The 110,106-nt window shown below is 65.7% G+C and carries 105 protein-coding genes and 5 pseudogenes (2 of these 110 running past the window's edge); 54 read left to right on the top strand and 56 right to left on the bottom strand.

The window, feature by feature from the left end; translation table 11 throughout:
- From AC5P9P_RS12690 to AC5P9P_RS12675, 4 genes and pseudogenes are all read right to left on the bottom strand, one after another.
- Positions 1–618: pseudogene (locus tag AC5P9P_RS12690) on the bottom strand (sensor domain-containing diguanylate cyclase) (it extends 1,101 nt beyond the left edge of the window).
- Positions 619–738: 120 nt separating this feature from the next.
- On the bottom strand, positions 739–933 hold the full coding sequence (locus AC5P9P_RS12685) for a hypothetical protein (protein WP_049433525.1): 195 nt from the start codon (positions 931–933) through the stop codon (positions 739–741).
- Complete coding sequence (locus tag AC5P9P_RS12680; protein ID WP_111108911.1) at positions 933–1,568, bottom strand: DNA-3-methyladenine glycosylase; 636 nt, start codon at positions 1,566–1,568, stop codon at positions 933–935. Before AC5P9P_RS12680 ends, AC5P9P_RS12685 begins: the two co-directional genes overlap by 1 nt.
- 72 nt (positions 1,569–1,640) lie before the next feature.
- A complete protein-coding gene (locus AC5P9P_RS12675) occupies positions 1,641–2,600 on the bottom strand; it encodes a cation diffusion facilitator family transporter (protein WP_049433524.1) in 960 nt (319 codons plus the stop codon).
- Between the two features lie 226 nt (positions 2,601–2,826).
- Here AC5P9P_RS12675 and AC5P9P_RS12670 point away from each other — a divergent pair, with 226 nt between their 5' ends.
- Positions 2,827–3,132, top strand: a complete 306-nt coding sequence (locus AC5P9P_RS12670) for a hypothetical protein (RefSeq protein ID WP_141097846.1) — start codon at positions 2,827–2,829, stop codon at positions 3,130–3,132.
- 47 nt (positions 3,133–3,179) lie between these two features.
- Here the strand turns inward: AC5P9P_RS12670 and AC5P9P_RS12665 are convergent, their stop codons facing one another.
- Positions 3,180–3,824, bottom strand: a complete 645-nt coding sequence (locus tag AC5P9P_RS12665) for a TetR/AcrR family transcriptional regulator (protein WP_033834270.1) — start codon at positions 3,822–3,824, stop codon at positions 3,180–3,182.
- Between the two features lie 123 nt (positions 3,825–3,947).
- Here AC5P9P_RS12665 and AC5P9P_RS12660 point away from each other — a divergent pair, with 123 nt between their 5' ends.
- On the top strand, positions 3,948–6,236 hold the full coding sequence (locus AC5P9P_RS12660; protein ID WP_495232829.1) for a TonB-dependent receptor: 2,289 nt from the start codon (positions 3,948–3,950) through the stop codon (positions 6,234–6,236).
- Positions 6,237–6,253: 17 nt separating this feature from the next.
- Positions 6,254–7,150 carry a tyrosine-protein phosphatase gene (locus AC5P9P_RS12655; RefSeq protein WP_033834268.1) on the top strand — a complete coding sequence of 299 codons (897 nt, stop codon included), beginning with the start codon at positions 6,254–6,256 and terminating at the stop codon, positions 7,148–7,150.
- Between the two features lie 99 nt (positions 7,151–7,249).
- Here AC5P9P_RS12655 and AC5P9P_RS12650 read toward each other — a convergent pair whose 3' ends face one another.
- The 4 genes from AC5P9P_RS12650 to AC5P9P_RS12635 all read right to left on the bottom strand — a co-directional run bounded on the left by AC5P9P_RS12650 (position 7,250) and on the right by AC5P9P_RS12635 (position 10,459).
- The gene (locus tag AC5P9P_RS12650; protein ID WP_033834267.1) at positions 7,250–7,624 is read right to left on the bottom strand and encodes a hypothetical protein; all 375 of its coding nucleotides are present in this window, start codon (positions 7,622–7,624) and stop codon (positions 7,250–7,252) included.
- Positions 7,625–7,689: 65 nt separating this feature from the next.
- Positions 7,690–7,950 carry a hypothetical protein gene (locus AC5P9P_RS12645; RefSeq protein WP_033834266.1) on the bottom strand — a complete coding sequence of 87 codons (261 nt, stop codon included), beginning with the start codon at positions 7,948–7,950 and terminating at the stop codon, positions 7,690–7,692.
- The gene (locus AC5P9P_RS12640) at positions 7,947–9,299 is read right to left on the bottom strand and encodes a TFIIB-type zinc ribbon-containing protein (protein ID WP_495232828.1); all 1,353 of its coding nucleotides are present in this window, start codon (positions 9,297–9,299) and stop codon (positions 7,947–7,949) included. The genes AC5P9P_RS12645 and AC5P9P_RS12640 overlap by 4 nt, the downstream gene beginning before the upstream one ends.
- 20 nt (positions 9,300–9,319) lie before the next feature.
- Positions 9,320–10,459 carry an SPFH domain-containing protein gene (locus AC5P9P_RS12635; protein ID WP_005409782.1) on the bottom strand — a complete coding sequence of 380 codons (1,140 nt, stop codon included), beginning with the start codon at positions 10,457–10,459 and terminating at the stop codon, positions 9,320–9,322.
- A gap of 222 nt (positions 10,460–10,681) precedes the next feature.
- Here AC5P9P_RS12635 and AC5P9P_RS12630 point away from each other — a divergent pair, with 222 nt between their 5' ends.
- Positions 10,682–12,094, top strand: a complete 1,413-nt coding sequence (locus tag AC5P9P_RS12630; protein WP_152907130.1) for a ComEC/Rec2 family competence protein — start codon at positions 10,682–10,684, stop codon at positions 12,092–12,094.
- A 16-nt stretch (positions 12,095–12,110) separates the two neighbouring features.
- Here AC5P9P_RS12630 and AC5P9P_RS12625 read toward each other — a convergent pair whose 3' ends face one another.
- The 6 genes from AC5P9P_RS12625 to AC5P9P_RS12600 all read right to left on the bottom strand — a co-directional run bounded on the left by AC5P9P_RS12625 (position 12,111) and on the right by AC5P9P_RS12600 (position 17,520).
- Positions 12,111–13,403: a transporter gene (locus tag AC5P9P_RS12625; protein WP_043033388.1), complete on the bottom strand. Its 1,293-nt coding sequence runs from the start codon at positions 13,401–13,403 to the stop codon at positions 12,111–12,113.
- 46 nt (positions 13,404–13,449) lie between these two features.
- Positions 13,450–14,199, bottom strand: coding sequence for a hypothetical protein (locus tag AC5P9P_RS12620; protein ID WP_049403785.1), 750 nt, complete (start codon positions 14,197–14,199; stop codon positions 13,450–13,452).
- Positions 14,200–14,211: 12 nt separating this feature from the next.
- Complete coding sequence (locus AC5P9P_RS12615; RefSeq protein ID WP_049403758.1) at positions 14,212–14,916, bottom strand: C39 family peptidase; 705 nt, start codon at positions 14,914–14,916, stop codon at positions 14,212–14,214.
- A gap of 99 nt (positions 14,917–15,015) precedes the next feature.
- The gene (locus tag AC5P9P_RS12610; RefSeq protein WP_495232827.1) at positions 15,016–16,332 is read right to left on the bottom strand and encodes a FapB/FapC family functional amyloid domain-containing protein; all 1,317 of its coding nucleotides are present in this window, start codon (positions 16,330–16,332) and stop codon (positions 15,016–15,018) included.
- Between the two features lie 43 nt (positions 16,333–16,375).
- Positions 16,376–16,993: a FapB/FapC family functional amyloid domain-containing protein gene (locus tag AC5P9P_RS12605; protein ID WP_111172331.1), complete on the bottom strand. Its 618-nt coding sequence runs from the start codon at positions 16,991–16,993 to the stop codon at positions 16,376–16,378.
- Positions 16,990–17,520 (bottom strand): FapA family amyloid fibril periplasmic chaperone, encoded by a 531-nt coding sequence (locus AC5P9P_RS12600; RefSeq protein WP_049403756.1) that lies wholly within the window; start codon positions 17,518–17,520, stop codon positions 16,990–16,992. Before AC5P9P_RS12600 ends, AC5P9P_RS12605 begins: the two co-directional genes overlap by 4 nt.
- Before the next feature lie 397 nt (positions 17,521–17,917).
- On the opposite strand from AC5P9P_RS12600, the gene AC5P9P_RS12595 reads away from it, so the two are divergent.
- Positions 17,918–19,273, top strand: coding sequence for a sigma-54 dependent transcriptional regulator (locus AC5P9P_RS12595; protein WP_033834260.1), 1,356 nt, complete (start codon positions 17,918–17,920; stop codon positions 19,271–19,273).
- Here the strand turns inward: AC5P9P_RS12595 and AC5P9P_RS12590 are convergent, their stop codons facing one another.
- The 4 genes from AC5P9P_RS12590 to AC5P9P_RS12575 all read right to left on the bottom strand — a co-directional run bounded on the left by AC5P9P_RS12590 (position 19,274) and on the right by AC5P9P_RS12575 (position 22,097).
- Positions 19,274–19,582, bottom strand: coding sequence for a DUF6958 family protein (locus tag AC5P9P_RS12590; protein WP_049403754.1), 309 nt, complete (start codon positions 19,580–19,582; stop codon positions 19,274–19,276).
- The gene (locus AC5P9P_RS12585; RefSeq protein ID WP_049433513.1) at positions 19,575–20,111 is read right to left on the bottom strand and encodes a GFA family protein; all 537 of its coding nucleotides are present in this window, start codon (positions 20,109–20,111) and stop codon (positions 19,575–19,577) included. Before AC5P9P_RS12585 ends, AC5P9P_RS12590 begins: the two co-directional genes overlap by 8 nt.
- Positions 20,112–20,178: 67 nt before the next feature.
- Positions 20,179–21,060: a TolB family protein gene (locus tag AC5P9P_RS12580; RefSeq protein ID WP_049433512.1), complete on the bottom strand. Its 882-nt coding sequence runs from the start codon at positions 21,058–21,060 to the stop codon at positions 20,179–20,181.
- Entirely contained in the window at positions 21,057–22,097 is a 1,041-nt protein-coding gene (locus AC5P9P_RS12575; RefSeq protein WP_049433511.1) for a twin-arginine translocation signal domain-containing protein, read from the bottom strand. The genes AC5P9P_RS12580 and AC5P9P_RS12575 overlap by 4 nt, the downstream gene beginning before the upstream one ends.
- Positions 22,098–22,188: 91 nt before the next feature.
- On the opposite strand from AC5P9P_RS12575, the gene AC5P9P_RS12570 reads away from it, so the two are divergent.
- Genes AC5P9P_RS12570 through AC5P9P_RS12555 form a run of 4 tightly spaced genes read left to right on the top strand, consistent with a single transcriptional unit; the run spans position 22,189 to position 24,236 of the window.
- On the top strand, positions 22,189–23,115 hold the full coding sequence (locus AC5P9P_RS12570) for a LysR substrate-binding domain-containing protein (protein WP_033834255.1): 927 nt from the start codon (positions 22,189–22,191) through the stop codon (positions 23,113–23,115).
- Positions 23,112–23,573: a helix-turn-helix domain-containing protein gene (locus tag AC5P9P_RS12565; protein ID WP_005409769.1), complete on the top strand. Its 462-nt coding sequence runs from the start codon at positions 23,112–23,114 to the stop codon at positions 23,571–23,573. Before AC5P9P_RS12570 ends, AC5P9P_RS12565 begins: the two co-directional genes overlap by 4 nt.
- A 10-nt stretch (positions 23,574–23,583) precedes the next feature.
- Positions 23,584–24,009: a VOC family protein gene (locus tag AC5P9P_RS12560; RefSeq protein ID WP_049450762.1), complete on the top strand. Its 426-nt coding sequence runs from the start codon at positions 23,584–23,586 to the stop codon at positions 24,007–24,009.
- Positions 24,006–24,236 (top strand): hypothetical protein, encoded by a 231-nt coding sequence (locus AC5P9P_RS12555; RefSeq protein WP_288469006.1) that lies wholly within the window; start codon positions 24,006–24,008, stop codon positions 24,234–24,236. The genes AC5P9P_RS12560 and AC5P9P_RS12555 overlap by 4 nt, the downstream gene beginning before the upstream one ends.
- A 6-nt stretch (positions 24,237–24,242) precedes the next feature.
- Here AC5P9P_RS12555 and AC5P9P_RS12550 read toward each other — a convergent pair whose 3' ends face one another.
- The 3 genes from AC5P9P_RS12550 to AC5P9P_RS12540 form a co-directional block, all read right to left on the bottom strand.
- The gene (locus AC5P9P_RS12550) at positions 24,243–24,938 is read right to left on the bottom strand and encodes an HAD family hydrolase (protein WP_184013655.1); all 696 of its coding nucleotides are present in this window, start codon (positions 24,936–24,938) and stop codon (positions 24,243–24,245) included.
- A 104-nt stretch (positions 24,939–25,042) separates the two neighbouring features.
- Entirely contained in the window at positions 25,043–25,783 is a 741-nt protein-coding gene (locus AC5P9P_RS12545) for a DNA/RNA non-specific endonuclease (RefSeq protein ID WP_495232826.1), read from the bottom strand.
- Between the two features lie 289 nt (positions 25,784–26,072).
- A complete protein-coding gene (locus AC5P9P_RS12540) occupies positions 26,073–27,203 on the bottom strand; it encodes a hypothetical protein (protein ID WP_260289847.1) in 1,131 nt (376 codons plus the stop codon).
- A 325-nt stretch (positions 27,204–27,528) separates the two neighbouring features.
- Here AC5P9P_RS12540 and AC5P9P_RS12535 point away from each other — a divergent pair, with 325 nt between their 5' ends.
- Both AC5P9P_RS12535 and AC5P9P_RS12530 read left to right on the top strand, forming a co-directional pair.
- Positions 27,529–29,103, top strand: coding sequence for a S15 peptidase family protein (locus AC5P9P_RS12535; protein WP_184013656.1), 1,575 nt, complete (start codon positions 27,529–27,531; stop codon positions 29,101–29,103).
- An 87-nt stretch (positions 29,104–29,190) separates the two neighbouring features.
- Positions 29,191–30,642 (top strand): S41 family peptidase, encoded by a 1,452-nt coding sequence (locus tag AC5P9P_RS12530; RefSeq protein ID WP_049403743.1) that lies wholly within the window; start codon positions 29,191–29,193, stop codon positions 30,640–30,642.
- Between the two features lie 58 nt (positions 30,643–30,700).
- On the opposite strand, the gene AC5P9P_RS12525 is transcribed toward AC5P9P_RS12530, so the two are convergent.
- Genes AC5P9P_RS12525 through AC5P9P_RS12495 form a run of 7 tightly spaced genes read right to left on the bottom strand, consistent with a single transcriptional unit; the run spans position 30,701 to position 39,694 of the window.
- The gene (locus tag AC5P9P_RS12525; protein WP_049403742.1) at positions 30,701–31,630 is read right to left on the bottom strand and encodes a DUF6708 domain-containing protein; all 930 of its coding nucleotides are present in this window, start codon (positions 31,628–31,630) and stop codon (positions 30,701–30,703) included.
- 60 nt (positions 31,631–31,690) lie between these two features.
- Entirely contained in the window at positions 31,691–32,710 is a 1,020-nt protein-coding gene (locus tag AC5P9P_RS12520) for a sugar kinase (protein WP_049403741.1), read from the bottom strand.
- Positions 32,711–32,720: 10 nt separating this feature from the next.
- Positions 32,721–33,908: a GDSL-type esterase/lipase family protein gene (locus tag AC5P9P_RS12515; protein ID WP_049403740.1), complete on the bottom strand. Its 1,188-nt coding sequence runs from the start codon at positions 33,906–33,908 to the stop codon at positions 32,721–32,723.
- Between the two features lie 21 nt (positions 33,909–33,929).
- On the bottom strand, positions 33,930–34,682 hold the full coding sequence (locus tag AC5P9P_RS12510; protein ID WP_033834243.1) for an SDR family NAD(P)-dependent oxidoreductase: 753 nt from the start codon (positions 34,680–34,682) through the stop codon (positions 33,930–33,932).
- Positions 34,683–34,728: 46 nt separating this feature from the next.
- Positions 34,729–36,033, bottom strand: coding sequence for an MFS transporter (locus tag AC5P9P_RS12505; RefSeq protein ID WP_049403739.1), 1,305 nt, complete (start codon positions 36,031–36,033; stop codon positions 34,729–34,731).
- Positions 36,030–38,258, bottom strand: a complete 2,229-nt coding sequence (locus AC5P9P_RS12500; protein WP_049403738.1) for an oligoalginate lyase — start codon at positions 38,256–38,258, stop codon at positions 36,030–36,032. Before AC5P9P_RS12500 ends, AC5P9P_RS12505 begins: the two co-directional genes overlap by 4 nt.
- Positions 38,255–39,694, bottom strand: a complete 1,440-nt coding sequence (locus tag AC5P9P_RS12495; protein WP_049452417.1) for a polysaccharide lyase 6 family protein — start codon at positions 39,692–39,694, stop codon at positions 38,255–38,257. Before AC5P9P_RS12495 ends, AC5P9P_RS12500 begins: the two co-directional genes overlap by 4 nt.
- A 241-nt stretch (positions 39,695–39,935) precedes the next feature.
- Here AC5P9P_RS12495 and AC5P9P_RS12490 point away from each other — a divergent pair, with 241 nt between their 5' ends.
- The 4 genes from AC5P9P_RS12490 (at position 39,936) to AC5P9P_RS12475 (ending at position 46,341) form a co-directional block, all read left to right on the top strand.
- Positions 39,936–42,827 (top strand): TonB-dependent receptor, encoded by a 2,892-nt coding sequence (locus tag AC5P9P_RS12490; protein ID WP_288469002.1) that lies wholly within the window; start codon positions 39,936–39,938, stop codon positions 42,825–42,827.
- Positions 42,828–42,929: 102 nt separating this feature from the next.
- A complete protein-coding gene (locus AC5P9P_RS12485) occupies positions 42,930–43,673 on the top strand; it encodes a FadR/GntR family transcriptional regulator (RefSeq protein WP_005409753.1) in 744 nt (247 codons plus the stop codon).
- 116 nt (positions 43,674–43,789) lie between these two features.
- On the top strand, positions 43,790–45,556 hold the full coding sequence (locus AC5P9P_RS12480) for a wall associated protein (RefSeq protein WP_495232825.1): 1,767 nt from the start codon (positions 43,790–43,792) through the stop codon (positions 45,554–45,556).
- Between the two features lie 185 nt (positions 45,557–45,741).
- Positions 45,742–46,341, top strand: a complete 600-nt coding sequence (locus tag AC5P9P_RS12475) for an NADPH-dependent FMN reductase (RefSeq protein WP_242898782.1) — start codon at positions 45,742–45,744, stop codon at positions 46,339–46,341.
- Between the two features lie 19 nt (positions 46,342–46,360).
- On the opposite strand, the pseudogene AC5P9P_RS12470 reads toward AC5P9P_RS12475, so the two are convergent.
- Positions 46,361–46,546, bottom strand: a pseudogene (locus AC5P9P_RS12470) (fatty acid--CoA ligase); the annotation flags it as partial.
- On the opposite strand from AC5P9P_RS12470, the pseudogene AC5P9P_RS12465 reads away from it, so the two are divergent.
- A pseudogene (locus AC5P9P_RS12465) lies at positions 46,547–47,023 on the top strand (trypsin-like serine protease); the annotation flags it as partial. It lies immediately after the preceding pseudogene.
- A gap of 71 nt (positions 47,024–47,094) precedes the next feature.
- Entirely contained in the window at positions 47,095–47,676 is a 582-nt protein-coding gene (locus AC5P9P_RS12460; protein WP_111151288.1) for a hypothetical protein, read from the top strand.
- Here AC5P9P_RS12460 and AC5P9P_RS12455 read toward each other — a convergent pair.
- The 3 genes from AC5P9P_RS12455 to msuE are packed head-to-tail and all read right to left on the bottom strand — an operon-like array spanning position 47,633 to position 50,328.
- Positions 47,633–48,667, bottom strand: coding sequence for a methionine synthase (locus AC5P9P_RS12455; protein WP_164227125.1), 1,035 nt, complete (start codon positions 48,665–48,667; stop codon positions 47,633–47,635). The two genes, AC5P9P_RS12460 and AC5P9P_RS12455, sit on opposite strands and share 44 nt — an antisense overlap.
- Positions 48,668–48,706: 39 nt before the next feature.
- Complete coding sequence (locus AC5P9P_RS12450) at positions 48,707–49,684, bottom strand: DUF1852 domain-containing protein (RefSeq protein ID WP_033834233.1); 978 nt, start codon at positions 49,682–49,684, stop codon at positions 48,707–48,709.
- Between the two features lie 56 nt (positions 49,685–49,740).
- Positions 49,741–50,328 carry an FMN reductase gene (msuE, locus tag AC5P9P_RS12445; protein WP_414497608.1) on the bottom strand — a complete coding sequence of 196 codons (588 nt, stop codon included), beginning with the start codon at positions 50,326–50,328 and terminating at the stop codon, positions 49,741–49,743.
- A 75-nt stretch (positions 50,329–50,403) separates the two neighbouring features.
- On the opposite strand from msuE, the gene AC5P9P_RS12440 reads away from it, so the two are divergent.
- Together AC5P9P_RS12440 and AC5P9P_RS12435 are read left to right on the top strand one after the other, a co-directional pair.
- The gene (locus AC5P9P_RS12440) at positions 50,404–51,318 is read left to right on the top strand and encodes a LysR family transcriptional regulator (RefSeq protein ID WP_033834231.1); all 915 of its coding nucleotides are present in this window, start codon (positions 50,404–50,406) and stop codon (positions 51,316–51,318) included.
- Positions 51,318–52,187, top strand: a complete 870-nt coding sequence (locus AC5P9P_RS12435; RefSeq protein ID WP_033834230.1) for a methylenetetrahydrofolate reductase — start codon at positions 51,318–51,320, stop codon at positions 52,185–52,187. The genes AC5P9P_RS12440 and AC5P9P_RS12435 overlap by 1 nt, the downstream gene beginning before the upstream one ends.
- A gap of 392 nt (positions 52,188–52,579) precedes the next feature.
- Here AC5P9P_RS12435 and AC5P9P_RS12430 read toward each other — a convergent pair whose 3' ends face one another.
- Entirely contained in the window at positions 52,580–52,825 is a 246-nt protein-coding gene (locus tag AC5P9P_RS12430) for a hypothetical protein (RefSeq protein ID WP_012480318.1), read from the bottom strand.
- A gap of 170 nt (positions 52,826–52,995) precedes the next feature.
- Here AC5P9P_RS12430 and AC5P9P_RS12425 point away from each other — a divergent pair, with 170 nt between their 5' ends.
- The 3 genes from AC5P9P_RS12425 (at position 52,996) to AC5P9P_RS12415 (ending at position 56,578) form a co-directional block, all read left to right on the top strand.
- Positions 52,996–53,427 (top strand): BLUF domain-containing protein, encoded by a 432-nt coding sequence (locus tag AC5P9P_RS12425; RefSeq protein WP_033834229.1) that lies wholly within the window; start codon positions 52,996–52,998, stop codon positions 53,425–53,427.
- A gap of 40 nt (positions 53,428–53,467) precedes the next feature.
- Entirely contained in the window at positions 53,468–53,836 is a 369-nt protein-coding gene (locus tag AC5P9P_RS12420) for a hypothetical protein (protein ID WP_033834228.1), read from the top strand.
- A gap of 93 nt (positions 53,837–53,929) precedes the next feature.
- Positions 53,930–56,578 (top strand): excinuclease ABC subunit UvrA, encoded by a 2,649-nt coding sequence (locus AC5P9P_RS12415; protein ID WP_033834227.1) that lies wholly within the window; start codon positions 53,930–53,932, stop codon positions 56,576–56,578.
- Between the two features lie 65 nt (positions 56,579–56,643).
- Here AC5P9P_RS12415 and AC5P9P_RS12410 read toward each other — a convergent pair whose 3' ends face one another.
- Positions 56,644–57,546, bottom strand: a complete 903-nt coding sequence (locus tag AC5P9P_RS12410; RefSeq protein ID WP_033834226.1) for a LysR family transcriptional regulator — start codon at positions 57,544–57,546, stop codon at positions 56,644–56,646.
- A 109-nt stretch (positions 57,547–57,655) separates the two neighbouring features.
- Between AC5P9P_RS12410 and AC5P9P_RS12405 the strand changes: the two genes are divergently transcribed.
- The 5 genes from AC5P9P_RS12405 to AC5P9P_RS12385 all read left to right on the top strand — a co-directional run bounded on the left by AC5P9P_RS12405 (position 57,656) and on the right by AC5P9P_RS12385 (position 63,087).
- Positions 57,656–58,777: a 4-oxalomesaconate tautomerase gene (locus AC5P9P_RS12405; protein WP_033834225.1), complete on the top strand. Its 1,122-nt coding sequence runs from the start codon at positions 57,656–57,658 to the stop codon at positions 58,775–58,777.
- Between the two features lie 75 nt (positions 58,778–58,852).
- A complete protein-coding gene (locus tag AC5P9P_RS12400) occupies positions 58,853–59,911 on the top strand; it encodes an ABC transporter substrate-binding protein (protein ID WP_495232824.1) in 1,059 nt (352 codons plus the stop codon).
- A 14-nt stretch (positions 59,912–59,925) separates the two neighbouring features.
- Positions 59,926–60,759, top strand: a complete 834-nt coding sequence (locus AC5P9P_RS12395; RefSeq protein ID WP_005413494.1) for an ABC transporter ATP-binding protein — start codon at positions 59,926–59,928, stop codon at positions 60,757–60,759.
- Entirely contained in the window at positions 60,743–61,519 is a 777-nt protein-coding gene (locus AC5P9P_RS12390; protein ID WP_005409726.1) for an ABC transporter permease, read from the top strand. The genes AC5P9P_RS12395 and AC5P9P_RS12390 overlap by 17 nt, the downstream gene beginning before the upstream one ends.
- Before the next feature lie 134 nt (positions 61,520–61,653).
- Positions 61,654–63,087: an OprO/OprP family phosphate-selective porin gene (locus tag AC5P9P_RS12385; RefSeq protein WP_033834223.1), complete on the top strand. Its 1,434-nt coding sequence runs from the start codon at positions 61,654–61,656 to the stop codon at positions 63,085–63,087.
- 25 nt (positions 63,088–63,112) lie between these two features.
- On the opposite strand, the gene AC5P9P_RS12380 is transcribed toward AC5P9P_RS12385, so the two are convergent.
- A complete protein-coding gene (locus AC5P9P_RS12380) occupies positions 63,113–64,390 on the bottom strand; it encodes an arsenic transporter (protein ID WP_080353410.1) in 1,278 nt (425 codons plus the stop codon).
- A gap of 162 nt (positions 64,391–64,552) precedes the next feature.
- Positions 64,553–67,129: a glycoside hydrolase family 3 protein gene (locus AC5P9P_RS12375; protein WP_111108930.1), complete on the bottom strand. Its 2,577-nt coding sequence runs from the start codon at positions 67,127–67,129 to the stop codon at positions 64,553–64,555.
- 216 nt (positions 67,130–67,345) lie between these two features.
- Here AC5P9P_RS12375 and AC5P9P_RS12370 point away from each other — a divergent pair, with 216 nt between their 5' ends.
- Complete coding sequence (locus tag AC5P9P_RS12370) at positions 67,346–68,392, top strand: LacI family DNA-binding transcriptional regulator (RefSeq protein WP_005409722.1); 1,047 nt, start codon at positions 67,346–67,348, stop codon at positions 68,390–68,392.
- A gap of 66 nt (positions 68,393–68,458) precedes the next feature.
- Here the strand turns inward: AC5P9P_RS12370 and AC5P9P_RS12365 are convergent, their stop codons facing one another.
- From AC5P9P_RS12365 to AC5P9P_RS12355, 3 genes are all read right to left on the bottom strand, one after another.
- Positions 68,459–69,967, bottom strand: coding sequence for an MFS transporter (locus tag AC5P9P_RS12365; protein ID WP_258392643.1), 1,509 nt, complete (start codon positions 69,965–69,967; stop codon positions 68,459–68,461).
- Between the two features lie 66 nt (positions 69,968–70,033).
- Positions 70,034–72,700, bottom strand: a complete 2,667-nt coding sequence (locus AC5P9P_RS12360; RefSeq protein WP_288468996.1) for a TonB-dependent receptor — start codon at positions 72,698–72,700, stop codon at positions 70,034–70,036.
- An 89-nt stretch (positions 72,701–72,789) separates the two neighbouring features.
- On the bottom strand, positions 72,790–72,972 hold the full coding sequence (locus tag AC5P9P_RS12355) for a hypothetical protein (RefSeq protein WP_140416078.1): 183 nt from the start codon (positions 72,970–72,972) through the stop codon (positions 72,790–72,792).
- A 145-nt stretch (positions 72,973–73,117) separates the two neighbouring features.
- Between AC5P9P_RS12355 and AC5P9P_RS12350 the strand changes: the two genes are divergently transcribed.
- Entirely contained in the window at positions 73,118–74,317 is a 1,200-nt protein-coding gene (locus AC5P9P_RS12350; RefSeq protein ID WP_181453273.1) for a serine hydrolase domain-containing protein, read from the top strand.
- An 84-nt stretch (positions 74,318–74,401) separates the two neighbouring features.
- Here the strand turns inward: AC5P9P_RS12350 and AC5P9P_RS12345 are convergent, their stop codons facing one another.
- Both AC5P9P_RS12345 and AC5P9P_RS12340 read right to left on the bottom strand, forming a co-directional pair.
- Positions 74,402–75,001, bottom strand: a complete 600-nt coding sequence (locus tag AC5P9P_RS12345; RefSeq protein WP_204301401.1) for a fasciclin domain-containing protein — start codon at positions 74,999–75,001, stop codon at positions 74,402–74,404.
- Between the two features lie 49 nt (positions 75,002–75,050).
- Entirely contained in the window at positions 75,051–75,464 is a 414-nt protein-coding gene (locus AC5P9P_RS12340) for a winged helix-turn-helix transcriptional regulator (RefSeq protein WP_181453271.1), read from the bottom strand.
- A gap of 95 nt (positions 75,465–75,559) precedes the next feature.
- Between AC5P9P_RS12340 and AC5P9P_RS12335 the strand changes: the two genes are divergently transcribed.
- Entirely contained in the window at positions 75,560–76,489 is a 930-nt protein-coding gene (locus AC5P9P_RS12335) for an aromatic alcohol reductase (RefSeq protein WP_111108936.1), read from the top strand.
- Between the two features lie 42 nt (positions 76,490–76,531).
- Here AC5P9P_RS12335 and AC5P9P_RS12330 read toward each other — a convergent pair whose 3' ends face one another.
- The 4 genes from AC5P9P_RS12330 to ptsP form a co-directional block, all read right to left on the bottom strand.
- On the bottom strand, positions 76,532–77,785 hold the full coding sequence (locus AC5P9P_RS12330; RefSeq protein ID WP_495232823.1) for a carbohydrate porin: 1,254 nt from the start codon (positions 77,783–77,785) through the stop codon (positions 76,532–76,534).
- An 82-nt stretch (positions 77,786–77,867) separates the two neighbouring features.
- Positions 77,868–79,571 (bottom strand): PTS fructose transporter subunit IIC, encoded by a 1,704-nt coding sequence (locus tag AC5P9P_RS12325; RefSeq protein WP_495232822.1) that lies wholly within the window; start codon positions 79,569–79,571, stop codon positions 77,868–77,870.
- Positions 79,572–79,656: 85 nt separating this feature from the next.
- On the bottom strand, positions 79,657–80,613 hold the full coding sequence (locus AC5P9P_RS12320) for a 1-phosphofructokinase family hexose kinase (RefSeq protein ID WP_495232821.1): 957 nt from the start codon (positions 80,611–80,613) through the stop codon (positions 79,657–79,659).
- On the bottom strand, positions 80,610–83,120 hold the full coding sequence (gene ptsP, locus AC5P9P_RS12315; protein ID WP_111187985.1) for a phosphoenolpyruvate--protein phosphotransferase: 2,511 nt from the start codon (positions 83,118–83,120) through the stop codon (positions 80,610–80,612). Before ptsP ends, AC5P9P_RS12320 begins: the two co-directional genes overlap by 4 nt.
- 156 nt (positions 83,121–83,276) lie before the next feature.
- Between ptsP and AC5P9P_RS12310 the strand changes: the two genes are divergently transcribed.
- The 4 genes from AC5P9P_RS12310 (at position 83,277) to AC5P9P_RS12295 (ending at position 85,989) form a co-directional block, all read left to right on the top strand.
- Entirely contained in the window at positions 83,277–84,260 is a 984-nt protein-coding gene (locus AC5P9P_RS12310; RefSeq protein ID WP_164133340.1) for a LacI family DNA-binding transcriptional regulator, read from the top strand.
- A gap of 97 nt (positions 84,261–84,357) precedes the next feature.
- Positions 84,358–84,987, top strand: a complete 630-nt coding sequence (locus AC5P9P_RS12305) for a hypothetical protein (protein WP_111187987.1) — start codon at positions 84,358–84,360, stop codon at positions 84,985–84,987.
- A gap of 46 nt (positions 84,988–85,033) precedes the next feature.
- Positions 85,034–85,435, top strand: a complete 402-nt coding sequence (locus AC5P9P_RS12300; RefSeq protein WP_345778062.1) for a Rap1a/Tai family immunity protein — start codon at positions 85,034–85,036, stop codon at positions 85,433–85,435.
- 104 nt (positions 85,436–85,539) lie between these two features.
- Complete coding sequence (locus AC5P9P_RS12295; protein WP_239507117.1) at positions 85,540–85,989, top strand: GNAT family N-acetyltransferase; 450 nt, start codon at positions 85,540–85,542, stop codon at positions 85,987–85,989.
- A gap of 107 nt (positions 85,990–86,096) precedes the next feature.
- Here AC5P9P_RS12295 and AC5P9P_RS12290 read toward each other — a convergent pair.
- Positions 86,097–86,483 (bottom strand): annotated as a pseudogene (locus AC5P9P_RS12290) (response regulator); the annotation flags it as partial.
- A 203-nt stretch (positions 86,484–86,686) separates the two neighbouring features.
- Between AC5P9P_RS12290 and AC5P9P_RS12285 the strand changes: the two are divergent.
- Positions 86,687–87,040: a hypothetical protein gene (locus AC5P9P_RS12285; protein WP_111187991.1), complete on the top strand. Its 354-nt coding sequence runs from the start codon at positions 86,687–86,689 to the stop codon at positions 87,038–87,040.
- A 130-nt stretch (positions 87,041–87,170) separates the two neighbouring features.
- Positions 87,171–87,491 carry a hypothetical protein gene (locus AC5P9P_RS12280; protein WP_019336574.1) on the top strand — a complete coding sequence of 107 codons (321 nt, stop codon included), beginning with the start codon at positions 87,171–87,173 and terminating at the stop codon, positions 87,489–87,491.
- Here AC5P9P_RS12280 and AC5P9P_RS12275 read toward each other — a convergent pair.
- Complete coding sequence (locus AC5P9P_RS12275) at positions 87,488–87,826, bottom strand: hypothetical protein (protein WP_258391660.1); 339 nt, start codon at positions 87,824–87,826, stop codon at positions 87,488–87,490. The two genes, AC5P9P_RS12280 and AC5P9P_RS12275, sit on opposite strands and share 4 nt — an antisense overlap.
- 96 nt (positions 87,827–87,922) lie before the next feature.
- Here AC5P9P_RS12275 and AC5P9P_RS12270 point away from each other — a divergent pair, with 96 nt between their 5' ends.
- Together AC5P9P_RS12270 and AC5P9P_RS12265 are read left to right on the top strand one after the other, a co-directional pair.
- A complete protein-coding gene (locus AC5P9P_RS12270; protein WP_495232820.1) occupies positions 87,923–88,138 on the top strand; it encodes a hypothetical protein in 216 nt (71 codons plus the stop codon).
- A gap of 604 nt (positions 88,139–88,742) precedes the next feature.
- Complete coding sequence (locus tag AC5P9P_RS12265; protein WP_495232849.1) at positions 88,743–89,024, top strand: hypothetical protein; 282 nt, start codon at positions 88,743–88,745, stop codon at positions 89,022–89,024.
- 43 nt (positions 89,025–89,067) lie between these two features.
- Here AC5P9P_RS12265 and AC5P9P_RS12260 read toward each other — a convergent pair whose 3' ends face one another.
- Positions 89,068–89,379 (bottom strand): hypothetical protein, encoded by a 312-nt coding sequence (locus AC5P9P_RS12260; RefSeq protein ID WP_184013667.1) that lies wholly within the window; start codon positions 89,377–89,379, stop codon positions 89,068–89,070.
- A gap of 237 nt (positions 89,380–89,616) precedes the next feature.
- The gene (locus AC5P9P_RS12255) at positions 89,617–90,570 is read right to left on the bottom strand and encodes an alpha/beta fold hydrolase (protein ID WP_495232819.1); all 954 of its coding nucleotides are present in this window, start codon (positions 90,568–90,570) and stop codon (positions 89,617–89,619) included.
- 481 nt (positions 90,571–91,051) lie between these two features.
- Here AC5P9P_RS12255 and AC5P9P_RS12250 point away from each other — a divergent pair, with 481 nt between their 5' ends.
- Entirely contained in the window at positions 91,052–91,972 is a 921-nt protein-coding gene (locus tag AC5P9P_RS12250) for an MBL fold metallo-hydrolase (RefSeq protein ID WP_065186739.1), read from the top strand.
- 114 nt (positions 91,973–92,086) lie between these two features.
- Here AC5P9P_RS12250 and AC5P9P_RS12245 read toward each other — a convergent pair whose 3' ends face one another.
- From AC5P9P_RS12245 to AC5P9P_RS12235, 3 genes are all read right to left on the bottom strand, one after another.
- The gene (locus AC5P9P_RS12245; protein ID WP_329915348.1) at positions 92,087–92,968 is read right to left on the bottom strand and encodes an RNA polymerase sigma-70 factor; all 882 of its coding nucleotides are present in this window, start codon (positions 92,966–92,968) and stop codon (positions 92,087–92,089) included.
- A 75-nt stretch (positions 92,969–93,043) separates the two neighbouring features.
- On the bottom strand, positions 93,044–93,448 hold the full coding sequence (locus AC5P9P_RS12240; RefSeq protein WP_495232818.1) for a cupin domain-containing protein: 405 nt from the start codon (positions 93,446–93,448) through the stop codon (positions 93,044–93,046).
- A 55-nt stretch (positions 93,449–93,503) separates the two neighbouring features.
- Entirely contained in the window at positions 93,504–93,983 is a 480-nt protein-coding gene (locus AC5P9P_RS12235) for a carboxymuconolactone decarboxylase family protein (RefSeq protein ID WP_139727109.1), read from the bottom strand.
- A gap of 89 nt (positions 93,984–94,072) precedes the next feature.
- Here AC5P9P_RS12235 and AC5P9P_RS12230 point away from each other — a divergent pair, with 89 nt between their 5' ends.
- From AC5P9P_RS12230 to AC5P9P_RS12190, 9 genes are all read left to right on the top strand, one after another.
- Positions 94,073–94,381 carry a sigma factor-like helix-turn-helix DNA-binding protein gene (locus tag AC5P9P_RS12230; RefSeq protein WP_065186736.1) on the top strand — a complete coding sequence of 103 codons (309 nt, stop codon included), beginning with the start codon at positions 94,073–94,075 and terminating at the stop codon, positions 94,379–94,381.
- Positions 94,378–95,409 (top strand): LysR family transcriptional regulator, encoded by a 1,032-nt coding sequence (locus tag AC5P9P_RS12225; protein WP_495232817.1) that lies wholly within the window; start codon positions 94,378–94,380, stop codon positions 95,407–95,409. The genes AC5P9P_RS12230 and AC5P9P_RS12225 overlap by 4 nt, the downstream gene beginning before the upstream one ends.
- Positions 95,410–95,536: 127 nt before the next feature.
- Entirely contained in the window at positions 95,537–96,304 is a 768-nt protein-coding gene (locus tag AC5P9P_RS12220; RefSeq protein ID WP_414497621.1) for an SDR family oxidoreductase, read from the top strand.
- A gap of 51 nt (positions 96,305–96,355) precedes the next feature.
- Entirely contained in the window at positions 96,356–96,841 is a 486-nt protein-coding gene (locus AC5P9P_RS12215) for an OsmC family protein (protein ID WP_495232816.1), read from the top strand.
- A 309-nt stretch (positions 96,842–97,150) separates the two neighbouring features.
- Complete coding sequence (gene paoA / locus AC5P9P_RS12210) at positions 97,151–97,798, top strand: aldehyde dehydrogenase iron-sulfur subunit PaoA (protein ID WP_014647154.1); 648 nt, start codon at positions 97,151–97,153, stop codon at positions 97,796–97,798.
- Positions 97,795–98,745, top strand: a complete 951-nt coding sequence (locus tag AC5P9P_RS12205; RefSeq protein ID WP_414497623.1) for an FAD binding domain-containing protein — start codon at positions 97,795–97,797, stop codon at positions 98,743–98,745. Before paoA ends, AC5P9P_RS12205 begins: the two co-directional genes overlap by 4 nt.
- Positions 98,745–100,949: an aldehyde oxidoreductase molybdenum-binding subunit PaoC gene (paoC, locus tag AC5P9P_RS12200; RefSeq protein ID WP_495232848.1), complete on the top strand. Its 2,205-nt coding sequence runs from the start codon at positions 98,745–98,747 to the stop codon at positions 100,947–100,949. The genes AC5P9P_RS12205 and paoC overlap by 1 nt, the downstream gene beginning before the upstream one ends.
- Before the next feature lie 9 nt (positions 100,950–100,958).
- On the top strand, positions 100,959–102,020 hold the full coding sequence (locus AC5P9P_RS12195) for an XdhC family protein (RefSeq protein WP_495232815.1): 1,062 nt from the start codon (positions 100,959–100,961) through the stop codon (positions 102,018–102,020).
- A complete protein-coding gene (locus AC5P9P_RS12190) occupies positions 101,996–102,622 on the top strand; it encodes a nucleotidyltransferase family protein (protein WP_495232814.1) in 627 nt (208 codons plus the stop codon). The genes AC5P9P_RS12195 and AC5P9P_RS12190 overlap by 25 nt, the downstream gene beginning before the upstream one ends.
- A 104-nt stretch (positions 102,623–102,726) precedes the next feature.
- Here AC5P9P_RS12190 and AC5P9P_RS12185 read toward each other — a convergent pair whose 3' ends face one another.
- Together AC5P9P_RS12185 and AC5P9P_RS12180 are read right to left on the bottom strand one after the other, a co-directional pair.
- Entirely contained in the window at positions 102,727–103,197 is a 471-nt protein-coding gene (locus AC5P9P_RS12185; RefSeq protein WP_495232813.1) for a hypothetical protein, read from the bottom strand.
- Positions 103,198–103,554 carry a hypothetical protein gene (locus tag AC5P9P_RS12180; RefSeq protein WP_072167034.1) on the bottom strand — a complete coding sequence of 119 codons (357 nt, stop codon included), beginning with the start codon at positions 103,552–103,554 and terminating at the stop codon, positions 103,198–103,200.
- Positions 103,555–104,144: 590 nt separating this feature from the next.
- On the opposite strand from AC5P9P_RS12180, the gene AC5P9P_RS12175 reads away from it, so the two are divergent.
- Complete coding sequence (locus AC5P9P_RS12175) at positions 104,145–104,669, top strand: transporter (protein ID WP_495232812.1); 525 nt, start codon at positions 104,145–104,147, stop codon at positions 104,667–104,669.
- A gap of 61 nt (positions 104,670–104,730) precedes the next feature.
- Here AC5P9P_RS12175 and AC5P9P_RS12170 read toward each other — a convergent pair.
- Positions 104,731–105,027, bottom strand: a pseudogene (locus AC5P9P_RS12170) (hypothetical protein); the annotation flags it as partial.
- A gap of 986 nt (positions 105,028–106,013) precedes the next feature.
- On the opposite strand from AC5P9P_RS12170, the gene AC5P9P_RS12165 reads away from it, so the two are divergent.
- The 5 genes from AC5P9P_RS12165 to AC5P9P_RS12145 form a co-directional block, all read left to right on the top strand.
- Positions 106,014–106,682, top strand: a complete 669-nt coding sequence (locus AC5P9P_RS12165; protein WP_111108962.1) for a hypothetical protein — start codon at positions 106,014–106,016, stop codon at positions 106,680–106,682.
- Positions 106,683–106,796: 114 nt separating this feature from the next.
- A complete protein-coding gene (locus tag AC5P9P_RS12160; RefSeq protein WP_495232811.1) occupies positions 106,797–107,456 on the top strand; it encodes a thermostable hemolysin in 660 nt (219 codons plus the stop codon).
- Positions 107,453–108,943, top strand: coding sequence for an AMP-binding protein (locus AC5P9P_RS12155; RefSeq protein WP_495232810.1), 1,491 nt, complete (start codon positions 107,453–107,455; stop codon positions 108,941–108,943). Before AC5P9P_RS12160 ends, AC5P9P_RS12155 begins: the two co-directional genes overlap by 4 nt.
- On the top strand, positions 108,940–109,614 hold the full coding sequence (locus AC5P9P_RS12150) for an iron-containing redox enzyme family protein (RefSeq protein ID WP_111188313.1): 675 nt from the start codon (positions 108,940–108,942) through the stop codon (positions 109,612–109,614). Before AC5P9P_RS12155 ends, AC5P9P_RS12150 begins: the two co-directional genes overlap by 4 nt.
- Positions 109,614–110,106, top strand: the 5' portion of a protein-coding gene (locus AC5P9P_RS12145) for an SDR family oxidoreductase (protein ID WP_495232809.1). The gene runs 368 nt beyond the window's last position; 493 of the gene's 861 nt are visible here — the first part of the coding sequence; the start codon lies at positions 109,614–109,616; its stop codon lies beyond the right edge, outside the window. Before AC5P9P_RS12150 ends, AC5P9P_RS12145 begins: the two co-directional genes overlap by 1 nt.

Raw genomic sequence — 110,106 nt, 5'->3', positions numbered from 1 at the left:
GGTTTCCCGTGTCCAGCGCACCTCGTTGGTCAGCAGGTCCATCTCCCAGCCGCCCACCCGTGCGGCACGGTTGGTACGCTCCAGGAAGTCCTCACTGCGTTTCAGCTCGCGATGCAGCGCCTTGGCCTGGCCAACCTGCGCCATCAGGGTGCTGCGCTGTTCCAGCACCTGGGTGGTGACCCGAGCCAGATGCACCATCAGTTCACGCTGGGAGGGTGACAGCACACCGGGCATCGGGTCGAGCAGGCACAGCGTGCCGATGCGTGCGCCGTGCGTCGATCCCAGGGGAATGCCGGCGTAGTGGCGGATGCGCGGCCCACCGGTGACCAGTGGATTGGTGGAAAAGCGTGGGTCCTGGCGCGCATCGGGTATCTCGAACAGCTCGTCCTGGCGTATGGCATGGGTGCAGAAGGAAATCTCGCGGGCGGTCTCGCTGACGCCCTCCAGGCCGATGTTGGCCTTGAACCATTGGCGGTCTTCGGCCACCACGGTGATCAGGCCCATGGTCAGTCCGGTCGCGGCGCGGGCCGCGGCGACGATGGCATCGAACACCGGCTCCGGTGGCGTATCCAACAGGTGCAGTCGTTCGATTTCGAGCAGTCGTTCGGCTTCGTCCATGGCGCTTTTCAGGGCTGGGTGGCGAGGGCGGTTGCGGCGGCTGGCTGGCGCTACGCTAGTGTGCGCGCCGTTATGTATCGCCACGGCGGGGTGATGCCGATGTGAGGTGGGCGCGCCGGCTCAGTGCTGTTGGAGCGATGCCTGCAAGGCGGTGGCCAGTGCAGCGTCTCCGGATACCAGGTCCTGCCAGCGCAGTGTGATGCCTTTGCGTCGCCCCTTCTCAACCAGCTTGAGGCCGTCAGGGGCCACGGTGAGAGTGTAGGGTTGGCCGTCGATGTGCAGTTCGCGGCGCAGTGGCTTGTCGAGCGGGGTCATCATCGTTTCCTCGCTGAGGCGGAAGCGCGACGTGGCTGGATCGATACGTGACGATGATCACGGATGTGCCAACGCCAGGGGAAATCAACAGCGCGGGTGATGCCGATGCGGGGCCCGACCACTGGATCCTCCGGCGGCGGCACGCCGTCGCTGGCGATGACAATGCCGTGGTTGCCGGTCACCAGATCAGCGCCGTCGAAGCTGCGGTCCAGCCCGAAGGCCTGCGAGAGCTTGCCGGGCCCGCTGGCCAGATCGTGGTCGCGGCGCGCGGCGGGACGCAGTTCGCGCATGCGCTCCAGGCCCACCAGCGGCTCGATGGCCCGCAGCAGCACCGCCACGCCTTCACCCACTTCGCCGCAGACAACGTTGCTGCCCCAGTGCATGCCGTAAGTGAAGTAGACATACAGGTGGCCGGCCTCGCCGAACATGCTGGCCGTGCGCGGGGTCTGCCCACGATAGGAGTGTGCGGCCGGATCGACACTGCCCGCGTACGCTTCGACTTCAACGATGCGACCCGTTCGGCCATCGTCACGGACCAGAAGTTTGTTGAGCAGCTCGGGCGCAACCTCAACGGGCGGGCGCCGGTAGAAGCTGCGCGGGAGGATCTGAAGAGCGGCGGGCAACCAATCCGGCACGGTAGAGGCAGTCTCGGGCAAACGGTGATGGCACTGTGCCACCAGACAGGTGAAACGGGCGCAGACGCAGTGTCATTCCTGTGCAGGCGGAGCGGCCAGTGCCGCGCGCCGGGAGGCATAGACCTCGGGCGTCTGCGGCTTGATGAACAATGCCACCAGCTCCGGATACTCGCGCTTCACGGCTGATTCGATGCGGGTGATGCACGCCTCGATCTGCGGTGTCTTCCGGTCATCCTCGAACTCGGCGCTGAGCATGGCCACGACCTGTTCAGGGCCCATCTGCATGGTAGTCACGCCATTTGCGCGGCGCAGGTCCGGATCGGTTTCCGCCACGGCCATGATCCGCTCGGCCACGGCCGGGTGGGCCGGCTCACCCACCAGCAGTCCCTTGGTTTCGCGTGCGAGAAGAAAGGCGGTGGCGGCAAGCACGCCGGCGATGCACAGCGACGCCACACCATCAAGCACCGGCATGTCCAGGACCTGGGCGGCCACGAGCCCGATCAGTGCGAAACCCAGGCCCAGCAGGGCCGCGCTATCCTCCAGCAGCACGGTGAAGGTGGACGGGTCCTTGCTGCGACGGAAGGCTTCGAAGTAGCCCAGTTTGCCCTTGGTACGCCGGAACTCCCGTAGCGCGACCCACCATGAAGCCCCCTCGAACAGGATGGAGATGCCCAGCACGCTGTAGCTCAACGCGTGGTTGGTGGCCGGCTCCGGCCGGCGGATGTGCTGGATGCCCTCGTAGGCCGAAACACCGGCGCCGGCGGCGAACACCAGCAGGGCGACGATGAAGCTCCAGAAGTACAGCTCGCGGCCGTAGCCGAACGGATGCACGGGGTCTGGCGCCTTGCCGGCGCGACGCAGACCGTACAGCAGTAGCACCTCATTGAGGGTGTCGACCAGCGAATGCACGCCCTCACTGAGCATGGCCGAGCTGCCGGAGATGCCGGCAGCAATGAACTTGGCGATGGCGATGGCCAGGTTGCCCGCGAGGGCGGCGTAGATGACCAGACGGGAACCGGTGGGAGCAGACATCAAGGCAAGGGGGAGGGCAGGTGGATGCCTGATCTTCCGGACGGGCATGTCCCCGGGATGTGCAGGTGTCCGATGTGCCGGGGCCGGGCAGGGCCCAACTGCCGCTGCGATCAAGCCGGTTAGACGACGGGACTGCGGACGCCAGGCCCTACGCTTGGGTCAGTCGTCGTTGCCGATCCTGTTCGAAGCGACGTCAACTATTTTTCCATGACCTGAAGAGACGTCGATGAATCGCAAACTTTCCTCGCCGATGCCTGACCCTACTCCCCGCTCGAACGGTGGAGAAGTGCCCGTCTGGTACGCCCTTATCAGTCTGGCGCTCTGCGCTACCGTCGCATCGATCTCCAGCACCCTGCTGTACATTGCGGGTCGCACGCTTGTTGCAGTGGCAGGTGCAGCCCCGATCGCAAGCTGGGGACGCCCGGGATACGGGCTGCTGATCGTCATGGGATTCCTTGCGTTGGCGTCCTGGTACTTCAAGGCGAGCGTGAAGGCCGCACAGAAGGTTCTGCCGGCCCGCTTCTTCATCTGATACAGTCATTTCGGCCCGTGGTGCCGGCCAGCGGCCGGCACCACCGTTCAATCCGCCATCACGCGCCCAATTGCATCGGCCAGCAGGGCGCGTACCCGTTCCGGTGGCAGGTCGGGATCGCGCACGGCGCGCATGGCCAGGCCTTCTACCAGCAACCGCAGCAGCAGGGTGCGGCCGGCAATCTGCTCTTCGTCCAGAACCCGGCCAAGGCTGGCATCGCGCTGGCGCAGCCAGGCATGGATGGCGGCGCTGGTCTGCTTGTCATGGGTACGCAGCACACCGGCCAGCTCCGGATCGCGATGGGCTTCGGCATTGATTTCCGCGTACAGCGCAACGCTTGCAATCGCATTGCCGTGAATCGGCAGCACTTCACCGCGTGCCCATTGCTGGTAGCACTCCAGTAGCCCATCGACCAGGTCGGAGCCAGCAGGCATAGCGCTGATCGAGGCCTGGTCGTGGCGCAACTGGCGCTCGATCAGGGCCAGGATCAAGGCGCGCTTGTTGGCGAAGTAGCGGTACATCAAGCCTTGGCTGATCTCGGCCTCTGCGGCGATATCGCCGATGGAACCGGCATGGAAACCGCGGGTGATGAAGCACTTCTGGGCGGCGTCGAGGATGCGCCGGCGCTGGGCCTCGGCATGGGCTGCAGCAGGATCTTCGGCGGTCGGGGCTACGGCGGGTTTCGGCGTCATTGCGTGAGGTCAGGGCGTCCAGAGGCGGGATAGTACGTCACAAAAGGTGTGAATGAACGGTCATTCATTTGTAATTCCCGCCTCCCAGACTGCGCCGGCCTCCTCCTTCCGCGAATGAGTCCGATGCGCCACGCCACGCTGCACCGCCCGTTGTTCACCCTCGCCATCGCCGCCGCTCTGCCGGTGCTGGCCCATGCCGAAGACAGACCGGGCGCCGACGCCAGCGCGTCCGCCGATGCCGCACGCACCGTGGTCGCCCTCGACCAGGTGATGGTGACCGCCCAGAAGCGCGCCACCAACCTGCAGGAGACGCCGATCTCGGTGTCGGTGGTCGATGCCGAAGCGCTGAAGGATCGCAACGCGATTTCGCTCGGCGCCCTGTCCGATGGCTCCATCCCATCGCTGCGGGTCACACCGTTCGCCACCCGCAGTTCCGCACTGAATATCGGCATTCGTGGCATCGGCGCCTCCGGCGACGCCAACCAGCCGGCGCGTGATGCCGGCGTCGGCATCTACGTCGATGGCGTGTTCATGGGCCGCGCGCAGGGCCTGGGCAGCATGCTCTACGACGTGGAGCGCATCGAAGTGCTGAAGGGCCCGCAGGGCACGCTGTTCGGCCGCAATACCGAAGGCGGCGCCGTGAGCATCGTGACCAAGGCGCCGACCGGCGAGTTTGGCGGCAGCGTCAGCGCCGGGGTGTCCAACTTCAGTGGGTACAACAGTGCGCTGCACCTGGACCTGCCCAAGGTGGGCGCTGTCAGCTTCAAGATCGACGCCGTACAGGCCAAACGCGGCGGCACCACCGACAATCCCATGCGCGGCGAGCGCGACTTCAACAGCTACGACAAGCGCGGCGCACGCCTGAGCGCGCTGTGGCAGCCGAGCGATGACTTCTCGCTGCTGTACGCCTTCGACCGCTCCTACGATGCCACCACGCCGTATCACACCCAGGTCCTGGTACCGGGCGCCTACCTCAGCCCGCTGCAGAAGGCAGGCGCCAGCCAGGACCGCCGCGACAGCGCCATCCTGGGCGGGCCGCAGGAAGACAATATCGGCCGCACCAGCGGCCATCTGTTGAACCTGTCGTGGGCATTGAATGACAACCTTGAGCTGAAGTCGATCAGTTCCTACCGCGAGCTGACCCAGGGCCAGTTCGACATGGGCCTGGTCGATGCGATCTCGGCCTATGGTGGCGCCGGCACGCCGTTCGGCCGCTACAGCCTGGCCCAGGTCTACCAGCACCAGTACAGCCAGGAATTCCAGCTGATCGGTAACACCCCGCAGGTGCAGTTCCTTGGCGGTGCGTTCTACTACCACGAGACCGCTGGCGACAATGCACAGACCCCGAACATGCTGGTGTGGGGGCCGGGTGGCAACAGCTACACGGTGAACCCCGCGACCAATCCGCTGGATCTTTCCCGGGTGCGTATCGACCGTGCCAGCAAGGCGTGGACCGACAGCCTGGGCGTGTTCGGCCAGGCCACGTGGACACCGGAAGCACTGCAGCGCCTGCACCTGACCGCCGGCGGTCGCTACACACGTGATGACAAGAAGGGCAAGCTGTACATCGTCAACGGTGCCGCCACCAACCTTGCGTTCAAGGACCGCTGGAGCCGCTTCGACCCGATGGTCAACATTGCCTACGACCTTGGCGAACACGCCATGGTCTATGCCAAGTACAGCACCGGCTTCAAGGCGGGTGGCGCCAACTCACGTTCGACCAATTACGCGGCCTTCGGTCCGGAGGAAGTGACGGCCTATGAGCTGGGCTTCAAATCGCAGTTCTGGGACAACCGTGCACGCCTGAACCTGGCCGTGTTCGATTCGACCATCGCGCACAAGCAGATGGACTTCTCGCTGCCGTTCGACCCGAACAGCGGTGAAACACGCACCACCATGGTCACCACCAACGCACTGAGCGATGGCAAGTCCCGGGGTGCGGAGCTGGAATTCAACGTGATGCCGTTGGACAACCTCACCCTCGGCCTCAACTACGCCTACACGAAGATCGATGCGCAGACAGCAACCGACCCGTTCGGCGCTGGCGTGCAGGTGACCGTGCAGCCGCTGCTGGCACCGAAGAATGCGGGCAGCCTGTCGGCCGACTATCTGGTGCCGTTCGCCAACTTCTCGGCACTGAAGTTCCATGTGGACGGCAACTGGTCCGACGGCTACTACACCAGCGAGTACGACCAGATGCTCACCGACAGCTCGTTCGTGGTGAATGCACGGGTGGCATTGGTGGATGTGCCGGTCAACGGCACCGGCACCACGATGTCGTTCTCGCTGTGGGCACGCAACCTGCTGGATGAGCAGCACCTGTTCTACAAGATCAACAGCGCGGCGCTGGGCCAGAGCGGCATCTTCAACGACCCGCGCACCTTCGGCCTGGATGTGGCCGTCAACTTCTGATTCGACCGGAGAACCCCATGAAGACCCGCCATACCGAACTCGCCCTGGCCCTGATGCTGAGCCTGCCGCTGGCCGCGACGGCTGTTGCCGCTGATGCGCCGCAGGCCGTCGCCGCGAAGGCGCCCGCCGCTGCCAACGTGAAGCCGGTCGCTGCCGATGCGCAGCGGGTGATTCCGCTGCAGGGCGCTTGGAACGTGCGTACGTTCGCCGGCCTGCAAGGTCGCCACGGCCCGATTCCAGCCGATGCGTTCGTGCGTACCGCTGATCTTGGGCGCCTGACCGAAGCCGACCGTGACGCTTTGGCTGCCGCTGGCGTGAAGCTGGACATCGATCTGCGCACCGCCGATGAGGAAGCACAGTCGCCGGACCTGCTGGCCAGGGACGTCCGCTTCGACTACCAGCGCATCTCGCTGATGGGTACCGAGAAGATGGACCTGCAGAAGATGATGACCAGCTTCCCGGATTCGCTGGGCGAAGCCTACGTGCAGTGGCTGGGCCACAGACAGCCGCAGTTCAAGCAGGTGTTCCAGCGCATTGCCGCGCAGCAGGACGGTGCGGTGCTGTTCCATTGCACGGCCGGCAAGGACCGCACCGGCATCATCGCCGGGCTGCTGCTGGACCTGGCCGGCGTGCCCAAGGCCGAGATCGTGCACAACTACGCGATCTCCGCGCATTATCTGGAAGGGCAGCCGAAGGACAGCGCGATGAACGCGCAGATCATGGCGCTGGTCAAGCAGAACCCGGAGATCGGTCGCAAGATGGCGGGCATGGCCGGTACCGCGCCGGACAACATGGAGCAGTTCCTGGCAGCGCTGCACAACCAGTACGGTGGTGCGGAGGGCTACCTGAAGTCGATCGGGGTCAGCGAACAGGAGATCCAGCAGCTGAAGGTGCGGCTGGGGCAGGCCGGCTGAGGCTGGCCGTGGCCAGGAGGGCTCCCACGCAGCGATCCGCAGGTGGGTCCACGGGTTCCACATCGGTCTCGACCGGTCGTGGACCGAGGCCCACACCAGCTACATCATTTCGACCGCCGCCAGTTTGCAGGTGGCCAAATAGCGGAACGCGATCGAGGCATTTCCCGGCGAGCTGGCTCCCTGGCCATCCTGGAAGGTCGCCAGCACCAGGCTGCCATTCAATTTTGCTGCAAGAACCGCCGCGTACATGGCTTTTCCACCTTCTGTAGCGGTATCAATCCAGATCATGGCGTGATCGCAGGAGCAGCCGGTCAGCGGCACTGTCATGCCGAAGCCGGCGACGCCCTGCGACGGAATCAGGCCCGCGACTTTTCCGATGACGTTGCACACCTTCTGGGCATGGGCGGGGCCCGTCGTGGAGGCTGCCGCCATGGCGACCAGAAGTACCGCAACTGCTCTCCGAATGCGCTGCATGAACCTGCTTCCTTGTTGGGTTGTGCAACAGCGTAGCGCAGGGCGGAACCGCTGTCCGAGGTTTTTCAATCCCCGTCCGGCTTCACCCTCACCACCCGTTTCCGGTACTCGTACACGTTGTCACCGCGGATGCGCTTTTCCTCGGTGCCGGTGACCCGGCCCACCTGCTGGTCCGAACCGGTCACGGGCTGTGCCTCGATTTCGGTCTCGTGCTCGAAGGAATGCGATTTATCGGTGTTGCGGTAATAGCGGTACAGCGCCCAGTACAGCGCGGTTGCGCCGGCTGGACCTGCCGCCAACAGCCAGAGGCCACTGTCGTCGCTCATGTCGATGCCACCAGGAAGGCAATTGCGAGGGCTTCAATGACGGTGCCGGTGGCCAGTGCCGCCAGCAGCATCTTCCATTGCTGCACGGGCACGCTGCCCATGGTTTCGCCGGTACGGCCGTTCACTGCGATGTAGTGCAGCATGCCGCCGTTCTTTCCGGGCTGGTGGTAGGAGTACAACCACACCGGCAGGTACATCGACACCCAGCGGGTGCCATGCACCTCCAGCTGTTCCTGCTCCCAGCGCACGCCACGGTTGTAGCGCTTCACCGAACCTTCCACCTGCGCGCGGGCAATCGACAGCAGCTGGTCTTCCAGCCGCGGCCGCAGCTTTTCCACATCCAGGTTGCGCTTCTCCGAAGTAAAGCCGGCCAGATAGGACGCGTTCCACTTCACCGCGTTCTTGGTATCGAACGGCAGGATGGTGTTGATGATGTTGTTGGTGTTGGCGCGGATATCAAGATTCCCGCGCTCGGCCGAGGATTCCAGCGGCAGGTCATCAACGGTGAAATCCACCTGGCGCTCCACCTGGTAGACATCGGCATCGTACAGGGTGCGCTTGTTCTTCTCGCTGCCCACCGTGTACTCGCGCGTCTTGATCTCGCCCTTGCCGGCCACGGCCGCGCTGACATTGCTGTCGACGATCATGTAGGGCAGGAACACGCCCACCACGTTTTCCGGGGTGAACTGGTCCTTGAAGGCCTTCAGCGCGAACATGCGGCGTTTGTCGACGAACTGGCGGATGCGCGCGACCGCGTCGTCCTTCTTGATATGGAAGGGCAGCACCGCATCAGGCACCGCGCCATTGCTGATCTGTTCGTTGACGCCGAACACGTGGCGGCACCAGTGGCAGCGCGCCGTCATCGTGCTTTCGGTATTGACCGTGACTTCGGCGCCGCAGCCGGTGCACTTGAACGTCATCAACGCCGAGGTGTCGGCATCGATGTCGCGTGCGCCGGACGCGATGACGGTGCCGCGCAGCTGGTCGATGGCCTCGCCCAGCCCGAATTCCTCCTCGACCCGCGCGCCATGCCATTCGTGACGGCAGTACAGGCAGACGAGGATGTCGGTGCCGGCCTTGGGCCGGATGTCGGTGGCGCCGCACTTCGGGCAGCGGTTGAGGCCGTCCTTCAGCTCGCTGGCCGAGGTATCGATGGCCACGGGATCGGGCGCTTCCACTTCATCGCGGATGGCCTGCGGCAGCTTCGAAGTGTCCAGCGGGAAGCTGCCGGGCAGGGGGGGGGCGTCCTGCGGCGAACCGGGCCCATCCAACGACGCCGCCGGCAGGGGCGGCGGCGTCGCGGGCGCGGATCCGGGCAGCGGCGGTGGGCCGTTTCGGGGATCGGACATGTCGGTTGTGCGTCCTGCTGTTACAGGCCCAGTGCCTTGGCCTTGAGCGCGTCGTAATCGCTCTGGGTGATCAAGCCCAGGTCCAGCATTTCCTTGGCCTTCTTCAGCTTGGCGACCGGATCGTCGGCAGCCGGGGTGGCCGGCTGCTGCATGCCGCCGACACCGAACATGCCCGAGGCCATGCCGACACCGACCAGGCCCGCCGCACCGCCGTTCTCGCCGGCCGACTGGATGCCCTGGGCGACGCTGGCCTGCAGGTTGGAATTGCCGCGCGAACCGGACAGCGCATCGGCGCGCTGCACGGTCTTCAGCAGTTCGCGGGTGTTGGCGTCGTACTCGATCGAGACGATGGCGGTCTTGACGATGGCCAGGCCGCGGTCGGACTTCCACTGGTAACCCTGCTCGACGGCGGCCGACAGGCTCTGCGCGAAGCCCAGCGAGTCCTGCTGCAGCTTGGTGATGCGGTTGCCCTTGCCCGGATCGTTGGTATACAGGCTGAAGGCCGGGGCCAGCGAACCGACCACTTCATTGAACAGCTGGCTGGCAGCGGCGTTGTCCAGATCGGTGAAGTCGAACACCTGGCCCGGCCGCAGGTAGCTGGCCGGTACGAAGTTCTTCACGAACAGGATCGGGTCGACGATCTTCAGCGTGTACGAGCCGCGGGTGATCGCACCGACCTGGGTATTGAGGAAACCGTCGTCCCAGTAGATTTCCGACTGGGTGCCGAAGCGGTTGTCCGGCAGTTCCTTCAGCGAGACGAAGTAGGCCGCCTGCTGCGCGCCCGGCTGGCCGCCGAACTTGAAGCGTTCCCAGCTCTGCTTGATGAAGGTGCTGACCAGGCCGTCGCCGGCGAAGATCGACTGCGAGTTCAGGTCGTCCGAACGCCATTCGTAGCCACCCGGTTCGGCGACGAATGCGGTGATCGCGCCGTCCTGGAACAGCAGCAGGCCGTAACCTTCGGGCACGATGATTTTCGAGCCGTTGGTGATGATGTTGGACGAGCCGCTGGTGTTGGAGCCGCGGCCGGCATTGGTGCCCTGCGGCACCGCCGCGAACAGGGCGGCCGTGGACGGCAGGCCCGCCGGCACGGTGTAGAAGTCCTTCCACTGGTCGGCCAGCACACCGCCAACCGCACCCTTCACCGCCTGTACCAGACCCATGTCCAACTCCCTGTGATTCGAGGGCAGGCACCATGCCTGCCGAGCTTGGCTGAATATAGCAGTGGCCGGGGGCGGCTGTGGTGCCGGCAGGTGAATGGGCGCCACGGGGCCCCGGTAATAGTCCGGACGTTGATTCCGCCGCCGACTCCGGGCCTAATCGGAGGAGGGGCAATGACGTCCCAGCCGACGCTGTGTCGGGCCTGGTCAAGGAGGGTGCAGAGCATGCCGCGCTACAAATCCGAGGAACGCAGTGCACAGTACTACGCACTCTTCGAGCCGACTGACATTCTGGAAAATGGGCGCTGGAACCTTGACGCTCCGGTTCTGATTGATGCGATGCCCGTCGCATCGGCCGAGTCATTTGCTGCGATGGACGAGGCGCCGGATAACGTCGACTTTCTTCTGCTGAGCGTCGACGCGCGTGAGGTTGAAGACTACGAGCTGAGCGATGAAGAGTATGCGCGTGGCGAAGACGCTTGGTACCTGATCACTCTTTCCAACCGCAACTTCGCCGGCGCCATCTCTGTGCGGACACTTCCAATTGGTGATGGCTCTGGTGAGGGAAGTAGGCGTGAAAGACTCTACATGTCCGTGCAGAAGGACGAGACAGGACGCGCGGCGACCTCGAGCAATAACCTGCGCTCCTTTCTGAGTGAGGCTGCCGAGACGTCGCAGGTCGAGGCAGCGCTTCGTAGCGTCGATGTGTCGCTGCATGGCGTTGCGGTCTACGACGTCGGGCAGGCCAACTTCAATGCCCTTGTGGATCAATACGAACATCCTCGTCTTTTCTTTGATTTTGGCCGGCCCATATACATAAAAGGCTTCAGCTCTCCAGCATTGGATAACTTCAATCCTCTGGTCTTCAGCAAGTCGTGGAAATCCAACGAGCCAGTGGTCCTGTCTCATTTGGATCAGGATCATTGGCACTTCGCATTCAAGTCTGGTGTGGCTCGCTGGGACAAGAGCAAGGGTGCCTGGATAGTGAATCCTGTATACCGTCGTACGGCTCGGGAAAGGCCATGGGTTGTCCGCTTGCCGCCATCGACGGTGGCCCTGGGTGCAAGTCACCTCCACCTTCTTTTGTCTCTCAAAAGCAGGAAACTGGCTGGAGGGGCGAGCGCGCTTCACATCTGGAACAGTAATTGGCCGGATATCAGTGTTGGCTCTGTGGTGATCCATCGATGCAATCCGGGCCCGAATACGCCCAACACGCCTGCATATCTGAAGAACAACACTTCCCTGGCGCTAAGAGTGGAATCCGATCATGCGCGCGTTCTGCTGACCGGTGACGCTGACTATCCATCCATTCCGTCATCTGCCAAGCAGGATCTCACCGGAATGGTAGCTCCTCACCACGGCGGTGAGGTTACTGCGAACAGCACGCCAGCAGGGGTCGGCCCAGGTCGAATGGTATTTTCAACATTCAATGGTGCGTATCCCGGCAATCCATCCTCCCAATCATCGTCAGAAGCTCAATTGGCTGGCTGGATCGTGACACAGACCAATTGGCGCTCCTATTGCAGCAGATGCCAGAAGCAGCACGGGCATAAGTACATACCTTTGCTCGCAGCTCCACCTCGATGCGGCTGTACCCACGTGGAACATGCGCAGATATGCCTGCCCACAGGTCCGTGACACTTCAAGTGCGCCCTTACAACATGTACGGAATCTTGAACGCCAACGTGAAGTCCGGCGCATCCGGGGTCAGCCCGATGCCCAGCAGCGTCACCAGCGTGGTGTGCTGGTTCAACGCATAAGTCACGCCCAGGTTCAGGGACGCCGCATTGGCATCACTGCCGATCACCTTCATCCACTTGCCGCCCTGGAAGCGGGTGGAGGCGCGGGCGCTGATGCGGTCACTGAAGGACAGGCTCAGGCTGGTCCGCTCGTTGAATGCGAAGGCCACGCCTGCGCCGAAGTACACCGAGCCACCCAGCTTCACGTCGCCCGGGTTCACCGTGTCCGGATTGCTGTCGATGTCGTTGAATCCGCGCGGGATGGAGTGCACATAGCCGATGTTGGCGAACAGGATGGCCGGATCGGCGGTCTTCACCATCGACAGGCCGAGGTTGGCCTGCCATACACCGTTGCCGGTGGGTTGCTCGCGCGGCACGGCGAAGCGGATGTAGTCATCGTCATCGCGCTCGATCACCTTCCAGTCCAGGCCGTAGGGTGCGCGCCCGGTGGGGGCGGTGACGCCGGCCGTGAGCACGGTCTCCGGGCGCCAGCCGCGTTCGCCGAACAGCCGGTAGTTCGCGCTCAGGCCAATGTCGCCCAGGCCGTTGCCGTTGGTCTGCTCCTGCGCGATGGCAGCTGCTGCACCGCCGGCGCCGCCTTTCTGGTACACGGTGCGCCGCGCCAGGTAGGGCACATCCAGGTTGAGCGTCAGGTTCGGGCTGACGCCCCAGCGGGCCGCCACGTTGTAGGTCAGCGAGTCGGACTCCACGTTCTCGATGGCGATATTGCCGAGGAAGATCGCGTCCAACGCGAGGAAGCCGTTGAGGGTGAGCTGCTTGCGGTCGTAGCGTGCGTAGGTGAGGCTGTTCTCGATGGTGAAACGACGCGAGAACAGGGCCGATTGCTGCTGTTTCACGTCGTCCACGCTGCGGCGCGACTCCTGCCTGGCCTGTTGTGCTTCTGCGGCGGAACTGGCGTAACCCTCGCTGCTCGGTGGAGCCGCGGCGGCCGCTGCCTGCGCTAATGGCGCGGCCGGTGGGGTCGAGGCTGGGCCAACCCGCCCGCCCAGGCGCGCCTGCATGGCCTGCACCTGCATGTCCAGTTCGCGCAACCGCCGCACTTCCTGTGCGTAGTTGGCCTTCAGCTGTTCCAGCTGGTTGGCCAGGGCCTGCACGTCGGCGCCATCGTCCGGCGTCGTCGGTGCGGCAAGGGCGGTGCCCGCCAGCGCCGCCAGCGCCATCGGGGTGATCCTCATCAGGGTGTGCATGTTCGTGTCCTGCGTTGTGGAGCGTCTCCCCCAATGCCGCGCCGTGCTACTGGCCCGGCCCCATGCCGCGGTTCAGCGCAATCGCCTGGGCCACGTTCTGGCTCAACGGCAGGTTGCCGCCTACGGTGTCGCGTACCAGTTCCAGCCGCAGCTGGTTGCTGGCGATCTGGCCGTCACCGGCGAGGGCGATGCCCTGGCCGACGCTGCCATTGCGGATCCACTGCTGTACCAGTCCCTGGCCGTCCACCTGCAGCAGCAGGCGTGCCTGGTTGCCTTCCAGCACCGCCGTCGCGCTGGCGCCGCCCTGCTGCGCACTGACACTGCCTGCGCCATCAGAAAGAGCCGCCGGCACGCCACCCCCGCGAACCGTCAGCGTGGTGACGTTGCGCGCGAGATTGCCATCGCCGGCCACCTGCACGCTCTGCACCAGACCGCTGGCGTCGGCCAGGCCGCTGCTGTCGATGCTGCGTCCGTGGGTATCGGGCAGCGGCGCATCGGCTGCCGTGACATGCACGCTGGGCTGGAAGCTGAGTTTCGGCGCGCCACCGCCACGGAAGTCCATGCCCAGGGTCAGGCCGCCCTGCAGGGTCGTGCCGTTGCTGGCCTGCCACTGCGACACCATGGTGACCCCGAACCAGGCGACGTTGTTGCCGCCCACGGTGTAGCGCCCCCGCATCAGGCCCAGCTCCGGATCGGGGATTTCCGTGAGGCCACGCCCGGTCCTGCCGTCGGCGGCCTGCAGGGGCAGGGCAGGGGCCATCAGCAGCAGAGCCATCCATACGTGTTGGCGGAACATGGTCATACCTCCTCAGAACAGGTCGGCGTGGCTGAAGCCGAAGTCGACCAGTTCGGCATCGGTGATCGGCCCTTGCCGCGCGAAGAGCGCGCGGGCACTGGGCCGTTCGCTGGGTTGCAGAAGAGCGGTGTTGCGATCGAAGTCGCTGCCGATCACCACGAAGACCGCGCGCGATGGCCAGGCGGCCAGGAACTCCGGCAGCGCCAGGCTGCGGTTGCCGAGGATCGGGTCAGCCACTTCCACGATGCCGTTGCGCACCTGCTTGAGCACCACGAAATGGCGGAAACCGCGCACGTCCATCAGCACCAGTCCCGGCACGCGAAGGGTGCGCAGTCGTGTTTCATCGATGCGGTAGCCGCGCCCACGCATGCCCAGTGACTCCACGTAGCGCTTGATGTCGAGCAGCGAAAAGCCGCGTTCGGCGACCAGCGCCGGATCGGATACCCCCATCATCCCTTCGATGACCGTCGCCTCGTCGGTGTCCAGGTGGTAGGCGTGGCGAAGGATGGTCGCCAGCGCCGCAGCCCCGCAGCTGTAGTCGGTGTGCTGGCGTACCACGTTGCGGTAGCGCCGCTCCTGCATGCTCTCCACCTTCTGCTGCAGCAGCGCTCCATTGGGCAGTACGCCACTGAAGCGCACGTCGCCCGCCCACGCAGGAACAGTGGCCAGCAGCAACAGGCAGGCCAGCAGGCACATCGAAAGACGGCAACGGATCATCACAGTCTCCGGCAGCAGGGGGGAGCCCCTGCCCCAAGGGGGAGGAGGGACAGGGGCTCCCGGGAACCCGGCCATTGGCGGACGGCCGGGGTGTTGCGCTTACTCGCCGCTGCCACCACCGCCGCCGGTGCTGGGCTGGGCGACTGCCAGGGCCAGGCTGTTGGCCTGCAGGTTGCCGGTGCCGGAAGCCACGTTCACGCCGATGTTGCCGGAGGCGCCGGAGAAGGCGCTGCCCGACAATGCCGAGGTGTTGATCGCGTTGACGTTCACCCAGCGCGTGGTGCTGACCGTGCCGCTGAGGCTGGCATACAGGTCGGCCACGCCCAGTTCGACGAACTGGCTGGTGCCACTCTCACGCGTATCGAAGCCCAGGCCGCCCACCCCCGGCCGGTTGGGGTTCATCGTGGCGTTCTGGATCTGGTTGTCCAGGTCGATGTGGCCGGTGCTGTTGCCACCCGGGTGTGGCAGCTCGCCACTCCAGGTATCCAGATAGTAGTTGGCCATCTGGTAGGCGTTGCCGGTACCGCGGTAGGTGCCCGCGCCATAGGCCAGGGTCAGGCCACTGACGCCGCCACGCATGCCGACCTGCACGGTATCGGTGTAGGACTGCACGAAGCCGGCGTTGCTGACCGTGTTGCCGGTGGAGACCTGGTTGGAGCTGATGCTCGACTGGGCCACCGCGGTGGTCGCGACCGAGGCCGCGAGCGCGTTCTTCTGCTCGTTGTTGTTGCCCGAGGCGATGTTCACGCCGATGTTGCCGGAGGCGCCGCCAAAAGCGTTGCCGCCAAGACCTGCGGCGTTGGTGGCGCCGGAGTTCATGGTCGCGTTGCCGAAGCCGGCCTGGTTGACGAACACCTCGGCGTCGGCCATGCCGAAGCTGAAGGACGCATCGGCAGCGGACAACGACGCGGCATTGTCCTGGGCATTGTTGTCGCCGGAGACCACGTTGAAGCCGAGATTGCCCGATGCGCCGGCACCCACGCTGTCACCGATGGACGCACTGTTGGTGACCAGGCTGTTGCTGGTGGCGTTGTTGCTGATCGACTGGCGGTTGTCGATCACGGCAATGGCCGCCGAGTCGAGGTCGATGTCGCCGGTGATGTTCGGATCGCCGGAGAAATTGATGTCGGTGCTCAGCCGCAGGTCCTTCTCCAGGTTCACGTCGACGCCGTGGTTGTTCTTCTCCTTGCGTTCGTCGGCCTGGATGTTGCTGTGCTTCTGCACATTGACGTTGACGGTGCGGTTGCGCACGTCGTTGTCGGTGTGGTTGTGCGTATCGTTCCGGGTTTCGCTGACGGTGTGGTTGTGGTTGATGTTCGCGTTGGCGTTCTGGTTGTCCCAGCCATTGGCCGCAGCGGCGGTCGAGGCAGTGGCAATCGCCATGGCGAGCATGGTCTGTTTGACGGTCGCTTTCATGGTGCCCTCTCTCTCATCAGGTGGTGCATCGGTTGGGTGGTTGTCACGGGCGGTCCTGCACGACCAGGCCCAGTACGTTGGCCGTATCGTTGCCGTTGCCCGCGATCTGATTGAGTTGCAGGACCCCGTCGAATCCCCGCAGCGCGGTGCTGGCTACACCGGCGCTGCGGGTGCCCGTCGCGACGCCGCGACCGGTGTCGTCCCGCCCCCCTGCCAACGCGGAACCCTCGGCGGCCAAGGCCGTATCGTCGGTTTCGCGTATGCCCTGTCGGGCCAGCGTCGCGCTGACGACGTTGAGCGTCGTGTTGGCGATGCCGCTGGCCTGGTTGATGGATGCGATGCCACTGGCACCGGCCAGCGCGTCACCGCCAATGAATGCAGTGGCCCGCAGCGGCCCGGACAGCACGCGGTTGCCCTGCTGCAGTTGCCGCGCATTGATCGCCACGTCGGCGCGATCGCCCTTGGCGATACCCCGCAGGTTGGCCTGCACATTGAGGTCGCCGGCGGCCTGGTTCACGGCGATGGCGCCATTCGCCCCGGCCAGTGCGTGGCCGTCGATCCGGGCCACGTCGAGATAGGCGAGCATGCCGCTGTAGTCATCGGCCCGGGTCGCCGAGGGCGCGGCAGCGAGCAGCAGAAGCACGCCGTGCAGGGGCTTCATTTTCCACCTGCCGGGGCCGTGCCCTGCAGCGGGAACTGGGCCAGTGCGCCGCGCACGGTATCGGCGATACCGCGGGTGCTGCTGCCGACCGCACCGAGCGGCCCACTCATGGCGCCCCCCAGGCTGCTGCCGACCATGCCGTCGCCACTGCGGCCCAGCGTGCCGCCCAAGGCCTGCTGGGTGACCCGTTCAACGGTGGTTCCGCCCGGCGCCGCGATGGACGCGGTCTGGCCGGCGCCCATGCCGGCATAGTCCTCATCGCTCAACTCGTCCATGCCGGTCGTCGTCCCGCCGACACCCAATGCAGCGGCGATCTCGCGCTGTGGCTTCGGGTCGGCTATCAGCGCCATGCCCGGTGGTGCCATGCGATAGGCCGGCCGCGCGGAGACGTCCCGCAACAGGACGATTTCGCCCGGATGTGCCTTCACGCCCTGGCGGGCGCCCGATGCGGACGCGTCGGCGCCAACCGACAGCAGGGCTGTTGCCAGTGCTGCGGCCAGGCCGCGAATCAGGGTGGTGCCGTCCATGCCGATCTCCCGCGATGGGTGCGGCGGAACCACGCATCAACCGTGCCAACTTCGAAGTGCCCACCCGCCAACGTCGTGACCGTGCAGCACCTGGCCGGGCTGCTGCCATGCTGTTACAGGCACGTCGCGGAATTGTCGGGATTTCGAAGCCCCAGGCACCGCAGGGCAAGGGCGGCGGGCGACTGTCGCATCGGTGTTACAGGTGGCGTCGCCGTCTGCTACGGTGCCGCTTCAGCCAGGAATTTCTTGACGCACTGCTCATTGCGCCGCCGTTTAGGGAAGCGCTAGGATCCGCCCAACAAAGGCCACCCCGGTGGCCGTAGAGGTCCCGGCGGGGGGGCGGCACGCCGGTGATTGCCTGACAGTCCGCCGACGGTGTCCGGATGCTGGGGGAAGCATGGCAGCGGTCCCGGAGGCTTCTACGTCACGTTGCGTGCTCTGGTTTGGCGAGCCGCTGGCAAACGAGCGCAGTGCGCTGGCGGCAGCGGGCTGGTATGTGCGCAGCATCCATCCCGATCCCGCCATGGCGATTGGCCTGCGTGGGCGCGATCGTTTGCTCGCCGTGCTCGATCTGCGCCATCTCGATGCGGTCGCGCTGCAGCTGCTGGCGCCGTGGATCGAGCAGCACCAGCATCTACCCTGGCTCGCGGTACTGCCACCGGGTGCCGGACCCACATCGCCGGCTTGGCTGCCGTTGCTGCAGCGATGCTGCGCGCGCTTCACGCTGCCGTTCGGCCTGCAGGACCTGGTCTGCGCAATGCGCCAGCAGTTCGACGCGGATGATCCGCCTGTCGACGCAACCTGCGGTGGGCACGGACCGCACGCGCTGATTGGCGAAAGCGCCGCGTTGCATGCGGTGCGCACGGTGCTGCACAAGTTTGCGCCGGTGGAGCTGCCGGTGCTGGTCACCGGTGAAACCGGTACCGGCAAGGAACTGGCCGCACACGCGCTGCATGCGCTGTCGGGGCGTGCCGGCAGGCCTTTCATTGCAGTGAACTGCGGTGCGATTCCGGCCAATCTGGTGCAGTCGGAGCTTTTCGGTCACGAACGTGGCTCGTTCACCGGTGCCGACAAGCGGCAGATCGGCGTGTTCGAATCGGCCCATGGCGGAACGGTGTTTCTTGATGAGGTGGGCGATCTGCCGGCAGAGGCACAGACCAGTCTGCTGCGCGTGCTGCAGGAGGGAACCTTCGAGCGCGTGGGCAGCAGCCAGCCGCTGCGCGCAGACGTACGTGTACTTGCCGCGACCCACGTCGAACTGGAACACGCGGTGGCGCAGGGGCGGTTCCGCAGCGATCTCTACTACCGTCTGAATGTGCTGCGCCTGCTGATGCCACCGCTGCGTGAGCGCGGCGCCGACGTGCAGCTGCTGGCCGAGCACTTCCTGCGCTGCTTCCGGCTGCGCCACGGCGTGCGTGCACGCGGCTTTGCACCGGCCGCAGTGCAGGCCATGCGGCGCTTCGACTGGCCCGGCAACGTACGCGAACTTCTCAACCGTGTGCAGCGTGCAGCGATCATGGCCGAAGGCGAGCTGATCAGTGAGCGTGACCTGGAGCTGGGCGCATCGGCGGCGGTCCTGCCAGCGGCGATGCTGCACGATGCACGGGGGCAGGCCGAGCGCGATGTGCTGCTGCAGACCCTGCGCCAGACCGGCTACAACGTCTCCGAGTGTGCGCGGCAGATGCAGATATCGCGGGTAACGGTGTATCGCCTGTGCCGCAAGCACCGGCTGGAGCTGCCTGCGCAGCGCTGATCAGCCGGCCGCGAGGTGCTTGAACAGGCGCAACGGCTTGCCCGTGACGCGCTCGATCACGCACTTGGCTTCCAGGTCCAGCTGCACGGCCTTCAACCACCAGCCAGCGGTGGCACCCGCCGGGAACAAGGTGGCGGGCAGATGTGGCAGCAGTGCCTGTTTTGCCTGCGCAACGGTCAGGCCGGGCGGTTGCGCAGGCAGGGCCCGCAGCAAGGCGTGGCGCATGGCGAGATACTTGGCCCGATCCACGCGCTGGACGTGCCCGGGCGTGGTGATGCTCTCGATCTCGATCCGCTCGGGCTCAGACATGGGTATCTCCCGCGACCTCGATGCGCGGGCTGCGGAAGCCCATGGCGATCCACGCCTTCATCAGGCGGGCGTAGAACCGCAGCGAGTGGGTCTTCAGGTTCGGCACATCGTCCGGAAGGACAGACGGGTCAGGAAGATCACTGACCATCGTCCGCATCTCCACGGCGGGTCTTGTCGACGCCGGCCACAACAGGCCATACAGGCTCAGCCAATGGCCACCGCTGAACTCCAGGAACAGCGGTGTATTGCAGCATCCCGCCACGACGCGGCGGCTGCCGCCCCTGCTGGACAACCGCAACGCGCGCAGCATGGCATGTCCGGCATCGATGCTGACGCGATCCTTGCGGTGCATTACGAAGAGCGTCTGGCCGTGCGTGCCCAGGACGTCCGGTGCTCGGGGCATCGACTGCAGCATGGCGCCGGCCTTGCGGCAGCTGTCGCAGCAGCATTCGACGGTGGCAATGGGTTGGCCCGTGGCGGTCAGGCGCACCTGGCCGCAGGCGCAGGCAAGGGACTGGTGTGAGGCCATCTGCGTTTTCTCCTGGGGTTTCATCCTCTCGACGAACCGGGGCGCCGAAAATCGACACCATCTGCCTTCAGGGGCGCATCATCCGATAGCGGATGCGGTACAGGTCCAACCCTGCACCGTTCGCGCGCCGCGCCGAATAGGTCAAGGTGTCGGGTTGCGAGCCATCCAGCATCGCGCCGTAGCTGTCGCCGGAGGCCTCGTTCAAGGGGGAGGGCAATGCAAGGCCCGCGTCATAACGGTCTCCACGCGCGTAGGCAATGAACTGGCGTACCGGTGCACTGCCGAAGTCCAGGGCGCGGGCAAACACCAGCGTCCGGCCGTCGCCCAGGAAGGTGGCATCGAACTCCTGCGCTGCGGTATTGAGGTCTCCCGGCAGCGGCCGTGCCGGCTGCGCCATGCCACGGACCATCGCTGCGACGTAGAGGTCATGGCCACCCGCACCGCCTGCGCGATCGCTGGAGAACAGCAGCGTGGCTGCGTCGGGCGAGAGCATCGGCGCGAATTCATCGGCCGCGCTGTTCACTGCCGGGCCGAGATTGACCGGCTCCCCGAATCGACCGTCGCTCCCCATGCTGACCCGGTACAGATCGTCGCCGCCCTGGCCGCCTGCGCGATCCGAACAGAAATACACCACGCGGCCATCGGCGGAAAAGGCGGGATCGAAGTCGCGCCCCGGCGAGTTGAACGGCACCGGCATCGCCGGCCGCCAGCGCTGACCATCGTTGCGGGAGACCCAGATGTCATACCCGCCCGGACCGCCGGGCCGGTTGCGGCTGAACCACAGTGCGGTTCTACCGTCCGGGCTCAAGGTCAGTCGAATCTCGTCGTATTGCGTGGATGCAACGCCCGGGGCGAAGCGCTCGGCGGGGCCGACGATCCGCAGCACCCGTGATGGAGACGCGGGAGGCGACGCAGCAACCAGCAGCATCACGGCCAGCAGCGCCTTCATGCCTGTCGCTCGAAGTCGCTGACCCAGTTGGTTTCCCAGCTGCGCCCGCCATCGGTCGATGCCGCCTGTTCCCAACGCGCCGAGCGCGGGGTAATGCGTGACCAGATCACCCGCGTCTGGATTGATCGGCCGTTGTGCTGGTCTTCGCCGAAGAAGCGGCCGACACCGGCCTGGAAACCACCGCGCAGTGGCGCGCCGATCCGGGTTGGCTCCCGGCCATCCAGCCACCAGCTCAGCCAGTGCCGCTCCGCCGCATTCCAGGCGCGGATGCCCATGCCGCGCAGCGGCGCTCCAGGCATGTGCATCAGGTTGTCACCCACGTTGCCGAATCCTCCCAGGACCGGCCAGTTGTGCAGGGTGCCGTTGAACGCGTCCCATGCATTGCTGCCTGCCAGCCGAGCGCGCAGGCGACGATGGCGCACGTTCCAATGGCCCACCAGGAAATCAAAATCGCTTGGTGCATCCGGCAGCTTCGGAAGCGGAGAGGGGACCGCAGCAGTGCGGCGGAACCAGTTGCGCCAGTTCACTTCCCAGTGCGCACCGGCATCGTCGGAGAACGCCTGTTCCCACCACGGCTCCTCGCCGTGGATGTCATGCCAACGGAACCAGACCTCGATGGGGCGCCCGTCGATCCGGTCGGTGCCGCGGAAGCTGCCGGCATCGCCCTTGAAAGCGCCGCGCACAGGGGCTTCGATATGGGCAGGGTTGCGGCCATCGATCCACCAGATCGACCAGGTGGAAGACACCGGATCGAATGCGCGCACGCCCAGGCCCCTGTAGGCGCCCGAAGGCAGCGCCATGACGTTGTCATCGATGGTGCCGAGTCCGCCCAGGGTGAGCCAGACCGCGCTGGAACCCGTGAAGGACTCCCAACGGGTATCGCCGATCAGGCGCTCCTTCAGGCGTCGGTGCCGGACCTGCCAGTTGCCCTGCAACCATTGCCAGTCTTCGCTGTGGCTGGGCAGGGCCCACCCGGAGGGCAGCGCCGTAGATGCCGCCGCGGCGGCCAGGGTGGCCAGGAACTGCCGTCGATCCATGTGCGTGATCCCCTGTCGAAGGTGCCTCCATCGTTGCGCGTACCAGGGGGATTGACCACGCAGATATCGGGGCTCAGGCTAAGTCACACTTATGGTCACCCAACGCCAGCTGCCATCGCTTGCCGCCATCCGTGCCTTCGAGGCGGCGGCGCGGCTGGGCAGCTTCGCGCGCGCCGCCGAAGAGCTTGACACCAGTGCGGCGTCGGTGAGCTACCACGTGCGGCGGCTGGAGGTCCAGACCGGGATCTGCCTGTTCCTGCGCCACGCACAGCACGTGGAACTGACGGTGGCGGGTGCCAGCGTCGCCCAGGAGGCGACCCGGGCATTCGATGCACTGCGCGCCAGCTTCATGCGCGCCGCTGACAGGGATGCGGCGCGACTGCGCCTGTCCGTGCTGCCGACGCTGGGCACCAGTTGGCTGACGCCGCGGCTGGGCACGTTCCGCGCCCGCCACCGGCAGTTCGTGCTGGAACTGGACCTGTCGGCAGCGCCGCAGGATCTGGCCGCCGGTCACTTCGATGCCGCCATCCGCAATGGCCAGGGCGAATGGCCGGGTCTTCAGGCAACTCCCTTGTTTCCCAGCGTGTTCACACCGTTGTGTGCGCCGGCGCTGCTGCACGAGGCGCGTGGGCTGGGCAGCAGTGCGCTGGAGATTCCCCTGCTCGGGCGGCCGGACTGGTGGGCCCTGTGGTTTGCCGCGCACGGGCACATTCCACCGCCGGCACCGGAGAGTTTCGTCGCGCCCTTTGCCGTCGAGCATCTGGATGTCGGCGCCGCGATCGCCGGGCAAGGCATCGCCATTGGTTCGCCGATCCTTTTCCAGGCCGAGCTGGACAGCGGGCGGCTGGTGCAGGCGCATCCGGGTGTCGCCAGCGACGGTCGCAGCTTCTGGTTCGTGGCACCCACGGCGCGAAATGGCAGTGCCAAGGTCATTGCATTGCGTGACTGGCTGGTCGAGCAGGCCGCTGAGACGCGGCACGCGGCACGCCACTACCTGGCCCAGGCGGTGGTGCCATGAACCAGAGCCCCGAACTGCTGCGGCGCCTGCTGCGTGCCAAGGACCGGATGGACCGCGCCAGCCATGAGGAATGGCCGGTCGCGCGCCTGGCCGAGGTCAGTGCGGTGTCGCCGGCGCACTTCGCCCGTTCGTTCAAGCAGGCCTTCGGGCTGCCACCGCACCGCTATCTCCTCAGCCGGCGCATCGAACGGGCCGTGGCGATGTTGCGTGACACCGAGTTGCCGGTCACCGAAATCGCCGCGCAGACCGGGTGGAGCAGCCTGGGTACCTTCGGCCGCATCTTCCGTGACATCACCGGTGACAGCCCGGGCAATGTGCGTGAGCGTGAGCGTGCGGGCCAGGCGGCGTCGGCCAGCGTGCCGGAATGCCATGCACGCGCCGCGCAGCGCCCGGACCTGAAGATCGCAGTTTTGGAGAAGCGCCGCCGCGAGGCGGTTGCTAACGTGGACCCCACCTGAGGGAGGTCCCATGACGAACACTGTGAACACAGTCGGCCTGTATGTGCGCGACCAGGATGAGGCGCTGGCGTTCTACGTCGGCAAGCTCGGCTTCGAAGTGCATACCGACGTACGCAATGGCAGCTACCGATGGCTGACGGTACGCAGCCCGGGCCAGGACGGTTTCCAGCTGGGCCTGTTCGTGCCAGGCCCGCCCACCCACGACGCCGCTACCGCGCTTTCGCTGCAGCAGCTGGTGGCCAAGGGCGCAATGCCGCCGCTGGTGCTGGCCGTGGATGACTGCCAGGCGCGCTACACGCAATGGCTGGCACAGGGCGTGGAATTCACCCAGGAGCCGATCGAGCGCTATGGCGCCGTCGACGCCGGATTCCGTGACCCATCAGGCAATGGCTGGAAGATGATCGAAGCCCGTTCCGAAGCGAGGCGCCGGCAATGAGCCGCGGTGGCTGGGCACGGCCCGTGCATCGTTGGACCTCGATCGTGTTCACCCTGGCGATGATCGCCAACTTCGCCGTTCGCGGGCTGGGGCAGGGCGAACCTGCAGCGTGGATCACCTATTCGCCGCTGCCGCCGCTGTTTCTGCAACTGTTCACCGGCCTGTACCTGTTCGCGCTGCACTACGCCGGAAAGCGCCGCAGCGCCGCACTGGGCACCGCGGGCTGAGCAGAGTCAGGCGACGGCGTCCACCGCGTGGGCGGCAAGCAGGCCCGGCAGCTGGTCCATGCGCTGGAAAATCACCTTTGCACCGACTGCGCGCAGGGCTTCAGGTGTACTGTGGTGCGGGCCACCCTCACTGAAGCCGAACACGGTGGCGCCTGCGGCAACGCCGGCAGTGGCGCCGGTGACGGTGTCCTCGATCACTGCACAGCGCGTCGGGTCGACGCCCAGCGCTGCAGCTGCAGCCAGGTACACGTCCGGGTGCGGCTTCGTGCGCGGCATGTCCTGGCCACTGAACACATGGGCACCGAAGGCATCAAGGATGCCGACCTTGCCCAGCTGCAGCTTCACCTTGTGCAGGTCGGCACCGGAAGCGCAGGCGATCCGCCCGCCGGTGGCTGCAGCGATCGCACGCACGGCCTCGGGTGCCCCCTGGATCGCTTCAAGGTCACGTTCCAGTGCCCGGTTGCGCTGATGGCGGAACTCCTCCAGCCATTCCTCGGTGAACGGCTTGCCGGTGCGCTCTGCGATCAGCCCTGCCAGATGGGCCACGGACTGGCCGAGGAAGACTTCACCCGCCTGCGCCGGGGTCAGCGGCCAGCCGCGTGCGGTCAGCATTTCCGAGAGAACGCGGGCGACCAGCGGCTCGGAATCGACGAGTACGCCGTCGCAGTCGAACAGCACGGCATCGAAGGGGAAACGGGACATCTACAGCTCCAGGGGGCAATGCGGTGGTGCAATTGCCCGCCATTTTCCCACAGCCATCCCTGTGTGGCACCCGGACTGGGTGCCACCCATTCCCGGCCAGCCGGTCAGCCCAGGTCACAGCCCGCCGGCTGCGGCCAGGTGCTGGCCGGCAGCATGTTCTTCAACGAGGCCGGTGCGTTGATCGCCACGTAGCTCGCACCCAGCAGCTCCTCCAGATCGGCGATGGTCACCAGATAGCTGTCGAGGCTGCCCAGATTGGCTTCGTTGGGAATGATCCAGCTGATCGCCTTGGCGGTGCCGGTGGTCGGGTCACGGGTGATGATGGTCTTCCAGAAGAACTCCGGCGTCGGGATGCCGTGGCTGGAAAGGAAGTAGTCGTTGGAGGCGTCGCCGTAGACCACGCCACCATAGACATCCACCGGCGCGATGTCGCGGTAGCACTCGGCCACGTTCTCGGCCTTCACCCAGATGCCCTGGTTGAAGCTGGACACCTGCGGAACGATGTTGGTCATGTAGTTGGCGCGGCGGATGTAGGTCGCGTTGTAGTCCATGTGGTTGGACGTCACCAGATGGCCGCGGTCATAGCCAGACTTGATGCTGGCGTAGGAAGCGGTGCTGGTCTGGCCGAGGCAGCCTGCCGGCAGGTCCGGATCCTTGTAGAAGCTGGACGGGCGCGCGGCCGACCCGGTGTCTGCGGTCAGGGTGTATTCGTAGCGGGTGGCGCTGTGGATGCTGCAGTCGTAGGTGAGCAAGAAGCCGCCCTTGTTGAGGGTGACGACCTGGGCCTGGGCAGCGCCGGCGAAGGCACTGAGGACGAACGCGAAGAAGAAGGTTGCAAGGCGCATTGCGGTTCTCCAGCAGAAGTTCAGGGCGCAGCCGTCCGCCACAACCAGGCCGAGGCGAAGTCATGGGAGGGCGTTGCGGGGACGGGTGCTACGGATTGCGGTGGGACGTGGCCGCTATGACAGGCCGGTGGAGGCCTTGCGGTGTCGTAAGCGTCACAAGCTGTCGTCTTTCGGTCAACGATGAAAAGACGAAGCTGTGACAGCGCGCAAGCACTGGAGATGTGTCAAATGGTGCAGGGCGTGTCTGAAACGCTCGCGTGCTAGAGCATCGCGATGCCTGCGGGTGTTGTCAGGGGGGCGTCTTCAACACGTAATCGCCGTTGCGTGTTCCCGGCACCAGTAACCATCCTGGTTTCAGACTCAGCGACCACCCTGGACCCTGTAGCGGCGGGTCGGCAGTTGCGGGTGCCTGCACGAACACGGCCTTCCAGTCGCTCTGCATCAATGCTCCGTCGGTGACGTCCAGGCTGCCCCAGGTATCGGTCAGCCGCATTGTTGGATATACCGTTCCACGGCCCGGCAACGGCTGCATCGTGTTGGGATTGAACTGGATGCGCATGCTGCGCAGATCCAACCGCACGACCGGGCCTGTCACGAAGCGCGCATGGTTGTGTTCCAGCTGCGCAAGGCGCTGCCGTTCGCGCAGCGTTTCGGCTTCGCGCAGTGCCTGCCCGCCGTAGCGCGCAGCAGCGGCTCGCAGCGCGGTCGCATTCCGCTGCATCGGGGTCCCGGTCACTTCGGCCAGATGCGTGCCGAGGTCCCGGGCGGGGTGGGCGAGATCGTTGCGCCAACCGGGGGCCGCCTGGTCCAGCAGCAGGCCATAGGCCGGACCGGTGGCATAGGCGAAAGAGCGGACGAAGCTGAGATCAGCAACGTGCGCGCGAAGGTCATGCAGCGCCGCCTGGGTACGTGTGGAGCGCGTTGGGTTGCCCACGAACACGCCGGTGTACTCGGCCAGGCCCTCGTTCAATTCCAGCGCCGCTTCTTCCTGCGCTGCCGCAGGGAACTGGCGGTGGCGCTCGGCGCGGAATGCGAGTGCGTCGGTCACCGCAGTGTGCTGCGCCACTGCATCGGTGCCCGTGAGCGCATCCGCAAGCGCGCGCCATTCCAGCTGCAGCCAGTAGCGTCCTTCAAGCGTGTCGAGGTGTTCATTGCCGTCCTCTGCCGGCGCTGCGATCGACAGCGCGGGTTGCAGGCGGTGGAACATCTCGTGGGCCAGCAGCGTGCGTCGCCGGCTTTCGTCCTGTGGCAGCGGCCAGAGCAGCTGCGTCCAGCGGGTGCCGGACCATTCGACGGCGGTGTTGGCGATGATCGCGTCCGGCGGAAGCTGGCCGATGAAAACCTCTCCACGTGCCTGCAGGTTGCCCTGTGCATCTGCACGGGATGCCGTGACCCGGCGACTGGTCCTGTCCACCAGCATCATTGGCCCACACAGCGACGCTCCCCAAAGTCGGCCGTTGTCGGCCTGGCACAGCGTTTGCGCCTCTTCGAAGACTGCGCCAGCGGTCCCGTCGGACAGCGCAGGATCCTCCGCGGACACGGGGCCAACGGCAACCAGCAACAGGGCGACAAGTGAATGCGGCCGGGGTCTCATTATCCATCCGTCCTTGGGAAGGTCCCGTCATAGCATCGATTCAAAGGTTGCGACAGTGCAGCAACGGTCATGCTGCGTCGCAAGGTGCCACCCACCATTCGCACTGGTACGGTCCAACCCGTTGCACCACCACCGATGGGGAGAGAACACGATGCGCAAGGTAGTGCTGCTGTTGATGCTGCTGACCGGGCTGGCGCCCACCGCCTGGGCGGCCACGGTCAAGACCACCCATCGCACCATTCCCAGCTGGGATGGAACGCCTCTCGGGGCCTTCGTCATCGAACCGCAGGACGCGGGCAGCGGACGGTATCCGCTGCTGGTGATGCCCAGCAGCTGGGCGGTGCCCAGCGTGGAGTACGTGGGCGTGGCGCAGTCGTTGGCCCGGCGCGGCTATGTGGTCATCAGCTACAGCTCGCGTGGCTTCTGGGAATCCGGCGGCAGCATCGACATCGCCGGGCCGGCCACGGTGGAGGATGTCAGTGCACTGATTGACTGGGCGCTGGACAACACCCGCACCGACCCGTCACGAATCGGCGTATCGGGCATCTCCTATGGGGCCGGCACCAGCCTGCTGGCGGCCGCACGCGATCCGCGCATCAAGGCAGTGGCTGCACTGAGTGGATGGGCCGACCTGCAGGCCTCGCTGTACAGCAACGACACCCCCAGCGCACAGGGCATCGCGCTGTTGGTTGCCGCAGGCCTGGCCACCGGTCGCCCGGGACCGGAGCTGTCCACCATCAATCGCAATGTGCTGGTCGGCAACTACCAGGGCGCGGTGGACTCGCTGTTGCCGGTGGCGGCGCAGCGCAGCCCCGGGGCCAGCATCGATGAGATCAACGCCAACCAGCCAGCGGTGTTCCTGGCCAACGCCTTCAACGACAGCCTGTTCCCGCCGGGCCAGCTGGTCGATTTCTTCAACCGCCTGAAGGGCCCCAAGCAGCTGCAGTTGCGCCATGGCGATCACGCGCTCAACGAAGCCTTTGGCGCACTGGGTGTTCCCAACGAGGTCTACGATTCGGTGGGCGACTGGTTCGACCATTACCTGAAGGGGGTGGCCAATGGCATCGACCGGCAGCCTGCGGTGCAGCTGAAGTCGCAGAAGGGCAGCTGGAGCCACTATCCGGATTGGCAGGCTACGCGGACGGGCGCGGTGAGCTACGGGCTGACCGCGCCGAGCGGGCTGTTGCAGCCCACCGGTGGACTGGTGGCGAACGGTGGCGGCGCCGGCTGGAGCTACCGAATCGGCAGCGGCCTGCTTACGGCCGCAAACTCGGGCGTGGTGATGGCGTCCGGCGCGCTGCAGATGATCAACCTGCCACCGGGCGCCTATGTGCCGTTCGTCGGGCGCAACGCCGCGGGCGTCTGGCAAGGGCCGATCTACTGGAGTGCACGCCGTCTGGATGGCGCGCCGGAAGTGCGGATGACGGTCACGCCAAGCCGCGCCGACACCACGTTGTATGCGTATCTCTATGCCGAGGACGTGCTGGGCAATGGCCAGCTGATCAGCCACAAGCCCTATACGCTGCGGGGCGCCACGCCGGGGCAGGCGAAGACCATCGACCTGCGGCTGGAGGCCAGCAGCTGGGACGTGCCGGCCGGCAGTCGCCTGACTCTGGTGATGGACACCGTGGACCTGCGCTACGCAGGCATCAGCCAGTTGGGTGGCACGGTGACCTTCAGTTCACCGGCGAACGCGCCTTCGATGCTGAAGCTGCCGCTGCATTGACGGACGGCCGCGCCCGTTGCGGCGGGCGCGCTTCGCCAGGCTGGAAAACTGCGAGACTGGCGTTTGTTCCGGCAAAGGGATGAATCCATGATCATTGCAGGGCTGCTGCTCGGTGCGGTGCTTGCGGCGCCCACCGCGCAAGGCGCGCCGAGCGACTGGTCGGACACGCTGTTGAAGGATCTGGACGCTGCCGACGCTGCCATGCGCGGCAGCCATCCGGGCGCCGTGGATCTGCGGAATCCGGGTTTCGTTCCGCAGCTGGAGGCCGCCTCGGCGCTTGCCCGCTCGCGCGCGGCCAATGTCGACAGCTTCGCAGGCTACTGGTGGGCGATGAAGGGTTACGCGGCCTCCTTCAATGACGGCCACGTCAGCCTCAACGCGCTTGCCGGCGCTCCCGATCTTCCGACGCAGTGGCCCGGGTTCCTGACCGGTTTCGACGGTGATGCGCAGGTGGTCATGACCGTGGACGGTGGTCCGGGCCATCCGCCGCTGGGGGCTCGATTGCTGTCCTGTGACGGCATCGATGCGCAGACACTGGCTGCGCGCCGGGTGGGTGACTTCAGCGGGCGCTGGAACCTGCAGGCCAGCCGCATCCAGGGTGGTGGTGAAGTGCTGCTGGAGCAGGGCAATCCGTTCGTGCCCACGCTGCGCAGCTGCGTTTTCCTGGTGGACGGACGCGAGAAATCCTATGCACTGCAGTGGCAGCCGCTGCAGGCCGCACAGCGCAAGGAGCGCCTGGCCGATACCCGTCGCAGCTTCCGCCCGGCCAATGGTTGGCACACGATGCCAGGCGGTGGCTACTGGATCACCACCAGCAGCTTCAATGCCGACCCTACGGAGCAGAACTTCAAGGAACTGACCGCGCTGCTCGAGCAGCTTGCTCCAAAAGCCGCAGCACTGCAGCAGGCACCGTCGGTCGTGCTGGATGTGCGTGGCAACAGTGGCGGTGCTTCGCAATGGAGCATCGAACTGGCGCGATTGATCTGGGGCCGTGCCGCCGTGGACGCGCTGTCCGATCCCAGCTGGGTGGAGTGGCGGACCTCCGAGGCCAACATCGCCCAGTTGCGCGGCTTCCTGCAGAAGCTGGTGCAGGCGCCCGACGCGTCGCCAGAGCTGCGTCGCATGCTGGAATCGGTGACGACGGGCATGGCACGGGCACGCGGCCGGGGTGAGGCAGTGTGGCGCGAGCCATCCGAGGCCAGGGCAGATACAGCTGCAACCGCAGGCCCGGCCGCTCCGCTGCGCAGGGGCAGGGTGGTGATCGTGGCCGATGCCTCCTGCGGCTCGGCCTGCCTCGATGCACTGGATCTGTGGAAACGGCTGGGCGCGATGCAGGTCGGCGTCGAGACTTCGGCCGACAGCCTCTACATGGATGTCAGGCCGGAGCGGCTGCCGAGCGGACTGGCCAGGATTTCCGTACCGATGAAGGTTTTCCGAGGCCGGGTGCGCGGTTCCAATGAACCGCATGTTCCGGATCGTCGCTATGACGGCGACATGCGGGACACACGCGCACTGGAAGCGTGGCTGCTGGCGTTGTGAGGACGCGCCTGCCCATGACGCGGGATTCCCACGTGCTGTTGCCGGACGCAACGCTGGGTCAGCGTAGGTCCGGTGGATTCATCGAAGCGTCGCGGACACAGGGATCACCGGCGTCCGGTGTCAGGCGCGCCTCGATGTCCGGTGGAAACCGCGGAATCCTGCTGGTCTGCATCACCACCCAGCGCATGATCGTGTGCAGGTAGCTGAGTGGCAGCATCGTGAGCCACATGAAACCCGGGAGCTGCGCGTCTTCGGCGAAGATGCGCTCCTTGCCGGACGCGAAGCTCTCGCGCTTGCCGTCCAGCGGCATGCAGCAGTGCACCGCGTCCACGACGGCTGCCGGTCCTTCTTCCATGTAGCGCCGCAGGAACTCCCAGTGGGCATGTGCGTTCTCGATGCGAGAGGTCGCGATGGAGAACGCGAACGTCTCCCGTACTGCGACGCCATCCGCGTCCAGGATCAGTCCGCGGACATCCCAGTTGTACCATCCGAAGGTTCCCGTTCCGCGGCCAAGCGTGAAATAGACCTGGTCCCAGGGCACGCTGAGGGTGGTGCCATCCAGCCGGAACACGTGTATCTGCCGGTGCTTGCGATCGAGCGCGATCGGATAGTAGGTCCAGCGGAACAGCTCGAGGCAAGCCACCCAGATGCTCGCTGCAGTGAAGGCGGCCAGCATCGCCATGCCGATGAATATCGCCTCCCACAGGCCATTTTCGTTGGGTAGCCTGTTCACGATCAGCAACCAGAGCAGCATCAGCATGCCGCCCAGCCCGAAGGCAATGCCGATCGCGCCCAGCAGGGCTGCAAAGCCACGCGCGGCGAACCAGCGATCCACCGAAACCAGGCCGTTCGAATTCATCTTCACCACGCACAGCTGCGCCAACGGCACGACATCCAGCCGCTGCTTCTGCAGCAGGCGGTGCTCGCGATCAAACGCATTCAGTGGGCGGTTGTTGGGAAACTTGCGCGTGTATCCGGTGTAATCCATGGGCGATCCCTGCGCGATTCCAGCGCCCGTTGGATTCTAGCGGGATTCTCCCGGGGGGGATCAGCGACGAACGTCGAACGGGTGGCTCTCCATCAGTGCCCGGACTTCAGCTTCGCGGGCAGGGCTGAAGTCGCCGGGAATGGCGTGCTTCAACGCGCCTGCGGCCAGTCCGAAGCGCACGGTGTGTTCTGCGTCGAGCCCGGACAGCAATCCGTGCAGGATGCCGGCGGCAAAGGCATCGCCGCCGCCGATGCGATCAACGATGCCGGGCAGCGGCCTCGGAGCAGCCTGCGCGCGGGTTCCATCGCGTCCCAGCAGCAGCGCACCGAGCACGTGATGGTCGGCGCTGATCACCTCGCGCTGGGTGCAGGACAGCCACCGCAGGTGCGGGAACGCGGCAAAGGCAGCGGCCGCAGCGGCCTCGGTTCGCGCGACCGCATCGTCCTGCGCGAAGTGCAGCCCCAGCATCAGTTCGATGTCTCGATGATCGGCAAAGACAATGTCGGCCTCGGCGAACAGCTCACGCAGGATCGCCGCTGCGTCGCCATCCCAGCGTCGCCACAGTGAGGGACGGTAATTGCCGTCGAAGGACACCTGCACACCGGCCGCGCGAGCCGCACGCACGGCACCCAGCACCGACTCGGCCACGTTGGCGCCCAGCGCCGGGCTGACGCCCGAGACATGCAGCAGGTGCGCGCCGGACAGCACGGCGGGCCACGCATGATCCTCGGCGCTGCTGTTTGCGAATGCAGAACCGGCCCGGTCATACACCACTTCACTGGCGCGCTGCACCGCACCGGTCGCCAGGAAGTACAGGCCCATGCGGTCACCCTCCACTTCACGCACGGCGGCCACGCCCACGCCATGCCGCCGCAGCTCGGCCACGGCATGCCGGCCCAGCGCGTTACCGGGTACCGTGCTGACCATCTGCACATCGTGGCCCAGGCTGGCCAGCGAGACCGCCACATTGGCCTCGGCGCCTCCCACATGGACCTGCAGCTGCGGCGTCTGCAGCAGTAGTTCACGACCGGGTGCGCCCAGGCGCAGCAGCAACTCACCGAAACAAACGACGCGGCTCATCGGTTCTCTCTCACTCGGGGGTGGTGCAGCCCAGCATGCGCAGATCGATGGCATCGGCCATTCGCCGGTAGCCTTCGTCGTTGGGATGCAGATGGTCGCGGGTGATCTCGTTGGGCAACGATTCGGCTGCCTTCGGGTCACGCAGCGCGGCATCGAAATCGATGATGCCGTCGAAGCCGCTGTTGCCGCCGCGTGCCCACTGGTTGATCGTGGTGCGGGTGGCGGCGGACACGGGCTCGTAGCGCTCGGAACCGCCGAACGGGGTCAACGTACCCAGCCAGGCGCGGATGCCGTGCGCATGCAGCCGCGCCGCAACCTGTTGATAGCCCAGCAGCATGTCCGCCGCATTGCGTCCAGGCAGCGGCTGCGCGCCACCGCCGTGGCGGATGTCGTTGATGCCTTCGAACAGGATCACCTGATCGGCGTCGGCCACCGCGATCACATCGCGATCCAATCGTGACAGCGCACTGTGGCTGCGGCCGTGGTCAAGCAGCTTGTTGCCGCTGATGCCCTGGTTAAGTACCACGAACCGGTTCGGGCAGGCCTGCTGCAGGCGCTGCGCAAACCGCTCCGGCCACTGGTTGAAGGTGCCGCGGCGTGCGGTGGCGCCTTCCGTGATGGAATCGCCCAGCGCCACGATTACCTGGGGACGATCATCACGCTGCACCATCACCGCCGAGAAGACGTTCTGCTGGTAGCTCAGCCGCACGCTGTCGGCGACGGCTGTCTGCCTGCCATCTGCGACCCGCAGCTCGGTGCGGCGCACGGCGGGGCGGGTGGGCTGCGGGAAATAGGCACTCACGCTGATCTCCTGCAGCGCCGCCACCGGCATCCGCACCGGGTCGCTCAGCAGCGCGGCTCCGACCGGCACCTCGATGACCGCGCGGCCATCCACCGTTACCGGCAGCGGTGCGGCCTTGCCGTTCTTCACTCCCACACGCAGGTCCTCGACCCGCAAGGGCGCCGTGCCGAGCTCGTTGCTGATGCGCAGCCGCAGCGCATCGCCACGGCTGCCGATACGCATGTCCTGGCGCACGGTCTGTGCGGCGAACTGTACCGGCGCATCGGACGTTCCGTCCTTGCGGTCGGGCGCGGGCGCGGCCGTCCAGGCAGTGACCCACACGGGTGCGGCCCACACAGCGGGCGCCGTCATGGCGGAGCAGAGCGTCAATGAAAACAGAAGTGTCCAGCGCTGCATGGGCAGGAGTCCGGTCAGGTGTCAGGAGAAGTAGGTGCCGCCGTTGACGTCCAGATTCGCGCCGGTGATGAACGCCGCCGCATCCGAGGCCAGGAACACCGCAGCGTCGGCGGCTTCGTCCGGCGCGCCCTGGCGGCGCAACGGGGTGGCACCGGCAACGGCCGTGCGTACTTCCGGCTTGGTGAATTCATCGTGGAAGCGGGTGGCGATCATGCCGCAGCACAGCGCGTTCACGCGGATACCCTTCGGCCCCAGCTCCTTGGCCATGGCGCGGGTGAAGGTCATCACCGCCGCCTTGGCGGTGGCGTAGATCGATGCGCCCGGGCCGCCGCCATCACGGCCTGCCTGCGAGGCGAAGTTGACGATGGCCGCGCCTTCGCGCATGTGCGGCACCACCGCGTGGGTGGTCAGGTAGGTCGAGGTCAGGTTCAGGTCCATCACGGTGTGGAAGAACACCGGGTCGATGTCGGCCAGCGGCCGGCGCTGCACCATGCCACCGGCCACGTTCACCAGCAGGTCGATGCGCTCGCCGAACGCGGCCTGTGCCGCAGCGACCAGGCCGGCGACGGCCGTGGCATCGGTGACGTCGGCGCGATGCACCATGGCCTGGCCACCGGCCGCCTGGATCCGTGCCAGCGTTTCCTGGGCACTGGTTTCATCATTGGCGTAGTTGATGCAGACGCGTGCACCGGCGGCAGCCAGCTTGATCGAAACGGCGCGACCGATATCGCGGCCACCGCCGGTGACAATGGCCACCTTGTCCTGGAACGACATGCGGAAAACTCCTTGGTTTGCGGGGGAATTGAAGAGAGATGCAGGCTCAACCGCCGCGGCGGTCGAGCTTGTGGATAGGGCCGGTCCACCACCACAGCGCGGCCAGCGACAGCGGCACCAGCGCGGCAACGAGGATGAAGATCGGGGCATAGGAGTGGCGGGTCAGCACCGGCACCAGCCAGGTGGTGATCAAGGTGCCGGCCACGGCGGCCAGGCCACCCAGGCCTGCCAGCGTGCCCACCGAGCGGCCGTCGAACAGGTCGCCCGGCAGGGTCTGGATGTTGCCGATGGCCACCTGGAAGCCGAACAGCACCGCAGCGATTGCCAGCACCGCCAGCAGCGGCTGGTTGGCCAGCACTGCACCCAGCAGGGCAGGAGCCATGACCACGCAGCCCAGCGTTATGGACAGCTTGCGGGCGCGGTCCACGCTGTGCCCGGCGCGGATCATCCGCCCGGAGAGCCAGCCGCCGCTCAGGCTGCCCAGCATCGCGCCGACAAACGGCACCCAGGCGAACAGGCCGATCTGCTTGATGTCGAAGCCGAAGGTTTCAGCCAGGTAGATCGGCAGCCAGGACACGAACAGCCACCAGATCGGGTCCAGCAGGAAGCGGCAGGCGAGCATGCCCCAGCTCTGCCGGTGGGCCAGCAGCGCACGCACGCTCACCTTCGGTGCCACCGCGTCCTGCTGCCCGGTCTGGTCTTCATGGATCAGCCGGCGCTCGGCATCGCTCACCCACGGGTGCTTGTCCGGCCCGGCGCGGTAGACAAACAGCCATGGCAGCAGCCACAGGAAACCGATTGCACCGACCAGCACGAAGGTGCCGCGCCAGCCCAGCCACAGGTAGAGGCCAGCGATGGCCGGTGCGGAGACGATCGCCCCGATCGACGCACCGGCGTTGAACACACCCTGCGCCAATGCGCGCTCGCGCGCCGGGAACCACTCGGCATTGGCCTTCACCGCGCCCGGCCACGCGCCTGCTTCGCTGATGCCCAGCATCGCTCGTACCAGGCTGAAGGACAGCATCGAATGGGTGATCGAGTGCAGGGCGATGGAGATCGACCACACGCTGATCGACAGGGCGAAACCCAGGCGCGTGCCGATCATGTCGAACAGGCGGCCGAACAGATACTGGCCGGCGGCGTAGAACAGCATGAACACCGTCACCAGCAGGGCGTAGTCATCCTTGGTCGCGCCCACTTCCCTGGCGATTTCCGGCCACATCACCGCCAGTGCGTTGCGGTCGATGTAGTTGATGACCGTGGCCACGGCAATCAGGCCCACGATCAGCCAGCGCACGGCTGAACGCACCGGCACCTTGCGCAGCTTGGCCACCACCGCAGGGCCGTTCATTTGCCGTCACCCTTGCTGCGGTCCATGCGTGCGTGGCTGCCGCTCCAGCGGTAGGCATGGCCGTCCACTGTCACGCTGTGCTCGCCCTTGGCGCTGCTGTCGTCGGCCACGCCCAGGGCGATGCGCGCGCCACTGGCCAGGCGCAGCTCGATCACCTCGGCATCGCTGCCGCGGGTACGCACGATCTCCCTGATGCGGCTGTCGGCGCCATGCACGTACTCGGCGGTGCCGTTGTACTCGCCATGCGGCTCCAGCACGCTGAAGAAGGTCACGTCCTTCTGGCCGTCCACGCGCTGCAGCAGGGCAGGCTCGCGCCGCAGGTTGAATTCCGGATCGTTCGCGCCGCTTTCCACCAGCAGCGCCTGCGCCGGCGCACTGCTGCCGAAGCGGTAGGTGTAGAAGCGCCCGTCCAGCAGCCACGCCAGGGAACGCGGCTCGCTGCCGGGTTTGCTGCGTGCATCCAGCCACAGGTGCTGGTAGCCGTTGTCCTTGCCCAGCACCGGGCGCTGGCTGGGGAAGTGTTCGGCCTCGAAGCCGGTGGTGACGATGTGGCCTTTGAAGTGCAGCGGCAGGTCGTAGCGCGCGGCCTTGTCGCCGTGCACCTGCAGCAGGTCCAGCACCACCGGCAGGCCCAGGTCGGGGTGGCGCAGCAGCGCCTGGGTGCGGGTGAACGCCACGCCGGGATAGGCATCGCGCATCGTTGCCGAGGCAATCTGGGTATCGGCGTCGGCTTGGAAGAAGCGCACCTGCGGGGCATGCGCCTCGCCACGCTTCCAGTCGCCCATGAAGTGACTCTGCTCGTCCACCACCAGGGTGTTGTGGGCCACGGTCTGCTTGGCCCAACTGCGGTTCTCGGCCAGGTAGATGCCACCGCGCTTGGCTTCCACGTTGAGGAAGCGGGCGGCGCCGTAATCGGTCACCACCGGGTTGCCGTTGTCGTAGAACAGCCAGTTGAGCTTGTCGAAGTGGCCGTGTCCCATGCCCTGCATCGTGTCCTTCTGCACCAGTGCCTGGCCGCGTTCGCCGTTCATGCGCAGGATCGCCACGCCGCCGCGGTCGCCGTCGGGGCCATCGCGCAGCAGCATCGGGCGGTAGTCGAAGGGCTTGGCCTTGTTGGCGGCCAGTGCCTGCGCCACCTGCAGGCCTTCGGGTGACAACAGCAGGCGCTTCTGCTGCTGGGCCACCGACAACAGGCGGTCATCACCGGTGCGCGTATAGGCGATGCCGATGCCGGCCACCAGCTCTTCGGTGTCGATGCCCTTGTCCAGGATCGCATCGTTGATCGGGAAGAACAGGCCGCCATAGCTGGACTGCACCAGCACATCCACCGCCTTCAGCAACACGCCATCGCGACGCGCGAAGATCTTCCGCTGCGGCTCATTGCGTTCGATGGCGTTGGCGAACAGCAGGAACGGCGCCAGTGCATAGCGCTGGTAGTAGGGGCCTTCCTCGTAGTAGCCATCGGGCGAGAACAGCAGGTCGATCTGCCGCAGGAAGCCGAACTTGTCGTCCTTCTGGCTGCCGCGCAGGGACTTCTCCACCAGTTCCTGGTCGCGCAGCACGTAGCCGGTCATGCCGGTGGCGGCCACCGCCCACGTGGCGTGGTTATGGATCTGGTCGTAGTTCTTCGGTTCGCTGACGAGGAACTCGGCCATCGGCCGGAACACCTTCGATTCGATGGTGTTGCGGTCCTCGGCGGACAGCGCGTCATGGATCGCGTCATAGCCCTGGATGGCGTTGACCAGCCATACCGAATCGTTGAGCACCTGCCAGAACACGCGGCCGGGAATCTGGCCCCTGCCTTCCGGGTGCGGGCCGAGCGTCGGGTACAGCCTGGCATACTGCAGCAGCATGTCGCGCGCGTAATCCACGTAGGTCCTGTCGCCGGTCAACCGGTACAGCGTGCCCGCCGCCAACAGTGCCTGGTAGTTGCGCTTGTGCTGTTCATGGGTGCGCCCGCCGCCCTTGTCCCTGGGCACCGGCACGTCGATGCCGGCCTTCATCATCTTCTTCAGTGTTGCCTCGGTGCGCGCCTGCTCCTTGGCGAACCACGGGTAGCGGCGGCCTTCGCTGGCCATCTGCTGCCACTGCGCAGCGGTGACCAGCACCGGCGCGGTGTCGGCCTGCCGCGCGGCGGCAGCGGGCGCTGCGGACAGCGACGCGGTCGGCAGCAGGGCGAAGGGGGCGGCCAGGGCCAGGGAAACGAACAGCGGCTGCAACCTCATCGATCAACTCCATTGCGGGTGCGTGACAGGGCAACTTCGCCCACCTTGGGATACCAGGCGACGCCGGTCGCCTCGCGCGCGGTCATCGCCAGGGCAGGATCGGCGCCCACGGCGGGCAGGGCAGGCGTGGCCACCCACAATCCGCTGGCAGCCTGCTGCAGGCTGACGCCACGGCCTTCTACGCCACCCGGGAACACGGTGCTGGCTGCCGGCGACTGCACGTTGCCGCTGAAGTCGATGCCGGCCAGCGAACTGGCGGCAGTTGGTGGGTTGCTGCTGTTGCGGTTGACGATCAGGTTGCCGGTGAGGCGGCTGCTGCTGGCGGCGACCACGATGCCTTTGGCTTCATCGTGGCCGACGCCGAAACTGATCTTCGCCACGTCCACGAAGGTGTTGCGATTGATCGTGGCATTCACCACAGGCGCATAGCCGGACAGCGGAGGACTGGCCTGCGCATCCATCACCGCCAACGCCGAACGGTTGCTGGACCCGGCCAGCCGCTCGAAGTAGTTGTTGCTGACGGTCTGGTCGGCGTTGATGATGCGTACGCCGCCGGTGCCGGCCTTGTCATCGCCGAGGAAGACGTTGTCGATCACCCGGTTGCCGTTGCCATGGCGCAGGGTCAATGCGCCGGCCGAACGGTAGAAGACGTTGCCGCGGTAGGTGTTGCCGCCGGACTTGTTGCTGATGATCTCGGTCTCGCCGTCGCAGCCTTCGAACCAGTTGTTCTCCACCGTGCTGTTGGAATCGCTCAGTGAGCTGTCGCTGGTGCCGACGCGGATCGTTTCGCCCCCGTTGACGCCCAGCGCCGGGCGCGGCCCGAACCAGTTGTGGTCGATACGGTGCTGGTTGTCCAGGCCCTGGGTGGCATCGCGCACCACCACCACGGTCGGCCCGGCGTTGGTCTTGCCGCGCAACTGGCTGTGATCCAACCGGTTGTTGCTGCCATACAGCGATACCCAGTAGTCCTGGTCGCTGGCATCCGGGTTGGTGTAGTCATCGATCACCAGGCCGGTGACGCGGCTGTTGCTGGCGACTGCCTTGCTCGACTCGCGGAACGCCACCACCGCATCACCCGGCGCATGGCCGTTGCGGAACACCAGGTTGGACACCTGCAGGTAGCTCCCGGCCAGGCGCAGGTCCGAGCGCCCGCTGAGGACGACCTTGCCGGCGGTCTGCGCGCGCAGCACGATCGGTGCGGCTGCCGTGCCCTGACCCTTAAGCAGCAGCCGGGCATCGGTCCAGGTGCCGTCAGCCAGCACGATCTCATCGCCAGGCTGCAGCGCCGAGGCGGCGGTAGTGAACTCCGCGACATCGTGGACGAGCCAGCTGGCTGCGCTTGCTGCTGAAGTGGTCAGGCACATTGCTAGGCCAGTGGTCAGGCAAAACAGCCGTGGATTATTGGATCGGTTACGGGCCAGCGGGTGAATGCGCATGAAATCCTTCCAGGGACGGCCGCGCCGTCGTTTCAGGGTGGGCCTGCATACCACTTTCGGGTTTGTTGTAAGCCAGCTTTCGCGCAAAGTCATGCTGCATTAGCACATTAAATTGCGATCAACTGGTATGGATCAAAGGCATTTGAACAATCGCATACCAATTGGTTGACATTTTCATGTCGCCGTGCCGAAGCTGCGTCCCACGCCTGGCATGCAGGCGATCCTTTGGGAGGAGGAAACCATGCGGCGACCCGCCGGAGCAGTGCACAGCATCTCGTTGTCCCCCACACCCCTGATCGTGGCGTTGCTCGCCGTGCTGGCGGGGCTGCCCACGGCCCAGGCGCAATCCGGCAAGGACGCGGCAGGGCAGGATCCCACCACGCTGGACCAGGTACAGGTCACCGGCATCCGCGAATCGATGCAGAGTTCGATCAACAAGAAGCGCGATGACACGGTCATTGCCGACGTGCTCTCGGCCGATGACATCGGCGACCTGCCGGCGCCCTCGCTGGCCGATGCGATCGAGACCCTGACCGGCGCCGCTTCGACCCGCGACAAGACCGGCGCCTCGGAAATCTCCATCCGTGGCCTGGGCGCCTTCCTCAGCAGCACCAACTTCAATGGCCGCGAGATCACCAACGGCAGCGGCGACCGCTCGGTGAACTTCAACATGTTCCCCGCCGAGCTGATCAATACGGTGGCCATCTACAAGACCCAGCGCGCCGACATCATCGAAGGCGGCGTGGCTGGCACCATCGGCCTGGAAACAGTGCGCCCACTGGAGTACGGCAAGCGTGCGGCGCAGCTGGACCTGCGCGGCAGCTGGGCCGAGTATGACAAGAAGTACCGCGACGACGACGGCATCGGCTATCGCGGCACCGCCAGCTACATCGACCAGTTCGAGTTCGGCAACGGGCAGAAGCTGGGTATCTCGCTGGGCTTCCAGCGCCTGGACGGTACCGACCCGGAAGAGAGCATCACCAGCGGTTCCACCTGGTATGCCTGCGATGGCACGCAGAACGTTGGCAATGCCAACTGCAATGAAGTGTCCGCGCAGGCCATCGCCAACGGCGCGCCGTACTACCTGGTGCCAAGCAGCCGCATCTACCGGCTCAAGCAGGAGCGCAACGACCGGCAGAGCGAGTTCGCCGCATTGCAGTGGCGGCCCAATGACCTGGTTGAAGTGAACCTCGACTTCGAACACACCGAGCGCAACTGGTACGAGAACCGCAGCGACCTGAGCCTGTCCAACGCCCGTCGTGGCATCACCCGGCGCGAGGTGGACGAGGACGGCATCGTGCGCCACCTGCATGGCAGCACCTCGATTGATTCCACCTCAAACCGCTACTGGCGTGGCGAGGAGTACACCGGGGGTGGCCTGAACCTGATCCTGCGACCGACCCCGGCCTGGGAACTGTCCACCGACCTTTCGTACTCGCACACCAATCGCCTCGACAGCGAGCGCATGACCCGCCTGCGTGCCAACCAGCGCAACGTCAGCAATGCCATCGTGCCGGGCATCAGCAGTGGTGCCACCGGCTACGTGGACTATGACTGGGACTGGCACGGCGAAGTGCCCAGTGTTGCGCTGGCGCCGAACTTCGACCCCAACAACTGGGACGCCTACACCGGCGCGGCGCGCGTCACCTCCAGCGCAACGGAGAACGACCACAGGATCAAGGCCGGCCGCTTCGATGCCAGCTTCATGCCCGAGTCCGGTTTCCTCACCCGCATCAAGGGCGGCGTGCGCGCCAGCCAGGCTGACTACCGCCTGCGCGACAACACCCTGGTGAGCGACTACGACCAGCGCGTGGCGGCCGACAAGGCGAAGATCATCGCCGCCAACCAGGCCTGCCGCGCGCCGTTCCCACAGGATGATTTCATGGATGCCGCCAGCGGCAACACGATCTCCTCGTGGGCGTACTTCGATCCGAACTGCCTGTACCAGTCGTTCCGTGGCAGCCTCGACAGTGGGTTGGATCCGGGTTTCCAGGATCCGAACAATGTCGATATCACCGAGAAGACACGCGCGCTCTATCTGATGGGGGAGTTCAGCAGCAGCCTGTTCGGCTTGCCGGTGACCGGCAACCTCGGCCTGCGCTGGGTCAAGACCGATGTTCGCTCCGAAGGCGTGCGTACCGGGCTGCGTATCGAGGACAATGGTGACGGCACGATCCGCCTGCAACCCACCGGTGCGTACAGCACGCAGGTGTTCAGGGCGGGCAACGACAAGCTGCTGCCCAGCCTCAACGCGGCCTTCGAACTGCGCCCGGACGTGTTGCTGCGGGTCGGTGCATACCGCGCGATGTCACGGCCGGACATCGCCGCGCTGGGTGCCGGGCGCACCATCAACGTGAGCAGTGATGCCACCTACGGCAATCTGGCCGACGCGCTGGATGACATCAGCGCCAGCGGCAACCCCGCCGCGCAGCCGCTGATGTCCTGGAACGGCGACCTGTCACTGGAGTGGTACCCGAACCCGGACACGATGCTGGCCGGCGCGGTGTACTGGAAGCAGTTCAACGGCGGCACCGCCACTGCGCTGGTGCCGGAGACCTACACCATCGACGGCCAGAGCGTGACCGTGCCGGTACGCCAGCAGGTAACCACCGACGAGGACAGCACGCTGACCGGCTTCGAGCTGACCGCCACCCATCGACTGTCGTACCTGCCCAAGCCGTTCGACGGACTGGGCTTCAAGGTCAGTTACAACTACGCCGATGCCGACTACCGGACCCAGGACTCGCGACTGGGCGAGCAGCTGGCCAGTGACGGCACGATCATTCCGGCGATCGTGCCGCCGGCGGGCCTCAGCGGCTTCTCGCGGCACGTCCTGTCCGGCTCGATCTACTGGGACGTCGGGCGCTTCAACATCCAGGCCATCGGCAAGTTCCGCTCGCACTACTACCAGGACTTCACCGGCAACACCGCACAGCAGAACCGCTACTACAATGACAACACCAGCGTGGACCTGCGCCTGCGCTACCGGGTGAACAAGCAGTTGTCGCTGTCGCTGGAGTTGATGAACCTGACCAACGAGCCGCGCGTGGCCTACCAGCCGCTTTATGGGAACTTCCGCGAAGTGGTGACCTACGGGCGGCGTGCGTATTTCGGTGTACGATACAAGTTCTGAACAGAGCGGCGCGGCCAGTGGTCGCGCCGTCGCTCCAACCGGACCCTTGCCGGCCGCGGTGGCAGGGCAGGGACCGGGAAGGAATCGCCAAGGGTCAGCCGCATGTCCGCCAACCGCCTTTACCAGACCATCGCTGCCAAGCTCCGCAAGCTGATCGAGGACGGCGAATTCCCGCCGGGCTCGCGGCTGCCGGGCGAGCGTGAACTGGCCGAACGGTTCGGTGTCAGCCGGGTCACCATCCGCGAAGCCGAGATCGCACTGGAAGCACAGGGCTGGATCGCGATCCGCATCGGTTCGGGCGTGCATGTAAAGCCGCGCCCGACGCAGGCGCCCGGCGGGCTGCCGGATGTCAGCGCCTTCGACCTCACCGCTGCCCGCGCGGTATTCGAGGCCGAGGCCGCCGCTCTGGCGGCAAGCAATCTGGATGATGCCGGCATTGCCGAGCTGCAGGCGCTGGCCGAAGCGCTGTGCCGTCGCGACCTGAGTGACGCGGAAGCCGGCGAGTACGACCGCCGTTTCCACCTCGCCATCGCACGGCTTTCCGGTAACCCGGTGGTGGAGTTCTTCGTGCAGCAGATCTGGCGCATGCGCAGCGAACTGCCGCGGGTAACCGAGGTCTATGCACGGGTCTGCCATGATGATGGCGCCAGCCGTGCCGACGAGCACATGGCGATCTTCGAAGCCCTGCGCGCGCGCGATCCGGTGGCCGCGCGCAATGCGATGCGCCATCACTTCCAGCGCCTGTTCGAGGCCATGCTGCAGGCGACCGAAAGCCAGGCGCTGGAGGAGATCCGCCGCCGCACGCAGCAGGACCGCGAACGGTTCATGGCCACGACGCGTATCTGAGTAACGGCGTTTCCAGGGCCGCCGGGCGGGTCAGGACGCTGTGACGTGCGGGGAATCATCCTTGCGGGTGCCGACGAGCGCGAAGTAAGCTCTGCTTCGTCGACGAGGGGGACACCATGTACGCAAGGATCGCGGCAGCTGCGCTGCTGTGTATGACGGCCCTGCCTGCGTCGAGCGCCAACCGCGGCTCGACGGTGATGGAGGATTACGCGGCGGCGCTGAATGCCCGCGGGCAGATTCTGCAGTTGGATACCGGTGACATGTTCGGGGAAAGGATCGGGCTGTTTACCGGCTCGGTGGAATTCCTGCAGACCGACGTCGACCTGCCGGGCAACAGTGCGCTGGAGGTGGGCATCAAGCGGCGCTTGGTGGCAGGTGCGCAGGGCCGGCAGGGATTGGGCATGTTCGGGGTGTGGGACCTGGCCCTGCCCAGGGTGCATGGGACGTTCAGCACCCAAGGTGGATGGAAGAATTACGTGGTTGCCGAGCCGCTCAACCGCTGTTCGAAGTTCACCCCGCCTCCAACCGAGATCGTCACGGTGAAGGCGCAGACGCCGACCGGGCCAGGGACATTCACCGAGTACTTCAACTCCGACGAGTTCTGGCATGGAACGCAGCTCTACCTGCCAGAGACCGGTGACGAGGATCTACTCGTGCAAAGCAACGAATGGCCCGTGCCGAGTACAGGCCATGCCTACCCGATGCGAACCAAGAGCGGCAATGTCATCCGCTGCGTCGCCATGGACGATGGGGCGGGTGAGGGCTTCGAAGTCACGACGCCTGCCGGTATCACCTATACGCTCAATCATATGGCCAGCCTTGGTAGCGGACCGCCATTGATCAAGAAGGGATACTCGCGGGGAAACTTCGGCTCGGTTACGGAGTTCGAGTTCGTTCTTTTCCGGCAGGAGTTCCATATTCTTCCGACCAGTGCCCGAGACCGGTTTGGAAATTCGGTGACCTATACGTGGGATCCGGCAAATCCACGGCAGTTGCTGCGCATCGCAGCCAACGATGGCCGCACCGTCGATCTCGAATGGACGGCTGGATCGCCCAGCACGCTGCCAAGCGAAGTGAGCGCGGTCCGTGCGGGCGGGAGGACGTGGACCTACGGTACGGTGGTGGGTGGCTACAAGGTCACCTTCCCGGACCAGTCCTACTGGCAGACTACGGGGTTCAACGTAGGCACCATGGGTGCCGGTGCCGTTCCCGCGGAGCGGGCTTTCTGCCGGAATCCGGGTGTGGTGAAATACGGCCATTCCGGTTCGATCCGCCATCCCAGTGGTGCAGTGGCGAAGTATCGCTTCGAGCCGACGCTGCATGGCCGCTCGTGGGCGCGTTATGGCTGCAATATGCCCGACAGCACCGGTAGCGGGTTCCTCGACTCGATCGAATACACGCCCGCCAGGTACTACACGTGGTCGCTGGTTTCCAGGACAGTCACCGGGCCGGGCATCGACCAGCCTTATACGTGGGCCTACAGTTACGGCCCGGGCAACGGGTGCTATGCCGACGGCAGCAAGGAACTGTGCCAGGCGAATTCGCCGGCCACGAAGTGGGTGGACGTCAAGGATGCAGGGGGTGTCACCACCCGGCACACCTTTGGCAATCGATTCAATGTGGACGAAGGCTATCTGCTTTCCTCGGTCCAGCCGGGCCGCGCCACCACCCTCAGCTATCAGCTTGACGCTTCCGGCAGCTATCCGGCATTGGCCGGGCGACCGGCATATCAGCGTGCCAGCGGAATCATCGCAGCCAAGCAGATACCGTTGTTGCAGAAGGTCATCGAGCAGGATGGCGTGCGCTACATCTGGAAGGTCAATACGTTCGACAGCATGGCACGACCTGTGTCCATCACTGAAGCCAGCCAGCCCGTGCAGTAGGCGTACGATGTGGCAGGACAGGGGCCGCAACGCGGGCAGTGGCACGTGCTGGATCGCCCCGCCGCGCCCTGTTCGCCCTGGAAAAGGGAGCAGCAAGAACGAAGGCACTACACCGCCGGAACCGTGATCCTCTGCAGATCCAGTCTGGCCCGTGACCCCGCACCGACTCATTCCAGGAAACCCGCATGTCCGACAACCCTCCACCGCTGAACATCCTGGCGTTTGCCGGCAGCCTGCGCAGCAACAGTTACAACCGGCGCCTGGTCAGGGCTGCAGCAGGCGCCGCGCCTGCGGGCCTGCTGCTGGCCGTGCATGACACCATCGCCGATATTCCGCTGTTCGACGAAGACCTGGAAGCCGCCGACCCGGCCGGCCCTGCCGGGGTCAAGCGCCTGCGCGCGGCCATTGCGGCCGCTGACGGCGTGCTGATCGCCACGCCGGAGTACAGCCAGTCACTGCCCGGCGTACTCAAGAACACCCTCGATTGGCTGTCCCGCGACGATGCCGAGTACCGCACGGTCCTTTCGGCCAAGCCGGTGGCGATCATCGGCGCTACGCCGGGTCACTGGGGCACCAAACTGGCACAGTCGCAGCTGCGCCATACACTGACCGCCATGGGCGCATTGACCATGGCCTCGCCACAGCTCTATGTGGCCGAAGCAGCGGCCGCCTACGACGATGACGCGGAAGATTTCGACGCGGCGACGCGCAAGCGCCTGCAGCGCTTCCTGGAGGGATTCCAGAGCTGGGTCCAGCTGCTGCAGGGTGGGGCGTCGCGCGGTTGAGCGGTGCCGGCAGGGGCCGTCATCGCCCGCCGGTGCCAAGGACCGGATCATGCAGCCCGCGCAGCTTTTTCTTGTTGATCTTGCCCACGCTGGTCCGCTCGATTGCATCCACGAAGCTCACGCGCTCCGGGATCGCATAGCGTGAGATGTCTCCGGAACGGCTGCGCGCCGCGACCAGTTCGATGATCTCCGCTTCGGCCACATGGCGTTCCTGGCAGCATCGGATGACATTGCACTGATCAGGCTTGCGACTGCTGCAAAGGATGTACAGCCAGTAGCGCTCTATCGCGGTGCTGCCGAAGTCGCGCAGATCGCGGCCCTGATAGGGAAGGGGGCTACCGGCAATGGCGTCGTAGGGCTGGTGCCAGGCGGCCCGCATCGCACGACCCTGCGGCGTGCATACAACGCGCTTACCGGCGGCAACGACCGCTATCTCGGGTATCGGTTCGATCCGCCTCCGCAGGCCCTGCCGCCAGAGGGGGTTCTCGGCAACGGTGACAGCGGTGGTCCGCTGGTGATTGATGATCACGGAACGCCGCAGCTGGTGGGGCTTGGTTCGTGGATCACTGCGGTTCCGGAGCATGCGCTCGAGGCGGGGTTCTATGGCCAGGTGGTCTACAACGTCCGCGTATCGCGCGACATCGACTGGATCGAAAGCATCAGCCGTGACGCGTCACATTGATTGCTTTTCGTGGAGGCGTAGCAGTGCAGGGGGGCGTTGCCCTGATCTCAGCCGGTGCGACGGGCGTTCGTATGCTTCCCATCATGGGCTCATCATTTCACCGTCCAGATTTCGTGATCGTCACCCGGCCGTCCGGCTGGGTGCAGAGCGGTGAGCGCTGGGATCTGTGGTGGAACGGCCGTTCGGTGGCCAGTATCGTGCCGCATGCCGTGCTCGGGTTCCGCCTGAAACTGGACGCACGCAGGATGTCACAGAGCAAGGTCGTGTCCGTCGCCAGCGCCCGGCAGGCGAAGCGCTACGCCGAGCGCTGGTGCGCGGCGCGGCTCTGCCCACAACTGCCACTGCGTGACGCCGTCGCCCGACTGGTGCAGAGTGCGCCCGAACCGGGCGCCGTGCCTTCGCCTGCACTGACCCGGACGCAGCGGCAGCAGGCCCGGCGCCTGGCCGAGGCCGGCGCAAGCGAGATGGGGCGGATCAAGGAAGCGCTGGCGCCACGGCCGCGCGTGATGGCCGCCAGGCCCGAGGTGCAGGGACGAGGTGGAACCTGGTCTGTACCCGGCCAGAATCCATCCTCGCCGCACCGAAACGGGAACACCTCCCCAGCCAGGATTACGCCGAAAGCTCCTCACGCACGATCCTGGCCCCTGCGCTGAGCGCGCGCAGCTTGCCGCGTGCCACTTCCCGCGCAAGCGGCGCCATGCCGCAGTTGGTGCTCGGGTAGAGCTTGTCGGCATCCACGAACTGCAGCGCCCTGCGCAGGGTGTTCGCCACATCCGCCGGCGTTTCCACCGTATTGGAGGCTACGTCGATGGCGCCCACCATCACCGTCTTGCCGCGCACCAGTTCGATCAGGTCGATCGGTACGTGCGAGTTCTGGCATTCCAGCGAGATGATGTCGATGCTGGAGGTCTGCAGCTTGGGGAACGATTCTTCATACTGCCGCCATTCCGAGCCCAGTGTCTGCTTCCAGTCGGTGTTGGCCTTGATGCCATAGCCGTAGCAGATGTGCACCGCCGTCTGGCACTTCAGGCCCTCAACCGCACGCTCCAGCGCGGCCACGCCCCAGTCGTTCACTTCGTCGAAGAACACGTTGAAGGCCGGCTCATCGAACTGGATGATGTCGACGCCAGCGGCTTCCAGCTCCTTCGCTTCCTCGTTGAGGATCTTCGCGAACTCCCAGGCCAGCTTTTCGCGGCTCTTGTAGTGCGCGTCGTACAGCGTATCGATCATGGTCATCGGGCCGGGCAGGGCCCACTTGATCGGCTGCGTGGTCTGGCGGCGCAGGAACTTCGCATCCTCGACGAACACCGGCTTCGGACGGCTCACGGCGCCGACCACGGTCGGCACGCTGGCATCGTAGCGGTTGCGGATGCGGACCGTTTCGCGCTTCTCGAAATCGACACCGCTGAGGTGCTCGATGAAAGTGGTGACGAAGTGCTGCCGGGTCTGTTCGCCGTCGCTGACGATGTCGATGCCGGCGTGCTGCTGCTCCTGCAGGGACAGGCGCAGTGCATCCTGCTTGCCTTCAATCAGGCCGTCGTCCTGCAGCTTCCAGGGTGACCAGAGCTTCTCGGGCTCGGCCAGCCAGGAGGGCTTGGGCAGGCTGCCTGCGGTGGAGGTGGGAAGCAGTTTCTTCGTCGACATTGCGTCTGGTTTCCTGGGGGCGAATGGGGAATCGGTGGATCAGCGGGCAGCCCACTGTTCAAGCACGGCGCGGTACGGCTTGATGAAGTGTTCTTCGGTGAACCGGCCCTGCTTGACCGCCAGCTGGCTGCGCTCTTCGCGGTCGTAGACGATGCGGGTGGAGGAGTAATCCTGGTGCTTCAGGCTGGGCTGATAGACCTTGCCCGCCACGGAGTTGGCGTTGTAGATCTCCGGGCGGTAGATCTTCTGGAAGGCCTCCATCGTGCTGATGGTGCCGATCAGCTCCAGGTTCGAGTAGTCGCCCAGCAGGTCGCCCTGGAAGTAGAACGCCAGCGGTGCGACGCTGCCCGGCGGCATGAAGTAGCGCACCTGCAGGCCCATCTTGTCGAAGTACTGGTCAGTCGGAGAGAACTCGCCCTGGCGGTATTCCACGCCCAGGATCGGGTGGTGGTTCTCGGTGCGGTGATAGGTCTTGCTGCTGGATACGCTGATGCAGATCACCGGCCCCTTGCTGAAGTTGGCGCGGTAGGCCTCGGACTCCAGGAAATGCTTGAACAACTTGCCATGCAGGTCGCCAAAGCCCTCCGGAATGCCAAAGGTGGCCTTCCCTTCGTTGCTGGCCGGCAGCACCACGCTGAAATCATAGTCGCGCACGTAGGACGAGAAATTGTTGCCGACGATGCCTTCGGTACGCACGCCGGTGCGGGTGTCGACGATGGTCGGGCGCAGCACCTCGATCAGCGGGAACGGATCGCCGCCACCGCTGCTGCCGATGTGCATCTCCACCGAGATGATGTCCAGCTCGACCGCGTAGCGATCCGCGCTGGGGTTGTCCCAGTGCGCCAGATCGTTGAAGCGGTTGTTGATCATGCTGATCGTGTTGCGCAGGTTTTCCTGGCGGGACGCGCCGCGGGCCAGGTTGGCGAAATTGGTGGTGATGCGCGTCCCGTCAGCAGGCTGGTAATCCTCGTTGAAGGGGATCTGCGTGATGCTGAAGGTGAAGGTGTCGGTCGTCATGGGTGGCGTTCCGTAGTGCGGGGTGACATCCGGATGCGGGCGAGGGCATCCGGCATTCAAAGTGCTGCGGCCGCTTCCAGGTCGGCGGCGCGCTGGCGAGGCAGGTCCAGCAGCGGCACGGCCCGCCGCACCGCCAGCCGTGCGCGCTCGAGCAGGGCGTCGTTGTGCACGCGACCGTCGGCGAAATCGCGGTCGGTGGCGTAGACGCCCAGCGGCAGGGTGCGCGCCTGGAAGAAGCTGAAGAGCGGGCGCAGCTGATGGTCGATCACCAGCGAATGGCGCTCGCTGCCGCCGGTCGCGGCCAGCAGGATGGGGGTGTCGACCAGTGCGTCCTGGTGGACGAAGTCGAAGAAGTGCTTGAACAGCCCTGTGTACGAGCCGCGATAGACCGGCGTGCTCACCACCAGCACATCGGCCTGCTCGACGGTGGTCAACTGGCGTTCCACGGTGTCGGGCAACTGCGAACGCCAGAGCGCACCGGCCAGCTGCGGGGCCAGTTCGCCCAGTTCGACCAGGTGCTGCTCGCTGTGGATGTCCTCGCCGATCAGGCCCAGCAGATGCTCGGCCAGGGCGGCGGCCTTGGAGGGGCGCTGCAAGCCGCCGGACACGGCGACGATTCGAAGGGGGCGGGCAGGTGAAAGCATGACCCGATGCTAGCCACGGCCTTCCATGACGTAAAATGGTATTACTTCACCTATCCATGAGCAGGATTCATCGTCATGCTGGAGCGGATCCACCTCAGCATCGTGCAGCAGGTCGAGCAGCAGGGCTCGCTTACCGCGGCCGCCGGCGTACTCAACCTGACCCAGTCTGCCCTGAGCCACAGCATGAAGAAGCTGGAGCAGCAGCTGGGCACTGATGTATGGCTGCGCGAAGGCCGCAGCCTGCGCCTGACCCAGGCCGGGCAATACCTGCTGGCCGTCGCCAACCGCGTGCTGCCGCAGCTGGATCTGGCCGAGGAGCGGTTGGGCCAGTTCGCACAGGGCGAGCGCGGCGCGCTGCGCATCGGCATGGAATGCCATCCCTGCTACCAGTGGCTGCTGAAGATCGTCTCGCCGTACCTGGCCGCGTGGCCGGATGTGGATGTGGACGTCAAGCAGAAATTCCAGTTCGGCGGCATCGGCGCGCTGTTCGGCTACGAGATCGACCTGCTGGTTACCCCCGATCCACTGCTGAAGCCAGGCCTCAAGTTCATTCCCGTGTTCGACTACGAGCAGGTGCTGGTGGTGGCCAGGAACCACGCCCTGGCCAAGGTGGATTACGTGAAGCCGCGCCAGCTCGGCCAGGAAGTGCTGATCAGCTATCCGGTGCCGTTCGAGCGCCTGGACATCTACAACCAGTTCCTGCTGCCGGCCGGCATCACGCCGCGACGGCACAAGGCCATTGAAACCACCGACATCATGATGCAGATGGTGGCCAGCGGTCGTGGCGTGGCCGCCATGCCGCGCTGGCTGGTGGAAGAGTACGCCACCCGCATGGACGTGGTGCCGGTGCGCCTCGGTGCGAAGGGCATTCCCAAGCAGATCTATCTGGGTGCGCGCGAAGCCGATACCAGCATCGACTACCTGCAGGCCTTCATCGAACTGGCGCGGAACAGCTCGCCACTGGCCGGCAATGCAGGCGGAGCCCGTTGATGGCTGCACCTGGATCACTGCGGGCGGAAGCCTTCATCAACACCTTTTCACTGGAGGTCAGCGCGAAGTCCATGCCCGCGCTGCGCGCCGAGGCCGACCGCATACCGCGCGGCACAACGATCTCCATTCCCTGGCTGGCCAGCGAGGACGACGACGCACGCCTGGCAGCGGCGCGCAGGGTGCGTGAACTGGGCTTCGAGCCGATGCCGCATCTCTCGGCGCGGCGCATCGGGTCGCGTGCGGTGCTTGAGCGCTTCCTGCAGCGTGCCGCCAACGAGGCAGGTGTCGCCCAGTGCCTGGTGATCGCCGGCGACCTGGCCACGCCCGCCGGACCGTTTGCTGACAGCGCTTCGATCATCGAGAGCGGCCTTCTGGAGAGGGCCGGTATCAAGGTCGTCGCCATCGGCGGTCACCCCGATGGCCATCCGGTCCTGGGCAGTGACGCGTGCTGGCAGGTACTGGAACACAAGTGCCAGTCCATCGAAGCGCGCGGCATGGCGCCAGTGATCATCACGCAGTTCGCCTTCGATGCCGACATCGTCCTGGCCTGGTTGCACGCGCTGCGCGCCCGTGGCATCCACGTTCCGGTGCTCGTTGGCGTGCCGGGCCCGGCAAGCATCGCGCGGCTGGTACGCTACGCCGCAATGTGCGGGGTGGGGGCCAGTGCATTGATGCTGTCCCGGTATGGCATCTCGATCGGCCGGTTGCTGGGCAGCGCGGGCCCGGAGGTGTTCGTGGACCGTCTGGCGGGCGGTTTGACTGATGCCCACGGGTTGGTCAGCCCGCACTTCTTTCCGTTCGGTGGAATTGCCCAGTCGTTGGACTGGATCAACCAGCATCGGGCGCTGCCATCGGTTGCCCGCCGCTGACAGGCCATCAATCGTGCCTGCCGGGCAGCGCATGACCCGGTGCCGCCGCGCTCAGCCCCGGCGGTGGCGTATCCCTGACGGGGTACTGATCAGGCCCGCATTGCTGATGGCCTGGCGCGTACCGCACGCCCGGCACGCAAGCACGGTTCCTCCTCGCACATGCTCCATTTCCTGCTCGCCCCAGACGCTGGTTGCGCCGCAGGCCGTGCAGGTGGCTTCGATCTGCAGGGCACGGGCCAGGTCGCCCTCCGCGCCTGGCGTGTAGGTGAGGTCCCTGATCTTGAATAGGCCGGTATGACTCATTGGAACGCCGTTGTGGGTGCACTACGGGAAGATGCGAGGCGAAGGTGTCGACAGGGTTGGCACAGTGTCGAGAAACGGCGCGCTTCAGCTCATGCATCACTACGCAGCACGAACTCCTCCAGCCGCGCCCGGCTGACGGACTGGTGGTTGCCGCAGCCTGGGCAACTGAGCGAAGCAGCGCCGTTGAGATCGACGAGGCCATGATCAGGAATGGCGCGGAACTGCCTTGAACACTTCAGGCAGGAACAATCGATCCGGGTGACCTGCAGCAGGGTGCCATCCTCACGCGCCACTCCTTCGACGCTGTTTACATAGAACTGTCCGATGTCGCGCATGAAGATGAATAAAGCCCTGAACGTATGGGGGCGTTCATCATGCCGCCTGTCGCGCTGCTAGGCGCGAACAGTATTCTGAAGAATTAAGAATACGCATCACGGCCGGGACTTGCGCCGGGTGCTAGAGTGTGAATAGGTGCCGACGTGGCCCTGCATTCAAGGCGAAGTCCATGCCCATCCGGGCCGTTGTATACGCAAGCCAGGCCGTTGAAGGCCTTTCGATTGACCGCCTGGAAGCCCTCGTCACCGATGCCGCGAGGTTCAACAAGCTTGCAGGGGTGACAGGCGTGCTGCTGCATGACGGCACGCGGTTCGTGCAGTACTTCGAAGGGCCGGAAGATGGGGTGGCCAGCGTCTACGAGCGGGTGCTGCAATCGACCAGCCACACGGATGTGGTGGAGCTGGCCCGGGGGCGTGTCTCTACCCGGCAGTTCCCCTATTGGTCGATGCACCAGCTTCCTGCCGACCAGCTTCTGGTCGGCAGGCTTGCCAGGGCCGACTGGTCACGCTTCAAGAGAAGCCAGCCCGAGGAAATCGCAGGCTCCGCGTGGGGAATCGATGTGCTTGCTGCGGCGGTAGCGCCCTACGTACACGCTGCTTAGTTTCCTCTTGGGCGGGCACTTGATCGAGGTGTGCAGTGAAATGAAGGCACTCATCACGCTCATCGCTGCACTGGCTGCGAGCCCGGCGCTTGCCGATGCCCCGCTGCCGCCGCCGGAGAGGTTCACGGCATGCTCCCCCGCGCGGAATCTCTGTACCGATTCGGATCCGGCCTTGAATTCAACACGGGTAACGCCGCAGGCATCGGGTCAGGAAGCCTGGCTGATACCCGGCTGGCATCGCTGGCTGTTCCCGTCGGACGATGGGGAGTCGGTCGTGGTCGGCTACGAGGGCATGAACCTGGTTCCTGCTGACGTGACGTTGAGCGAGCCGGTGCTGCATTTCTACAATCGCGGCCGCCTGGTTCGCACGGTTACGCTCGATCAGTTGTATCGGCGCACCATGGCGTGACCACGCCATCACCCGCATTCACCCCGCAGCAGCGAAAATGCACCATCGGGCGTGCCCCTACGCGCGCCGCTCACTGCCCGCAGGATCGCGAAGATGCCCAATCCCCCCTTTGGTGAATCGTCATGTGCCGCCGCTGCCAGCGGTTGCGTCGAGGTGCGCGGCGCGCGCGAGCACAACCTCAGGAATGTCGACGTCTCCATCCCGCGCAACGCATTGGTGGTATTTTCCGGTGTTTCGGGCTCCGGCAAGTCATCGCTGGCGTTCGGCACGATCTTCGCGGAGGCGCAGCGGCGCTACTTTGAGTCGGTTGCGCCGTATGCACGGCGCCTGATCGACCAGGCCGGCGTGCCCGATGTGGACGCCATCGACGGGTTGCCGCCGGCAGTGGCCCTGCAGCAGCAGCGCGGCGCCAGCAACGCGCGCTCATCGGTGGGCAGCGTCACTACGCTGTCCAGCCTGGTGCGCATGATGTATTCGCGTGCAGGTGCATACCCGGCCAACCAGCCGATGCTTTACGCCGAGGACTTTTCGCCCAATACCCCGCAGGGCGCCTGCAGCACCTGTCACGGGCTGGGGCACGTCTACGAGGTGACGGAAGCCTTGATGGTGCCGGATCCGTCGCTGAGCATCCGCGAGCGCGCCATCGCCTCCTGGCCGCCGGCCTGGCATGGCCAGAACCTGCGCGACATCCTGGTCACGCTCGGCTACGACATCGACGTACCGTGGAAGAAGCTGCCGAAGAAGGATCGGGAGTGGATCCTGTTCACGGAAGAAACGCCCACCGTGCCGGTCTATGCAGGCTTCACGCCTGCCGAGACCCGGGCTGCGCTCAAGCGAAAGCTCGAGCCGAGCTACATGGGTACATACACCGGCGCGCGTCGCTATGTGCTGCATACCTTCGCCAACACCCAGAGCGCGCTGATGCGCAAACGGGTTTCCCGCTACATGGAAGGCAAGCTGTGCCCGGCCTGCCACGGAAAGCGCCTGAAGCCGGAAGCGCTCTCGGTCACCTTCGCGGGCGTGGATATCGGTGAGTTCATGCGGTTGCCCCTGGATCAACTGGCGGATCTGCTGGAGCCCATCGCGGAAGGTGATTTCGGCGCACACAGCAAGGGTGCACCTATCAGCAGGCATGCGACACCCCGCGATCGTGCCCGGCGCGCCGCGAGTGGCCGCGCGACGCACGAGGGCGCCCCCGACGTGCGCCGGACCTCGGCCCTGTCCGAAGAGAAGCGGCTGGCCGCACAGCGGCTGGCGGGCGGAGTCATGGGGCGGGTACGGCAACTGCGCGAGCTTGGCCTGGGCTATCTCTCGCTGGACCGCGCCACGCCCACGCTGTCCGCCGGCGAACTGCAGCGCCTGCGGCTGGCCACGCAGCTCAGCTCGTTGCTGTTTGGTGTGCTGTACGTGCTCGACGAGCCTTCGGCCGGACTGCATCCCGCCGACAGCCAGGCGCTGTACGACGCGTTGGACCGGCTGCGTGATGGCGGAAATTCGGTGTTCGTGGTCGAGCACGATCTGGAGCTGATGCGCCGCGCGCAGTGGCTGGTGGACGTGGGCCCGGAGGCCGGCGAGCGGGGAGGGCGCGTGCTCTACAGCGGCGAGCCCGATGGCCTGCGCCAGGTGCAGGATTCGCGCACGGCCCGGTATCTGTTCGACCAGGTGCCTGCGCCTGCCAGCCGCCAGCGAAGCGCCGCGAACTGGCTGGAGCTGAAGGGCATCCATCGCCACAACCTGCACGGTGTGGACGCGCAGGTGCCGCTGGGATTGCTGACGGCAGTGACCGGCATTTCCGGCTCGGGCAAGTCCAGCCTGGTGGCTCAGGCGCTGCCAGAGCTGATGCTTCTGCATCTGGGGCATGAACCTGCGGACGATGGCGCCGAGGCCTCGCCGACCGACGGGCCTACCGTAATCGAAACGACGCGAGGCCAGTTGGCCGGTGATCTGGACGCCATCCAGCGCGTGGTGCAGGTGGACCAGAAGCCGATTGGCCGCACACCGCGCTCCAACCTCGCCACCTATACCGGGCTGTTCGATCACGTACGCAAACTGTTCGCGGCGACGCCCGCCGCACGTCGTCGTCGCTTCGATGCGGGCCGTTTCTCGTTCAACGTAGCCAAGGGCAGATGCGAAACCTGCGAAGGCGAGGGTTTCGTGAGTGTCGAACTGCTGTTCATGCCCAGCGTCTATGCCCCATGCCCCACCTGCCACGGCGCCCGCTACAACGAGGCCACGCTGAAGGTGCTATGGAATGACCGCAACATCGCCGAGGTCCTGCAGATGACGGTGGACCAGGCGCATGCATTCTTCATGGCAGAGGAGATTATTGCCCGGCCGTTGCAGCTGCTGCAGGACATCGGACTGGGTTACCTGAGGCTGGGCCAGCCGGCCACCGAGCTTTCAGGCGGCGAGGCCCAGCGCATCAAGCTGGCCACCGAACTGCAGCGCAGCCAGCGCGGACGCACGCTTTACGTGCTGGACGAACCTACCACCGGCCTGCACGCGTCGGATGCGGACAGGCTGCTGGTTCAGCTGCAGCGGCTGGTCGACGCAGGAAATACGGTGGTGATGATCGAGCATGACATGCGGGCCGTCGCGCAGGCGGACTGGGTGATTGACGTCGGGCCGGGCGCAGGCAGTGCGGGTGGCACCATCGTGGCGAAGGGAACGCCGCAACAGGTGGCGCGCGCGCGGGGAAGCAGGACAGCGCCTTTCCTTGCGCGAGAGCTGGCTCCTCTGTAGGGCCGAGCCATGCCCGGTCATCACCCTCGGCCAGATCCGGGGTCGGCCTGTCCAGCCAACGATGCTCAGGTCTCCCCGCGCCACTGGCTCATCAACATCTGGAGAAAGCGTTCCGCGGTAGGCGAGAGCAGGGCGCCTCGGCGACGGACGATCCCGATCGTGCGCGACACCACAGGGTTGCCTATCGAGCGCGTCACCAGGGTGGGATGATCCCCGTCCGGCGTAGCCATCTTCGGCAGGACAGACACGCCGATGCCGGCCTCGACCATGCCCAGTGACGTCGACAGGTGGGTCACTTCGTAGTGCCAGCTCAGTTTGAGGTTCTCGCGCGCCAGGGCGCCGTCCAGCAGCGTGCGGTTGCCGCTGGTGCGATGCACGGTGATCAGCTGGTGCTCGGCCAGATCGGCCCATTCAACCTTGCGCTTGCGGGCCAGCGGATGATCGCGTCGGCAGGCCAGCACGAAGGGATCTTCGGCCAGCACGTCGAAATCGAGATTCGGATCGTTGGCGCCCATGAAGTTGATGCCGAACTCGACTTCGCCACGCTCTACCGCCTGCAGGCCTTCGGTAGCCGGGATATCCAGGATCCGGAAGCGCACGTTGGGATGCGCTTCGTGGAAACGCGCCATCACGCTGGGCAGGAAGTAGAACGCCGCCGTGGGCAGGCAGGCGATGGTGACGGTAGCGCCCCGCGTATCGTCCCGGCCCCGCAGTGAGAACAGTGACCCATCGAATTCCTCCAGCATGCGACGCACCAGCGGCAGCAGGTTCTCGCCGACGGCGGTGGTGCTGACGCTGCGCGTGGTGCGCTCCAGCAGTGGCGAACCCACAGCCTGCTCCAGCTTCTGTATCCGTCGGCTGAGTGCCGGCTGGGAGACGTGCAGGATCTCCGCGGCGCGGTGGAAGCTGCGCGTCTCCGACACCAGCAGGAATGCGCGCAGATCGAGGATTTCGCAATTGATGCTCATTGGGTATCAATCATCCAAAAATCAGCAATTCACAGATCAATTGGGGTCATGCCAGTATCGAATCACAGAGGGGTCATTCATCCCCTATACGCATCAATCTAGCACACGTATGTCCAACGATCTGCTCAGCATTCCCTGCGTGCTCATGCGCGGTGGCACCTCCAAGGGCCCGTTCTTCCTGGCCAGCGACCTTCCGGCGAACACCGCCGAACGTGATCGCCTGCTGGTGGAAGTGATGGGGTCGGGTCATCCGCTGCAGATCGACGGCATCGGTGGTGGCAACGCGCTGACCAGCAAGGTGGCCATCATCGACCGATCCAGCCGGGCAGACGCCGACGTGGACTATCTGTTCGCCCAGGTAAGGGTGGAGCAGCAGGTGGTGGACACGTCCCCCAACTGCGGCAACATGCTGGCGGCGGTGGGCCCGTATGCCATCGAGCGGGGGCTGGTGCAGGCTCAGGATCCGCAGACCGAGGTGCGCATCCACAACGTCAACACCGGCAAGCTGATCATCGCCACGGTGGAAACGCCGGGTGGCCATGTGGTCTACCGCGGTGATACGCGCATTGCCGGCGCACCGGGCTCGGCCGCGCCGGTCAGGCTTTCCTTCCTTGATGCCGCAGGCGCCCGCACCGGCAAGCTGCTGCCCAGCGGCCACGCCCGGGAAACCATCGATGGCGTGCCGGTCAGCCTGGTGGACTGCGCCATGCCGATGATGCTGGTGCGTGCCGAAGACCTGGGCGTGCACGGTGATGCCTCGCCCGCCGAACTGAACGCGGATGCCGCGTTCATGCGCCGGCTGGAAGCGCTGCGCATCGAGGCGGGCGCCCGCATGGGCATCGCCGACGCCGGCAACAAGGTCATTCCCAAGCCGGTGCTGCTGTCGGCGCCGCAACACGGCGGCGATCTGCAGGCGCGTTACTTCATGCCGCACCAATGCCACACCGCACTGGCCATTACCGGCGCGGTCGGCCTGGCCACCGCCGCCGTCACGCCGGGCACGCTGGCCCACACTTTGGTCGGGTGCCTGTCCGTTCCCGGCAGCATTACCCTCGAACATCCGAGCGGGGACCTGCAGGTGGGCCTCAGTCGCAGCTCGGATGACGCACCGGTGATTGCCAGCGTGGTCCGCACCGCACGCCGATTGTTCGAAGGTCGCGTGTTTGCGACAACGCCAGTGCCTGCCATGGCCAGTTCCACCCAAGCCCGCCAATGGACGTCAGCGGCATGATCTGAACCCGGCAGGGCCGGCGCAGACGCGCATGCCAGCCATTACAACGTAGATGCTTCACTCCTGGGAGGGATGATGTACAAGCAGTTCTTCATGGCCGCGCTGTGCGCGGCCGGTCTGGCCGCGGCCGGTTGCAGCAACAGCGGGCGCCCCGATGGCGCATCCACCGGCACCGGTGACGATGCACCCGTGCGCATCAGCGTCGGCTCCTACAACCTCAACAACCTTCCGTTCTTCATTGCCGATACCAAGGGCTACTTCAAGGACGTCGGCCTGGACGTAAAAACCGAGAACTTCGCCCAGGGTGGCTCGAAGGTGCTGCAGGCCCTGGTGGCGAATTCCACCGACGTGGCGGTCGGTTTCTACGACCACACCATCCAGATGCAGGCCAAGGGCAAGGACGTGGTGGCCTTCGTGCTGCTCTCGCGCAATTCCGGCCTGGTGATGGCGGGGCGCGAAGATGCCACGTTTGATCCTGCGCGACCGGAGTCCATCAAGGGCCAGAAGGTCGGCATCACGGCCCCGGGCTCCTCGTCCGACTTCTTCGTCCGCCACTTCCTGGCGCAGCACGATATTCCGGCCGACAGCATTTCGCTGATCGGCGTCGGCTCCGGCGCTGCTGCAGTCGCCGCGCTCGAGCAGGGCAAGATCGACCTGCTGGTCAACTACGATCCGGCTGCAACCCTGATCACCGAGCGCAAGGTCGGGAAGATCATCCTCGACGCGCGCAGCGACGAAGGCGCCCGCCAGGTCTATGGCGGGCTGTACCCGACCTCGGTGATGTATGCCAACCAGAGCTTCCTGGACAAGCGCCCCGAAGCGGCCGAGAAGATCGCCCGTGCCGAGCAGATGGCGTTGAAGTTCATCGCCGACAACAGTGCCGAGGAGATCGTTGCCGCGCTGCCGGACAGCTACGTCTCCGGCGACCGCGCCACCTATGCCCGCGCGGTGGAGAACGCGCGCGCGATCTTCACCCGCGATGGACGCTTCACGCCGGCCGACCTGGAGACGCCGTTGAAGGTGCTGCGTGAGTTCAATACCGATGTGGCCAAGGCCAACGTTGATCTGTCCAGGACCTACACCAATGCCTTCGTCCAGCGTGCCAACGCTGCGGCGCCGGCTGCCCAACCGTAAGCGGAGGTAACCCCATGGCCCTCAATGCCACCGTGCGCCAACTCAACGGCGCGCCGCAGCTGGAGCCTGCGCAGACCATGGTCGCCATCAACAAGGTGACCATGTCCTTCGGCGAGTTCACCGCCGTTCGCGATGTCGACATCCAGGTGGGTGACGGCGAGTTCCTCGCCATCGTCGGGCCCACCGGCTGCGGCAAGAGCACCATCCTCAATTCCGTAGCGGGCCTGCTGAAGCCATCCTCGGGCGACGTGGCGATCGATGGCCGCACGGTCAGCGGCGTGCAGGAGTCGGTCGGCTACCTGTTCCAGCAGGACGCCCTGCTGCCGTGGAAGACAGCTTTCCAGAACGTCGAGCTGGGCCTGCGCTTCCGCGGCGTGCCCGAAGCCGAACGCAAGGCCAAAGCCAACGCGTGGCTGGCCAAGGTCGGCCTGGCCGGTTTCGAGCATCGCTATCCGCACCAGTTGTCCGGTGGCCAGCGCAAGCGTGTGCAAATGGCGCAGGCGCTGATCGTCGAGCCGAAGGTGATCCTGATGGACGAGCCGTTCTCGGCGCTGGACATCCACACCCGCCACCTGATGCAGAACGAGCTGCTGCGCCTGTGGCAGGAGGATCGCCGCTCGGTGATCCTGATTACCCATGACCTGGAAGAAGCAATCGCGCTGGGTGACCGCGTGGTGGTGCTGTCCTCCGGCCCGGCGAGCCGCGTGGTGCGCAGTTTCGACGTGGATCTGGAACGGCCGCGCAATGTGGCCGAGATCAAGCTGGATGACCGTTTCACCGACCTGTACCGCGACATCTGGGCCTGCCTGCGCGGCGAAGTGGAGAAGAGCTATGCACGCCAAGACTGACAAATTCATCCAGCTCGCGCTGGTGGTCGCCGTGTTCGGCGGCTGGGAAGGCGGTATCGCGCTGGGCGTGATCGATCCGTTCTTCTTCCCTTCGCCGACGGCCATTGTGCAGCAGGCCTGGACCTGGCTGTCCGATACCTCGTTCTACCAGCATGTCTACATCACCCTTACTGAAACCGCGCTGGGCTACATCATCGGCACCGGCCTGGGCGTGGCTGGCGGTGTCTGGCTGGGCCTGAGCCGCCGTTCGGCGCGCATCCTCGATCCCTTCATCAAAGGCTTCAACGCGATTCCGCGCGTAGTGCTGGCGCCGATTTTCGTGTTGTGGCTGGGGCTGGGCCTGTGGTCGAAGGTGGCGCTGGCGGTCACGCTGGTGTTCTTCACCACGTTCTTCAACGCCATGCAGGGCGTGCGCGAGGTGAATCCGGTGGTGCTGGCCAATGCCCGCATCCTGGGCGCAAGCCGCAGCGATCTGCTGCGCCATGTCTACTTCCCGGCAGCGGCGAGCTGGATCCTGTCCTCGCTGCGCACCTCGGTCGGCTTTGCCGTGGTCGGCGCGATCATCGGCGAGTACCTCGGCGCTTCGGCGGGCCTGGGTTACCTGATCGCGCAGGCCGAGGGCAACTTCAATGCCGTGGGTGTGTTCGCCGGCATCATCATCCTGGCCGCCTTCGTGCTGGTCATCGACGCCCTGCTGGACGTGGTCGAGAACAAGCTGATCACCTGGCGTCCCAACGCCCAGGCACAGGCCACCAGCTGACCGGGCCGGGCTGAGCCCGCCTGCCGCGCCGCCGGTCCGATCCGGCGGCGCGAGCTTCCTCCCCCGATCTTCCCCCGCACCACCGCAACAGGCCAGCGCCGGGCCAGGGGGCCGGCTGGCCGGAGAGAGAGTCCATGAACCCTTCCACCGTGCTGCCGCTGGCAGCGCTGCCGGTCGCGCTCGGCCTGCTGTTGGCCAGTGGCCACGCCGACGCCCAGTCTGTTTCATCCCCGCCCACGCCACTGAGCCAGGCCGAGCTGTCACGCTTGGTGCAGCAGCAGGCGCTGCAGATCCAGCAATTGGAAGCGCGCCTCCGCGCCGTCGAGGGCGGGCAGGGCAGTGCGGGGGCACCGTCAACGCCGCCCGCGCCTGCGCTGGAAACGCGGGTGGCCGCACTGGAATCCGGCCAGTCCAGGCAGCCCAAGGTCTCCTGGGCCAAGGGCGCACCCGAGCTCAGCAGCGCCGACGGCACGACGGTGTTCCGTCCCCGCGGCCGCCTGTTCGTCGATGCCTCCAGTACGGACGGTTCGGCGGTCGGTGATCGCAACGTTTCGGGCACCGAGGTCCGTTCGGTGCGCCTGGGGGCCGAGGGACGCTACGGCACACTGGGCTGGGTGGTGGAGGGTGACTTCGCCGACAACGCGGTGGCCTGGAAGTCGGTCTACGCCACGCTGGACCACACCCTGTTCGGCCTGCCGGCCGATCTCACGCTGGGCAACCGCTTGAACGATCGCGGTATCGATGGCTCCAGCAGCACCTCCAACACGCCGTTCCAGGAACGCAACGTGGTCGGCACGTTGATGCTGCCGCAGCGCGGCCTGTTCGGTGTCGGGCTGACCGAGCGGGTGTACGGAAAGGGCTGGCACGCCAGCCTGTCGGTGGCCGGCAACGATCTCAACAACGCCGGCACCGACAACGACAGCCAGACCTGGGCCACGCGCGTGCACTGGAATCCGCTGGGCACCGCTGGCGCCACGTTGCATCTGGGCGCATGGGCGTTCCACGAGAAGATTCCCGCCGGGGCCAGCGGCGTGGTGCGCAGTTCGGCCATCGCGGGGCATTTCAACGATCTGGTCAGGATCACGCCGGGCACACTGCTGGGCGCCGAGCGCAGCACCGCCTACGGTGCCGAACTGGCCGGCTTCTTCGGCCCGGCGTGGGCAACGGGCGAGTGGGGTACGCGAAGCCTGCGCGGGGCCGATGCCGGCGGTCGCTACGATCGCGACCACGCGGCGTGGGCGATTTCTGCCGGCTGGTTCCTGGCGGGGGCGCTGCCGTCGTACTCGGGCAAGGCCGGTACCTGGGGGAAGGTGAAGGTCGCCGATCCGGTGACGCGCGGCGGCGGCGGTGCCTGGGAGCTGAAGGGCCGCTATGAAGACGTGGACTATGCCGAGCTGCCCAGTGGCGGTACCGGTAACGCGTGGACCCTGGGCGCGAACTGGTACCTCAACGATTTCAGTCGCGTGATGTTCGAAGCCGTGCGCTGGCAGACCCGTCACCGCAGCGGCAGTGCAATGGGCAGGGATGAAGGCACCACCTTCAATACCCGCCTGCAGCTGGTCTTCTAGGGCAGGGGCGCCGCCTGCACTCTGGTCACAGCAGCAACAACGCTGCGATGAGTGCAGGTGGCATCACCAGCGCGCCGACGCGCAGGAAGTCGAGCGCGCTGACATGCTCGCCTTCGCGACGCAATGCCATCAGCCACAGCATCGTGGCCAACGAGCCGGTCACCGACAGGTTCGGGCCCAGATCCACGCCGACCAGCAATGCGGCACGGGTCTGCGCCGGCAGGTCCGCCATCTGCCCCAACGAACCAGCCGCCAGGCCGACCGGCAGATTATTGGCCACGTTGCTCAGCAGTGCAGCGGCGCCGCCGGCCAGCCAGCTGGCCTGGTGCGGCGACGTTTTCGCCAGCGCCTGCAGCGCGCCGGCCGAACTCTGGATGACACCGGTCTGCGCTACCGCTTCCACCAGCACGAACAGCCCAGCCACCAGCGGCAGCACCCCCCAGGATACGTGGCGCAGCAGCGGCAGCGGGCTGCGTCGCTGGCGGATGGCCACTGCCACCACGCTTAGCGTGCCCGCGCAGAACGTGGTCAGGCCCAACGGCCCGTTCAAGGCGGACGTCACCAGCAGCACCGTGCCGGTGAACAGCACGCCCAGTGCGCTCAGTCGGCCGCCGTCGGTCAACGGGCGATGCACCGGCGCGGCCACCAGCGGCTGTGCGATTTCGCGACGGTGCACCCAGCGCAGCACAAGATAGGTCGCACCGATCGCCGCCAGCGAGGGCAGTGCGAACTGCGCCAGCCACTGCAGCAGCGGCGGCATGTGCTGGCCGTACACCACGAGATTGGCCGGGTTGGAGATGGGCAACACGAAGCTGGCCGCGTTGGCGATGAAGGCACAGACGAACAGGTACGGCAGGGGATTGGCCCGGGCCGCCTTGCAGGCCGCATAGACCGCCGGCGTCAGCACCACGGCTGTCGCATCATTGGAAAGAAACACCGTTACCAGCGTGCCGACCAGGAACACCAGGTCGAACAGGCGTCGGCCGGATCCGCCCGCGTGCCGCACCGCGTACAACGCCAGCCAGTCGAACAGCCCTTCGCGGCGTGCGAGCTCGGCCAGCACCATCATGCCGACCAGGAACAGGTAGACATCGCGGCCCTCGGCGACTGCGTGCCAGGTAGTGCCGAACGACACAGTGCCGCTGAGCGGAAGCAGCGCGGCCGCACCGAGCGCCCACACATACTCCGGAATGCGGAACGGACGGAACAGCAGGCCGACAGTGGCAACGGCCACCGCCATCCAGATGATGAGGGAAGAATGGGAAGCGAGCATGGGGTAGGGGGCGTGCGCGGTGCCGTCCATCGACCGCGTCGCCGGTTCTCCGGCGCATGTGATGGGCGTGCAGGCGCCCGCTGCGATCAGTGCAAGTGCCGGGGTTGCGGCATCATACCGTGCCGGCTGCCCAGCGAATGCCTTGGCGCGGCACGTTACGTGACGGCCGCACCAGGGCATTCAACACCGCGCCTACTGCGTCGCACACTCCACCTTGCGATCGAACTCGGTGCCCAGTACGACCGAGGTGATCGCAAGCGTTGTGCCCTTTCCGGCGCGCAGCGCAAACGGCACGTTCAAGCGGCTCATGTCCGCCCCGGCCTTGGCCAGGCACTTGAGGGGAACGCCCAGCCTGACCCACTCATCGCGCGGCGCCACCGACAGCGCAGGGCCCAGCGCAACCTCGGCAGCACAGGCCGCCCCGCAGGCGGTACCGAGTGTCACTGCGGCTTCTGCCGGGAGCTGTTCGACACGCACGGTTGCTACCACGGACAGCTCGCCGTTGGTCTCGCGCGACCAGTCCAGCGGAGTATTGGCCTGCAACGCCACCGTGGCCGGCGCCCGGAAACTGAACCGGCGTGCGCCCTCCTGCACATCGGTGTTGATTGCGACCATCGCCAGTGACTGGTCGGCAGTCGTTGCATTGGGATGCACGACATCGGTCGATTCGCCATTGGCGGCAGTCAGGCGAAGCATCAGGCCGGTGCCGGCCACACCACGATCGAACAGGGTACCGCTACCGGCGGCGTCCGGATCAATGCCCGGGTCCTCGGAAAGCGCAGGCAGATTGCCTTTGTCGGCATAGGTCAGGCCGTATCCGAAGGCGAACTGCGGATCGTAGTCCTTCTGCCCCACGTTGTTCTGGTACTGGTTGGCGCGGCGTGGCCAGGAGTAGCTCAGCTTTCCGCGGAAGTCGTGTTGCACGCGCCCATCGGCCCCACGCAGCAGCACATCGGCCACGCCCCCACCTTCCGATCCCGGCAGCCACGCGGCCACGAAGGCATCGGCGGCGTTGATTTCGCGGTTCAGCCACAACGGGCGCCCGCTCAGGAACACCCCCACGACCGGAATGCCGTCTGCCTTCAGGCGTCGCATCAGCTCCAGGTCTCCGGACTTGCCGTTCTTGAACATCAGGTTGGGCAAGTCGCCCTGGAATTCGGCATACGGATCTTCGCCGAACACCACGATGGCCACATCGGGCCGGTTGCGATAACGGCCATCGACCGCCAGTTCGGCCTGGCCGCCGCCCGACCTGACCTGTGCCTCCAGGCCTTCCCAGATCGTTTCAGCATTCGGGAAGTCCTCCCGACGCGTGCCATCGCCCTGCCAGCTGAGCGTCCAGCCGCCCGCCTGACGGCTCATGTCGTTCGCGGCATCGCCCGCAACCAGCACCCGTTGTTTCGGCCGGAGTGGCAGCAGCTGGTTCTGGTTCTTGAGCAGCACCAGCGATTCACGCACGGCCTGCCGCGCCACCTGGCGATGCGCCGGCGCCCCGAGCAGCTCGAATCTGCCGCCCAATGCGCGCTCGGACGGCTTGGGTTTGTCGAACAGGCCCATGCGCATCTTCGCCCGCAGAATGCGGCGAACGGCATCGTCCAGCCGCGCCTCCGGCAGGCTGCCGTCCTTCACGTGGGCCAGCGTGCTTTCATACATCCCCTTCCAGCTGTCCGGTGCCATCGCCATGTCCAGGCCCGCCACGTAGGTCCTGGCGCAGTCGGTGTTGCTGCAGCCCTTGATCTGGCCATGGCCGTTCCAGTCACCGACCACGAAGCCGCCGAAACCCATCCGGCCCTTCAGCACATCGGTCAACAACGGCTTGTGCCCATGCATCTTCTCGCCATGGAAGCTGTTGAAGGACGCCATCACCGACTGCGCGCCCGCATTGATCGCCGGCAGGTATCCGGCGGCATGGATGTCGCGCAGTTCTGCCTCGCTGACCGTGGTGTTGCCCTGGTCCTTGCCGTTGCCCGTGCCGCCATCGCCGAGAAAATGCTTGACCGTGGTCATCACGTGGTGGTCGTCGAGGAAGTCGGCCGCCCCGGCCTTGCCCTGCAGGCCTTCGACGAAGGCCCCTGCATAGCTGGCCACCAATGCCGGATCTTCCGAGTAGCCTTCGTACGTGCGCCCCCAGCGGTCGTCCTGCGGAACGGCCACGGTCGGCGCGAAGGTCCATTCCATGCCGGTCACACGGGTTTCGGCAGCGGTGATCCTCGCGATCTCGCGCAGCAGTTCCGGGTTGCGCGCTGCGCCCAGGCCGATGTTGTGCGGGAACAGAGTGGCACCCACCACATTGCTCTGGCCATGCATCGCATCAATGCCCCAGACGATGGGAATGGCCTTGCCACCGTTGCGCGTGTCCATCGAGGCTTCCCAGAACGCGTCGGCCAGCGCAAGCCATTCGGCGGGTTTTGCGTTGTAGCGGCCACCTGGGTCGGATGCGCCGCCCGCCAGTATTGAACCCAATCGATATCTGCGCACGTCGTCGGGCGTGATGCTGGCGATATCGCCCTGCACGATCTGGCCGACCTTTTCTTCCAGCGTCATTGATGCGATCAGCGCGTCGATGCGTCGTTCCATGGCCGGATCGTTGGCCAGTGGCCAGGTTGCCTTGGGCCAGTGCGCGGGAGTGATGGTACCTGCGTCGTTCACCGGGGCAGGGGCCGCACCGGTCGCAGGCACCAGCGCCATGGCAAGCGATGCAGCCAGCAGCAGGCGGTGAGGACGTAGAACGGGGTTGCGCTTCGCACGATCGGAATGACGGACGTTCATCGGAACAATCATCTCGGAAGGGTGGCTTGGGTGGGCTCGGCGACCAGAAAGCAACCTGACAGCGTTGTCAGTCGGAACCGAGCATACCCAGCCGGTGGAACGAATGCTTGCTGCACAGCGGCATGGGTTTTGAGGATAAAGTTGCATCTGCATCCACATTCCGTGGTGCAGGATTTCGGTAGAGATGGTGAGGCTATGACGGGCAGAGGGCGGGGGATGCCGGGACCTGAGCAGGTGCTCGCAGGCAGGCCGGGACGCGTGCGGATCGAGGATGTCGCGGCAACGGCCGGGGTCTCGATGAAGACCGTCTCGCGGGTGCTCAACAACGAGCCGAACGTCTCCAAGAGCACCCGGGCCCGGGTGGACGCGGCAGTGGAAAAGCTGCGCTACCGCCCCTTGCCCTCGGCACGGGTCCTCGCCGGCCGGCGTTCCTACCTCATCGCGATGCTCTTCGATAATCCGTCCTCGAACTATCTGATGGAGATCGAGATGGGGGTGCTGGACGCATGCATGGAACAGCACTACAACCTGATGCTCGCTCCGCTGATCTACGACGCGGCCGATATCGTGGAAAAGGTCGAGTCATTGATCATGCAGTCGCAGCTCGACGGCGTGGTGCTGACGCCGCCCCTGACCGACGACACGGCCCTGCTGGAACGCCTGGTCGACCTGGGCATTCCTTACTCCAGCATTTCGGCGAAGGAACAGAACCGGAACGTGGGCGTCGTCGTGGATGAAATCGGCGCGGTGGTGGCGCTGATCGCACACCTGGCCTCGCTGGGCCATACCCGCATCGCCCATATCAAGGGACACGCCGCGCATGGCGCAAGCATGTGGCGCCTGGCAGGCTATCGCGAAGGCCTGCGCAGGGCAGGCCTGCGCTACGACCCCAGCCTGGTGCTGGAAGGTGAGTTCTCATACGAATCCGGCTACATCGGCGCCAACGCACTGCTTGATCGGCCTGATCGGCCGACTGCCATCTTCGCTGCCAACGACGATATGGCGGCCGGGGTCATCTGCGCGGTGTTCGAGCACGGCCTTTCGGTGCCGGGCGACATCTCGGTCTGTGGTTTCGATGACACGCCGATCGCCCGCCAGATCTATCCGGCGTTGACCACGGTCTGCCAGCCCACCCGAGAGATGGGCCGGCGGGCGGCCATGGAGCTGATCAAGGAAGTGCGCGAGCTCGGCAGCGGTGGCGTGGTCGATATTGACTACGCCCTGCAGGTCCGGCGATCCACGGGGCCGGTCCGTCACGATTGAACGCGGTCCAACGGCCTGCCGGCGCGATCGGGACGCCGCGCTGGCAGGGCAGGGGCGCGGTTCAGCTCAGTGGCCCGCTTCGGTAGCCAATCGCTCCAGATCAACACCCTGGCGACGAAGTGTACGGCCGGTCGCCCAGGCGTAGAACGCCAGATAACAGAAACACAGCACGCCAATGATGAAGCTGTAGTGCACGCCGACCTTGTCGGCAAGCGCACCCTGCGCCCAACTGACGATGCCGCCGCCCATGATCATCATGATCAGCAGGCTGCTTGCCTGGTTGGTATGGCGGCCCAGGCCGCTGATGGCCAGGGTAAAGATGCAGGGCCACATCGTGCTGCAGAACAGCCCGACACTGATGAAGGCGATCACACTGGTCATGCCGGTGGTGAACATGCCGACCAGCTGCGCCGCAATGCCACACACGGCAAAGTACAGCAGCATGCGCGACGGATTGCCCCTGCTGGCCAGGGTGGCAATGATCATCAGGACGATCACCGGCGCGTAGTGCAGGAACTGTGCGGAGTTGTGGCCAGAGATCGCGTTGACGGCAAGGTAGATGGCGAACGCGACGAACGGCAACACCAGCATCAACAGCTTCCGGGTGCCTGCGCGCACATCGAACGCGCCTGCGGCACCACCCCAGCGGCCGATCATCAGGCTGGCCCAGTACAACGACACGAACGGGGCGATCACCGAGGTTTCCAGCCCCAGTCCACCCTTGCTCAAGGGCTGCTCAAGGTAGGCTGGAAGATTGTCGATGGTCGATACCTCCACGCCGACGTAAAGGAAGATCGCGATCATGCCCATGACCAGCTGCGGGTAAGCGAGCGCAGATCTGCGGTCTGTCTGGTGATCTGCCCCGGTTGCACCTGCGGGGACCGTCGCGGACAGCTCGACATGATTGGGCACGCTCGAGAGCCGCAGCAGCACGGCTACCAGTACGAAGGCGGCGCCCAGCACCAGGTATGGGATCTTTACGCTCTCGATGCTCGCCTCTGTGTTGCCCGCTGACACGCTGCCAAAGATGGCAATGCTCACCAGCAGTGGGCCTACCGTCGCGCCCAGGTTGTTGACACCGCCGGCCATGGTCAGGCGCTGCGATCCAGTGGCCGGATCACCCATGATCACCGCCAGCGTATTGGCTGCGATCTGCTGGAGCGAGAAGCCCAGGCCAACGATGAACAGGCCGGACAGCATCAGTGCAAACGAGCCGGTGTTGGCCGCGGGATAGAAGAGCAGGGCACCCAGTGCCGAGACCAGCAGGCCAAGGCAGATGCCGTTGCGGTAGCCCACCCTGTGCAGCAGGTCGCTGCCGATGGCGCGGGAGACGGCGATGTAGATCAGCGAACCAGCGGTGTAGGCAACGTAGAAGGCCATCGCCACGTACATGCTCTGCGCCTGGCTGAGATGGAACGCCTTCTTGAACACCGGGATGAGGATGCCGTTGCTTGCGGCAACGAAGCCCCAGAAGAAGAAGACGGTGATGAGTACACCGAACTGCGACCAGCGGGTTGTGTGTTTCATGATTCTCGTGTCATCGCGGGCAGGGCGACGCCCCGTGCGTTGTCGCACAGGGCGGGACGTGGTGATTGCGCACGGAGGGCCGGCGAAACCGGCCCTCCTTCAAGGCTGCGTTGCTCAGAACTGGTAACGCAGGCGCAGGCCGTAGCTGCGCGGATCGTTCAGGAAGCGGACGTTGATGCCGGAACCCACCAGCGCCTTCTGCGAGACGTCGTTGCCCAGCAGATTGTTGCCCCAGGCTTCCACCCGCCAGTTGCCGCTCAGTGAGGTGAAGCCAATGCCCGCGTTCAAGGTGGTCTCGCCCTTCTGGCGGTCAGGGAAGCCGGCCGCAGCGGCACTTTCGGTACGGTCATGGACCAGCTCACCAGTGGCCGGATCCTGTCGGATGAACTCTACGTCCCGGTTGTTGTACTGGGTGAGATAGAAGGCCGAGCGGTACGAGGCCAGCAACTGCCAGTCGAAGGTGCCAAAGCGCAGCTCGGTCGTATGCTGCAGGCGCACGTTGAAGGTGAGCTTCGAGGCCAGCGGCAGTTCATTGCCGGACAGGTCGATCAACGAAGTGGCGCCACCGGCGTCGTAGTTCTGGCTGCGGACATCGGCGACGGTGCCGCGCTTGATCTCACTGTCCATCCAGAGTGCATTGATGTTGACCATGAAGTTGTGCGGGAGTCGCAAGGTGCTTTCCGCCTCCAGGCCGTACACAGCGGACTTGCCGACGTTGCGGTTGACCAGCGCATAGCCGGTGGCTTCACCGGTGGTCGGGTTGGTGGCGATCACCGCCAGGTCCTGGAACACCTGGTCGCTGTAGTCGTAATAGAACCCGCTGACGTTGAAGGTCGAGGTGCGACCCAGCATCTGGAAGGAGTTCTTGCTGCCGATTTCGTAGGCAATGATCGATTCGGGCTTGAAGGTCTCGGGAATCTCCTTCGGATCAAACGTGTCGTTGAAGCCGCCCGCCTTGTGGCCGGTCGACACCAGGCCGTACAGCAGGCTGTCGTCGCTCACGTCGTACTCGAAACCCGCGCGCCAGTCGGTAAAGCTGAACTTGCTCTTGCCGAACTGCTGGGCCGGAATCGCGCTGACCTGGGCCCAGCTCTGGTACGGGCAATCGACGGTATCGCCACCGATGTCGGGACGGTCCACGCAGCCGAATGGGCCGCCATCGGGCACCGCGCCGATCTGCTGCAGCAAGGTGTCGTTGCGACCGTGTCGCAGCACGCCCTGCAGCAGGAAGCGGGCCATCTCCGCCTGCGAGGTGATGTTGCTGACATCAAAGTTCGGACGGCTCATGAACGCGGGCTCGAAGCCGGGCGTGCCGAGGCGCGTGGCAAAGTCCCCGCCCTGGCCAGGCAGGCCCAGCGACCAGTTGCCGCCGATGCCGTAACGCGACTTCTTCTCCTCGGAGTAGCGCAGGCCGCCCTTCAGGCGCAGGCGATCGTTGACGTCGAACGTGCCATCGGCGAAAACGGCGGAAGACTTGCCATTGACCTTCGGCATGGTGAATTCAGTGCCCGAATACCAGCGCCCTTTGTCCACCAGCGAAAGGTAGCCAACCCGCTGGTCCTCGTTGAAGTGGAACAGGCCGGTGGTCCAGCGCAGCCGCTCGTCCTGGTCGGAGGTGAACCGCAGCTCATGCACCTGCGACTCCGACTCGGTCAGCCAATACTGCGTGGAGTAGTTGTCATAGTCGATGCCACCCGGGTTGCTGGGCGATACCGGATCGATGTTGCGGTTCGGCCAGAGGATGCCCTCACTCTGCGCGTTGGTCTGGCGGTAGTCCACGTTGCGGTAGCTGCCGTTGTATTCCACCGCTACCTTGCCGAAGTCGTAGGAGATGCTGGTCTGCGCCCCCCAGTTGGTGCTGTCGAGCTTGCCCTGCGCGCCGCGGTAGATGATCTTCCGCAGGTCGACATCGTCCGGCAGGTAGCCGGCCCTGGCGGCGGTGTAGACGTTGGCGCCGGGATAGCCCGTGCCGCCTTCCTTGCCGATGTCGGCCATGGCGAAGATCGACAGCTTGTCATCCGGCTGGTAGAGGAACGACAGTCGAGCGCCCCGGTCGTCCTGCACGCCAGCCGGTTCCAGGTCCTGCGCGCGCCCCGCATTCTTGAACGGAGAGTCCTTCTCCACCTTGTAGCCGGCCACGCGGAAGGCCGCGCCACCGCCGATCGGCAGGTTCAGTGCGAACTCGCCACCCCGGTGGTCACGATTACCGACTTCGGCCTGCACATATCCACCGAAGGCTTCCAGGTCGGGGCGCTTGGTGATGATGTTCAGCGTGCCGGCCAGCGCATTGCGGCCGCGCAGCGTGCCCTGCGGGCCCTTGTTGATTTCCACCCGCTCGACATCGTAGAACATGCCGCCCAGACCGCGCGGTCGTGCAATGTAGGCCCCGTTGATGTGAGGCGCGGCGCCCGGATCACCCAGTTCGGTGTTGTTCGAAGAGCCCACGCCGCGGATGAAGATCTCCAGGTTGCCTTCCTGGTTGGCCATGCTCATGCCCGGCACCAGGGCCTGGATGTTGCGCAGCTCATTGTTGATGCCCAGCGCACGCGTATCGTCCGCGGAAATTGCCTGGGCGGTACCTGCATATTTCTGCAGGTCCTGTTCCCGGCGTTCGACAGTGACGATGACGGCGTCCAGCGTTGAGGCCTCCCGTGCCTCGCTGGTGGCGGTCGAGCTGCTTTCCTTGGCTGATTGCGCTGCGACGGGCAGCGCTGCAGTGGCGGTGACGATGGTGGCAAGTACTGCCTGTGCGAGTGTGCTCTTCCTGAAATGGCCGGTCATAGGGTCCCTCTCTCCCCATAAGTGATGTCTGGACGTTCCCGCGCCACGCGCCGGACGTGGGCTCTTGTAAGCGCGACCTGACAACGCTGTCAATCAGAATGAATGATGGATGACCAGAAGCCCGGGAAATCAGACAGTTGAGCGATCAGCAGTGCTGCTTGGCACGCCGCATTTGCTGCAATGCGAAACAAAATCGGGCGGCCTTGCCCCTTTCCTGCGACTGCAACGGCCGGATCGGAACCATCAGAAAGCGGGTCCGCAGGAAGGGCCATCGGCTTCGCGTATCCGCTGGCGGACTACGGGGCCATGCAGGGGGCGTGGTGCTGATGCTGTCATGTGGCCGGGCATGACTTCAGGCACTCGGTCGTGACTACAGCTGTAGGCAATGTGGACAGGCATTCACCGGAAGAGATGCCCATGAAAACTGCACGATGGTTGTCCGGCTTCGCGGCCTTGATGCTGGCCCTCCCTGCACTGGCCAGCACGACCACCACGGCCGACGCCGTCGCGACGATCGAACGCAACGCCCGTGCCGCGCATTCCGACGCGGTGCTTGTCTGGAAGGATGGAAAAGCACTGCTGGAGCCACAGCCAGAGACTGGCGAGGAGCCGGTTCACCTCATGTCTGCCACCAAGTCGGTGGTGGCGCTGGCCATCATGCTGCTGCTGGACGACGGAAAACTGGCCTCGGTCGACGAGCCGGTAAGCAACATCTTCGCGGAGTGGAAGCAGGGGCGGAAAAGGGACATCACGGTACGCATGCTGCTGGACCATACCTCAGGCCTGCAGAACGTGGCCAACGCGGGGGAAGAGCTGGAAGCTGCGCCGGACCTGGTCAAGCTCGCACTGGCGGCAGAGCTGAGCAGCGATCCAGGTACCACGTTCTCCTACAACAACAAGGCTACCAATCTGCTGCCCGGCATTGTCGAGCGTCTGGCAGGGGAACCGATGGATGCCTACCTTGAGAAGCGCCTGTTCAAACCGCTGGGCATTGCCCGATATACCTGGTTGAAGGACGGTGCGGGCACCCCCTTGGGCATGGCCGGATTGTCGCTGAGTGCCCGCGATCTGGCGAAGATCGGGCAGCTGCTGCTTGATGGCGGCGTGACCCCGGCGGGTACGCGCGTGCTGAGCGAGCGGTCGGTGGCGCTGCTGACTGGAGCAAGTGCCCGCTCCCCGGATGTTGGTCTTCTGTGGTGGCGCATTCCAGCATGGGAGCGTTATGAGCTGAAAGGCCAGATGGCCGGCTTCCTGGCGCAGCATGGGGTCAGCGCTCCGGTCCAGCAGGCATTGCTGGCCACCGGGGGCAGGGTATTCGACAGCAAGAGTGCATTGATTGCGTACGTGGCCGAGCGACTTGGGGCGGACTGGCCGCAGCACTATGTCAGCGAGATCACCGGTCGTGGACTCAAGCTGTCCGACATGTTCGACATCCAACGCGGCCCCACCGTTGCCTACGCCGCCAACGGTTACCTGGGCCAGCACCTGGTCATCGTTCCGCAGCAGCGCGTGGTTGCCGTGCGCCTCATCCACCGACGCGACAGCCATCGCGCGCCACTGGATGACTACGCGACATTCCCGGCGGATGTACTCAAGCTGGCCCAGGCGCTTCAGTGAACGGAGGAGCCGGGCCTGCGCCCGGATCCTCGTCCACTGCTTCATGCTGCTGGCCGGAGTGGCAGGGCCTGGCAGGGCGCGCCACTACTTCGGCATCAGCACGGTATCGACAACGTGGATGACGCCGTTGGATTGGTTGACGTCGGCGATGCTGATGCCTGCTTTGCCACCCTTGGCGTCGATCACCCACAGCTTGCCGTCGTGGAGCGCCACGGTAAGCGGCTCGCCTTGCACTGTCTTCAGCGTGGCTTTTCCACCGTGCTTCCTGGCATCGGCCAGGAGCTGGGCGGAACTGAACCGTCCTGGGACCACGTGGTAGGTGAGGATCCGGGTGAGCTGCGCCTTGTTTTCAGGCTTCACCAGTGTATCGACCGTGCCTGCTGGAAGCTTGTTGAAGGCGGCATTGGTGGGCGCAAAGACGGTAAAGGGACCGGCGCCATTGAGGGTCTCGACCAGGCCTGCGGCCTTGACCGCTGCCACCAGCGTGGTGTGATCCCTGGAGTTCACGGCGTTTTCAACGATGGTCCTGGTCGGGTACATCTCGGCCCCGCCAACCATTACCGGATCTGCGGCGAAGCTGGCGGAAGCGGCTGAGACGAATACGGCGAAGCTGACTGCGGCGGCGATGCGCTGAAGAGCGTTCACGGTGTGTTCCTCGATAGGATGCCCGCACAGCGCGGGCATCCTACATACGGCTGGCGGGAGCGCCTGGATGCACCGAATGCAGGCCGGGTCAGTCAGGGGAAGGGCCTTGATGCGTGTCGAAATTCTCCCGGCAGCGGCGGAATTCCTCGGCGTGTCCCACGACCCAGGTCCACATCGGGATCATAAGAACCAGCAGCTCCCTGCCCAGCGGAGTGATGGTGTACTCCACGCGCGGCGGAACCTCACGGTAATCCTGCCTGTTGATCAGTCCGTCCCTTTCAAGCTGACGCAGGGTGCGCGTCAGCATGCGCTGCGTGATTCCTTTCATCCGACGTGCCACATCGGCGTGACGCAGTGTTCCGTAGACCCCCAGGGCGTGAATGATGCCCAGCGACCAGCGGCTGCCGGCATGCGCGAGCACCTCGCGGCGCAGACCGTCGTCGTCCGCGCTCATGCCGTCGCATATCGATTGTGAATGTCGCAGAAGCTCATCGGTGCTCATGAACGGTGCGGTCGGTATCATCGGTGTGCCTTCTTACGTGGCAACGAGGGAGGGGCGCAGAATCGCCGCCATCGTACACACTGATGGTGGTTTCAATGTCTCCCCCGATTGTTTCCCGCTCAATCCTGGTCCTGGGTGCCGGCGAACTCGGAATGCCCGTCATCCGCAACCTGGCCCAGCTCGCGGTTGTGCATGACGCAACCATCAGCGTGATGCTGAGGCCTGCGTCGATTGAATCCACACTACCGGACAAGCGTACGGTCATTGACCAGATCCGCTCGCTGGGAGTGGCCCTCGTTCCTGGCGACCTGGTCACTGCCACGGTCGATGAGCTGGCTGATCTATTTTCCGGTTATGACACGGTCATCGGCTGCACCGGCTACGCCGCTGGCCGCGACACTCCCATGAAGGTAGCGCGCGCCGCCGTGAAGTCGGGCATTACCAGGTACTTCCCTTGGCAATTCGGGGTCGACTTTGACGCCATCGGACGCGGCGGGCCACAGGATCTTTTCGATGCCCAGCTGGATGTACGCGACTACCTCCGCTCACAGGCCGAAATGGACTGGGTGGTCATTTCCACCGGCATGTTCACCAGCTACCTCTTCGAGCCGGAGTTTGGCGTCATCGATCTTCCCGGCAGAAAGGTCAATGCACTTGGCACAGCCTCCAATGCGGTTACGCTGACCACGCCGGAGGACATCGGTGCAATGACTGCACAGATCGTCTTCCACTCGCCCCCCCTTCGAAACGAGATCGTCTATCTTGCGGGAGACACACTCCGTTATGAGGAGCTGCCCGCAATCCTTGAGGAACACTTCGGTGTTCCGTTCAAGCTGAACGTGTGGAGCGTTCCCCAGCTGATGGAGGAGCTTGCCGGTGACCCATCAAACATGATCAGGAAGTACCGTGCCGCCTTCGCCCAAGGCAGGGGCGTCTCCTGGAGCCTGGATGGGACGTTCAATGCAAGCATTGGCGCGAAACTGGAGGGTGTCGACGACTGGCTGAAAGCCCACTTCGAGACTTGATGAGCCGTTGAGCGGCAATCGCGTGGACGAAAACGGATTCTCCTACAGACTCCAATCGACCCGCAGGCCGGCGATCAGCGCATTCGGCAGGTCCCGCTGGCGTGCGGGTTCATTGAACTGGTCGGGATGCACGACGTAGTGCAGGTTCGGCGCGACCCGAAGCTGTGGGGTGAGCTGGATGCCATAGCTCAGCTCCATCATCACCTGGCTTCCGTGCGGGGTGCCGCTGCCACCCGCCGCGGCACGGGCAAGGCGCAGGTTTTCCAGTGCGATGCTGCTGTACTTCTGCTGGGTCACGACGAAGGCGATGCTGTCCTGCGGCCGGCTGGCGAACGTGCCTTTCTGCACAAGCCCGGCCTGCAGGAAGTGATCCTCGATCAACTGGCCGGAGGTACCCTTGAGCGCGGCACCGAAAAGGGTCAGGCCGCGACCATTGCCATCGCCGGTAAGCTGCTGCTCGAAGCGCGCGAACGCACCGGAGCGACCGTGGCGTGTCACGTACTCCTGGCCACTGAGCAGCGCGGGAATGCCGTTGGCATCGCGCAGCGGGTCGCAATAGGTCGAGTTGTCCTGCCAGCCACCCAGTTCATAGCGGGCCTTCAAGCGCGCCGATGCCGGGCTGCGCCAGCCGATCGTGTACGGCACGATCCACCCGGTGGCCTGGTTCGTACTCCATTTCAGGCCGTGCTGGCCGTCCTCGGCCTGGCTCGGGTCGACCTGGTACGCGCCCACGCGAACGTAGACATCCGGCGTCACCCAGACCGTGGCATCGGCCATCCAGCTCGATACCGGCCACCAGGTGAAACTGCTGGTGCGGAACACGTAGGTCGGGTTGCCGCAGGCCGAGTTGCCCTGGAAGTACTGGCACAGCTCCGAGCCGAGGTGGTGGATGTTGGCGACGCTGCGCCCGGCTTCCAGCACCAGTCGGTCGTTCAGCAGTTTCTGCTCGAGCGTCAGATTGGCCAGGCGCGTGCCCTGGCCGCCGTAGATTTCCTGCACCGAGGTGCTGTTGCCCGTGCTGCTGTTGGCGAGATTGGTGCCGTGGCGGTTGATGCCGTACGCCTTGACCGTCGCACCCCTCCAGCCAAACGCAGCGTCCAGGTCCACGTCGGCACCGAACATCAGCTGGCCGGCATACGCCGTACCGCTGCGCTTGCCGCCGTCGAGCGTGGCGGCGGCTTCGCCGGTGTAGGCAAGCTTGGGGATGAGGACATCGCTCGCGTCGGCGGCTGCGGCCAGCGACGGCAGGACCAGCAGGATCGCTGTCGGCAGCAGGCGGCGGGAAGGGGAGGTCATGGGCGGGGCTCCGTGTGCAGGGCGTAGGTCGTTGAGCCCCTACGCGCGCAGGGACCGCGAAAGGACCGTGAGGGCAGGGGGATCAGGCCGCGGCCGTCACCGGCTTCTTGAGGATGCGCAGCGCGACTGCGGTGACGGCCACGCCAGCCAGCAATGCCAGCAGGTAGATGCCGAGATGAGTGACCGCATTCGGGATCGGCAGCACGAACACACCACCGTGCGGCACCTTCAGCTCGACGCCAGCAGCCATCGAGATCGCACCCGCCACCGCAGAACCCAGAATGAGTGCCGGAATGGTGCGCAGCGGATCACGTGCGGCGTAGGGGATCGCGCCTTCGGTCACGAAACTGAGGCCAAGCACGCCGGCGGCACCGGCCGTGCCGCGCTCCTCGGCGGTGAAGCGGTTGCTGAACAGCCATGTCGCCAGTGCAATACCCAGCGGCGGCGTCATGCCGCCGATCATCGTCGCCGCCATCGGCGTGTAGACCTGGCTGGAAATCAATGCAGTAGAGAACGCGTAGGACGCCTTGTTGACCGGCCCGCCCATGTCCACCGCCATCATTCCGCCCAGCAGCAGGCCAAGCAGGATCGCGCTGCCGCCCTGCATGCCGCGCAGCCAGTCGGTCAGCCACGCCAGCAGCCCGGCGACCGGCGTGCCGATCACGTACATCATCAACAGGCCGACCAGCAGCGTGCCCAGCACCGGCAGGATCAGCACCGGCTTGAGGCCTTCCAGGCTGCGCGGCAGGCGCAGCGCACGGTTGATCCAGTGCACGCCATAACCGGCAATGAAGCCAGCCAGGATGCCGCCGATGAAGCCAGCATCCATGTTCACTGCTACCAGTCCGCCGATCATGCCGGGCGCAATGCCGGGCCGGTCGGCGATGGAATAGGCGATGTAACCGGCGAGCGCCGGCACCATCAACATGAAGCCGGACTTGGCGCCGATCTGGTACAGCGACCACGCCAGCGTGCCCTTGTGCGCGTCATCGAAGGCATAGATGCCGCCGAGTGCGAACGCCAGTGCGATCAGCAGGCCACCGGCAGTGACGAACGGCAGCATGAACGACACGCCGGTCATCAGATGCTTGTAGGGGCCGGTGGCCCTGGTTTTTTCGGCCGTGCGGCCCGGAGTCGCGGTACCGGCCTGCACGCCGGCCTCGGCCAGCGCCTTGCGGATCAGGTTCTGGCCATCGTTGATCGCCGGCTTGGTGCCACTCTTGAACAGGCGCTTGCCGGCGAAGCGCGACAGATCGACTTCGCGGTCTGCGGCGATCAGGACGAGGTCGGAGGCAGCGATTTCCTCGTCACTCAACGCGTCCTGCGCGCCGACCGAGCCCTGGGTTTCGACCCGGATTGCATGGCCCAGCGCCTTGGCGGCCTGTTGCAGGCCCTCCGCCGCCATGAAGGTGTGGGCGATGCCGGTGGGGCAGGAGGTGACGGCGACGATGCGCTTGCCCGCATGCGTGCCGGCGTTGCCCGACACCGCGGCCGCGAGCGGTGCGAGCGCCGCAACCGGGTCGTCCAGTACCTCGCCCAGGCTGGCATGCACGATCCCGGCATTGGCGAAGCGCGCGATGTCCGCCTCCCCATCACCCACCAGCAGCAACTGCGTCGCGGCGGCGGCGTCCGAGGCAGACAGTGCGCCGGTCACGCCCTGGTCGCTGCGGATCTCGATCATCAGCTCGAGCCCGCGCTGGCGGGCGGCGCGGCGCAGCGCTTCGGCGGCAAGAACCGCCTCGATGCTGCGTTCGCCGGCGGCGATGACTACGGTGAAAGCGTGCATGGAAACTCCTGGAATTCTTCGGGCTCGTGCTTGCCGAAAGCGCTGCGGTCAACCCGAAGCCAACCGCCGTGCTCCCGGCCGGGGGTCAATCCAACCGCTCGATCAGTACATCGCCGGTCCAACCGCGTACCTGCGCCGGGTCCAGCCGTCGTGCGTCACCGCTTTGCAGCCGGCTCATCGAGAACGAGGTCGCCAGCCGCGCGCAGCCGTCCAGATCGATGGACGGCTCCAGCAGGGCGGCAGCGATGCCGGCCACCATCGCGTCGCCCGCACCGACCGTGCTGCCCTGGGCCAGTCGCGGCGGTCGTGCGACCAGCGCGCCGCTGCGATCAATGAACAGCGCGCCGTCGGTGCCCATCGAGATCGCTACGAGCGCAACGCCACGTTCGACCAAGGCCTGGCCAGCGACGCGCAGGGCGCTGCGGTCCGGCAGCGGGGTGCCGGTCCAGGCCTCCAGCTCCTGGCGGTTGGGCTTGACCGCGTAGGGCAGTGCACCGGCGGTGTCACTCAATGCAGCCACAAGTGCGTCGCCGCTGGTGTCCAGCAACACGCGCGCACCGGCGGCGACGACCTGCGCCTGCAGTCGCGCCCATGCATCGGACGGCAGTCCAGACGGCAGGCTGCCGGACAGCACCACCGGAAGGCCCGGCAGCAGCAAGGCGCCAAGCCTGCGCGACACTGCGTCCAGAGCGGTATCGTCGAGGGCCAGGCCGGGCAGGTTGATGTCGGTGGTTTCGCCGTTGTCCTCGTCAACCAGCTTGATGTTGGTGCGGGTGCTGCCGGGGATACGCAGGCAACCATCCACGATGCCGCGCGTGGAGAAGAGCGCGCCGAACACACCGTCGTTGCCGCCACCGAGCACGCCCAGCGCGGTGGTCGGCACGCCCCAGTCGGCCAGGCAGGCGGCCACGTTGATGCCCTTGCCACCCGCATCGTCGCGGCTGCTGCGGGCGCGGTGCACATGGCCCGGCCGCAGGCTGGCCAGCCGCACGGTCTGGTCGATCGCCGGGTTCAAGGTAACGGTGACGGCGCGGGCGTTCATGCGCGGGCTCCATCAAGGGCGCGCACCTGCTCGGCGGTTTCGCAGTCCAGCGCCGTCGCAGCCAGCGTTTGCAGATCGGCCAGCGCGCTGCCACGCAGGCGTGCCTTCACGGACGGGATGTCGTTCGGGGTCATCGACAGTTCGTCCACGCCCAGCCCTGCCAGCAGCATCGCGCCGAACGGATCGCCGGCCAGGCCGCCGCAGACACCCACCCAGCGCCCCTGCGTGCGTGCGCCGTCCACCGTGGTGCGGATCGCGCGCAGCACGGCCGGGTGCAGGCTGTCGGCCTCTGCGGCCAGCTCCGGGTTCTGGCGATCGATCGCCAGCACGTACTGGGTCAGGTCGTTGGTGCCGATCGAGAAGAAGTCGGCGTGGCGCGCCAGCACATCGCTCTGGGCGGCCGCGGCCGGTACTTCGATCATGATGCCGATCGGCACGTCGGGTGCCTCGAGTTCGGCGCGCAGGCGCTCGCAGATGGCACGCAGTGCGACCAGTTCAGGCACCGAGGTGATCATCGGGAACATGATGGACAGGCGTGCACCGTCCTTGGCTGCGCGGTACAGCGCACGCAGCTGCGGCTCAAGCAGATCCGGGCGGCGCAGCAGCAGGCGCGCGCCGCGCACGCCGAGGAACGGGTTCTCCTCGTGCGGCAGCTCCAGGTGGGCGACCTGCTTGTCGCCACCGATATCGAGCGCACGCACGATCAACGGACGGCCTTCCAGCGCTTTGGCCATCGCCATGTAGGTTGCGTACTGCTCCTCCTCGCTGGGCGTGCTGCCGCGTTCGAGGAACAGGAATTCGGTGCGCATCAGGCCGACACCTTCCGCGCCCTGTTCCAGCGCCAATGGCACCTGCTCAGGCAGGTTCACGTTGGCGCCGATGTCGATGCGATGGCCGTCGGTGGTCTGCGCCGGCTGCGCGCGTTGTGCGGCTTCGCGCGCGCGGATCTGCTGCTGCTCGGCGATCCAGGCGCGTGCCGAAGCAAGATCGGCCTCGGAAGGGGACAGGTAGAGCCGCCCGCTGCTGCCGTCGATGATCGCTTCGCGGCCGGCCTTGATCGCCAGCAGTTCGGCGCCACCGGCAACCAGCGCCGGCAGGCCGAGGGTGCGCGAGAGGATGGCGGTGTGCGAGGTCGGCCCGCCCTGCGCGGTGGCCAGGCCAATCACGCGGGCAGTGTCGAGGTTGGCCGTGTCGGACGGCGACAGGTCGGCCGCGAGCAGGATGCACGGGTGCGCGGGCAGGTCGGCCAGGCCGCCACCGGCGGCCGACGGATCAAGCTGCGCCAGCACTCGGCGGCCAACGTCACGCAGGTCGGCGGCGCGCCCGGCCAGCACCGGGTTGCCCAGCGCGGCCAGGCCCGAGGCGATGTGTTCGATGGCCTGGTACCAGGACCATGCGACGCCATGGCCTTCGACCATCAGCTGGCAGGTACGGGTAATCAGGTCGGTGTCGTCCAACAGCGCGGCATGGGCCTTGAAGATGGCTGCGTCCGAGGCGCCAAGCCGGCGCTGGGTGTCATCCTGCAGCGCGGCCAACTGCTGGCGGGTACGTGCGAGCGCGTCCTGCAGACGCGCCCCGCCTTCGCCGAGCGGGGCCGGGCGGTCGGCGACCTCGGCCTGCGTGTTGGCCAATACATGCACCGGGCCGATTGCCAGCCCAGGGCTGGCACCGATGCCGACGATGGCAGCCTGTGCCTCGGGCGGATTCCAGCCTGCCACCGGCGTGGCCTTGCGTTGTGCTGCGCGCTCGGCGTCGGCCTTTTCCTGTGCCACCAGGTCCTCCATGACCCTGCGCAGCGCGGTCAGCAGGGCGGGGGCATCCGCCCCCTCGGCAGACACGCTGATGGCATCGCCATGACGCAGGCCAAGTTGCAGCAGCGCGACCAGACTTTTGGCGTCCGCTGCCTGGTCGCCGGCACGCACCTGGGCGCGGGCCGTGAAACCCCGCGCCGTCTCGGCCCAGCGCGTGGCCGGGCGCGCGTGCAGTCCACTGGGGTAAGCGATGGTCCAGTCGAAACGCTCGGCCAGGTCCGCCACCGGCACGTGGGCTGCCGTGACCGCGACATCACTGGCCAGCGCATTGACGATGTCGCTCGCATCGGGGGTGCTGAACAACCGCTGCAGCGCGGCCTCGTCCTGGATCAGGCGGGTCAGCCTGCGCAGCAGGGTGATGTGGGTATCGGACTGGGCAGCGATGCCAACCACCAGGCGGGTGGCCTGGCCGGGGTTCCATTCCACGCCTTCCGGCAACTGCAGCACCGCGATGCCGTCGCGGCGCACCAGGTGGCGGTCCTCGCCGAGCCCATGCGGGATCGCCACACCATGGCCGAGGAAGGTGTTCGCCAGCGCTTCGCGGCGTCCCATGCTGGCCTCGTAGCCCGGCGCCACGCAGCCGGCGGCGACCAGCATCTGGGCTACCTGGGCGATGGCATCGGTCTTGTCCTGTGCCCGCGCGTCCAGGCGGATCAGTTCCCGGCTGACGGGGGAGGGGGAGGTCAGGGGCGACAAAGCGGGCTCCGGGAAGGGGTGGCTGGGACGTATTGGGAACGTTCCCACTCCGCATTTCAATGTGCAGTGCACAAAAAGCCAATAGTCCTTTGGCGTTAGGATTGTCCTGGACAGCCATTCGGCCATGAACAGCTCACGTTTCCGGGAACGTTTCCAATGAGCATCAGCATCAACGACGTCGCACGCGTGGCGGGAGTCTCCAAATCCACCGTGTCACGGGTGCTCGGGGGCGGTCCGGTCAGCGAGGACGTGCGCCGCAGGGTCGAGCTGGCGATCCGCCAGACCGGCTATCGACCCAACCTGCAGGCAAGACGGCTGCGCTCCCGACACACCGGCATCATCGGCTTGATCGTGGCAGATATCCGAAACCCGTTCTTCACTGCGCTGATCCGCGCGGTGGAGGAGGTGGCCTATCGCGAAGGATTGCGCGTGACCCTCTGCAACACCGATGAGGACCCGGAGCGGGAGGCGCTGTATCTGCAATTGATGCACGAAGAGCGCATCAGCGGCCTGATCTTCGCGCCGACCCGGACCACGGTGGGGCGACTTGAGCGGCTCACGCTGGACTATCCGACGGTGCTGGTCGATCGTGCCGCACCCGGTGGCTCGATCGACAGCGTCGTCCTCGACAACACAGCGGCGATGGCGGGGCTGGTCGAACACCTGGTCGAGCGCGGCTATCGCCGTATCGGCGGATTGTTCGGCAGCACCAGCACCACTGCGGCCGAGCGACGCGACGGCTATCTTGCTGCGATGCGCACGCATGGGTTGGAGCCGGACTACCGGGAGGTTGAACCCACGGCCGAAGCCGCCATCGCGACAGTCGAGCAGTGGCTGGCCGCGCCATCGCGCCCCGAAGCACTGGTCACCAGCAACAGCCTGCTGTTGATGGGGGCATTGAAAGCCGCCCGCGGCGCAGGGCTGGCGATTCCAGGCGCGTTGGCACTGGCCGGCTTCGACAACGAACGCTGGACCGAGCTGGTCGTGCCGGGCATCACCGTGCTTGAGCAACCGGTTGAGGAGATGGGGCGGGCCGCGATGTCGATGCTGCTTGAACGCCTGCGCACGCCGGAGCTGCCGGTGCGCCGACTTGTGATGACGGGCCGGTGCGTGGTCAGAGGGTCGACGGCTGCGCGATAGCTCGACGCCCGATTGCGGCGACCCTGGGAGCGCCGTCCGGGTGTTGGCGGGCCAGCCGTTGTCTGTTACAAGCCATCTGTACACGCAGACACGATGGATGATCGCCTTGTCAGAGCCTTATTCAGCGCTGCTCCGCCTGCAGTTGGGCCACGAGGATCTCTCCAGATGGCTGGCGGCACCCGTGCCCTCAGCATCCCGATGGTCCGACTGGCGATGCATCGCCGGGCAGTGGCACCTGGGCAACGGCGAATACCTGGCCTCTTCAAGCGACGAGGCGTTGGATCACCTGCTCGCGGACTGCCAGGCGCTGCTGGCTCGCTACCCCGACAATCGCGCCGCATTGAAAGCCTTCCTGGCATCTGCACAGGCTGAAAATATCCGGGTTGCCGCCTATGACCGCAGCAGCACGCATTTTGTTGCAGGATCGCTGACATATTCGGAAAGCCTCTACGATCTCATCGCGTTTCTCGCTGTGGCACGAGGCGCCGCCGACTTCCTGAAGGCGGGCGACCGGGGCGTGGCACTGATCCACGACTACCTATGGGCCGAGGAAGGTGAGCGGGAGACCGTTGCCGCGATTGCGCTGGTCGGCCAGGGGGACTCCGGCTTCCTGCCTTCCACGGACCTGGATACCGCGACCGCGCCCTTCGAGACATTGGTGGAGGCCATGCTGGAAGCCCAGGACGACCCGGAGTTTCATCCGCGCAACCAGCTCGATCGACTTTGACCAACGCCGCGTGGAACCCACAGAGACGACCGCCAAGGGCCCCGACATGAAAGGACATCACGCCCCCCACGTGCGCCGCCGCATGCGTCGGCTCTTCGCATTTGGCCTCTGCGCCCTGGCTGGACACGCCTTCGCCGGAACAACGCAACCGGCACGCACCTGGCTTGTCAGTGGAGCCGAACTCATCACCCTGCTGCAGGGCAAAGGCGCTGATGGGTTCTGCGACGGCGAGCAGTGCCGGAACCTGTCCAGCGCTCGCGCCAGCGCCTATATCCAAGGCGTTGCCGATGCCAGCCGCGGGCAGTGGTGTGGCCAAGGCCGGATTCTTCCGCACGAGCTGGTTGACCGGGTCGCATCACATCTTCGACAGCTGCCTCAGGGGAGACTGCAGCAGGATGCTGCACCCTTGGTCGTCGATGGGCTGAGGGCGGCCTTTCCCTGTGATTGAGGGGCATGACCCAGCAATGCCCAAGGTGTGTCGGCCTCCTCCGCGGAGAGGTCGGCGCCCTTCGTGGAGCCCTCTCTGTTCCGCCTGAAGCTGGAGTCGAAATAGTGAAGACACGCACACGATTGGCGAGCAAGGAAGATCTTGAACAGGTCGCGATGCTGTTCGACAAGTATCGCCAGTTCTACGCGCAGCCGGCAGACCTGCCATTGGCAAGGCAGTTCATGCATGCACGCCTGTCAGAAGGCGATTCGCTTGTACTGGTGGCAGAGGCAGATGGGGACGGCCTTGTCGGGTTCACCCAGCTGTACCCGCTGTTCGACTCCATCAGCGCACGCCCAAGTTTCGTACTCTATGATCTTTACGTCGATAGACCAGCACGTCGCACTGGTGTTGCCCGCACCCTCATGATCAACGCCGTTGAAGAGTCACGAAGACGCGGCGCAGCGCGCATCGAGCTGCAGACGGCGAAGGACAACGCGGCTGCGCAGGCGCTCTACGAAGGTCTCGGATGGCAGCGCGATGATGATTTCTTCATCTTCGCCATTCATCCTTGATGGCCGTATCCGCCGCGCTTTGGATCGCCGAAGGACTCAGGCGACCATAGCAGAGGCAGCACGCCCTTCGAAGGCGTGCCGTGCTGGGTAGCGGGGATCAGTGAGTGATGGGGGGGTGCGCCGTCGTCTCCCATCACACGCTGCACGGCCTCCCGCAATCGCTCGATATGGAAAGGCTTGGCGACGAAGGTGGCGCGCCGATGGCGCAGCGGCACCAGCTGGTCGTACACCGCAGAAACGAATAGATAGGGGATGCCGAGTTCAGCCAGGCGATCGGCGACGGGGAAAACCACACCGTCACGAAGCTCCACATCCAGAACGGCACCGTCGAATCGCTGCGTATCCAGCAGCCCCAATGCATCGAACACGCTGTAGGCGTGTGTTACCTGGCCACCGCCCTCTTCAAGCGCCTGTCCCATGAGGGCAACAAGGTCCAGTTGGTCTTCCACCAGCAGCAGACTGTATCGATTCCGCTGGTTCATATCGGGTTGCATTGACACATGCCTGCGTTGCCATCGGAGCTGCAGTGTGTCCTGTGCTGCATCAACGCGACGCGTGTGGGTTGTCAGCTCGGTGTCGAAGCGACCCCGCCTGTCGATGCCGTCCACGTCGCGTGGAAGGTGCCACGGGACGTGTTGACGGCGTCTTGGCGAGCGCCATGGATACTGCCGCCGTCCCCTGCACTGGAGTGTCCGTCATGCACCGATCCCACGCCAACCCCGCTTCGCCACGTGTACTGCGTGTGGAGTGCATGCCCCTGGACTGCGGAGGCGCTGCCATCGTGGTGGAGCTGGACCGCATCCCTGAACGGGCGTGGATGAAGTCATTGAAGCGGGCACTGCAGGCCGACGATCTCTTCGAGGGCGCACAGGCCAAATTCGACGGACGTTTCGTTTACGTCGTGGGCGTCGAGGGCAGCGAGCATCGTGCGCAGCATCGGGTGGTGCAGGCGCTTGAAATGCCGCAGGCAATGGTCAGTACGTCGCGCTCACGCATTCCGGTGGCGGACGCGCGGCATGCCGGCACGGTTGACGCTCAGGTTGGCCAGTGATTTCAGATGGGCGCGCTCATGCGTAGCGCATCGAGGGTCACCAGTGGCACAGCCGGCCGCCCACTCCCGCGGGGCAATCCGTTGTATTGTGGACAGTACTCGCAGCGCCCATCAGCGAGAGGATGTTCAGGTGAACGCTTCCATGCTCCCAAGAATCGTCGGCTTCGATGTCCCGTTGCTGCATGAGCGTGTAGACGCATCCACCGACGAGGCCATCACCGCGCTGCTGGATCTGGCGCCAGGCGCCCGCTGGACAGAGATGTTCCTCATCAAGTGCAGAGCCCTGGCGTCCCAGCTCCAGCTGGCGGATGTTCGCATTGAAGGCGCCAGGATCTACTTCTACGGATCCATCAGCGATTCCCGTGGACTTGCCGACGCGGTGATGTCCATTGTCCACGTACTGAATGATGAGCTGATGCGCGAGCGGAATCACGCAGCCAGCCGCGCCTAGGCGCAGCCAAGCAGGGACCAGCACCGATCGGCAATCTCCGCTGCCCCAGGATGGCCGCGCAGGCTCGATCGCTTCGCAAGCCTGCCCTGCAGATCGTCGATCCATGCCGACCGGGTGCCGTGCGGATCTCTCACATAGATATCGCAGGCAAGCCGGATAACGGGCGCCACTTCATATCGGAAGCTCATCGCGGGCAGGGCGCCCAGGTTGAACGCGATTTTCCAGTGGGCCAGCTCGCGCTCGACGTCGACAACGTGCTTGCTTCTTCCATGGATCATGGCGTTACCCCTTTTCGAAACTCCACCGTACACGCTTGTTGCTGCGGGCCTGTTCATGACCTTTGTTCATATGGGACGCGTCCCCGTACGTTCCCGTAACGGCAACAGGCCCACAGTCAATCGGCAGCACACTTGCTGCGACGGAGAATCGAAATGAACAGCGTCCCCGAACAGAACAGGAATGACCGCTCCAACGCTTCCGCTGAAGCAGAACAGCCCGTGCAGCAGGGGCAGGTCGAGGGGGGCGAGCCCGGCGGGGAGGAGCCCGGCAAGCAAGGACAGCAACAGCAGCAGGACAACAAGGATCGCGAGAGCCCGAAGCCAGCGGATGAAAAGAAGGGCGGTCTCGGCGGCGATACCCGCCGCTGAGGAACAGGAGGAGCCGCGCGCCGCGCGGCTGCTTCCGCAGCAGACAGGCAGCGCGCATGTCCTCGCAAAGCCAGGCGATCAGCCTGATGACCAAGATCATGTACCAGTGCCGCCCGGAGAGAACGACGACGATGGCGCAATGCCGTTGCTGCGATGCGCCCAGTCCTGGCGGGATGGAGTGCGCACGGTGCCTGACCGGAAGGCTTGGCGAAACGATTCACAATCGTGGCGCAGCGTTCGGCTGGCTGGAGTCGTTCCGCAGGGTCCAGCAGGACGAAGCACACGTATTCGAATGCGCAAAGCGCGCCGATGCGGCATCTTGCTAGGCGTCGCATCCAGACCTGACATCGCGCAGGCGTATGCTCGGGTCATCCAGGAGTAACGCCATGACTTTTCCGATCTGCATCTACGATAGAACGGGCACGGGGCTCCGGCTGCCCACGGGGTGGTGGATCGACCTTCAGTCCGATCTGCCCGCGCTGGTGAACGGCGCCGCACGTATCGACCTTCCGCGCTCTTCGAAAGACGAGCATCCACGCTTGGATCCAGAGGTCCTGAGGGACCTTTTCCGGCGCATCGGGGGTTCGCAGTGGCGTTGAATCCGGTGCGTTCCCTGGGAGTGCGCTGGCTGTTCTTCCGTCTTCGCAACGGCCAATCCATCAGTCCCGCCAGGTTGATGTCCGTCTGGTCCGAGGCTGCCGAATCCAATGAGTGCGCCGTGCGCCGCGAGATCATCGACGGCGCAGGCTACGCCTATGCCCTGTACGCGCCCAACAGCCTGCTTTCCCCCCGGCGTGTGGAGCTGCGCATGAGAGCGCTGCTGGAGGAGGCGGGCTACGCCTTCACGATGGGTAGCCTGGCAGGGCGTCACCCCGGCGACGGTTGAGGCGCGGCGCTGAGGCGCCGGCCGGACAGTCCATGCGTCGCTCTCATTCGGGGGCATCAGGCTCCAGAGGTTCGTCAGGTGCGGGATCGAAGAGCGCCAGCATCCGTTCCCGCCGGCACTGTTCGAGCCAGTGGTGCCATATCTCCACCTCGTCCATCAGCCCCGTGGCACCGCACGCTGGGCACGTGAGCGTCGTACCCGATGGACTCGTCTTGATGCCCTCGTCCTGCGTCATTGATGAGCGCAAGCCGCAGCTCTTGCAGGTGGATCGCAACTGATCGAGGCGAACGATGGCGCCATTGCGCGCAAGAAGGGGCTGGATCGCATGGATCCGGAAGGCATTGGGAGGGTGCATGGCCGTGTCGTCTTGGGCTGGACACGGGAGCAAAGGATTCTGCGCCGGAGAAGAGCCGTGATAGCGCAGTGTGCTTTGTTGGAGGTTAACCCTTCATCAAAGTGCACACCGCGCGCCATGACTGGCTTGAAATCCCACGGCCGCAATCGTGCACGGACGTGGCAGCCGGCGCTCGTCCGGTGCCGGCCCTGCCTCTGGGCAGGAAGGGCTCCGCCGCCACAACGGAGCCCCGTACACTCACTTTTCCTGCAGGAACGTCAGCAAGTCCTGGTTGACCTTGTCCTTGTGGGTGTCGGTCAGGCCATGCGGCGCACCCGGGTAGACAATCAGCCTGGCGCCCTTGATGAGCTTTGCCGACTGGCGGCCCGAGATATCGATCGGTACGATCTGGTCGTCATCACCGTGGATGACCAGCGTTGGCACATCGAACTTCTTCAGGTCCGCGCGGAAATCGGTGGCCGAGAACGCGGCGATCGAATCGTAGGTGTTCTTGTGGCCGCCCTGCATGCCCTGCGCCCACCACGCATCGATCAGCCCCTGCGACACCTTCGCGCCCGGGCGGTTGAAGCCGTAGAACGGGCCCGACGGGATGTCCTTGTAGAGCTGCGCGCGGTTATCCAACTGTGCCTTGCGGATGCCATCGAACACTTCGATCGGCAGGCCGTTGGGGTTGTCGGCGGTCTTCAGCATGAACGGCGGCACCGAGCTGATCAGCACGGCCTTCTTAACTCGCCCGGTGCCATGCCGGCCGATGTAGCGCGCCACCTCGCCGCCACCGGTAGAGAAACCCACCAGGGTGACATCGTGCAGGTCCAGCGTATTGATCACCGTGGCCAGGTCATCGGCGTAGTGATCCATATCGTTGCCGTCCCACGGCTGGCTGGAACGGCCGTGGCCGCGACGGTCATGGGCAATGACGCGGTAGCCGTGGTTGGCCAGGAAGATCATCTGCGATTCCCAGCTGTCCGAGTTCAACGGCCAGCCGTGGCTGAAGGTCACGACCGGGCCGTTCTTCGGGCCCCAGTCCTTGTAGTACAGCTGCACGCCATCGGCGGTGGTGATGTAGCTGGCGGTGTGCGCGATGCTGGTGACTGCCGCCGGCGTGGCCGGTTCGGCGGCCTGCGCGGACAGGCCGGCCTGGACCGAGAGGGCGAGGGTGGCAACGGCCAGGGTACGGGCGAAGGTGTTCATGCGGGAACTCTCATGGGTGGGTGGTGAGACGTACTTTGCGCCAGCAATCAGGCATCGGGGATATGACAAGTCCGACTTTCTTGATAGATCGTCCTGATTGCGCGGACCCACAGTGGGGTCGACTGGATGATCATCCGAAGCTGCCCGACCTGGACCTGCGCACTACCGAACGAGCCAGAGGCGCTTGCGATGGTGACATTGCAGCCGGTTCTGCATTGCTTCCCGGAACGCAACATGACGTACCCCTTCACGGAGCTACCGCACCTGCGGCGTGCTGCCTAGGCTGATCCCACACGGCACCTGCCGTGTTCCGGACCCATTGCCCGCGCAGTGGCCCGTCTTCCCATGAACTCCGCAGCGCTGGCCTGCCAGGCAACCGTGCCCTGGCAATGTCACGGCCTGCGCCATGGGCAAGCGCCCGGATTCGTTCGCGCCAGCCTTGCATTGCTGCCCGCCAAATGGCTCTTCGTGGAGATCCCTCATGTTCAGTATGGAAAACACCGCCGCGCCCATTGCTCCCGCCCTCGATGAACTGGTGCCCTCGCGCTACGCCCTGAAAGTGGGCGACGTCGAGGTGCTGGTGATCAGCGATGGCGTCCTGCCGTTGCCCACCCAGATGCTCGGCCACAACGTGCCGGCCGCCGACCGTGCCGAATGGTTCGAAGAGATGTACCTGCCCCAGGATGCCTTCGACTGGGCATTGAACGTGATGGTGGTGCACAGCGGTGATCGCACCATCCTCATCGATGCCGGCCTGGGCATGGACCCGGACCTGCAGCTGCCGCGCGCCGGCCAGCTGATCCGCCGCCTCGGTGCCGCCGGCATCAACCTGGGCGAAATCACCGACGTGGTGATTACCCACATGCACATGGACCACGTCGGCGGCCTGCTGGTTGAAGGCGTAAAGGAACGGCTGCGCCCGGACCTGAAAATCCACGTCGCAGCCGCGGAAGTGGAGTTCTGGAAGTCGCCGGACTTCAGCCGTACCAACATGCCGCAGGGCTTCCCCGATGCACTGCGCGCCACGGCCAAGCACTTCTGGGCCGAGTACAGCAGCTATGTGCACACCTTCCAGGACGAACAGCAGATCGCGCCGGGCGTGACGGCCCGCCGTACCGGTGGGCATACCCCGGGCCACTGCGTGGTGCGCGTAGCGTCCGCGGGGCAGGCCCTGACCTTTGCCGGTGACGCGGTGTTCGCGGTCGGCTTCGACCAGCCGAACTGGCACAACGGTTTTGAGCACGATCCGGAGGAATCCGCACGCGTACGCATCGCTCTGCTGAAGGAACTGGCCGGTACCGGCGAAATGCTGGTGGCCACGCATCTTCCGTTCCCGTCAGTGGGCCGGGTGTCGCTGGAGGGCGAGACGTTCCGCTGGGTGCCGGTGTTCTGGGACTTCTGATCGGATCCTGCGGATACAGCGCAAGCACGAGTTTTCGACGGGGCGCGTCGGCGCCCCGCTCGAAACCCGCAAGGGCGAGGCCAACAACGGACGCCATCCACGCCTGGCGTGGATCTACTGGATGGCGGTGGGGTGGGCCAAACGTTGCAGCTTGTGCGGATTGCGCTGCACCAGGATCTGCGTGATCCGCTCGCCATCGGTCTCGAAGGCCATCGCCGCCTCCAGCTCGCCATCGAAATAGCGCAGCAGTCCCAACCGTCCGTTGAGCATGGCCGGCACCATCCGCAACTGCGCGCTGCGCCGCAGGTGCGGGGCATACAGCAGCTGGGCAATGCGTGCACCCCCGACCATCGGCCCGGGGAAGCTGGTGACGATACCGCCGCCGTCACCCACCAGCTCGGCCGATTCGGCCATCAAGGCCTTCATCGTGCGGAAATCCCCGCTGGACGCGGCCTCGGCGAAGCGGCGCAGCAGTTTCTGGTGCACGTCCTGCGGGACGTTGTAGCGCGGGCGTTCCTGCCGGAGCTGCTGGCGCGCACGATGCACGATCTGCCGGCAGGCGGCTTGCGTCTTGTCCAGGGTGCGCGCGACCACGGCGTAATCCTGATCGAACACGTCGTGCAGCAGGAAAGCCGCACGCGCATCCGGGGCCAACCGTTCCAGCACACTGAGGAAGGCGACCGACAGATCGCTGGCGGTTTCCAGCACGTACTCGGGCGTGGCAGTGTCATCGGTCAGCAGCGGCTCGGGCAACCACATGCCCACATAGTGTTCGCGCGCGTGCCGGGCCAGGCGCAGGCCATCAATGGCGCGACGGGTGGTGGTCGCCACCAGCCAGGCTTCCGGATTCTCGATCTGTGACTGGTCGGTGCCATGCCAGCGCAGCCAGACATCCTGCACCACGTCTTCGGCTTCGTGCGAAGACCCAAGCATGCGGTAGGCCACGCCGAACAGGCGTGGGCGGAGGCGTGAGAACAGCGCAGTGGATTCGTCCATGCCAGCGTAGACGGGACAGGTCCCCGGATTGTGACACCCGGGAACCTGTCGTTGGTGCCAGCGCCGGACGTGCGATCAGTGCGGCGGCAGCACCGCCGGCTTGCCGATGTCCTTGATCAGGAACACCACGAACTTCGCCGGCTCGGTGGCGCTGGCGTTGCGGCCTACGGTGTGCAGATCGGCCGGGCCTTCATGGAAGGCCTCGCCCGGGCCAAGGGTGACTTCCTTGCCGCCGGCCAAACCCATCACGATCCGCCCTTCCAGGACATAGACGAAGCCATGGGCATCGTGGCGGTGGACAGGATCGGCGCCACCCGGCGGATACTCCACGGTAAGGATCAGCGCTTCCTTGCCGGGCTGCTCCGGCAGGGCGCGGGTCATCACCTCGCGCACCAAGGGCTGGGGCGCAGGAGAGGGCGGGGTGGCGGCAGCGCCGCACAGTGGCAGCAGCGCAAACAGGACCAGAACAGAGCGACGCATGGCAGGTCTCCAAAGCGGTAGAGGAGGGCCGCAGCATGGGGCAGCGGCCGAAGGATCAGGCCAGGCCGGCCTTGTCCAGGCCAAAGGCCGTATCCAGGGTGCCGGGCGTGGTACGGAAGGCAACGTTGGCGCGGTTCCAGGCGTTGATCGCCATCACCGCGTGGGTGAGGTCGACAATCTCCTGATCGGACAGCTGGCCGCGCACGCGTGCGTACAGCTCGTCGGGCACGCCCTGCGCCGGCAGCTGGGTCAGTACTTCGGTCCAGGCCAGGCAGGCGCGCTCGCGCGGGCTGAACAGCGTTGATTCACGCCATGCCGCCAGGTGATGCAGGCGCAGCGGACGCTCGCCGCGCAGGGTGGCTTCCTTCACGTGCATGTCCAGGCAGAAGCCACAGCCGTTGAGCTGCGATGCACGGATGTTGACCAGATCGATGATGGCCGCTTCGATCGAGGCGGTGTGGGCGGCATGCGAGTACAGGCCGAGCTTCTTGAACAGTTCGGGGGATTGCGCGGCGTAATCCAGGCGTGCGGTCATGCTGTGTTCCTGTAGCGTGTGAAGGGCACAGCGAGGCTAGGCCTGCATTCGCAATGCCGGTAGGCGGGGGCCGGGCCGCACGCTGTTGCATGAAAAGCACCAATGTCCTGTCACAGCGGCCGATGCTCGGCCGTCTGCCGGGCATGGACACCTCATCGCACCTGCGCACCGCATCGCGCCCTGCCAGCGAACAGGTCTGGCAGGCCTTCCTCACCGCATTGCGCGAACTGCCGCCCGATGCACGTGCGGTACTGTTGCTGCACGACGTGCTGGGTGCCGGATTCGAGGACATCGTGCCCCTGCTGGGGCTCGATCTTGCCGCGTGCAGGCAACGGTTGAAGCTGGCGCGGAGCCACCTGCACGCACAACGTGCCCGCCCGGAGCCAGGCCACCCATGAACGCCGCAACGCCCCGCCTGGCCAGCGACGGCCACGATGCGCTCAATGCGTCCTTCTCCACCAGCTACGCCGGCGTGCTGGCCTTCATTGCAGTGGCGTCCGAGGGCAGCTTCGCGCGCGCGGCCGACCGCCTCGGCATCGGCCGCTCGGCCGTCAGCCGCAGCGTGCAGAAGCTGGAAAGCCAGCTGGGCGTGCGGTTGTTCCTGCGCACCACGCGCTCGACCACGCTCACCCGCGAAGGCGAGCTGTTCCTCGAGGGCTGCAACCCGGGCGTGACCTGCATCCTGCAGGCGCTGGAGGAAATGCGCGACCTGCGCGAGGGCCCGCCGCGCGGGCACCTGCGCATCAGTGCCAGCCACGGCTTCGGCCGTCGGGTGATTGCGCCCTTGCTGGCAGCCTTCCGTGCCGAGTACCCGCAGGTATCCGTGGAGCTGCTGCTGGACGAGCAGGCCCCCGACCTGGCCGGTGACCGCATCGACGTGGCGTTTCGCGACGGCCTACTGGAAGACAGCCAAGTGATTGCCAAGCAGCTGGTGCCTATGCAGCTGGTCGTATGTGCATCACCGGCGTACGCGCAGGTGCACGGCCTTCCCGCGTCGGTGGACACGCTGCCCACGCATGCCTGCATCGGGCGGCGCCTGCCGGGCGGACGCATGCAGCCCTGGGAATTCCGTGTCGACGGTGCCGAAGTACACCTGCAGCCGCCTGCTGCACTGGTGTTCAACGATGCCGACCTGGCCCTGCAGGCCGTCATCGACGGGCTGGGCATCGCCCAGCTGCCCAGCTATCAGGTGCGTGAAGCGCTGTGGGCGGGCAGGGTGGTGACCTGCCTGGATCGGCATGCGCCGCTCGATCGCGGTCACTACCTGTGCTACCTCAGCCGCCGCCAGCTGCCCAAGCGCGTGCGTGCCTTCATCGACTTCAGCACGCAGCGGGTGCGCGCGCTCGAACTGGATGTGATCTCGTACTGGGAAGCACGCCAGCAGGCCACCCCTCTGAAGCCAGGCGCACAGCCTGCCTTGGCCTGAGCGTACTGGTGCGCGCCGGGCAACAGTGCGCGGCCGGTCACGGACCTACTGCCTCGCGCCCGCGCCACCTACGATGCCTGCGCCCGGCCACACGCCGGTAGCCCCTCTATATTCCAGGAGACACGCAATGAAGTTCCTCGTCATCGGTGGTACCGGCCGCATCGGCAGCAAGGTGGTGGAGCGCCTGCGTGTCGCCGGGCATGAGATCGTGGTGGCAGCGCCCTCCACCGGGGTGGATGTGCTGACCGGTGAGGGCCTGGATGCCGCCATGGACGGCGTCGACGTGGTGGTGGACCTGGCCAACTCGCCCTCGTTCGAAGACGCAGCAGTGCTTTCGTTCTTCGTGACCGCCGGCCACAACATACTTGCGGCCGCCACCCGTGCCGGCGTGCGCCACCATGTCGCGCTTTCTGTTGTTGGCACCGACAAGCTTGCCGCCAGTGGCTACTTCCGCGGCAAGATCGCCCAGGAGCGGCTGATCCGCGACTCGGGCCTGCCGTACACCATCATCCATTCCACGCAGTTCTTCGAGTTCCTGCCGGGCATCATCCAGTCCGCCGGCGACGGGACGGCCGTGCGGCTGCCGGCCGCCGACGTGCAGCCGATTGCCGCCGAGGATGTTGCCGAAGCGGTGGCACGCATCGCGCAGCAGGCGCCAGCCAATGGCGTGCTGGAGATCGCCGGGCCGCAGCGCAGCGCGATGGCGGATCTGGCCAGGCGCTATCTGCAACTGACGGGTGATTCCCGGCAGGTGGTGGCGGACGCCGATGCACTGTACTTCGGCGCGCCGCTGCAGATCGAGACGCTGGTGCCTGCCGGCCACGCGTGGATGGGGCAGGTCGATTTCGAAGCCTGGCTGCAGCAGTCGGGCCTGTTGCAGCGGCAGCCTGCCTGAGCGGCCATCGATCGCCTGCCACTGACCGAGCTGAAGCCTCCTTCGCCCGCCATGCTGGACCGCTACCAGGGCGACGACGTGAAGCCGCTGTACACCGGCCGCGTGCGGGTGAGCGGTGGCCAGGCCCAGCACGGGCGGGCGTCCGGCGTCGTGCGGTCGGACGACGGTGCACTGGCGGTGGACCTGCGCCTGCCGCCGGAACTCGGCGGGCCTGGCGGCGGCGCCAATCCCGAGCAGCTGCTGGCCGCGAGCTACGCTGGCTGCTTCCACGGTGCCCTGGTGCTGGTGGCCGCGCGTGCCGGCCTGTTGCTGCACAATCCCAGCATCGAAGTGGCGGTCACCTTCGCCCGTGATCCGGCAGATGGGCTGTACCTGCTGTCGGCCGAGATCGTGGTACATCTTCCCGGCATGGATGAGAACCTTGCCTGCGAACTCGTTCGCAACACCGAACGCGTCTGCCCGTACGCCAAGATGTTCCATCGCGGCGTCAGCCATGCGGTGCATGTGCGGGTCGGCCCGCAGGCTCCGCCTCTGTAGAGTCGAGCCATGCTCGACCATGGGAAGTGGCAACTCAGACAAGCTCGCCGTAGTTGGCCTGCAGGCTGGGAATGAGTCCGGGTGTCTTTGAAAGGGCTGGATGCAGTCGATTTCTTCGGACTTGCTACAACATGTTCTTCTGGCACTCAGGCTGGTTGCCTGCCTCGGTAGGGTCGTACATTTCGCCGACTTCACAGACCTGTACTCCGCAGATGGGCATAGTGCCCCTTGGGTAGTGTGAGCGCGTCCATCCAGCCACGGGGTTTCCCCGAACGCCAGGAGGTCACTGTGCCAAGTTGTGATGAAGGAATGAAGTTGACGCGTCGCCAGGTGATCGCCGGCGGCGTCACGACCGTGGCAATGTCCGCCGCACCGGGGGCGTCATCGCTCGCCGCCGAACTGGCGACGCCCCCGCCGCCCAGGCCGCCGGTCATCAGCACGGTGGCGTTGACCGTCAACGGCAAGCGGCGGGAGCTTGAGCTCGACACGCGGACCACGCTGCTCGATGCCCTGCGCGAACATCTGAAGCTGACTGGAACGAAAAAGGGCTGCGACCACGGTCAATGCGGCGCCTGTACCGTGCTGGTCAACGGAGAGCGCATCAATGCCTGCCTCAGCCTGGCGGTGCAGCACCAGGGCGATGCCATCACCACCATCGAAGGCCTCGGCACCCCCGATGATCTGCATCCGATGCAGGCCGCCTTCATCAAGCATGACGGCTACCAGTGCGGGTATTGCACGCCGGGGCAGATCTGCTCGGCGGTGGCGGTACTGGACGAGATCAAGCGGGGTGTCCCCAGCCATGTACAGGCGGACGTCAGCGCACGGCCCCGGGCCACCAACATGGAAATGCGCGAACGCATGAGCGGCAACCTCTGCCGTTGCGGGGCCTATTCCAACATTGCCGAGGCGATGGAAGAGGTCGCTGGCGTTACCTCTGCAGGGAGGCGCTCATGAGGGCCTTCAGTTACGAACGCGCGAAATCCCCGGCCGAGGCCGCCAAGGCTGTCGCCGGTACCGAGGGCGCGAAGTTTCTGGCCGGAGGGACCAACCTGCTCGACCTGATGAAGCTGGAGGTCGAGACGCCAGCGCACCTGGTCGATGTGCAGGACATCGGCCTGGACAGGATCGAACCCACCGACGAGGGCGGCCTGCGCATCGGCACGCTGGTCACCAATACCGCGCTGGCCTCGCATGAGCGCGTGCGCCGCGACTACGCGGTGCTGACCCGCGCGATCGTGGCAGGCGCCTCCGGGCAGCTGCGCAACAAAGCCACCACCGGCGGCAACCTGCTGCAGCGCACGCGCTGTCCGTATTTCTACGACCCCAATCTGCCCTGCAACAAGCGCCTGCCCGGATCCGGCTGCGGCGCACTCGAAGGGTTCTCCCGGCAGATGGGCGTGATCGGCACCTCGGACAGCTGCATCGCGACCTATCCGGGCGACATGGCGGTGGCCCTGCGGGTGCTGGACGCCTCGATCCAGACCGTCAGGGGCGACGGCAGTACGCGCAGCATCCCGATTGCCGATTTCCATCGTTCCCCCGGCGACAGGCCGCAGCAGGACAACGTGCTGCAGCGCGGTGAGCTGATCACCCACGTCACGCTGCCGAAGCCCCTGGGCGGTCGGCACGTGTACCACAAGGTACGTGACCGCGCGTCCTATGCGTTCGCACTGGTGTCGGTCGCCGCGGTCGTGCAGCTTGACGGCTCGGCGCGGTTTTCCTTCGGTGGGGTCGCGCCGAAGCCGTGGCGCGTCGAGGCAGCCGAACCGCTGCTGCGCGACGGCGTAAAGGCCGCGGCCCGGCAGGTGTTCGCCGGTGCCCGTCCGACGCGGGAGAATGCGTTCAAGATCGCGCTCGCCGAGCGCACCCTCGCAGCCGTGCTGGCGGAAGGAGAGCGCTGATGCCCCTTGAATTCAACGCCCCCGCCGGCGACAACCTGTTCGACAAGGCCAAGGTCGTCGGCAAGTCGACGCCGCGCATCGACGGTCCACGCAAGACCACCGGCACCGCCCCCTATGCCTACGAGCGCCATGACGTGGCGCCGAACCAGGCCTACGGCTACATCGTCGGTGCGGGCATCGGCAAGGGGCGAATCATTTCGATGGATGCCTCCCGCGCACGTGCCGCGCCCGGCGTACTGGCGGTCATCACCGCACCGGAAACCAAGCCGGTCGGCACATCGAACTGGAACAATGCGCCGCTGTTCGGCGGAGCCGAAGTGGCCCACTACCACCAGGCCATTGCCTGCGTGGTGGCAGAGACCTTCGAGCAGGCCCGCGCCGCCGCAGCGCTGATCCGCACCCGCTACGAACGCAGCAAGGGCCGCTTCGATTTCACGGCCCTGGCACCGTCCGCGCCGCTGGCAAAGGGGCGTGACGGCAAGCCCGACCGGCAGGCGTTGGGCGATTTCGACACCGCCTACGCGAGCGCCGCGGTCAAGCTCGACGAGACTTACCACACCTCCGACGAGAGTCATTCGATGATGGAGCCGCACGCCACCATCGCCGCCTGGGAGGGTGACACGCTCACGCTGTGGACGGCGAACCAGATGATCGACTGGGCCAGGCAGGGCATGGCGGCGATCCTCGGCATCGATCCTGGCAAGGTGCGCGTGGACTCGCCCTATATCGGCGGCGGCTTCGGCGGCAAGCTGTTCATCCGTGCCGACGCAGTGCTGGCCGCGTTGGCGGCCAAGCAGATCGGGCGGCCGGTGAAGATCGCGCTGCAACGCCCGTTGATGCCCAACAACACCACCCACCGGCACGCCACCCTCCAGCGCGTGCGGATCGGCTGCGGAAAGGATGGCCGGATCTCCGCCATCGCCCATGAGAACTGGTCGGGCAACATCAATGGCGAGGACGGCGAAAACGGCACCCTGCAGACGCCCAAGCTCTATGCGGGCGCCAACCGCCTGGTGGCCAACTACATCGCCACGCTCGACATGCCCGAAGGCAATGCGATGCGCGCACCGGGCGAAGCACCGGGCCACATGGCGCTGGAAGTGGCGATGGACGAAATGGCCGAGAAGCTGGGTCTCGACCCGATCGCGTTCCGCATCCTCAACGAGCCCGAGGTGGTACCCGGCGATCCGTCCAAGAAGTTCTCCGACCGCAACCTGGTGCGCTGCCTGCGCGAAGGCGCGGAGCGCTTCAACTGGAACAGGCGCAACCCCAGGCCGGCGCAGGTCAGGGAAGGGGACTGGCTGGTCGGCATGGGCGTGTCTGCGGGCTATCGCGGCGCACCGACGATGAAGTCGGCGGCGCGGGTCCGGCTTGACGGCCAGGGCGGGGTGATTGTGGAGACCGACATGACCGACATCGGCACCGGCTCCTACACGATCATCGCGCAGACGGCAGCCGAGACCATGGGCGTGCCGCTGGAGCGGGTCCAGGTGACCCTCGGCGACTCCCGCCATCCCGCCTCCGCCGGTTCCGGCGGCCAGTGGGGCGCGGCAAGCTCCACCGCAGGCGTGTACGCGGCGTGCGTCAGCCTGCGCCGCAAGGTGGGCGAGAAACTGGGCTTCGACGGCGACACCGCAGACTTCGCCAATGGCCGCATCCAGGCGGGTGGGCGGACGATCAAGCTGGCGGAGGCGGGCACACTGTCGGCGGAGGACGGCATTGCCTTCGGCGACTTCAAACAAGGCTACGACGTCGGCACCTACGCAGGGCATTTCTGCGAGGTCGCCGTGCATGCTTACACTGGAGAGACGCGCATACGCCGCATGCTTGCCGTATGCGATGGCGGCCGGATCCTTAATCCGCTCTCCGCACGCAGCCAGGTCATCGGCGGGATGGTGATGGGTGCGGGCGCGACCCTCATGGAGGAGCTGGTGGTCGACAAACGGCTTGGCTTGTTCATCAACCACGACCTGGCCGGCTACGAGGTTCCCGTGCATGCCGACATCCCGTACCAGGAAGTGGTCTTCCTCGACACGCTGGATCCGGTGATCTCGCCGATGAAGGCCAAGGGTGTGGGTGAACTGGGCATCTGCGGGGTTGGCGCCGCGATCGCCAATGCGATCTACAACGCAACCGGCGTGCGCGTGCGCAGCTATCCCATTACCCTGGACAAGCTGCTGCCCGGCTTGCCCGACGTGGGCTGACCCTTGCGCATGGACCGTCCCGCAGCCTCGACCACTCTGGAGGCCTCCGTCGCGGGCGGAGGGGAGCCCGGCGATCTTGCCGAGGACCTGTCCGCACCGCCGGGCTTCCTCACCGAAGGCAGCCCGCGCGGCGTCCTCGAGACGGCCTTGACGCGCGTGCGCGCAGGTGAGCACGCCGTGCTCGCGCTGGTGCTGGAAACCGATGGCTCCACTTACGCCGGTGCCGGCGACATGGTGCTGTTCTGCAACGGCAGCCAGGTCGGCTGGCTGAGCGGCGGATGCCTGGAGCCCGAGCTCGCGCGACGCGCGGAGCAGGTGAGCGCGGCAGGGCGGGTCGACTGGATCGAGATCGACACCCGCAGTGACGACGACCTGTTGAGTGGGTCCGCGCTCGGCTGCCGCGGCCGGCTGCGGATTGCGCTCCTGCCATTGCGAGCCATGGCCGGCATCGACGCCGTGATCGAGGCTTGGTTGCGCGAGGGTGTGTCACTCCAGCGCGACCTTCGTACGTCGGGGCAGGTCGTTTTCCGTGCCGGCCATCGCGGGCAGGCGTGGCAGCTGCATCCGATGGATGGTACGCAGCCCTTTGGCGAGGGTGCGTGGCGTTTGCCGTTGCCCCGGCTTCCGCGGGCCCTGGTGTTGGGGGGCGGCCCCGAAACGCCCTTCCTGGTTCCGTTGCTGCGGGGCCTGGGGTGGCGGGTCAGCGTGGCCGAACGACGAGCGCGCTGGGCCTCGGCCGGGCAGTGCGCGGATGCGCATCTTCAGACCAGCCCGGCCGAGGCCCTTCATGGCGACTCGTGCGAGGCGGCACTGGTGATGCATCACGATTTCGAACTGGACCGGGAGGCGCTGGTGGCCCTCGCCGATACCAACATCGCGTTCATTGGACTGCTGGGTCCGCGGCGAAGGCGCGAGGACCTGTTCAAGCTGCTGACATCGGATCAGCGCCACCGCCTGTCCCCGAGACTTCGATCACCGGTCGGCCTGGACATCGGCGGCCGAGGGCCAGAGGCGATTTCGCTCAGCATCGCCGCGCAGCTGCAGCAATGGCGAAGCGCGCACGGCAGGTGACTGACGCGCATGCGGTCGTCGTGCTGGCTGCCGGCGGGAGCACCCGACTTGGCCAGCCCAAGCAGCTTCTGACCCGGCAGGGCGAGACCCTGGTACATCGCGTGGTGCGGTTGGCGCGGGAGCTCGTGCCAGCGCAGGTGCTGGTCGTGGTGGGCGCGAACGCACAGGCCGTGACATCCAGCATTGCCGGGCTGGATGCCACCCCGGTAACCAACCACCACTGGGAACGCGGCCTGGCGAGCAGTCTGCAGGTTGCCGGCGCACACCTGCTGCCCACCGTGACCGCGGTGATGGTCGTGGCATGCGACCAGCCCGCAATCGAGCGCTCCCATCTGCAGGCGCTGCTTTCGGGTGCCCGCGCCTCGGCGTCAGGGTGCGCGGGTACCCGTCATGGAGACGCGCTTGGCATTCCTGCAGTAGTGCCGCGTGCATGGTTCAATCAGGTGGGTGCAAGCGGCGACCGCGGCTTCGGAGCGCGCTTGAGGCAACTTCCTGTCGATACGGTGCATGTCCTACAGGCACCGGAACTGGGCCTGGATATCGATACGCCAGAAGATCTTGCGCGTGCGCGCGATGCGGGCTGGATCGATGCCGGGAGGTGACTCGCATGATCACTGGGCCAATCCCTGTCGCGCAGGTGACGAGCGGCAGGGCCGGAGCCCGAACCCTCGCTGCCCGCAGCCCTGTAGAGTCGAGCCATGCTCGACTACGGCACGCCACATCGCGCCCCATCAGGCACATCACTGGCAAGAATCTTCAGCACCCGATCCAACAGAACAGGTTCCGGCACGCCAGCCAGTACCTGCTCCAGGTAATCCAACGGCTCCAACTGCCATTGGAGGAGCGCCCGCAACTGCACAACGGCGGGCGCCCGCCGCTTCGCGTCCAGTGAGGCCCACAACAGCAGATGTTGCGAGCGCCTCTCCATCCACAGCACGGGTATTCCTCGGCAATGAACCTGGAACGCGGCATCTCGATGCCGCTCAACGAACTGGAAGCCCTGTCGTGGCCGAGCCTCCACGAACTGCATGGCTTGGCGGCGCAACTGCAGAAAGCGATCGCCGGGGATGCTGTGGAAGCCGATAGGCGAGGGCTTGGGCGGTGCCAGCCACTGCGTCTGTACCGCAACCACCACCACAAGACAGAGCGCGGTGGCCGCCCAGCGCCACCAGGCCACTCAGCCCTCCGGATGCAGTCGGGTACTGGCGTGTGCGGTAAGGCCGATTCCGGCCATGATCAGCCCCTCCATCACGCGCGGGCCAACGTACTGCTCCAGCTCGCCATTTTCGCGGGCGCGCTGCGCGGCCAGCAGAATCTCCAGCACCACGCGAAGGCCGGCCAAGGAGCAGTCGGTGTCCGCCAAGGCGATGCGTCGACCGGGCATCTGATGGCGTTCAGGCCACGGCTGGCCATCGGAGGCGACGCCTGAGCCGATGCTGTGCAGCAGGGCGATGAGGGTGTTCGGGTCCAGCGCCGGGCCATTCGCAGGCGCGTCGTGGATCGGGTGCGGGGCAGGGGAGTGGGGCTGGGTCATGGCGGGGCTCCTTGCGTGCATGCAGAAGCCGCCACCGATAAAGGTGGCGGACGATGCGTGGTTCGAAACCCGGTCTACGCTGAACCGGCAGGCGCAAGGCCTCCACGCACCGCCCGCCATAGCCGGCCGACGGATTGCCAGCCGGCACCACCTGATGGGTGATGCCGGCTGGCAAGCGTTTACTTCAGCGTAGAACCGGGGTTTCGAATCCCGGCCACCTGTTCAAGGTGGCACGGCAAGGAATACGCCCGGTTGTGCGCGATGCCAATGCAGTAAGGCCGATGCCGACACCACTTTCAACATTTTCAGAATCGTTGCATACGGCGCAATGAGGCTGGAGCGTTGCGCTGCAATGCTATCGGCGATGTCGGTGGTGCAAGCCTAGCGAGTGTCGGCATCCGCCCGGCGAGGCTGTGAGCAAGGCGAATGCGACAGGCCTGTCCAGCAATGCGCTGCCGATTGCGTGTGACGCGTCACGTTAATGCGTGAAATCTGCGAAGCAAGGCGCTGCATGTCACCATGTGGCGGGGCGGATCATCAGCACAATGCCCCTTGGCACCTCATGGACACATCCGCCCAAGAAGGTTTTCATGTCTGGCATGACTGACGGACAGCAACTACGCAACGCGCAATGGGGCAAGGTGTCGCGCCTGTTCAAGCCTGCGATGATCATTAGCGCGGCGCTGGCGGCAAGCGCAGAAACGCTCTATCGCACAGGGGTATACCCGCGAGCCATCTTCGAGGCGGGCAGCGCTGATGCTCGAACCTGGTTGTATGTGGCATTGATGTACCTGATCGCCTTTCCAGTACTGTTTCTTTGGATGAGGCGACTGCTCGCAGGCTACCCCATGCCATGGAACCCGCCACTCAAGCGCTGGTTGCTGGGCGCGTTCTCCCTGATCCTCTGCAGCGGAATGATCATGCTGCCGGTCATCGTGCTGACTGTTGGGGGCAGCGCTGCAGGTCGCGGCAAAGGGCTGTATCAGCTGTTCACCGGCAGCCTCTTCGGCACATTCCTTGTGGGAACGGTGCTCGCCTACGGAGCGGCCCTGGGTGCATGGCTGCTGTTTATCGGAACCCCCAAGCTGCTCTTCCCCAAGCCGGGCCCTCGCTAGTTCCGTGGCGATAGTTCCCTTGAAGCCCCGGTGTTCGAGCCTGCCATCTGCTGCCGGGTCGTCAGTAACCTCGCAACGCAGCCTTGGTTCGCTCCAGCCAAGCGGCATTGTGGCTGCGCGCGTGGCGCGACCAGTGCTGCGCATCATCGATGATGCTGGCGAACAGGCTGCGGGCTTGCTCGCGATCGTCCGGTTGCGGCTGCGCCATCAGCCATTCGGCGTAGAGGCAGCGAGCGGCCGCATCGTTCCCGCATTCCACGGCGCGCTCGAACGCGGCGCGGGCGCCGGGGGCTTGGGCGGTTGCCAATGCCTGCGCGTACAGCAGGGTCTGTTCCGGCTTGCGGCGCACATCGGGATGGAGGTCGATCTAGTTGGTTTGCTGTGTGCCAGCAACAATAAGGTGCCTATCAAAGATGGATAGGACCGACCACCTGTAGGCCCAGCCTCTTCCTCTGGCAGATGAAGAAGCGGCTGCGGCGGCTGGTCTTCCCATCGGCCAGCTTGGCTCTGAGATCTTGGTCGGCGGCTGGTCGCCCCAACATAGCCGAATGATGGCCACCGCTTATGCCAAGAGCGGCAACGACCGACCAGCGATAGTCCAGCCACTTGACGGCGGATTGGCGTCCCCTGGAGAGCCCTTGGTTGGCAGACCGGATAGCTTTGATCCTGCCGATGTACTGGCATCTGGCAAGATTCAAGCGGCCTGGCTCAATGGGCAAGTAGGACGCAAGGTGGCCGGCGGCCGACTTTTGGCGACTGTTCTGCGCGAGAACCAGGCGGTGATTCAGGATCTAGGTCAAATCTAGATCTTCGGGCGTCAGCCCCGCCAGCGCCAAGATCCTGTCTCTTTTCATCTGCTTCCCCCAGAAGTTCCAGGCTCTGTCGGTAGACAATGTCTCTGTCACCTTACAGGCTGGGCAAGTCAGTTCGACGCCACCTTCTACATCGGCAAGTCCGCATCCCCGAAACATGCGTGACTCGTCCCCACATGCGCCGCACTTGGCCTGAAGCGTCTCGACGCGCTCGATCGTTCCGTTGAGGCGCAGCAAAGGACGGATCCTCAGGATCCGAAAAGCAGCTGGATAGGTCATGTGTCGTGCCGGTCGGGGGCTAGACACGGAGGCGAAGGATTCGCGCCCAAGAGGAGCCAAGTGCGGCCAGCGTACAGCATAAATTGTTAAGAATCCTCAAATTGACTTCACCCGTTGGTGCCGGTGCGAATGTCCTGGCGGGGACTCGACTCAGCAAGGCTTAACGCAATGGTTTGGCCGACAGCTGAACTCCATTCGGCCCTGGGCGGCAGGGAGAGTAAGCTCACCTTCAACCATTTGACCCGGGGCTCTTATGGATCTCATCAGACTGCTGCGATCGCTTGAGGAGTTCCTCTATGAACTCGTAGGGTGGCTGGTGTTCTACCCGCGGACCCTGTGGAGGGTGCTGGTGCAACCGGGCGAGGTAGCGCACTACACGCGCCGAGAGTTCTCCAAAGATCCGGAACAACGATTCGCCGATGCCATCAGCCCTGTGCTGATGTTGATTCTGTCAGTGGTGCTGGCGCACGCATTGGAAATGTCTACGCGCACCGCCCCCCTCGCGGTATCAGGACCCGTAGGCAAGCTGCTGTTTGGGAGTGAGCAGGGGCTGCTGCTCACCCGTTCGGCTGCCTTCTGCATCTTCGCCCTGGGGGCGGCGCTAAGCACGCTGTGGCGACAGCGCCTGCCCATCAACCGCGACACGCTGCGGGAGCCTTTTTCCATACAGGCGTTCATTGCGTGTCCATTTGTGATTCTGCTTGCAGTTTCGCAGGCAGCTGGCTTTGCAGGTGGAGAGATTGCGCATCGCTGGGGTGTGGGGATCGGAGCGCTGGCAGTTGCATGGTATTTGTGGGCGCGCACGCGCACCTTCGTAGCACTGAACGGCACCGGGCCACTCCAAGCATTTGGCTTTGTACTCGGCTCGTTTCTGCTGACACTGGCACTGGTCGTCGCACTGACGCTCGCCTTGGTTCTCTAGTCCAAAAGGTCTGTACTGAAACCGAGCCTGGGAACGAAATCCGATCAAATGGCTAACAATCGGCTAACAACGGCCTAATTCTGCCTTAATCGGCGCGCTTCAGGATGCTGTCCCATGGACATGATCCCAGCGCCGATTCCCATGGCCCCGCATCCGGGCAGATTTGCCGAAGCAACCCTCATCGGGCCTGATCATCCGCTGCGTGGACAGGTGCAGTCCTTCATCGCCGACACCTATCGTCAGCGCTTCGATGCCGAGGTCCGCGACTTCATGCCACAGTTGCTGGCCTACCGAGATACGCAGGGAGCACTGGTCGCGGCAGTCGGGCTTCGACACGCAGATAGTGGCCCGCTGTTTGTGGAGCACTATCTGGATGCGCCCGTCGAGGCCGTGCTGGCGCAGCACCTTCCCAGTGCGCCCCGGCGGGCACAGATCGCCGAGGTGGGCCACTTTGCGGCCACGACGGCGGGCATCGCACGCGAGCTGATCGTGCAGCTGGCCTGGGTCCTGCGCGCCGCCGATGTTGATTGGGTGATGTTCGTGGCGACCCAACAGTTGCGCAATGCGTTCGTCCGTCTGCATCTGGCCCCGATCGAACTTATGCCCGCGCGTGCCGAGTGCATGGGCGACAGCGCGGGCGACTGGGGCCGCTACTATGAATCGCAACCGCGCGTGATGTGCGGCGATATCCGCGAAGGCATCGCCTTTCTTGGCGGAAAGGCCTGCTCGATAGGCCCAATGGATGCAGCCAGTTCCGTGGGGGTGGCCGGATGAGTGTTGATGCACAGCACGTCCTGCGCCTGCTGCAGCAGCATAGCCAGCCAGTACTGACCGCTCAGGAGACGCTGAGTGCGTCCGAGCTGCGCTCTCGCGTACTGGAACTGACACAGTGGCTGCAGCGGACAGGTATCACCTGCGTTGCCAGTCGCCTGGACAACGGCCCCGATTGGCTGGTGCTCGACCTGGCCCTTCGCATTGCCGAAGTGGTGCACGTACCGTTGCCCACCTTCTTCTCGGATGAACAAGTGCAGCACGCACTGCAGACCAGCGGTGCCCAGCTGCTGGTGCTGGCGGAGGGCGCGCCGCCGCCGTGCGGGATCACGGCCGCACCAATGGCGTTGCCGACACTGAGTGCGCGCGGCTTAGGCCTGGACGCTCCTGCTGGCAGTACGCTGCCGCTTGGCACGGCCTGCGTGACCTACACCTCGGGCAGCACAGGGCGCCCGCGCGGCGTATGCCTCTCTGCCGGAACGTTGATGGCCACCGCCGCGTCATTGGCAGGTGCCGCAGGTGACATCGCACCACGCCGACATCTGTGCCTGATGCCGCTGTCGACGCTCCTGGAGAACGTCGCGGGATTGTATGCGGCGTTGTTGTCGGGCGCCGAGATCGCGCTGCCGTCCCTGCAGGAGATCGGTTACACCGGCGCAGCAGGGCTGGATATGCCGGTGCTGCTGAGTTGCCTCAATCGTTACCGCCCCGAGAGCATCATCCTCGTGCCCCAACTGCTTCTGGCCCTGGTCATGGCGGCAGAGCAGGGCGCTGAACTGCCAGCATCACTGCGATACCTGGCCGTTGGGGGAGGCCGGGTTTCTCCCGGTCTTCTGTCGCGGGCACGGCACCTGGGGTTGCCGGTGTTCGAAGGCTACGGCCTGACCGAGTGTGGGTCGGTGGTGTGCCTGAATCGTCCTGGTGCCCAGCGCGATGGCACGGTGGGGCGGCCCCTTCCACACGTGAGGGTGCAGATCGTGGACGGAGAAATCGTGGTGTCCGGTGCGCGTGCACTGGGTTATATGGGCGACGAGTCGCTGCCGGAGGGGCCGATCCAGACCGGTGATCTGGGACACATCGATGCCGACGGCTTCGTGCATGTGACCGGGCGGCGCAAGAACGTCTTCATCACTGCATTTGGCCGCAACGTGTCGCCCGAATGGGTGGAGAGCGAACTGCTTTCGCACCCGGCCATCGCGCAGGCCCTGGTCTGGGGGGAAGGGCAGGCCGACAACCTGGCATTGCTGGTTCCGCGCATCGCGCAGCAGGGCTCCGGCGCGCTCGATGCGGCGCTGTCCACCATCAACGCCGGCCTGCCCGACTACGCGCGCATCGCGCGCTACGTCACCGTCGCGCCATTCAGTGCGAACGCCGGCCTGTTGACCGCCAATGGTCGCATTCGTCGCGAGGCCATCCTCGCCCACTACCAGGCAGAGATCGACGCCGCCTACCGGCGCCCTGCGTTCAGCACCATCGGAGACCCTGCATGAGCTTCCACGATCACCTTCTTGCCCAGACCGCCAGCGAGCGCCAGTCGCTGCTGGAGATTCCCATCATCGGCGATGCACTGGCGGGCCGCATCGACCGCGACGACTATCTGGCGTTCCTGCAGCAGGCGTACCACCACGTGCGCCACACGGTACCGCTGCTGATGGCCTGTGGCTCGCGCCTGCCTGCGCGCCTGGAATGGCTGCGGACCGCGATCGGTGAGTACATCGAAGAAGAGATGGGCCACCAGGAATGGGTACTGGACGATATTGCAGCTGCCGGTGGTGATCGGTCTACTGCTGCGGCATCCGAACCCGCACTAGCCACCGAACTCATGGTCAGCTACGCCTACGACACCATCCAGCGAAGCAACCCGGTGGGCTTCTTTGGAATGGTGCTGGTGCTGGAGGGCACCAGTGTGGCGCTGGCGACGCAGGCTGCAAACACCCTGCAGGCCTCGTTGGATCTTCCGCGCAACGCCTTCAGCTATCTGCTTTCGCATGGCGATCTGGATATCGAGCATGTCAGCTTCTTCAAATCGCTGATGGACAGGCTGGATGATCCCGGCGACCAGCAGGCCGTTATCCACGCGGCACGCCGCTTCTACGTGCTGTACGGCGATATCTTCCGCACCCTGCGCAGTGGCGGCGCGCGTATGGCGGAGGCGGCCTGATGGACCTGCGTGGACGTACGGTCGTTCTGACCGGAGCCAGCGGCGGCATCGGAAGGTTGCTCTGCGGAGGCCTGGTGGGCGAGGGCGCGCAGGTCGTGGCGGTGGGGCGGGACCACGATCGGCTGCAGGCGCTGAGCGACGCGTTGCCGGAAGGGGCTGTCATCCCGGTGGTTGCCGATATCGGCGCGGGGGCGGGCCGTAGCGCGTTGCTGGCGAAAGTGGATGCGCTACCCAGGCCGCCTTCGGTGCTTGTCGTCGGCCATGCCAGCGCTGCCTTCGGATTGTTCGGCGCGCAGACCGAACAGGCATTGGAACAGCTGATGCAGGCCAACCTGTTCGGCTCCATGCTGCTGATCCATGCGCTGCTGCCCGTGTTGGAGCGGCAGCCGCAGGCCAGCGTGGCCGTTCTCGGCTCAACGTTCGGCAGCCTGGCCTTCCCGGGTTTTGCCGCATACAGCGCCAGCAAGTTCGGATTGCGCGGCCTGGTCGAAG

It is taken from the genome of Stenotrophomonas sp. YJH_SMC_14-1, from assembly GCF_059372275.1.
This window is presented reverse-complemented; position numbering and strand designations above follow the sequence as displayed.

What these genes read in the sequence shown, in the direction of transcription:
- AC5P9P_RS12685 (WP_049433525.1), bottom strand. Translation starts at nt 933, where the DNA reads ATGACCCCGCTCGACAAGCCACTGCGCCGCGAACTGCACATCGACGGC.
- AC5P9P_RS12675 (WP_049433524.1), bottom strand. Translation starts at nt 2,600, where the DNA reads ATGTCTGCTCCCACCGGTTCCCGTCTGGTCATCTACGCCGCCCTCGCG.
- AC5P9P_RS12670 (WP_141097846.1), top strand. Translation starts at nt 2,827, where the DNA reads ATGAATCGCAAACTTTCCTCGCCGATGCCTGACCCTACTCCCCGCTCG.
- AC5P9P_RS12665 (WP_033834270.1), bottom strand. Translation starts at nt 3,824, where the DNA reads ATGACGCCGAAACCCGCCGTAGCCCCGACCGCCGAAGATCCTGCTGCA.
- AC5P9P_RS12660 (WP_495232829.1), top strand. Translation starts at nt 3,948, where the DNA reads ATGCGCCACGCCACGCTGCACCGCCCGTTGTTCACCCTCGCCATCGCC.
- AC5P9P_RS12655 (WP_033834268.1), top strand. Translation starts at nt 6,254, where the DNA reads ATGAAGACCCGCCATACCGAACTCGCCCTGGCCCTGATGCTGAGCCTG.
- AC5P9P_RS12650 (WP_033834267.1), bottom strand. Translation starts at nt 7,624, where the DNA reads ATGCAGCGCATTCGGAGAGCAGTTGCGGTACTTCTGGTCGCCATGGCG.
- AC5P9P_RS12645 (WP_033834266.1), bottom strand. Translation starts at nt 7,950, where the DNA reads ATGAGCGACGACAGTGGCCTCTGGCTGTTGGCGGCAGGTCCAGCCGGC.
- AC5P9P_RS12640 (WP_495232828.1), bottom strand. Translation starts at nt 9,299, where the DNA reads ATGTCCGATCCCCGAAACGGCCCACCGCCGCTGCCCGGATCCGCGCCC.
- AC5P9P_RS12635 (WP_005409782.1), bottom strand. Translation starts at nt 10,459, where the DNA reads ATGGGTCTGGTACAGGCGGTGAAGGGTGCGGTTGGCGGTGTGCTGGCC.
- AC5P9P_RS12630 (WP_152907130.1), top strand. Translation starts at nt 10,682, where the DNA reads ATGCCGCGCTACAAATCCGAGGAACGCAGTGCACAGTACTACGCACTC.
- AC5P9P_RS12625 (WP_043033388.1), bottom strand. Translation starts at nt 13,403, where the DNA reads ATGCACACCCTGATGAGGATCACCCCGATGGCGCTGGCGGCGCTGGCG.
- AC5P9P_RS12620 (WP_049403785.1), bottom strand. Translation starts at nt 14,199, where the DNA reads ATGTTCCGCCAACACGTATGGATGGCTCTGCTGCTGATGGCCCCTGCC.
- AC5P9P_RS12615 (WP_049403758.1), bottom strand. Translation starts at nt 14,916, where the DNA reads ATGATCCGTTGCCGTCTTTCGATGTGCCTGCTGGCCTGCCTGTTGCTG.
- AC5P9P_RS12610 (WP_495232827.1), bottom strand. Translation starts at nt 16,332, where the DNA reads ATGAAAGCGACCGTCAAACAGACCATGCTCGCCATGGCGATTGCCACT.
- AC5P9P_RS12605 (WP_111172331.1), bottom strand. Translation starts at nt 16,993, where the DNA reads ATGAAGCCCCTGCACGGCGTGCTTCTGCTGCTCGCTGCCGCGCCCTCG.
- AC5P9P_RS12600 (WP_049403756.1), bottom strand. Translation starts at nt 17,520, where the DNA reads ATGGACGGCACCACCCTGATTCGCGGCCTGGCCGCAGCACTGGCAACA.
- AC5P9P_RS12595 (WP_033834260.1), top strand. Translation starts at nt 17,918, where the DNA reads ATGGCAGCGGTCCCGGAGGCTTCTACGTCACGTTGCGTGCTCTGGTTT.
- AC5P9P_RS12590 (WP_049403754.1), bottom strand. Translation starts at nt 19,582, where the DNA reads ATGTCTGAGCCCGAGCGGATCGAGATCGAGAGCATCACCACGCCCGGG.
- AC5P9P_RS12585 (WP_049433513.1), bottom strand. Translation starts at nt 20,111, where the DNA reads ATGGCCTCACACCAGTCCCTTGCCTGCGCCTGCGGCCAGGTGCGCCTG.
- AC5P9P_RS12580 (WP_049433512.1), bottom strand. Translation starts at nt 21,060, where the DNA reads ATGAAGGCGCTGCTGGCCGTGATGCTGCTGGTTGCTGCGTCGCCTCCC.
- AC5P9P_RS12575 (WP_049433511.1), bottom strand. Translation starts at nt 22,097, where the DNA reads ATGGATCGACGGCAGTTCCTGGCCACCCTGGCCGCCGCGGCGGCATCT.
- AC5P9P_RS12570 (WP_033834255.1), top strand. Translation starts at nt 22,189, where the DNA reads ATGGTCACCCAACGCCAGCTGCCATCGCTTGCCGCCATCCGTGCCTTC.
- AC5P9P_RS12565 (WP_005409769.1), top strand. Translation starts at nt 23,112, where the DNA reads ATGAACCAGAGCCCCGAACTGCTGCGGCGCCTGCTGCGTGCCAAGGAC.
- AC5P9P_RS12560 (WP_049450762.1), top strand. Translation starts at nt 23,584, where the DNA reads ATGACGAACACTGTGAACACAGTCGGCCTGTATGTGCGCGACCAGGAT.
- AC5P9P_RS12555 (WP_288469006.1), top strand. Translation starts at nt 24,006, where the DNA reads ATGAGCCGCGGTGGCTGGGCACGGCCCGTGCATCGTTGGACCTCGATC.
- AC5P9P_RS12550 (WP_184013655.1), bottom strand. Translation starts at nt 24,938, where the DNA reads ATGTCCCGTTTCCCCTTCGATGCCGTGCTGTTCGACTGCGACGGCGTA.
- AC5P9P_RS12545 (WP_495232826.1), bottom strand. Translation starts at nt 25,783, where the DNA reads ATGCGCCTTGCAACCTTCTTCTTCGCGTTCGTCCTCAGTGCCTTCGCC.
- AC5P9P_RS12540 (WP_260289847.1), bottom strand. Translation starts at nt 27,203, where the DNA reads ATGCTGGTGGACAGGACCAGTCGCCGGGTCACGGCATCCCGTGCAGAT.
- AC5P9P_RS12535 (WP_184013656.1), top strand. Translation starts at nt 27,529, where the DNA reads ATGCGCAAGGTAGTGCTGCTGTTGATGCTGCTGACCGGGCTGGCGCCC.
- AC5P9P_RS12530 (WP_049403743.1), top strand. Translation starts at nt 29,191, where the DNA reads ATGATCATTGCAGGGCTGCTGCTCGGTGCGGTGCTTGCGGCGCCCACC.
- AC5P9P_RS12525 (WP_049403742.1), bottom strand. Translation starts at nt 31,630, where the DNA reads ATGGATTACACCGGATACACGCGCAAGTTTCCCAACAACCGCCCACTG.
- AC5P9P_RS12520 (WP_049403741.1), bottom strand. Translation starts at nt 32,710, where the DNA reads ATGAGCCGCGTCGTTTGTTTCGGTGAGTTGCTGCTGCGCCTGGGCGCA.
- AC5P9P_RS12515 (WP_049403740.1), bottom strand. Translation starts at nt 33,908, where the DNA reads ATGCAGCGCTGGACACTTCTGTTTTCATTGACGCTCTGCTCCGCCATG.
- AC5P9P_RS12510 (WP_033834243.1), bottom strand. Translation starts at nt 34,682, where the DNA reads ATGTCGTTCCAGGACAAGGTGGCCATTGTCACCGGCGGTGGCCGCGAT.
- AC5P9P_RS12505 (WP_049403739.1), bottom strand. Translation starts at nt 36,033, where the DNA reads ATGAACGGCCCTGCGGTGGTGGCCAAGCTGCGCAAGGTGCCGGTGCGT.
- AC5P9P_RS12500 (WP_049403738.1), bottom strand. Translation starts at nt 38,258, where the DNA reads ATGAGGTTGCAGCCGCTGTTCGTTTCCCTGGCCCTGGCCGCCCCCTTC.
- AC5P9P_RS12495 (WP_049452417.1), bottom strand. Translation starts at nt 39,694, where the DNA reads ATGCGCATTCACCCGCTGGCCCGTAACCGATCCAATAATCCACGGCTG.
- AC5P9P_RS12490 (WP_288469002.1), top strand. Translation starts at nt 39,936, where the DNA reads ATGCGGCGACCCGCCGGAGCAGTGCACAGCATCTCGTTGTCCCCCACA.
- AC5P9P_RS12485 (WP_005409753.1), top strand. Translation starts at nt 42,930, where the DNA reads ATGTCCGCCAACCGCCTTTACCAGACCATCGCTGCCAAGCTCCGCAAG.
- AC5P9P_RS12480 (WP_495232825.1), top strand. Translation starts at nt 43,790, where the DNA reads ATGTACGCAAGGATCGCGGCAGCTGCGCTGCTGTGTATGACGGCCCTG.
- AC5P9P_RS12475 (WP_242898782.1), top strand. Translation starts at nt 45,742, where the DNA reads ATGTCCGACAACCCTCCACCGCTGAACATCCTGGCGTTTGCCGGCAGC.
- AC5P9P_RS12460 (WP_111151288.1), top strand. Translation starts at nt 47,095, where the DNA reads ATGCTTCCCATCATGGGCTCATCATTTCACCGTCCAGATTTCGTGATC.
- AC5P9P_RS12455 (WP_164227125.1), bottom strand. Translation starts at nt 48,667, where the DNA reads ATGTCGACGAAGAAACTGCTTCCCACCTCCACCGCAGGCAGCCTGCCC.
- AC5P9P_RS12450 (WP_033834233.1), bottom strand. Translation starts at nt 49,684, where the DNA reads ATGACGACCGACACCTTCACCTTCAGCATCACGCAGATCCCCTTCAAC.
- msuE (WP_414497608.1), bottom strand. Translation starts at nt 50,328, where the DNA reads ATGCTTTCACCTGCCCGCCCCCTTCGAATCGTCGCCGTGTCCGGCGGC.
- AC5P9P_RS12440 (WP_033834231.1), top strand. Translation starts at nt 50,404, where the DNA reads ATGCTGGAGCGGATCCACCTCAGCATCGTGCAGCAGGTCGAGCAGCAG.
- AC5P9P_RS12435 (WP_033834230.1), top strand. Translation starts at nt 51,318, where the DNA reads ATGGCTGCACCTGGATCACTGCGGGCGGAAGCCTTCATCAACACCTTT.
- AC5P9P_RS12430 (WP_012480318.1), bottom strand. Translation starts at nt 52,825, where the DNA reads ATGCGCGACATCGGACAGTTCTATGTAAACAGCGTCGAAGGAGTGGCG.
- AC5P9P_RS12425 (WP_033834229.1), top strand. Translation starts at nt 52,996, where the DNA reads ATGCCCATCCGGGCCGTTGTATACGCAAGCCAGGCCGTTGAAGGCCTT.
- AC5P9P_RS12420 (WP_033834228.1), top strand. Translation starts at nt 53,468, where the DNA reads ATGAAGGCACTCATCACGCTCATCGCTGCACTGGCTGCGAGCCCGGCG.
- AC5P9P_RS12415 (WP_033834227.1), top strand. Translation starts at nt 53,930, where the DNA reads ATGCCCAATCCCCCCTTTGGTGAATCGTCATGTGCCGCCGCTGCCAGC.
- AC5P9P_RS12410 (WP_033834226.1), bottom strand. Translation starts at nt 57,546, where the DNA reads ATGAGCATCAATTGCGAAATCCTCGATCTGCGCGCATTCCTGCTGGTG.
- AC5P9P_RS12405 (WP_033834225.1), top strand. Translation starts at nt 57,656, where the DNA reads ATGTCCAACGATCTGCTCAGCATTCCCTGCGTGCTCATGCGCGGTGGC.
- AC5P9P_RS12400 (WP_495232824.1), top strand. Translation starts at nt 58,853, where the DNA reads ATGTACAAGCAGTTCTTCATGGCCGCGCTGTGCGCGGCCGGTCTGGCC.
- AC5P9P_RS12395 (WP_005413494.1), top strand. Translation starts at nt 59,926, where the DNA reads ATGGCCCTCAATGCCACCGTGCGCCAACTCAACGGCGCGCCGCAGCTG.
- AC5P9P_RS12390 (WP_005409726.1), top strand. Translation starts at nt 60,743, where the DNA reads ATGCACGCCAAGACTGACAAATTCATCCAGCTCGCGCTGGTGGTCGCC.
- AC5P9P_RS12385 (WP_033834223.1), top strand. Translation starts at nt 61,654, where the DNA reads ATGAACCCTTCCACCGTGCTGCCGCTGGCAGCGCTGCCGGTCGCGCTC.
- AC5P9P_RS12380 (WP_080353410.1), bottom strand. Translation starts at nt 64,390, where the DNA reads ATGGACGGCACCGCGCACGCCCCCTACCCCATGCTCGCTTCCCATTCT.
- AC5P9P_RS12375 (WP_111108930.1), bottom strand. Translation starts at nt 67,129, where the DNA reads ATGAACGTCCGTCATTCCGATCGTGCGAAGCGCAACCCCGTTCTACGT.
- AC5P9P_RS12370 (WP_005409722.1), top strand. Translation starts at nt 67,346, where the DNA reads ATGCCGGGACCTGAGCAGGTGCTCGCAGGCAGGCCGGGACGCGTGCGG.
- AC5P9P_RS12360 (WP_288468996.1), bottom strand. Translation starts at nt 72,700, where the DNA reads ATGACCGGCCATTTCAGGAAGAGCACACTCGCACAGGCAGTACTTGCC.
- AC5P9P_RS12355 (WP_140416078.1), bottom strand. Translation starts at nt 72,972, where the DNA reads ATGGCCCTTCCTGCGGACCCGCTTTCTGATGGTTCCGATCCGGCCGTT.
- AC5P9P_RS12350 (WP_181453273.1), top strand. Translation starts at nt 73,118, where the DNA reads ATGAAAACTGCACGATGGTTGTCCGGCTTCGCGGCCTTGATGCTGGCC.
- AC5P9P_RS12345 (WP_204301401.1), bottom strand. Translation starts at nt 75,001, where the DNA reads ATGCCCGCGCTGTGCGGGCATCCTATCGAGGAACACACCGTGAACGCT.
- AC5P9P_RS12340 (WP_181453271.1), bottom strand. Translation starts at nt 75,464, where the DNA reads ATGAGCACCGATGAGCTTCTGCGACATTCACAATCGATATGCGACGGC.
- AC5P9P_RS12335 (WP_111108936.1), top strand. Translation starts at nt 75,560, where the DNA reads ATGTCTCCCCCGATTGTTTCCCGCTCAATCCTGGTCCTGGGTGCCGGC.
- AC5P9P_RS12330 (WP_495232823.1), bottom strand. Translation starts at nt 77,785, where the DNA reads ATGACCTCCCCTTCCCGCCGCCTGCTGCCGACAGCGATCCTGCTGGTC.
- AC5P9P_RS12325 (WP_495232822.1), bottom strand. Translation starts at nt 79,571, where the DNA reads ATGCACGCTTTCACCGTAGTCATCGCCGCCGGCGAACGCAGCATCGAG.
- AC5P9P_RS12320 (WP_495232821.1), bottom strand. Translation starts at nt 80,613, where the DNA reads ATGAACGCCCGCGCCGTCACCGTTACCTTGAACCCGGCGATCGACCAG.
- AC5P9P_RS12310 (WP_164133340.1), top strand. Translation starts at nt 83,277, where the DNA reads ATGAGCATCAGCATCAACGACGTCGCACGCGTGGCGGGAGTCTCCAAA.
- AC5P9P_RS12305 (WP_111187987.1), top strand. Translation starts at nt 84,358, where the DNA reads ATGATCGCCTTGTCAGAGCCTTATTCAGCGCTGCTCCGCCTGCAGTTG.
- AC5P9P_RS12300 (WP_345778062.1), top strand. Translation starts at nt 85,034, where the DNA reads ATGAAAGGACATCACGCCCCCCACGTGCGCCGCCGCATGCGTCGGCTC.
- AC5P9P_RS12285 (WP_111187991.1), top strand. Translation starts at nt 86,687, where the DNA reads ATGCACCGATCCCACGCCAACCCCGCTTCGCCACGTGTACTGCGTGTG.
- AC5P9P_RS12275 (WP_258391660.1), bottom strand. Translation starts at nt 87,826, where the DNA reads ATGAACAGGCCCGCAGCAACAAGCGTGTACGGTGGAGTTTCGAAAAGG.
- AC5P9P_RS12270 (WP_495232820.1), top strand. Translation starts at nt 87,923, where the DNA reads ATGAACAGCGTCCCCGAACAGAACAGGAATGACCGCTCCAACGCTTCC.
- AC5P9P_RS12260 (WP_184013667.1), bottom strand. Translation starts at nt 89,379, where the DNA reads ATGCACCCTCCCAATGCCTTCCGGATCCATGCGATCCAGCCCCTTCTT.
- AC5P9P_RS12255 (WP_495232819.1), bottom strand. Translation starts at nt 90,570, where the DNA reads ATGAACACCTTCGCCCGTACCCTGGCCGTTGCCACCCTCGCCCTCTCG.
- AC5P9P_RS12250 (WP_065186739.1), top strand. Translation starts at nt 91,052, where the DNA reads ATGTTCAGTATGGAAAACACCGCCGCGCCCATTGCTCCCGCCCTCGAT.
- AC5P9P_RS12245 (WP_329915348.1), bottom strand. Translation starts at nt 92,968, where the DNA reads ATGGACGAATCCACTGCGCTGTTCTCACGCCTCCGCCCACGCCTGTTC.
- AC5P9P_RS12240 (WP_495232818.1), bottom strand. Translation starts at nt 93,448, where the DNA reads ATGCGTCGCTCTGTTCTGGTCCTGTTTGCGCTGCTGCCACTGTGCGGC.
- AC5P9P_RS12235 (WP_139727109.1), bottom strand. Translation starts at nt 93,983, where the DNA reads ATGACCGCACGCCTGGATTACGCCGCGCAATCCCCCGAACTGTTCAAG.
- AC5P9P_RS12230 (WP_065186736.1), top strand. Translation starts at nt 94,073, where the DNA reads ATGAAAAGCACCAATGTCCTGTCACAGCGGCCGATGCTCGGCCGTCTG.
- AC5P9P_RS12225 (WP_495232817.1), top strand. Translation starts at nt 94,378, where the DNA reads ATGAACGCCGCAACGCCCCGCCTGGCCAGCGACGGCCACGATGCGCTC.
- AC5P9P_RS12220 (WP_414497621.1), top strand. Translation starts at nt 95,537, where the DNA reads ATGAAGTTCCTCGTCATCGGTGGTACCGGCCGCATCGGCAGCAAGGTG.
- AC5P9P_RS12215 (WP_495232816.1), top strand. Translation starts at nt 96,356, where the DNA reads ATGCTGGACCGCTACCAGGGCGACGACGTGAAGCCGCTGTACACCGGC.
- paoA (WP_014647154.1), top strand. Translation starts at nt 97,151, where the DNA reads ATGAAGTTGACGCGTCGCCAGGTGATCGCCGGCGGCGTCACGACCGTG.
- AC5P9P_RS12205 (WP_414497623.1), top strand. Translation starts at nt 97,795, where the DNA reads ATGAGGGCCTTCAGTTACGAACGCGCGAAATCCCCGGCCGAGGCCGCC.
- paoC (WP_495232848.1), top strand. Translation starts at nt 98,745, where the DNA reads ATGCCCCTTGAATTCAACGCCCCCGCCGGCGACAACCTGTTCGACAAG.
- AC5P9P_RS12195 (WP_495232815.1), top strand. Translation starts at nt 100,959, where the DNA reads ATGGACCGTCCCGCAGCCTCGACCACTCTGGAGGCCTCCGTCGCGGGC.
- AC5P9P_RS12190 (WP_495232814.1), top strand. Translation starts at nt 101,996, where the DNA reads ATGGCGAAGCGCGCACGGCAGGTGACTGACGCGCATGCGGTCGTCGTG.
- AC5P9P_RS12180 (WP_072167034.1), bottom strand. Translation starts at nt 103,554, where the DNA reads ATGACCCAGCCCCACTCCCCTGCCCCGCACCCGATCCACGACGCGCCT.
- AC5P9P_RS12175 (WP_495232812.1), top strand. Translation starts at nt 104,145, where the DNA reads ATGTCTGGCATGACTGACGGACAGCAACTACGCAACGCGCAATGGGGC.
- AC5P9P_RS12165 (WP_111108962.1), top strand. Translation starts at nt 106,014, where the DNA reads ATGGATCTCATCAGACTGCTGCGATCGCTTGAGGAGTTCCTCTATGAA.
- AC5P9P_RS12160 (WP_495232811.1), top strand. Translation starts at nt 106,797, where the DNA reads ATGGACATGATCCCAGCGCCGATTCCCATGGCCCCGCATCCGGGCAGA.
- AC5P9P_RS12155 (WP_495232810.1), top strand. Translation starts at nt 107,453, where the DNA reads ATGAGTGTTGATGCACAGCACGTCCTGCGCCTGCTGCAGCAGCATAGC.
- AC5P9P_RS12150 (WP_111188313.1), top strand. Translation starts at nt 108,940, where the DNA reads ATGAGCTTCCACGATCACCTTCTTGCCCAGACCGCCAGCGAGCGCCAG.